Origin of the sequence: Ekhidna sp. (genome assembly GCF_965228795.1) — a bacterium.
Taxonomy (GTDB): Bacteria; Bacteroidota; Bacteroidia; order Cytophagales; family Cyclobacteriaceae; genus Ekhidna.
This window is the reverse complement of the sequence record NZ_OZ245839.1, coordinates 3,687,732-3,777,500: the sequence shown is the minus strand read 5'-3', so window position 1 is coordinate 3,777,500 and position 89,769 is coordinate 3,687,732. Positions and strand designations below refer to the sequence as shown.

The 89,769-nt window shown below is 40.3% G+C and carries 94 protein-coding genes and 2 rRNA genes (2 of these 96 running past the window's edge); 51 read left to right on the top strand and 45 right to left on the bottom strand.

The features are described from left to right. The 9 genes from ACQK2H_RS17020 to ACQK2H_RS16980 form a co-directional block, all read left to right on the top strand. Positions 1-2,509 (top strand): 23S ribosomal RNA (locus tag ACQK2H_RS17020); it begins 360 nt to the left of the window's first position. A gap of 89 nt (positions 2,510-2,598) precedes the next feature. Next, positions 2,599-2,710, top strand: a 5S ribosomal RNA gene (gene rrf, locus ACQK2H_RS17015). Positions 2,711-2,796: 86 nt separating this feature from the next. Beyond that, positions 2,797-4,662: a BatA domain-containing protein gene (locus ACQK2H_RS17010; RefSeq protein ID WP_425392581.1), complete on the top strand. Its 1,866-nt coding sequence runs from the start codon at positions 2,797-2,799 to the stop codon at positions 4,660-4,662. After that, on the top strand, positions 4,659-5,912 hold the full coding sequence (locus tag ACQK2H_RS17005; RefSeq protein ID WP_425392580.1) for a dihydroorotase: 1,254 nt from the start codon (positions 4,659-4,661) through the stop codon (positions 5,910-5,912). The genes ACQK2H_RS17010 and ACQK2H_RS17005 overlap by 4 nt, the downstream gene beginning before the upstream one ends. After that, positions 5,909-6,418 (top strand): DUF4199 domain-containing protein, encoded by a 510-nt coding sequence (locus tag ACQK2H_RS17000; RefSeq protein WP_425392579.1) that lies wholly within the window; start codon positions 5,909-5,911, stop codon positions 6,416-6,418. Before ACQK2H_RS17005 ends, ACQK2H_RS17000 begins: the two co-directional genes overlap by 4 nt. Positions 6,419-6,421: 3 nt before the next feature. Continuing rightward, complete coding sequence (locus ACQK2H_RS16995) at positions 6,422-6,949, top strand: DUF4199 domain-containing protein (RefSeq protein ID WP_425392578.1); 528 nt, start codon at positions 6,422-6,424, stop codon at positions 6,947-6,949. Continuing rightward, complete coding sequence (locus ACQK2H_RS16990) at positions 6,939-7,901, top strand: glycosyltransferase family 2 protein (RefSeq protein WP_425392577.1); 963 nt, start codon at positions 6,939-6,941, stop codon at positions 7,899-7,901. The genes ACQK2H_RS16995 and ACQK2H_RS16990 overlap by 11 nt, the downstream gene beginning before the upstream one ends. Before the next feature lie 5 nt (positions 7,902-7,906). Continuing rightward, positions 7,907-8,872, top strand: a complete 966-nt coding sequence (locus tag ACQK2H_RS16985; RefSeq protein ID WP_425392576.1) for a glycosyltransferase — start codon at positions 7,907-7,909, stop codon at positions 8,870-8,872. Positions 8,873-8,895: 23 nt separating this feature from the next. Continuing rightward, positions 8,896-9,303: a DUF2721 domain-containing protein gene (locus tag ACQK2H_RS16980; RefSeq protein WP_425392575.1), complete on the top strand. Its 408-nt coding sequence runs from the start codon at positions 8,896-8,898 to the stop codon at positions 9,301-9,303. An 88-nt stretch (positions 9,304-9,391) separates the two neighbouring features. On the opposite strand, the gene ACQK2H_RS16975 is transcribed toward ACQK2H_RS16980, so the two are convergent. The 4 genes from ACQK2H_RS16975 to ACQK2H_RS16960 form a co-directional block, all read right to left on the bottom strand. Then, on the bottom strand, positions 9,392-10,657 hold the full coding sequence (locus tag ACQK2H_RS16975) for a cation:proton antiporter (protein WP_425392574.1): 1,266 nt from the start codon (positions 10,655-10,657) through the stop codon (positions 9,392-9,394). Between the two features lie 120 nt (positions 10,658-10,777). After that, positions 10,778-11,407 carry a response regulator gene (locus tag ACQK2H_RS16970; RefSeq protein ID WP_425392573.1) on the bottom strand — a complete coding sequence of 210 codons (630 nt, stop codon included), beginning with the start codon at positions 11,405-11,407 and terminating at the stop codon, positions 10,778-10,780. Then, complete coding sequence (locus ACQK2H_RS16965; protein WP_425392572.1) at positions 11,404-13,104, bottom strand: ATP-binding protein; 1,701 nt, start codon at positions 13,102-13,104, stop codon at positions 11,404-11,406. The genes ACQK2H_RS16970 and ACQK2H_RS16965 overlap by 4 nt, the downstream gene beginning before the upstream one ends. Before the next feature lie 65 nt (positions 13,105-13,169). Beyond that, entirely contained in the window at positions 13,170-13,505 is a 336-nt protein-coding gene (locus tag ACQK2H_RS16960) for a MotA/TolQ/ExbB proton channel family protein (protein ID WP_425392571.1), read from the bottom strand. A 136-nt stretch (positions 13,506-13,641) separates the two neighbouring features. Between ACQK2H_RS16960 and ACQK2H_RS16955 the strand changes: the two genes are divergently transcribed. Then, positions 13,642-14,403, top strand: a complete 762-nt coding sequence (locus tag ACQK2H_RS16955) for a LytR/AlgR family response regulator transcription factor (RefSeq protein WP_425392570.1) — start codon at positions 13,642-13,644, stop codon at positions 14,401-14,403. Here the strand turns inward: ACQK2H_RS16955 and ACQK2H_RS16950 are convergent. Together ACQK2H_RS16950 and ACQK2H_RS16945 are read right to left on the bottom strand one after the other, a co-directional pair. Continuing rightward, entirely contained in the window at positions 14,393-15,262 is an 870-nt protein-coding gene (locus ACQK2H_RS16950) for a hypothetical protein (protein ID WP_425392569.1), read from the bottom strand. The two genes, ACQK2H_RS16955 and ACQK2H_RS16950, sit on opposite strands and share 11 nt — an antisense overlap. Further along, on the bottom strand, positions 15,259-16,200 hold the full coding sequence (locus ACQK2H_RS16945) for a carbon-nitrogen hydrolase family protein (RefSeq protein WP_425392568.1): 942 nt from the start codon (positions 16,198-16,200) through the stop codon (positions 15,259-15,261). The genes ACQK2H_RS16950 and ACQK2H_RS16945 overlap by 4 nt, the downstream gene beginning before the upstream one ends. Before the next feature lie 70 nt (positions 16,201-16,270). Here ACQK2H_RS16945 and ACQK2H_RS16940 point away from each other — a divergent pair, with 70 nt between their 5' ends. Genes ACQK2H_RS16940 through ACQK2H_RS16930 form a run of 3 tightly spaced genes read left to right on the top strand, consistent with a single transcriptional unit; the run spans position 16,271 to position 18,259 of the window. Beyond that, a complete protein-coding gene (locus tag ACQK2H_RS16940; RefSeq protein WP_425392567.1) occupies positions 16,271-17,296 on the top strand; it encodes a sensor histidine kinase in 1,026 nt (341 codons plus the stop codon). After that, positions 17,293-17,646: a response regulator gene (locus tag ACQK2H_RS16935; RefSeq protein WP_425392566.1), complete on the top strand. Its 354-nt coding sequence runs from the start codon at positions 17,293-17,295 to the stop codon at positions 17,644-17,646. The genes ACQK2H_RS16940 and ACQK2H_RS16935 overlap by 4 nt, the downstream gene beginning before the upstream one ends. Positions 17,647-17,656: 10 nt before the next feature. Next, positions 17,657-18,259, top strand: a complete 603-nt coding sequence (locus ACQK2H_RS16930; RefSeq protein ID WP_425392565.1) for a hypothetical protein — start codon at positions 17,657-17,659, stop codon at positions 18,257-18,259. Here the strand turns inward: ACQK2H_RS16930 and ACQK2H_RS16925 are convergent. The 5 genes from ACQK2H_RS16925 to trhA all read right to left on the bottom strand — a co-directional run bounded on the left by ACQK2H_RS16925 (position 18,256) and on the right by trhA (position 23,857). Then, positions 18,256-18,660 carry an OsmC family protein gene (locus tag ACQK2H_RS16925; RefSeq protein WP_425392564.1) on the bottom strand — a complete coding sequence of 135 codons (405 nt, stop codon included), beginning with the start codon at positions 18,658-18,660 and terminating at the stop codon, positions 18,256-18,258. The two genes, ACQK2H_RS16930 and ACQK2H_RS16925, sit on opposite strands and share 4 nt — an antisense overlap. A 49-nt stretch (positions 18,661-18,709) precedes the next feature. After that, entirely contained in the window at positions 18,710-19,429 is a 720-nt protein-coding gene (locus tag ACQK2H_RS16920) for a hypothetical protein (RefSeq protein ID WP_425392563.1), read from the bottom strand. Between the two features lie 19 nt (positions 19,430-19,448). Beyond that, complete coding sequence (locus ACQK2H_RS16915; protein WP_425392562.1) at positions 19,449-19,967, bottom strand: YdeI/OmpD-associated family protein; 519 nt, start codon at positions 19,965-19,967, stop codon at positions 19,449-19,451. Positions 19,968-19,972: 5 nt separating this feature from the next. Further along, positions 19,973-23,080, bottom strand: a complete 3,108-nt coding sequence (locus ACQK2H_RS16910; protein ID WP_425392561.1) for a two-component regulator propeller domain-containing protein — start codon at positions 23,078-23,080, stop codon at positions 19,973-19,975. Positions 23,081-23,230: 150 nt separating this feature from the next. Further along, the gene (gene trhA / locus ACQK2H_RS16905) at positions 23,231-23,857 is read right to left on the bottom strand and encodes a PAQR family membrane homeostasis protein TrhA (protein ID WP_425392560.1); all 627 of its coding nucleotides are present in this window, start codon (positions 23,855-23,857) and stop codon (positions 23,231-23,233) included. Positions 23,858-24,006: 149 nt separating this feature from the next. On the opposite strand from trhA, the gene ACQK2H_RS16900 reads away from it, so the two are divergent. Together ACQK2H_RS16900 and ACQK2H_RS16895 are read left to right on the top strand one after the other, a co-directional pair. Further along, complete coding sequence (locus ACQK2H_RS16900; RefSeq protein ID WP_425392559.1) at positions 24,007-24,570, top strand: type 1 glutamine amidotransferase domain-containing protein; 564 nt, start codon at positions 24,007-24,009, stop codon at positions 24,568-24,570. A 93-nt stretch (positions 24,571-24,663) separates the two neighbouring features. Further along, complete coding sequence (locus ACQK2H_RS16895) at positions 24,664-25,470, top strand: M23 family metallopeptidase (protein WP_425392558.1); 807 nt, start codon at positions 24,664-24,666, stop codon at positions 25,468-25,470. Positions 25,471-25,521: 51 nt separating this feature from the next. Here the strand turns inward: ACQK2H_RS16895 and ACQK2H_RS16890 are convergent, their stop codons facing one another. After that, positions 25,522-26,163, bottom strand: a complete 642-nt coding sequence (locus ACQK2H_RS16890; protein WP_425392557.1) for an SDR family oxidoreductase — start codon at positions 26,161-26,163, stop codon at positions 25,522-25,524. Between the two features lie 482 nt (positions 26,164-26,645). Between ACQK2H_RS16890 and ACQK2H_RS16885 the strand changes: the two genes are divergently transcribed. After that, entirely contained in the window at positions 26,646-27,092 is a 447-nt protein-coding gene (locus ACQK2H_RS16885; protein WP_425392556.1) for a DoxX family protein, read from the top strand. On the opposite strand, the gene ACQK2H_RS16880 is transcribed toward ACQK2H_RS16885, so the two are convergent. Beyond that, positions 27,081-28,241, bottom strand: a complete 1,161-nt coding sequence (locus ACQK2H_RS16880; protein ID WP_425392555.1) for an S-adenosylmethionine:tRNA ribosyltransferase-isomerase — start codon at positions 28,239-28,241, stop codon at positions 27,081-27,083. The genes ACQK2H_RS16885 and ACQK2H_RS16880 overlap by 12 nt on opposite strands. A gap of 1 nt (position 28,242) precedes the next feature. Between ACQK2H_RS16880 and menC the strand changes: the two genes are divergently transcribed. Beyond that, positions 28,243-29,298 carry an o-succinylbenzoate synthase gene (gene menC / locus ACQK2H_RS16875; RefSeq protein WP_425392554.1) on the top strand — a complete coding sequence of 352 codons (1,056 nt, stop codon included), beginning with the start codon at positions 28,243-28,245 and terminating at the stop codon, positions 29,296-29,298. A 24-nt stretch (positions 29,299-29,322) separates the two neighbouring features. On the opposite strand, the gene ACQK2H_RS16870 is transcribed toward menC, so the two are convergent. Further along, positions 29,323-29,622, bottom strand: coding sequence for a hypothetical protein (locus tag ACQK2H_RS16870; protein ID WP_425392553.1), 300 nt, complete (start codon positions 29,620-29,622; stop codon positions 29,323-29,325). 136 nt (positions 29,623-29,758) lie between these two features. Between ACQK2H_RS16870 and ACQK2H_RS16865 the strand changes: the two genes are divergently transcribed. Continuing rightward, positions 29,759-31,147 (top strand): ATP-binding protein, encoded by a 1,389-nt coding sequence (locus tag ACQK2H_RS16865; protein WP_425392552.1) that lies wholly within the window; start codon positions 29,759-29,761, stop codon positions 31,145-31,147. Here the strand turns inward: ACQK2H_RS16865 and ACQK2H_RS16860 are convergent, their stop codons facing one another. After that, entirely contained in the window at positions 31,148-31,738 is a 591-nt protein-coding gene (locus ACQK2H_RS16860) for an intradiol ring-cleavage dioxygenase (RefSeq protein WP_425392551.1), read from the bottom strand. A 179-nt stretch (positions 31,739-31,917) separates the two neighbouring features. Between ACQK2H_RS16860 and ACQK2H_RS16855 the strand changes: the two genes are divergently transcribed. After that, positions 31,918-32,391: a response regulator gene (locus ACQK2H_RS16855; RefSeq protein WP_425392550.1), complete on the top strand. Its 474-nt coding sequence runs from the start codon at positions 31,918-31,920 to the stop codon at positions 32,389-32,391. Here ACQK2H_RS16855 and ACQK2H_RS16850 read toward each other — a convergent pair. Continuing rightward, the gene (locus tag ACQK2H_RS16850) at positions 32,388-33,551 is read right to left on the bottom strand and encodes a sensor histidine kinase (protein WP_425392549.1); all 1,164 of its coding nucleotides are present in this window, start codon (positions 33,549-33,551) and stop codon (positions 32,388-32,390) included. The two genes, ACQK2H_RS16855 and ACQK2H_RS16850, sit on opposite strands and share 4 nt — an antisense overlap. After that, positions 33,548-34,714, bottom strand: coding sequence for a histidine kinase dimerization/phosphoacceptor domain -containing protein (locus tag ACQK2H_RS16845; RefSeq protein WP_425392548.1), 1,167 nt, complete (start codon positions 34,712-34,714; stop codon positions 33,548-33,550). Before ACQK2H_RS16845 ends, ACQK2H_RS16850 begins: the two co-directional genes overlap by 4 nt. Positions 34,715-34,862: 148 nt before the next feature. Between ACQK2H_RS16845 and ACQK2H_RS16840 the strand changes: the two genes are divergently transcribed. The 4 genes from ACQK2H_RS16840 to ACQK2H_RS16825 all read left to right on the top strand — a co-directional run bounded on the left by ACQK2H_RS16840 (position 34,863) and on the right by ACQK2H_RS16825 (position 39,783). Further along, positions 34,863-37,313, top strand: a complete 2,451-nt coding sequence (locus tag ACQK2H_RS16840; protein ID WP_425392547.1) for a PIG-L family deacetylase — start codon at positions 34,863-34,865, stop codon at positions 37,311-37,313. Positions 37,314-37,447: 134 nt separating this feature from the next. Continuing rightward, entirely contained in the window at positions 37,448-39,157 is a 1,710-nt protein-coding gene (locus tag ACQK2H_RS16835) for a sodium:solute symporter (RefSeq protein ID WP_425392546.1), read from the top strand. A 40-nt stretch (positions 39,158-39,197) separates the two neighbouring features. Further along, positions 39,198-39,455: a hypothetical protein gene (locus tag ACQK2H_RS16830; protein ID WP_425392545.1), complete on the top strand. Its 258-nt coding sequence runs from the start codon at positions 39,198-39,200 to the stop codon at positions 39,453-39,455. After that, positions 39,445-39,783 (top strand): type II toxin-antitoxin system PemK/MazF family toxin, encoded by a 339-nt coding sequence (locus ACQK2H_RS16825; RefSeq protein ID WP_425392544.1) that lies wholly within the window; start codon positions 39,445-39,447, stop codon positions 39,781-39,783. Before ACQK2H_RS16830 ends, ACQK2H_RS16825 begins: the two co-directional genes overlap by 11 nt. A gap of 195 nt (positions 39,784-39,978) precedes the next feature. On the opposite strand, the gene ACQK2H_RS16820 is transcribed toward ACQK2H_RS16825, so the two are convergent. Then, positions 39,979-40,842, bottom strand: a complete 864-nt coding sequence (locus tag ACQK2H_RS16820) for a DUF2911 domain-containing protein (RefSeq protein ID WP_425392543.1) — start codon at positions 40,840-40,842, stop codon at positions 39,979-39,981. Between the two features lie 17 nt (positions 40,843-40,859). On the opposite strand from ACQK2H_RS16820, the gene ACQK2H_RS16815 reads away from it, so the two are divergent. Further along, positions 40,860-41,510 (top strand): DNA-3-methyladenine glycosylase, encoded by a 651-nt coding sequence (locus ACQK2H_RS16815; protein ID WP_425392542.1) that lies wholly within the window; start codon positions 40,860-40,862, stop codon positions 41,508-41,510. A 117-nt stretch (positions 41,511-41,627) separates the two neighbouring features. Next, positions 41,628-43,109 carry an OmpA family protein gene (locus ACQK2H_RS16810; RefSeq protein WP_425392541.1) on the top strand — a complete coding sequence of 494 codons (1,482 nt, stop codon included), beginning with the start codon at positions 41,628-41,630 and terminating at the stop codon, positions 43,107-43,109. Here ACQK2H_RS16810 and ACQK2H_RS16805 read toward each other — a convergent pair. The 3 genes from ACQK2H_RS16805 to ACQK2H_RS16795 are packed head-to-tail and all read right to left on the bottom strand — an operon-like array spanning position 43,106 to position 45,130. After that, on the bottom strand, positions 43,106-43,555 hold the full coding sequence (locus tag ACQK2H_RS16805) for a GNAT family N-acetyltransferase (protein ID WP_425392540.1): 450 nt from the start codon (positions 43,553-43,555) through the stop codon (positions 43,106-43,108). The genes ACQK2H_RS16810 and ACQK2H_RS16805 overlap by 4 nt on opposite strands. Continuing rightward, positions 43,552-44,481, bottom strand: a complete 930-nt coding sequence (locus ACQK2H_RS16800; protein ID WP_425392539.1) for a succinylglutamate desuccinylase/aspartoacylase family protein — start codon at positions 44,479-44,481, stop codon at positions 43,552-43,554. Before ACQK2H_RS16800 ends, ACQK2H_RS16805 begins: the two co-directional genes overlap by 4 nt. Further along, complete coding sequence (locus tag ACQK2H_RS16795) at positions 44,471-45,130, bottom strand: DUF6090 family protein (RefSeq protein ID WP_425392538.1); 660 nt, start codon at positions 45,128-45,130, stop codon at positions 44,471-44,473. Before ACQK2H_RS16795 ends, ACQK2H_RS16800 begins: the two co-directional genes overlap by 11 nt. 54 nt (positions 45,131-45,184) lie before the next feature. On the opposite strand from ACQK2H_RS16795, the gene ACQK2H_RS16790 reads away from it, so the two are divergent. From ACQK2H_RS16790 to ACQK2H_RS16765, 6 genes are all read left to right on the top strand, one after another. Further along, the gene (locus ACQK2H_RS16790; protein WP_425392537.1) at positions 45,185-46,480 is read left to right on the top strand and encodes an MFS transporter; all 1,296 of its coding nucleotides are present in this window, start codon (positions 45,185-45,187) and stop codon (positions 46,478-46,480) included. Then, positions 46,458-46,886, top strand: coding sequence for a type I restriction enzyme HsdR N-terminal domain-containing protein (locus ACQK2H_RS16785; RefSeq protein ID WP_425392536.1), 429 nt, complete (start codon positions 46,458-46,460; stop codon positions 46,884-46,886). Before ACQK2H_RS16790 ends, ACQK2H_RS16785 begins: the two co-directional genes overlap by 23 nt. 20 nt (positions 46,887-46,906) lie before the next feature. Beyond that, complete coding sequence (locus ACQK2H_RS16780) at positions 46,907-47,137, top strand: hypothetical protein (RefSeq protein ID WP_425392535.1); 231 nt, start codon at positions 46,907-46,909, stop codon at positions 47,135-47,137. 475 nt (positions 47,138-47,612) lie between these two features. Further along, positions 47,613-47,915, top strand: a complete 303-nt coding sequence (locus ACQK2H_RS16775) for an FtsB family cell division protein (RefSeq protein ID WP_425392534.1) — start codon at positions 47,613-47,615, stop codon at positions 47,913-47,915. Then, positions 47,915-48,442 carry a hypothetical protein gene (locus tag ACQK2H_RS16770; protein WP_425392533.1) on the top strand — a complete coding sequence of 176 codons (528 nt, stop codon included), beginning with the start codon at positions 47,915-47,917 and terminating at the stop codon, positions 48,440-48,442. The genes ACQK2H_RS16775 and ACQK2H_RS16770 overlap by 1 nt, the downstream gene beginning before the upstream one ends. 18 nt (positions 48,443-48,460) lie before the next feature. After that, positions 48,461-48,592: a hypothetical protein gene (locus tag ACQK2H_RS16765; protein WP_425392532.1), complete on the top strand. Its 132-nt coding sequence runs from the start codon at positions 48,461-48,463 to the stop codon at positions 48,590-48,592. On the opposite strand, the gene ACQK2H_RS16760 is transcribed toward ACQK2H_RS16765, so the two are convergent. The 6 genes from ACQK2H_RS16760 to ACQK2H_RS16735 form a co-directional block, all read right to left on the bottom strand. Continuing rightward, positions 48,593-48,955: a SiaC family regulatory phosphoprotein gene (locus ACQK2H_RS16760; protein ID WP_425392531.1), complete on the bottom strand. Its 363-nt coding sequence runs from the start codon at positions 48,953-48,955 to the stop codon at positions 48,593-48,595. A gap of 116 nt (positions 48,956-49,071) precedes the next feature. After that, on the bottom strand, positions 49,072-49,563 hold the full coding sequence (locus ACQK2H_RS16755) for a hypothetical protein (protein ID WP_425392530.1): 492 nt from the start codon (positions 49,561-49,563) through the stop codon (positions 49,072-49,074). Further along, positions 49,547-49,972: a DUF1801 domain-containing protein gene (locus ACQK2H_RS16750; RefSeq protein WP_425392529.1), complete on the bottom strand. Its 426-nt coding sequence runs from the start codon at positions 49,970-49,972 to the stop codon at positions 49,547-49,549. Before ACQK2H_RS16750 ends, ACQK2H_RS16755 begins: the two co-directional genes overlap by 17 nt. A 6-nt stretch (positions 49,973-49,978) precedes the next feature. Next, positions 49,979-50,443: a hypothetical protein gene (locus tag ACQK2H_RS16745; protein WP_425392528.1), complete on the bottom strand. Its 465-nt coding sequence runs from the start codon at positions 50,441-50,443 to the stop codon at positions 49,979-49,981. Between the two features lie 164 nt (positions 50,444-50,607). Continuing rightward, on the bottom strand, positions 50,608-51,687 hold the full coding sequence (locus tag ACQK2H_RS16740; RefSeq protein WP_425392527.1) for an Ldh family oxidoreductase: 1,080 nt from the start codon (positions 51,685-51,687) through the stop codon (positions 50,608-50,610). 23 nt (positions 51,688-51,710) lie between these two features. Next, the gene (locus ACQK2H_RS16735; protein WP_425392526.1) at positions 51,711-52,655 is read right to left on the bottom strand and encodes an exopolyphosphatase; all 945 of its coding nucleotides are present in this window, start codon (positions 52,653-52,655) and stop codon (positions 51,711-51,713) included. Between the two features lie 116 nt (positions 52,656-52,771). Between ACQK2H_RS16735 and ACQK2H_RS16730 the strand changes: the two genes are divergently transcribed. The 6 genes from ACQK2H_RS16730 (at position 52,772) to aat (ACQK2H_RS16705) (ending at position 58,215) form a co-directional block, all read left to right on the top strand. Further along, positions 52,772-54,355 (top strand): acyl-CoA carboxylase subunit beta, encoded by a 1,584-nt coding sequence (locus tag ACQK2H_RS16730; RefSeq protein ID WP_425392525.1) that lies wholly within the window; start codon positions 52,772-52,774, stop codon positions 54,353-54,355. A 61-nt stretch (positions 54,356-54,416) separates the two neighbouring features. Continuing rightward, positions 54,417-55,106 carry an SDR family oxidoreductase gene (locus ACQK2H_RS16725; RefSeq protein ID WP_425392524.1) on the top strand — a complete coding sequence of 230 codons (690 nt, stop codon included), beginning with the start codon at positions 54,417-54,419 and terminating at the stop codon, positions 55,104-55,106. Positions 55,107-55,298: 192 nt separating this feature from the next. Then, positions 55,299-56,366, top strand: a complete 1,068-nt coding sequence (locus ACQK2H_RS16720) for a M42 family metallopeptidase (protein ID WP_425392523.1) — start codon at positions 55,299-55,301, stop codon at positions 56,364-56,366. After that, entirely contained in the window at positions 56,366-56,818 is a 453-nt protein-coding gene (locus ACQK2H_RS16715; protein WP_425392522.1) for a hypothetical protein, read from the top strand. Before ACQK2H_RS16720 ends, ACQK2H_RS16715 begins: the two co-directional genes overlap by 1 nt. 3 nt (positions 56,819-56,821) lie before the next feature. Then, on the top strand, positions 56,822-57,571 hold the full coding sequence (locus ACQK2H_RS16710; RefSeq protein WP_425392521.1) for a helical backbone metal receptor: 750 nt from the start codon (positions 56,822-56,824) through the stop codon (positions 57,569-57,571). 2 nt (positions 57,572-57,573) lie between these two features. Beyond that, positions 57,574-58,215, top strand: a complete 642-nt coding sequence (gene aat, locus ACQK2H_RS16705) for a leucyl/phenylalanyl-tRNA--protein transferase (protein ID WP_425392520.1) — start codon at positions 57,574-57,576, stop codon at positions 58,213-58,215. Here aat (ACQK2H_RS16705) and ACQK2H_RS16700 read toward each other — a convergent pair. The 3 genes from ACQK2H_RS16700 to ACQK2H_RS16690 form a co-directional block, all read right to left on the bottom strand. Continuing rightward, entirely contained in the window at positions 58,212-58,838 is a 627-nt protein-coding gene (locus ACQK2H_RS16700; RefSeq protein ID WP_425392519.1) for a DUF2914 domain-containing protein, read from the bottom strand. The two genes, aat (ACQK2H_RS16705) and ACQK2H_RS16700, sit on opposite strands and share 4 nt — an antisense overlap. 76 nt (positions 58,839-58,914) lie before the next feature. Continuing rightward, positions 58,915-59,328, bottom strand: coding sequence for a hypothetical protein (locus ACQK2H_RS16695; RefSeq protein ID WP_425392518.1), 414 nt, complete (start codon positions 59,326-59,328; stop codon positions 58,915-58,917). Positions 59,329-59,467: 139 nt separating this feature from the next. Next, positions 59,468-59,833, bottom strand: coding sequence for a glyoxalase/bleomycin resistance/extradiol dioxygenase family protein (locus ACQK2H_RS16690; RefSeq protein ID WP_425392517.1), 366 nt, complete (start codon positions 59,831-59,833; stop codon positions 59,468-59,470). Between the two features lie 99 nt (positions 59,834-59,932). Here ACQK2H_RS16690 and aat (ACQK2H_RS16685) point away from each other — a divergent pair, with 99 nt between their 5' ends. Genes aat (ACQK2H_RS16685) through ACQK2H_RS16670 form a run of 4 tightly spaced genes read left to right on the top strand, consistent with a single transcriptional unit; the run spans position 59,933 to position 65,777 of the window. After that, a complete protein-coding gene (aat, locus tag ACQK2H_RS16685; protein ID WP_425392516.1) occupies positions 59,933-60,580 on the top strand; it encodes a leucyl/phenylalanyl-tRNA--protein transferase in 648 nt (215 codons plus the stop codon). A 58-nt stretch (positions 60,581-60,638) separates the two neighbouring features. Next, positions 60,639-63,524: a GH92 family glycosyl hydrolase gene (locus ACQK2H_RS16680; RefSeq protein ID WP_425392515.1), complete on the top strand. Its 2,886-nt coding sequence runs from the start codon at positions 60,639-60,641 to the stop codon at positions 63,522-63,524. A gap of 32 nt (positions 63,525-63,556) precedes the next feature. Continuing rightward, positions 63,557-64,516, top strand: coding sequence for an isoaspartyl peptidase/L-asparaginase family protein (locus tag ACQK2H_RS16675; RefSeq protein ID WP_425392514.1), 960 nt, complete (start codon positions 63,557-63,559; stop codon positions 64,514-64,516). Then, positions 64,509-65,777: a sugar MFS transporter gene (locus ACQK2H_RS16670; RefSeq protein ID WP_425392513.1), complete on the top strand. Its 1,269-nt coding sequence runs from the start codon at positions 64,509-64,511 to the stop codon at positions 65,775-65,777. The genes ACQK2H_RS16675 and ACQK2H_RS16670 overlap by 8 nt, the downstream gene beginning before the upstream one ends. On the opposite strand, the gene ggt is transcribed toward ACQK2H_RS16670, so the two are convergent. Together ggt and ACQK2H_RS16660 are read right to left on the bottom strand one after the other, a co-directional pair. Then, positions 65,759-67,456: a gamma-glutamyltransferase gene (gene ggt, locus ACQK2H_RS16665; protein WP_425392512.1), complete on the bottom strand. Its 1,698-nt coding sequence runs from the start codon at positions 67,454-67,456 to the stop codon at positions 65,759-65,761. The two genes, ACQK2H_RS16670 and ggt, sit on opposite strands and share 19 nt — an antisense overlap. 3 nt (positions 67,457-67,459) lie before the next feature. After that, positions 67,460-67,636 carry a hypothetical protein gene (locus tag ACQK2H_RS16660; RefSeq protein WP_425392511.1) on the bottom strand — a complete coding sequence of 59 codons (177 nt, stop codon included), beginning with the start codon at positions 67,634-67,636 and terminating at the stop codon, positions 67,460-67,462. Between the two features lie 232 nt (positions 67,637-67,868). Here ACQK2H_RS16660 and ACQK2H_RS16655 point away from each other — a divergent pair, with 232 nt between their 5' ends. From ACQK2H_RS16655 to ACQK2H_RS16645, 3 genes are read left to right on the top strand one after another with little or no spacing between them, the layout of a single operon-like run. Further along, positions 67,869-68,669, top strand: coding sequence for a hypothetical protein (locus ACQK2H_RS16655; RefSeq protein ID WP_425392510.1), 801 nt, complete (start codon positions 67,869-67,871; stop codon positions 68,667-68,669). A 47-nt stretch (positions 68,670-68,716) separates the two neighbouring features. After that, on the top strand, positions 68,717-69,877 hold the full coding sequence (locus ACQK2H_RS16650) for a tetratricopeptide repeat protein (RefSeq protein WP_425392509.1): 1,161 nt from the start codon (positions 68,717-68,719) through the stop codon (positions 69,875-69,877). A 25-nt stretch (positions 69,878-69,902) separates the two neighbouring features. Next, on the top strand, positions 69,903-70,961 hold the full coding sequence (locus ACQK2H_RS16645; RefSeq protein WP_425392508.1) for an amidohydrolase family protein: 1,059 nt from the start codon (positions 69,903-69,905) through the stop codon (positions 70,959-70,961). A 20-nt stretch (positions 70,962-70,981) separates the two neighbouring features. Here the strand turns inward: ACQK2H_RS16645 and ACQK2H_RS16640 are convergent, their stop codons facing one another. Both ACQK2H_RS16640 and ACQK2H_RS16635 read right to left on the bottom strand, forming a co-directional pair. Further along, the gene (locus tag ACQK2H_RS16640) at positions 70,982-71,446 is read right to left on the bottom strand and encodes a nuclear transport factor 2 family protein (protein ID WP_425392507.1); all 465 of its coding nucleotides are present in this window, start codon (positions 71,444-71,446) and stop codon (positions 70,982-70,984) included. After that, the gene (locus tag ACQK2H_RS16635; protein ID WP_425392506.1) at positions 71,443-72,147 is read right to left on the bottom strand and encodes an SIR2 family NAD-dependent protein deacylase; all 705 of its coding nucleotides are present in this window, start codon (positions 72,145-72,147) and stop codon (positions 71,443-71,445) included. Before ACQK2H_RS16635 ends, ACQK2H_RS16640 begins: the two co-directional genes overlap by 4 nt. A 72-nt stretch (positions 72,148-72,219) precedes the next feature. Here ACQK2H_RS16635 and ACQK2H_RS16630 point away from each other — a divergent pair, with 72 nt between their 5' ends. The 3 genes from ACQK2H_RS16630 (at position 72,220) to ACQK2H_RS16620 (ending at position 74,108) form a co-directional block, all read left to right on the top strand. Then, on the top strand, positions 72,220-72,726 hold the full coding sequence (locus ACQK2H_RS16630; RefSeq protein ID WP_425392505.1) for an outer membrane beta-barrel protein: 507 nt from the start codon (positions 72,220-72,222) through the stop codon (positions 72,724-72,726). Between the two features lie 149 nt (positions 72,727-72,875). Continuing rightward, a complete protein-coding gene (locus ACQK2H_RS16625) occupies positions 72,876-73,400 on the top strand; it encodes an outer membrane beta-barrel protein (RefSeq protein WP_425392504.1) in 525 nt (174 codons plus the stop codon). Between the two features lie 189 nt (positions 73,401-73,589). Further along, positions 73,590-74,108 carry an outer membrane beta-barrel protein gene (locus ACQK2H_RS16620; protein WP_425392503.1) on the top strand — a complete coding sequence of 173 codons (519 nt, stop codon included), beginning with the start codon at positions 73,590-73,592 and terminating at the stop codon, positions 74,106-74,108. Positions 74,109-74,151: 43 nt separating this feature from the next. Here ACQK2H_RS16620 and ACQK2H_RS16615 read toward each other — a convergent pair whose 3' ends face one another. Next, a complete protein-coding gene (locus ACQK2H_RS16615) occupies positions 74,152-74,976 on the bottom strand; it encodes a peptidylprolyl isomerase (RefSeq protein ID WP_425392502.1) in 825 nt (274 codons plus the stop codon). 189 nt (positions 74,977-75,165) lie between these two features. Between ACQK2H_RS16615 and ACQK2H_RS16610 the strand changes: the two genes are divergently transcribed. Beyond that, entirely contained in the window at positions 75,166-75,738 is a 573-nt protein-coding gene (locus ACQK2H_RS16610) for a hypothetical protein (RefSeq protein ID WP_425392501.1), read from the top strand. 170 nt (positions 75,739-75,908) lie between these two features. On the opposite strand, the gene ACQK2H_RS16605 is transcribed toward ACQK2H_RS16610, so the two are convergent. Further along, positions 75,909-76,310, bottom strand: a complete 402-nt coding sequence (locus ACQK2H_RS16605) for a DUF6326 family protein (RefSeq protein ID WP_425392500.1) — start codon at positions 76,308-76,310, stop codon at positions 75,909-75,911. A gap of 127 nt (positions 76,311-76,437) precedes the next feature. Between ACQK2H_RS16605 and ACQK2H_RS16600 the strand changes: the two genes are divergently transcribed. Then, entirely contained in the window at positions 76,438-76,812 is a 375-nt protein-coding gene (locus ACQK2H_RS16600) for a DUF2784 domain-containing protein (protein WP_425392499.1), read from the top strand. A gap of 84 nt (positions 76,813-76,896) precedes the next feature. On the opposite strand, the gene ACQK2H_RS16595 is transcribed toward ACQK2H_RS16600, so the two are convergent. From ACQK2H_RS16595 to ACQK2H_RS16575, 5 genes are all read right to left on the bottom strand, one after another. Beyond that, positions 76,897-77,331 carry a DUF6326 family protein gene (locus ACQK2H_RS16595; protein WP_425392498.1) on the bottom strand — a complete coding sequence of 145 codons (435 nt, stop codon included), beginning with the start codon at positions 77,329-77,331 and terminating at the stop codon, positions 76,897-76,899. Positions 77,332-77,570: 239 nt separating this feature from the next. After that, positions 77,571-78,116 carry an REP-associated tyrosine transposase gene (locus ACQK2H_RS16590; protein WP_425392497.1) on the bottom strand — a complete coding sequence of 182 codons (546 nt, stop codon included), beginning with the start codon at positions 78,114-78,116 and terminating at the stop codon, positions 77,571-77,573. Between the two features lie 305 nt (positions 78,117-78,421). Continuing rightward, positions 78,422-78,994, bottom strand: coding sequence for a hypothetical protein (locus tag ACQK2H_RS16585; RefSeq protein WP_425392496.1), 573 nt, complete (start codon positions 78,992-78,994; stop codon positions 78,422-78,424). Between the two features lie 175 nt (positions 78,995-79,169). Then, a complete protein-coding gene (locus tag ACQK2H_RS16580) occupies positions 79,170-80,609 on the bottom strand; it encodes a pyridoxal phosphate-dependent decarboxylase family protein (protein ID WP_425392495.1) in 1,440 nt (479 codons plus the stop codon). Continuing rightward, positions 80,602-81,087: a MarR family winged helix-turn-helix transcriptional regulator gene (locus tag ACQK2H_RS16575; RefSeq protein ID WP_425392494.1), complete on the bottom strand. Its 486-nt coding sequence runs from the start codon at positions 81,085-81,087 to the stop codon at positions 80,602-80,604. The genes ACQK2H_RS16580 and ACQK2H_RS16575 overlap by 8 nt, the downstream gene beginning before the upstream one ends. A 91-nt stretch (positions 81,088-81,178) precedes the next feature. Here ACQK2H_RS16575 and ACQK2H_RS16570 point away from each other — a divergent pair, with 91 nt between their 5' ends. Continuing rightward, a complete protein-coding gene (locus ACQK2H_RS16570) occupies positions 81,179-84,622 on the top strand; it encodes a pyruvate carboxylase (protein WP_425392493.1) in 3,444 nt (1,147 codons plus the stop codon). A 72-nt stretch (positions 84,623-84,694) separates the two neighbouring features. On the opposite strand, the gene ACQK2H_RS16565 is transcribed toward ACQK2H_RS16570, so the two are convergent. From ACQK2H_RS16565 to ACQK2H_RS16550, 4 genes are all read right to left on the bottom strand, one after another. Further along, positions 84,695-85,390 (bottom strand): CPBP family intramembrane glutamic endopeptidase, encoded by a 696-nt coding sequence (locus tag ACQK2H_RS16565; RefSeq protein WP_425392492.1) that lies wholly within the window; start codon positions 85,388-85,390, stop codon positions 84,695-84,697. 23 nt (positions 85,391-85,413) lie between these two features. After that, a complete protein-coding gene (locus tag ACQK2H_RS16560) occupies positions 85,414-85,620 on the bottom strand; it encodes a helix-turn-helix domain-containing protein (protein ID WP_425392491.1) in 207 nt (68 codons plus the stop codon). A gap of 2 nt (positions 85,621-85,622) precedes the next feature. Next, complete coding sequence (locus ACQK2H_RS16555) at positions 85,623-86,141, bottom strand: hypothetical protein (RefSeq protein WP_425392490.1); 519 nt, start codon at positions 86,139-86,141, stop codon at positions 85,623-85,625. A gap of 101 nt (positions 86,142-86,242) precedes the next feature. Next, on the bottom strand, positions 86,243-89,512 hold the full coding sequence (locus ACQK2H_RS16550) for a S41 family peptidase (protein ID WP_425392489.1): 3,270 nt from the start codon (positions 89,510-89,512) through the stop codon (positions 86,243-86,245). 126 nt (positions 89,513-89,638) lie between these two features. On the opposite strand from ACQK2H_RS16550, the gene ACQK2H_RS16545 reads away from it, so the two are divergent. Beyond that, positions 89,639-89,769, top strand: the 5' end (the start) of a protein-coding gene (locus ACQK2H_RS16545; RefSeq protein ID WP_425392488.1) for an MFS transporter. It continues 1,147 nt past the right edge of the window; the window shows 131 of its 1,278 coding nt (coding positions 1-131); it begins with the start codon at positions 89,639-89,641; its stop codon lies beyond the right edge, outside the window.

Below are 89,769 nucleotides of genomic sequence, written 5' to 3'. Positions count from 1 at the left end.
TATAAGTAAAGTTGTATTACCTAGCAGTATCCTGAGTAAGGCGGGACCGGAGAAATCCCGTTTGAATCCACCGGCACCATCCGGTAAGGCTAAATACTCCTGAGAGACCGATAGTGAACTAGTACCGTGAGGGAAAGGTGAAAAGTACCCTGAATAAGGGGGTGAAATAGTACCTGAAACCATACGCTTACAAGCGGTCGGAGCTCCTTTGTGGAGTAACGGCGTGCCTTTTGCATAATGAGCCTACGAGTTAGTGTTGTTGGCAAGGTTAATACCTTAAGGGTTGAAGCCGAAGCGAAAGCGAGTCTTAACAGGGCGATCAGTCAGCAGTACTAGACGCGAAACTTTGTGATCTACCCATGACCAGGGTGAAGTGTAGGTAACACTACATGGAGGCCCGAACCAGTTGACGTTGAAAAGTCTTTGGATGAGTTGTGGGTAGGGGTGAAAGGCCAATCAAACTGAGAGATAGCTCGTACTCCCCGAAATGCTTTTAGGAGCAGCGTGGTGTTTAGTTTATCAGAGGTAGAGCTACCGATTGGACTAGGGGGAGTCAAATCCTACCAAATCCAGACGAACTCCGAATGCTGATAAATATACATCGCAGTGAGGGCTTGGGTGCTAAGGTCCGAGTCCGAGAGGGAAAGAACCCAGACCTACAGCTAAGGTCCCTAAATTTGTACTAAGTTGAACTAAGGAGGTTCAGCTGCTTAGACAGCCAGGATGTTGGCTTGGAAGCAGCCATTCATTTAAAGAGTGCGTAACAGCTCACTGGTCGAGCGGCAGAGCATCGATAATAATCGGGCATCAAGTACAATACCGAAGCTTAGGATCATTTATGATGGTAGGGGAGCATTCTCTAAACGATGAAGGTGTGACGTGAGTCATGCTGGAGACTAGAGAAGAGCAAATGTAGGCATAAGTAACGATAAGGCAGGCGAGAAACCTGCCCACCGATAGACTAAGGTTTCCCCGGCAATGCTAATCAGCCGGGGGTTAGTCGGGACCTAAGGCGAACCCGAAAGGGGTAGTCGATGGACAATCAGTTAATATTCTGATACCACCTTTATTTTCGATGGGGTGACGGAGTAGTGAAAGTACCGCGTACTGACGGAATAGTACGTTGAAAGGTGTAGGTATAGGCGATGTAGGTAAATCCGCATTGCTTGCTGAACCCGATAGTACCACAAATCTTCGGATGCGTGGATAGTGTACCTAATCAGACTTCCAAGAAAAACCTCTAAGGTTAGGATAAAGGTGCCCGTACCGTAAACCGACACAGGTAGTCAAGGAGAGAATCCTGAGGTGCTCGAGTGATTCATGGTTAAGGAACTAGGCAAAATAGCCCTGTAACTTCGGGAGAAGGGGCGCCCCCAGCAATGGGGGCCGCAGTGAAAAGACCCAGGCGACTGTTTATCAAAAACACATGGCTTTGCGAACTTGAAAGAGGATGTATAAGGCCTGACACCTGCCCGGTGCTGGAAGGTTAAGGGGGGGAGTTATCTTCGGAGAAGCTCTGAACTGAAGCCCCAGTAAACGGCGGCCGTAACTATAACGGTCCTAAGGTAGCGAAATTCCTTGTCGGGTAAGTTCCGACCTGCACGAATGGTGCAACGATCTGGGTACTGTCTCAACCATGAGCTCGGTGAAATTGTAGTTCCGGTGAAGATGCCGGATACCCGCAACGGGACGGAAAGACCCCGTGAACCTTTACTATAGCTTCACATTGGTATTGGGTAAATGATGTGTAGGATAGCTGGGAGACTCTGAAGCTGTGTCGTCAGGCATGGTGGAGTCATTGGTGAAATACCAGCCTTTATTTATCTGATGCCTAACCCCGAAAGGGAGACAGTGTGTGGTGGGTAGTTTGACTGGGGTGGTCGCCTCCAAAAGAGTAACGGAGGCTTTCAAAGGTACCCTCAGCACGCTTGGTAACCGTGCGCAGAGTGCAATAGCATAAGGGTGCTTGACTGTGAGGCCTACAAGCCGAGCAGGTAGGAAACTAGGATATAGTGATCCGGCGGTTCTGTATGGAAGGGCCGTCGCTCAAAGGATAAAAGGTACTCCGGGGATAACAGGCTGATCTCCCCCAAGAGCTCATATCGACGGGGAGGTTTGGCACCTCGATGTCGGCTCGTCACATCCTGGGGCTGGAGAAGGTCCCAAGGGTTGGGCTGTTCGCCCATTAAAGTGGCACGCGAGCTGGGTTCAGAACGTCGTGAGACAGTTCGGTCCCTATCTGTTGTGGGCGTAAGAAATTTGAGTAGATCTGACTTTAGTACGAGAGGACCGAGTTGGACAAACCGCTGGTGTACCAGTTGTTCCGCCAGGAGCACTGCTGGGTAGCTACGTTTGGAAGGGATAAGCACTGAAAGCATCTAAGTGCGAAACCCACTACAAGATGAGATTTCTTTTAAGGGATGTTCTAGATTAGGACGTAGATAGGCTGCAGGTGTAAAGGCAGTAATGTCAAAGCTGAGCAGTACTAATTACCCGTAAACTTTCTGAAGCGTTTCGATAAACTCGCGTTTTTCATGTGAATCTTTCATTTTTAATGTCAAGACATTAAGTCCTATCCTAATGGATATAGGCAAATTTTATGGTGATTATAGCGACGGGGTCCACCTCTTCCCATTCCGAACAGAGAAGTTAAGCCCGTCAGCGCTGATGGTACTGCCGTAACAGGTGGGAGAGTAAGTCGTTGCCAGTTTATTAACAAAGCCCTCTTTTTGAGGGCTTTTTTTTTGCATAACTTCGAATGAGATTAAACGTTAATGGACTAAAAAAACTGACCGAGTGAATTTTTGGTGGATATTTTTTCTATTTCTTACTGTACCCATTCTTGTTCACTTATTCAGTTTTAGAAGAGTTAGGAAAATATATTTTTCCTCCATTAAGTACATATCTAACTCAACCGCTAAATCCAAGTCAAAATCCAGGGTTAAGCACTTAGCTATTCTTTCTAATAGAATTTTACTCTTTGGCTCACTAGTCTTTTTAATCTACTTACTGCTCAATCAAAGACCCAGTCTCAATGATGAATCTTATGCTGTTTATTTTGATAATTCTTTAAGCAGTCAGGTAATAGATGGGCAGGAAATTGCAAAGCGTTTAGTTTCAGATTTGATAGATAAGAAATCTAATTCTGGTATTTACATTGACAATAATCAAAAAACCATTATTAATGAATCCTTCAATGTTGAATTTATTCCATCTAAATTCTCTAATTCTTCATTAAATCAATTTTTGATAAGTGATAGATTGAGTAATTCATTAGCAGATAACTATTACATCTTATCAGATTACCAGTTGTATGATTTAAATGCAATTAATAGACTTGTCTCGGATACAACTATACAATATCACTTATTGTATTCTAAGGAGTTAAATAGTATTAAGAATGTTGCGTTTGATACTTTATATATTCAACCTAACCCGAATGACTTGTCTAAGCTTGCGCTTGTTGTAGAGTTTAGTGTTTTCAATATGACCAGTGGTAATCTTGTAATTAAACTACTGCAAGATAACAGTCAAATTAGCTCGATTGTAAAGGATATTAGTGAATTAGATCGTGTTGAGTTCACAATTCCAATAGAGAAACATGGTTCTTATCAATTGAAAATAGATGGAGATGATGTTTCATTTGATAATAATTTTCACTTTGTGATCAGTGAAAGAACTAAACCTAGGGTGGTAATATTTGATAATGATAAAAATGGATTTGTAAATACTGTGTTTCTAAATAAAAACCTTTTTGAACTGTTTGATTTATCGATTAATAACATTGATTACGAGATTCTAAAGGATGCAGATCTTGTAGTATTCAACAAGCAAAAAGAGATTCCAACTTCTCTAATTGGTCAATTTAAAGACTTGGATTACATTATTTTTCCATCATCCGATATCAAGATTGAAAATTATGAGGATTTTTTAAAGTTAAGTTTTACGGAAACCAATGGTGAGCTAAATGAACTTTCACTTGAGCAAAATCATCCTATAATTAAAGGAGTATTTGATGGGAATTTAGATGAGGGAGTTTTACCATCTACACCAAAAGCATATAATATAGCAGGAGATTACGAAGAAGTAATTCGCTATAGGGGAGGTAATGTGTTTTTATTAAAGTCAAACAATTCTTACTTCTTTAATACTGTGTTGGGAGGTGAAAACGGATTTCAATCCAAGGCCTTATTTCTCCCGATACTTTATCAGATTGCTTTTAGAGCAGCTGATAGGATAGATATGCCCTATTATTATCCCGGGAGTAAGTTGGCTGTTAGTGGGGATGTGTCTGATGATCCAATAAGAATGGTTAATTCTGATTTGGAATTGATTCCATCTTTTAATTCAAATGGAAATGAAATCATAATTGAAATTCCTGGCGATATTTCTGCAGGCTATTACCACTTGATTCACAAAGGGGATACTATCCGTCAGGTGGCTATTAATATACCAAAAGAGGAGTCAGTTATGCAGTCGCTTAGTATAAATGAAATTGAAGATTATTTTAAGGATAGCCCAAATGTTAATGTTTCTAAGATTGATGCTTCCAACAATATATTATTAGCCTCCAATTCGGATATCAGCTTTTGGAAATATGCATTAATTTTGACTTTACTATTAGTAATGTCAGAGACGATGTTACATAGATTCCTCAGATGAGCATATTGTTAAAGAATGTACGTGTCCTTGATGTAAATTCCCCCGCTCACAACAAGCAAGTAAATATTCTTATTGAAAATGGTGTTATTATCTCGCTTTCAGGAAGGACGGCAGATAGAGAATATGATCTTAAGGATAAGCTAGTTTCTCCATCATTTTTTGATTTAAGTGCCCACTTTAGCGATCCGGGAAATGAATACCGTGAAGATTTATTATCTGGATCTGAGGCAGCATTATCAGGAGGCTTTGCAGATGTATGTCTGATTCCAGATACTAACCCACCAATAGAATCAAAAAGCGATGTTAAATACCTGATTGAAAGGTGCAAAGAGGTTGTTGACGTACATCCAATCGGAGCTTGTAGTGAGGCTTTAAAAGGTGAAAACCTTACGGAAATGCTGGATTTACATGATGCAGGAGTAGTGGCATTTAGCGATGGTGATGAGCCAATTTGGAATACTGAGCTACTTCTTAAAGCATTGCAGTATACTACGGAAATCAATGTTCCAATTATACAAAATGCAAGAGATATTAATATTTCATCTAATGCTCAAATGCATGAAGGTAAGTACAGTACACACCTTGGTCTTAGAGGGGAGCCTTCGCTCTCAGAAGAGTTAATCATTCAAAGGGATATTGAAGTACTTAAGTATAGTGGGGGTAGCTTGCATTTTGCTAAAGTTTCTTCTGCCAGGGGATTGGATCTCATTAAGAAGGCTAAAAAAGAAAAGCTTTCAATAACATGCGATGTGAGTATTCATCATTTGTTATTTACTGATGAATCAGTGGGAGACTTTGATACTAACTATAAAAACCTGCCGCCATTTAGAACTGAAAAAGATCGGAAGGCTTTGGTAAAAGGTGTGAAAGATGGCACTATAGATGCAATTTGCTCCAATCATAGGCCATTTGATCAGGAGAGTAAGCAACTAGAATTTGACCTGGCTGATCCAGGAAGTATTTCGCTTCAAACTTTTTTCCCTTCCTTAGTCAAACTATCAACCGAAGTTCCTCTGGAAATATTAATTGAAAGAGTAGTAAATGGTCCTAGAGCTGTATTGAAAAAAGAGCCAATCAAAATCGATAAAGGTGAGGTAGCAAAGCTGACAATTTTCGATTTAGATGCGAAATGGACCTTAAATGGTAAAAGCAATAAGTCTAAATCCAAAAACAGTCCGTTTTGGAATACTGAATTAGTAGGGCAGGTTGCAGCAGTTATCAATCGAAATCATAGTACACTAGCGAAGTGATAAAACCCAGCATAAAATACGCGATTCTATGTGGCCTATTTCTCATTGGCTTTTTTTTTATATCCATCAATTTTGGAAGCAACCCGCTGCTTGATAGTAGGCATTTCTGGTTTGATCTGGGTGTTTATTTTCTGTTTATATTTTTTGCAGGAAAGGAGTATAAGGACTTCAGGAACAATGGTTATCTCCATTTTTGGCAAGGAATAAGTATTGGATTTATTGTTTTTATTCCTGCAATTTTAATTTTTGAAGCTGCACTATTCGCTTCATTTCAATTAAATGCTGACTTGTTGCAGGCTTATAAAGACGGAGCAACCGCTTTATTGGAGAGTAATGAAGCTTTTTATGCTGAGGAGCTAGGGCAAGAGGCTTTGGATAATCGATATGAAGAAATAGCTTCAATAACCCCCGTTCAGCTCATTCAATTGACCTTTCGGAATAAACTCTTCTCTGCTTTTTTGATTACGCCTGTTGTTGCGATAATTTTAAGAAAAAAACCTAAATAGCTTATGAACAATCACGCAATCAAATCTGGGGTAATGCTAGGCGTTATCGGCATAGTTCTTACTCTTTTGTTTTATATCGTTGATCCGACCCTTTTGGCTCAATGGTGGGTGGGAATTTTGATTTTACTTCTTTCTCTGGCTCTTGTAGCATATTTTGGTATACAACACAGGAAGGAGATTGGAGGATACATGGCCTTTGGTAAGGCATGGGTATATTCGATGCAATTATTTGTTGTTGCAGGATTACTAGGAACCATCTTTAATATTCTGCTCTATAATGTGATTGATCCGGAACTTCCGGCTATTGTAGCTGAGCAGGCAGTAGAGAATGCTGAGTCAATGATGAGGAATTTTGGCATGCCTGAAGATCAAATGGATGAGGCTTTGGAAAAAGCACGAACTGATACATTGGATAGATTTTCAGTACAAGGTTCTCTCATTGGATTTTTGTGGGGACTGATAATTTATGCAATATTGTCTCTGATTACCGGTGCAATCATCAAAAAGAAAGAACCTGAACTTGAAGGATAAAGATTTATCTATAGTAATACCTATTTATAACGAGGAAGAATCCATTCCAGAGCTTTTGGAATGGATTTTTCGCGTTGTAGACGAATCTAAGATTAATACAGAGGTTCTTTTGATAGATGATGGGAGTACCGATCGTTCCTGGTCTATCATTCAAGAATATTCAGAAAAAGAAAATCGAGTAACCGGATTTAGGTTTAATAGAAACTATGGTAAATCTGCTGCTTTGCAAACCGGATTTGATCAATCGAATGGCAAGGTAGTTGTCACTATGGATGCTGATTTGCAGGATAGTCCGGACGAAATTCCTGACTTGGTATCCATGATCAATGATCTTAAACTTCATATAGTCTCCGGATGGAAGAAGAAACGGCACGATCCGATAAGTAAGACCATCCCCTCCAAACTATTTAATTGGGTAACACGAAAAGTATCCGGAATCAAATTGCATGACTTTAATTGTGGATTAAAAGCATATTCCAGAGATGTAGTGAAGAATATCCATGTTTATGGAGAGATGCACCGATACATCCCACTTATTGCCAAGTGGAATGGGTTTAATAAGATTGGCGAAAAGGTGGTTGCGCACAGAGCCCGTAAGTATGGTACCACTAAATATGGAATGAAACGATTTGTAACAGGGTTTTTGGATCTTTTGTCTGTCACTTTTGTTTCACGATTCAAGAAAAATCCAATGCACTTTTTTGGTGTATTCGGAAGCCTTTCATTCATAGGTGGTTTTTTTATTACGATTTGGGTGATTGGTGAAAAGCTTTATCGTCAATATCACCATATGGCACGGCGAGATGTGGTCGATCAGCCGCTATTCTTTTTGGCATTAGTGGCGTTAATTGTTGGTATGCAACTATTCCTGGCTGGCTTTATTGCCGAAATGATGATACAGGTAAATGAACGAAAAGGAGACTACCTGATTTCTGAGACTACTAAGAAGTAGCTATCATGCCAAGTTTTTCGATAGTTGTTCCTGTTTACAATCGTCCTGAAGAAATAGACGAGCTATTAGAAAGCCTAACCCATCAATCCTTCAAGGATTTTGAAGTAATAATTATTGAAGATGGCTCTGAGAGTTCCAGTGAGGATAGTGTTAAAAAATATCAATCAAGTTTAAATGTTAACTATTTCTACAAAGAGAATACCGGACAGGGGTTTAGTAGAAATTTTGGTGCTGATCAAGTGAAAAGCGATTGGATCATATTTTATGATTCGGATTGTGTGATTCCACCTAACTATCTAAGTAATCTTGATGATTTAATTCGTAATCATCCCGAAATTGATGCTTACTGCGGGCCTGATGCCGCTTCATCAGACTTTTCTGCACTTCAAAAAGCTATCTCATACTCCATGACTTCATTTCTAACTACTGGTGGGATAAGGGGCAAGAAGATCAAAGTGGATAAAGAGACACATTTGAGGAGTTACAATCTCGTAATGAAACGTTCCGTATTTAGGCTATTAGGAGGCTTTGCCAAGACTAATATGGGTGAAGACATGGAGCTAAGTAGGAGGCTCCACAAATCAGGCCATAAGGCTTTGATTTCGGACAAATTAAAGGTTTATCATAAAAGAAGAAATTCATTTGGCTCGTTTTATAAACAGGTGTTTTCATTTGGAAGAACCCGTATTCAGCTAAAAAGACATTATGGTATTCCAATCAAAATTTCACACTTATTTCCGTCGGTATTTTTCATAGGTCTTATATTATGTCTAATATTTTCCGCATTTAATTTCTACATTGGAAAAATCATCCTCTCGATCTATTTGATCTACTTTAGTTGTGTTTTGATTCACTCGAGTTATTCAGAGAAGAGTTTGAAAGTTGGTGTACTGGCAACCATTGCTGCTCTTTATCAGCATTTGGCTTATGGATCAGGATTTTTGAGAGAGTTATTGGTCGGTAGTAAATAAACTTCCATTGCTACCTTTGGAACATGCAAATCACACTGACCACACCAGCATTACTATTTCCAGCAATTTCTTTGCTTTTATTGGCCTATACGAATCGTTTTCTTGCCATCGCTACATTGATCAGGCAGCTTCATAAAAGTTATATGAATGATCCGAAAAGTGTTTTGGAAGGGCAACTCAAAAATTTAAGAAAGCGACTTTTCTTGATAAGAGCGATGCAACTCTTTGGAGTGCTTAGTTTGTTACTTTGTGTTCTGGCCATGTTTTTCATCTACCTGAAGGTAGGAGAATGGGGTAGCGGTACTTTTGGTGTTTCCCTTGTCCTACTTCTTCTTTCACTTTTCATCTCTTTACGAGAGATTCAGCTTTCTACTAAAGCATTGGATATAGAGCTGAGTGACATGGAGCTGGGGAGTAAACTTAAGTTTTAAGCAATGCAAAAGCACTCCTACTGATGTAGGAGGCTTCTGCAATTGTCCACCAAAAAAGACTTGCCTAATTAACCACTTATGAAAAATCTTAATCCAACCATTTCATGGGATGGTTTTCATTATACACTCGCATCACTTTTGTAAGTGTGAGCCCTTGATATAGTACTGAGCATACTACAACCACATATGTCATAGTCACGATAATTTCCTGACCTGGGAAATTGGTTAGCGATAGAGAAACGGCTACAGGTAACCCACCTCTAAGTGCTCCCCATGACAGCACCGGAATGGTGCCATCATCAAAGGAGCGACTCATCGACATTAGCCTAATGGGAATGAAGACACTTAACCACCTAGCAAAAAGTGCAATATTGACAGCAAAGAAACCTAACGCGAAATAGTCTAGTCGAAGAGGGATGACTAGCATTTCAAAACCAATAAGTACGAAGAGCATTGCTGCTAATGTTTCTTCAAGTAACTGCCAAAATCTGTATACGTAACTTCCAACAGCATTTTCACCATCTTTACTTCTTCCAAAGTTGCCCAAAACAAGTCCGGTCATAACGGCAACAAGCATGGATGAAACAGATAGCAGATCTGCTATATATGACCCACTCATCACTAAAGCTAATGTGACAAGTACTTCTACTTCTACCGCATCGTTATCGATGTATTTCAATACGGAATAACCTAACCAACCAAAGAAAAGGCCGGCGATAAGTCCACCCCCCAGGTCTCTAACGAAAACCCAAGCTGCGCCTGTAAAATTTAGCGAACCTACAGCGGCCTCTTCTTTGTAAATATTTACTAATACCAAAGCTAGAACTATGGCTATACCTCCATTCAACAGTGCTTCTCCGGAAATCTTTGTTTCCAGTTCGTTTGACATCTTAAATCTTTGAATGGTTTTTGTAATTGCTACCGGATCTGTAGATGAAATCAATGCGCCGAAAACCATGGACGCAATGAAGCTTAGGCCTATTCCCATTGCTCCTGCTGTGAAATAGATGAGCGTTGCAATTACAAAGGTGGAGATTAGTACTCCTAAGAATGAAAGTACCAATACGGGGACCAATTGGTCTCCTAATTTTTTGAAATCAACATTGAGAGCCCCTGCAAATAGCATAACACTTAGTACAAAACGATAGAGTACCTCAGCGAAATCATATTTTTTCACATGTTCTGCAAGATGGAATTCCGGGAAAAATGCCCCGAAAATCAATACCAAGAATGATAGGATTACTGCAAGCAACGTTAATCCTATAGATGATGGAAGCTTTAAATAGAAGGTGTTTATAAAAATAAAAACCCCTGAAAAAAATATTAGTACAGCTATAATGTCGAATATGCTCATGACAGGCTCCTTTTATTATAATTCAAATTTAGGTGCCTGGGTAGCTTGTTGCTCTCTGGATAATATTGTAAAATCTATTCCGAAGTAATTACAGTGGCGGTATCCGTATAAATACTGATGTTAGATCATTTTAAGGTGCGCTGCTTTTTTGATGAGTTCGGCAGTGTTTTGAACTTTTAACTTTCGCATCATATTTACCCGATGTGTTTCTACGGTTCGAGCGCTTACAAACAGCTTTTCTGCAATCTCTTTTGTTGTGCGGCCTTCAGAAACCAATGTGAGGACTTCCAACTCTCTTTCAGAAAGCTTTTTGTGGGACTCCCCTTCGATTGCCATGTTTCCAATCATTAATTGGGAAATCTCACTATTGAAGTGCTTTTTCCCATTAGCTACATTCTTGATTGCATCGATGAGTTCAATCTCATCTGCATTTTTAATTAGATAGCCGAAAGCACCATTTCTCACAGCTTTTACTACGTATTGTCCCTCAGCGTGCATGGTTAGGACAATGAATTTAACTTCAGGGTGATTTGCTCTTGCTTTTTCTATTGCTTCAAGACCGTTCATCCCCGGCATGGTAATGTCGATTAATACAATATGTGGAGAAGTTTGATCCAATAGTGTGAAGAGTTCTTCTGATGATGCTGCTTCACCTACTATCTCAAGGTCTTCATTTTTTGATAGAAGTGATATCATTCCTTCGCGAAAAAGTTGATGATCATCTACCACTATGATTCTAATCTTACTCATTGTAATGGAATTTCTACCTCGATAATTGTTCCTTTATTTCCAGTTCTTATATCTATTGTCCCATTTGCCAATTTAACGCGCTCTTTCATGTTTCGGATTCCATTTCCCTCGAATGACTTTTCAGGATCGAAACCAATACCATTATCAGCGATAAAGAAGCCCACATGATCTTCAAACTCGCTCATTGAGGCCTTTAGTTCTGTGGCTTTTGCATGTTTGATGGCATTGTTAATTGATTCCTGTGCTATTCTATACAGGGTAATGTGAATGTTGTCGTCAATTTCAGACTCAGCAGGCATATCATTTTTATACCTTACTTCTATTGGGAAGTTCTCTTCAATTTGCTTTAATAAGTTACCAATGGCTTCACCCGCACCAAAATCCACAAGGACATTTGGCATTAAATTATTACTCATTCTTCTTACTTCACCAATCGTCTCGTCTATTCTATGCAGCAGTCCTTTTTTGGTACTTTCATTTAATTCGGCAGCCTGAAGTTTCATTCTGAGGGTAGTTAGAATGGGACCCAAACCATCATGCAGTTCTTTTGAAAGCCTGGAGCGCTCTTTCTCTTCTCCATTTAAAATGGATCTTTGATTTTCTTTTAGCAGGCGTTCCTCATTTTCCTTAAACGCTCTCAATTTTTCTTTCATTTGAATGAGCGCTGTTCCCATCTTATCTTCTTCACTCAATGGTTTGTAATCAGCTTTGAAATTCCCAGATCCGATTTTGTCTGCAAATACGACTGTTTCCTTCAAGGCCCTGACTAGTTTTTGTAATGCAATAAACATCCTGCCGATTTCATCTTGCCTTTTTTCATCTACCGGGACTTCATTCAAAATACCCTTTGACATGTCTTTTAGACTTTTTTCCATTGTGACAATCGGTCGCACAATCATTCTGGAAAGGAAGTAGGATACTAATAAGACGAAAATTAGAATGAAGATGAAAATGTAAAGCAGGTTGTTTTTTAGTTTTTTGAGGGGGAATAGCGCCTCTTGTCGATCGATTTCAGTAAGGATGACCCATCGAAGGCCATTGATAAAAATCTCTTCGTAGGAACTGAAAACTTCAACCCCCCTATAATCCAAAGATGTGTCTTCACCTGCTTGTCCGCTAAGCGCTCGCGTAACTCCGGGTGTTCTTACTTCAATTTCTTCGGGATCATTGACTTTAAATCTCGACTGTGATCGTAAACGGTAATCACTTCCGACAATGTAAGATTCGCCTGTTTGACCAAGACCGGTTCGTTCTAATAGTATTTCCTGAATTTCCGGAACGTGAGCAATTGCTATCAGGTACTCAGACTCTTTTTTACCTATGAATCCGAGGGTAATTTCGTTTGTTGGTTCTTCGGTTGTGAGGTCAGTAAGGGTTACATCCATCACCGCCATATCCAAGTAAACTCCAAACGCGGAATCTATTTCTAATGGAAGGGTTCTTACTGATGTGAAGTAGTCACTTTCTATATCTTCTTCGTTCATTAGTTTTTTGAACGCTGCTATCCGGTCGTTTATCTCGGTTTTGATCTTTACGATCTTGAGCTGCTTCACTGAAGAAAGCTGCAGAAGGACACGCTCCTTAAGTGCCGTGTCAAATTGGGTATAAAACAAAGAGCTAAGCAAGGCTATTAGAAACAGGGAGAGCCCTACTAATAGCAATGCTAGCTTATTTCCGATGTTTACCCTTCTTAACATTTTGTAAAAATATTGGGATAATTGATTATCCGAATCAGGAAAAATACGGATGAAGTTATTACTCTTTACTTGTTCATTGACTTGATAATAAGGCTGAGTATAATGGAAATCAAATAAATGATAATACCATACATGGTCGTAATCATTGACACCTTCAGGCCTCCAGCTAGCATAGCAGGTGAAACAGATCCCATTTGCTGGATTGCTTCAAAAGCAGAAAAGAGCCCTATAAGTTGACCAAGGATTCCTGTAACTGCAGCGAGAAGTCCTGCGCTTTTGATTTTACTTGTTGAGTTTTCCTTTTTCAAAAAGCATTTAGATGCAAAGTATAAGACTAATGCTAATTCTACAGTGAGGATGCTCATGAATAGCATTCCACCCATTTGAAATAATTCAATCATGATTTTAATTTTTAGTTAAACATGTCAGCAAAGCAAGTCTGATGGGTGTTTTAACAAAAGGTAGTATCCATGCCGAACCCCGTCGTTTGTCGATTTTTCCTTCAAAGAATAGTCTATTTGTTGCATCTTCGATCCAATGTTAGATAAAAAGCAATTGATATTTTGGCTTGTAGTTTGGTTATTTCTGACTTTACTGCTGAATACTTCGCTTGAGAGTATTGTGACATCATTTTATTTCGTAACGATGCTAATGCCTGTGGTAGTGGCTACTTCAATTTTCTTTAATAGGTATCTGGTTCCTAATTATTTACTAAGAAATCGCAAATGGAAGTTCGGCCTTTATCTTCTATACATGCTGATCGTGTCGATATATCTTGAGCTACTAGTCATGGTTTTAGCTTTTGTGATTTTGGCAGATTATGAGGTTGCAAACCTTGGTACGATTGCCAGCGATGTTTATATGCTGACATTGGTTCTTTATCTTATTGTATTTGCTGAAGGTATGGTGCTTGCTATTCAAAAACTAAGAGAAAAAACACATCGGCTAGCTGAAATTGAGAAGCAATTAGAAGTTGAAAAGCAGGAGGAGATTACGATTCGATCAAATAGGCAGCATGTGCTTATTAAGTTGAAGGATATTCAATATGTAGAGAGTTTAGGGGATTATGTAAGGGTGAACACCGAAGAAAAATCATTTACAACAAAAGAAAAGATAAGCAGTTTTGAGGAACGATTGCCTGATGCTTTTGTACGTATTCACCGTTCGTTTCTAATAAATAAAAATCATGTTGCTTCCTTCACGAAGGAACAAGTAGTGGTTGGGGCAAAAGAGCTGTCTATTGGTAGGAAATATAAAAAGTCAACCGAGGAGGCACTTCATGCAAATGCTATTGTCTAAAAAACATTCTGTTTAAGAATTTAAATGCATTTTGATTCGTGATTTCAAAAACTACAGAATTATCCTCACCAGATAAAATTAATAATGGACCATTTTCAAGGGTGAAATGCTGTTCAACTACTCCCTGGGCTGTTATGGTTATTAGGTAAAATCTGTGATCATTGTTGTCATAGCCGAAGTATTCAATATCTCCATTGCCTCTATCTAGTTTTAAAACATGTGGTCTTACCAGGTCTGCATTCCAGATTGCACCTTCCTCTGTTTGAAAACTTCCGGTTAAAACGGTGATGATTCGATCAATATCATGCTCATAATCTGTTGGATAAATTTGGGTGCTTGCCCATATCGCTTCTTCGAATTTGGTCTTTACGATTTCAGCGTAGTTCGCGATACTGTCTGTGATATCTTCGGGAAAAGAAAGAAATAGAAATGAAGTACTGCTGGCTTTTCGATTATTGATCGTTTTATGAATCAAATCCTGAAAACTATAGGTACGTAATTCCAACATTTCACCTTCAACAATTCTACCTCTCGATTTTTTGATATCGGTTATCTTGAGACTATTTGGGTTTATATCTTGTAGGTTAAATGTGCGGATGGTATAGGTTTTGTCTTCAATGTGAGCAGTATTAGGCTTATCTGATGAAATGTGTTTGATTGTAATCTGTTTATTCTCATTGGCATAAAATGTATTTTTCCACCACTTCTGTCCTTTCGAATCAAAATAGACATAGTTTAGTTTTCCATCGAGCCAATCTATGGCAGATTGGTATCTGACTTCATCGTCTTGGGAGGTCTGTCCGAATCCTAAATTTGAACTAAAGGCAGAGATCAAAAGGATGATCAATATTTTTCTCATTTCAGAATTGATTGACGGTCTCTATTAATATTAAGGCTTAAAACGTCCGGTCTTGAATAATGACCAGAAGGGTCAAAGTTTTGTCTTTCTTCTCGAACCCTGGTGTGATCAAGTTCAGCTATAATAAGCTCTTCAGTATTGGTGATCGGTTCAACTAACCATGACCCGTCTGGCGAGGCAATGCACGAACCTCCATTTGCCAGCGTTTCAGTGGTTGCCTTTCGCATTTCATCAGCGTATGGAAAGTCATCAGGAATATCCGCTTTTCTGAATAGCCCCGACACTCCAACCACAAAGGATCTTGATTCCATAGCGATGACGGGAAGTAGCTTTTCAGTGTTTCGTTTATTACCTGGCCAGATAGAGATATGTAAGTCTTCTCCTTGAGCATACATCGCAGCACGGGCCAGAGGCATCCAATTCTCCCAACAATTAAGACCACCGACAGTGAAAGGGGATATTTTATGAGTTACTAATCCATGTCCATCACCCGGGCTCCATGAGAGTCTCTCTTCATACGTAGGCATCAATTTCCTGTGGACGGATCCAATGGATCCATCTTTGTCAATAAATACCATAGAGCAGTACAAACTATGCCCGCCGCGATCGTCTGGTCTTTCGATCGTTCCGATATAAATCGAAATTTTCTTCTCCTGGGCTACTTTACATAATGGTTTTAAATCACCAGCTTCGATATCAATTGCTTGTTGCATATAAAGCGCATGAATTTCTTTTTGAGATTTTGAATTGAACTCAGCTCCGTTTAGCCTATCCAACCAAAAGGGGTATCCTGGCAGTAAAGCTTCACCAAACACCACTAATTCGGCTCCTTTATCGGAAGCTTCAGACGTATATGATATTACCTTATCTAAAGTTTTTTGCTTGTTTAGCCAGATCGGAGAAATCTGTGCCAATGCTATTTTCAGCGTGTTGTTCATTGGTGTATCTGGTCTCAATATGTATCACTAAAATAAATCGAATTATCTTGCATAGGTAACCGTCAGCCCAATGACTGAATTAAATGAGGAAGATCTTCGCCTAAGACTCAATCTCTATGGGTCTACTTTGCCTTCCGCTCTAGTCCGCTGGAATAACTTTGATTCCATTCAAGTGAGCGAATGCTATGGCGATAGCGTGCTTTCTGAGGGTGCACATGAGGTTGAAACATTGGTGGAATCCAGACAGCTTGAGAAGCTTAAGAACTACTGGGAAGAAATCGGGAAGGAACCAAAAGAAATTCAATTTATGCTGTGTGTTGAGGGGGATAAGATGGATGCTTATTGTTCATCAATCCGTAGAAAGGACGAAATCATTAGCTTGTGGATGTTTGTTCCTGAAAAAGACCGATCCATTTTTTATCTACAAAATGCTGCTCATGACTTCAGATCACCGTTGGGGTCGATCATTGGAGTAGTGAATTTGCTTCAGCATTCATTAAAATCAGATGATGAGTTTGATAAGGAGGAGATGGTGACACTCTTGGATATGATCAAGGTTAATTCTGACAAGGGGTTAAGGCTGGCTGACGAGATCATGGAACTTGCGGAGATAGAATCGGATGGCTACACCTTGAAAAAAGAAACGGTTGTTCTCCATGATTTTGTGAAAAACTACCTAGAGACTCACCGGTTGTTAACCCTTCGAAAGCGGATAAAAGTAAATTTTGATAGTGAAAGCGAAGCTGTTGCATTGATAAATGAATCCAAGATGACCAGGGCTTTGGATAATATCTTAAGTAATGCGGTGAAGTTCAGTAAGCCCGGCTCTACAGTTACGTTTAAGATAACAGAAGATAATAATCAGCTTCGATTGGATATTAAGGATCAGGGGATCGGTATGAGTCCTGAAATTATGAAAAATGTATTTGTCAGATTTGGCAATGCCAAACGAAACGGACTGGATGGAGAACCAAGTCATGGTTTGGGTATGTCAATCGTACGTCAAATCATGAAGCTACATGGAGGAGGTGTACAAATAACCAGCAAGGAAAATATGGGTACTCAGGTAAGTTTGATATTAAATAAGGCTGTATGAAAAAGATAATTATAGCAGATGATTCATTTTTTCAAAGAAAAACGTTGCAGGATATCCTGAAAGATCTTGAATATGAATCGGATGCTGTTCCTTCCGGTGAGGAGCTCTTGGATAAATTAAACGATTCTTACGATTGTATTTTTCTGGATCTACTAATGGGAGGGATGTCCGGGATCGATGTATTGAAAGAACTTCAATCACGAGGTAATAAGATTCCGGTTGTAGTAATAACAGCGGATATTCAGAAAGCACGGAAAGAAGAGGTTATGAGTCTGGGTGCAACTGCATTTATGAACAAGGTGGTTTCCAAAGACGAATTGGTTTCAATTTTAAACGATATTTTCAACTAGCCATACCAATATGCTGAATTCAAAACAAATAGATACGATCACAGAGATCATCAACATTGGAGTTGGGAAGGGGTCTGCATCGCTTAGTCAAATGATTGATGGGGAAATACTACTCAATGTCCCATATGTTAATGTAATCACTTTTGATGATGTCCTGTCGGAAATCAAAAAACTTGGAGGAGGAAATGAGGTGCATTCTGTAGAGATGAGGTTCTCCGGTGAGTACGAAGGCAGTGCTAATGTGATTTTGCCCGGAGATAGTGCTAGTCAGCTGGCTTCATTGTTAATCCATGAAGACCCTGATTCTGCCACTATTGCAGAGATGAAAGACGGATTGATGATCGAGGTTGGAAATATCATCTTAAACGCCATCATGGGCTCGTTTGGTAATATCCTGGACGCGCCACTAGATTATCATATGCCTAGAAGCTATCAGGGAGATGTGGAGGGTATCTATGGAAAACTGGACAAAAAACGATACAACCAGGTTCTTGTTTGTCATACCAATTTCTCAATAAGAGGCAAGAATATAAGTGGCGATATACTGATAATGTATGAAATGGGATCCTTTGACAAGTTATCAGATATGCTCAATAAAATGATAGAGAGTTAATCTCTGACTATCTCAAACGAATGAGTTTGCTCGGCACTCAATGATCCTGCAACTGAACAGTATTTGGTTGTGGCCAGGTCAACGATTCTTTCTGCCTCTTCCTCTGTAAGATCAGGAGAGTAGATAAAGTACTTTAAGTGGATTTTTGTGAATCCCCGTGGGTGTTCATCTCTTCGTTCGCCACTGATTTCAGCCTTTAGATCTACGAAAGTTTTTCTACGCTTTTTGACCATTGAGACAATTTCCACAGCCGCACACGCACCGACCGCTGAAAGAAGTAATTCTGTTGGGGATTGATGTTGTTTTTGATCGGCAGATCGCATATCGATCTCTGCGATATTACCATTTTCATTCTTGGACTTAAATTCCTCGTCAGCTTTATAATTGAGATTAATTTTCATAGCATCAATAATATCAAAATTGTGTAATAGAAATTGTTACTAAGACATATTAGTTCACCTTCCATGCAAGCGTGTCGTGATGTTCACCAATAAGTGACCTTAAGTAACTACCAATGTAATTCACACCTTCAAAACCTGCTTCCTTTGCCGCCTGATCTTCTTTCTCGAATGGAACATCAGGACCAGCAAAATCGTGTAGGTCTTCATAAAATCCAATGGTGAAGTTATCCCAACTAGGGCCAAAAACGCGAGTGAAAATAAAGTTGGGCCGATGCTCTATGCCGGCGTAAAATTGATTTTCCGAAAGCCGTTGTTCCAACAGTTCGTTTTGCTTGCCCGCAAGAGCTGTAAAAATTTCAATGTGAAAAAGATTATACTTTTTGAAAGCATCAATGAATACATTAACCGATGGTCCTTTGACGATCGCCTCCTCCTGAAAGGAGACCAAATCATAAAATGTATCGCCATAGGGTTTTTCTATTGAGTTGGATTTATTTCTTAACTCAATTTGAGCATCTGAAAAATAAGTTTCAAGTTCATCTATGGGATAGATTACCATCAGGTCCCAGTGATCACCCTGGCTGTGACGAAGCATATATGGTTTGTGCTCGAGGTAATTTTCGTAGTTTGAAAAATCTTCATTGATGATCTCAATGAGCTTTAGTAATTCTCCTGGCTTTGCTCTTAATAAGGATACCTTATATAGTTGATCCTGAGCAACAAGACTTGAAGCAGTGAATAGAAGGATAGCGTAGATTAGGTGTTTCATTCCACCAAGCTACAAATTTTCATTTTCGATTGTTATACTCTTTAATCAAAACATTCAATCTTTTGAAATCCAATTCACCATTCGCTTCTTTTAGGTGGTGCATAATTGCAAGCCCTTTGGCTAGTTGACTTTCTACATTTTTAACTTTACCAACCAGGTGAATGAGTGTGCGCTGCTTGCCTTTAGTAAGCGAGTGAAATAGGTTGTTGCCTTCTTGGTCTTGATCAAGTAAGACTTGAAACGATTCCGGAATTGGCTTACCATATTCTGAAGTGTCTTTTTCTAATTGAACTGTTACTTCATCACCTTCAGCAATGCCGTATTTTTTCATGAAATCCTTTTTTACATACACACTGTAGATTTCACCTTTAGGCATCAGAGCACTGTGAATAGGGGTTGAGTTATTGATGGTGCATACTATCCTTCTGTCTTTTCCATCAATGAATTGATCGCCAATTTTTTTAGGAATCGCGACATAGTAGCTCCATGCATCGGATTCAAATTTGAGAATAGGAGCTTTGATAGTTTGTGATTTCAAGCTGTTTAACCTTTCATTAATGGAAGCCTGACAGTTGCTGTGGTTCCTTTCCCCCATTCTGAGGAGTACCTAAGTGTTCCGCCATGTTCATTGATAATGGCATAGGTGATGGAGAGGCCAAGACCTGTTCCTTTGCCGGGATCTTTTGTGCTAAAGAAGGGTTCGGTTATCTTTTTAAGATGCTCAGGCTTGATTCCATGACCTGTATCCTTGAAGTTGATTTCAATTTGATTTTTATCAATATTGGTCTCGATGGTAATGGCACCTTTTTTCTCAATAGCCTGAATGGAATTGGTAATAATATTTAGAAAAGCCTGGTGCAACTTTCCATTATTGCCATGAACGATTGCTTTGCCTCGTGTAAATTCTTTGTTGAGTTCAATGCCGTTTTTTAAGCGATACCTAATCATGGTCAAGCAATTATCAATGAGGTGATAGATGTCACAAGGTTCAAGTTTCTTTTCGGATGAATGACTGAATTCATTCAAACTGGAAACAATCGTGGAGGCCCTGGAAATACCTTCTTTGATAGCTCTTATTAATTCAGAGTACTCGTCTTTTTTAATTTTTTTGCTCCGTTTCAGCATAGCCTCCAGGCCTTCAACACCTCCATGGATGAAGTTTAGCGGATTGTTAATTTCATGCGCGACTCCAGCTGCTAAAATTCCTAAAGAAGCCATTTTATCAGATTGAATCATTTGCTCTTGCGCACTTTTAAGTTGATTTAAAGCGTTTTTCAATTCACGCTTTTGCATCTCAAGTTCTTTGGTTCGATCTGAGACGATTGATTCAAGTCTGACATTGTTCAGCTTTAGCCTCCTTAACCTTAACCAATAAATTAACAGAGCAAGGCATGCAATTAATAGCGCAAAGCCAATTCTGGCAACTGTCGTTTGCCACCATGCTGCATCTATTTTTATTTTTTGTGTGGTAATAGGAGTTGAAAAATTACCATCTAGTCCTGTCTGCAATTGAAACGTGTACTCACCAGGTGAAAGGTTGGTATAAAGTCCGTTTCTATCGCTGGAGGCTATTACCCACTCAGAGTCAAATGGAACCAGCCGATACCTGAATTCAAGTAGGTCTGTATGCGCATAGCTTATTCCCGTGAAATCAATTGAGAGCCGATTGGTACTTGCCGGTATGCTTGCTACTTCGTTAATGGGAATTAATTCATTATCTGCATAAATATTTTCAATAATTGTTTTCGGTTGAAAGTTGGGAACTTCCACCTCATCCGGATCAAGACAAACCACCCCGCCGAGTGTGGGAATCCAAAATTGACCCATTGAATCTTCGAATGATAGAACGGCACCCAGGCAATGGCTTGATTTCATGCCATAGCTTCTATCAAATTGCCTGACATTTAGCTGTTTTTTGGGATCCTTGACAGCATTTTCTAATTCATTTTTCTTGATGCATAGGATAGCATTTTCAGAAGGCATCCAAAAGTTTCCATTCTCATCCTCGAGGATGTCGTAAATGATATTTGAAGGCAATCCATTTTCTGTATTGAAATTGATAACATGTTCATCGCTATATCCAGTTAAACCATCATTTGAGGCAATCCAGGTATACTTGCCGGAAGTGTGTGTTGCGAATATGAAGTTACTTGGAAGCCCATCTTCAACGGTAACTGATTTTATCACCTTTCCATTTTCAAGGATGTTGAGTCCATTGATCGTTCCCACGATAATTCTTCCTTGCTCGTCTTGCTCTATAGAAAGGACATAATTTGAGCTAAGTCCATCATCCATGGTTACTCTTTTCCATTGATTCACGGAATTGAATATGATAAGTCCGGCATTTTTAGTTCCAACCCAAACATCGCCTGTGTTATCTTGAAAAGCTACTCTCACGAAATTGTCAGGAAATCCATTGTTGACTGTATAGTGCTTGCTGTTTGCCCCATCGAGTATGACCAACCCACCGTAAGTGCTTACCCATACCCTTCCTTCATTATCAGTAAATAGATTTTTGAGTCGTTCTGTGGGAATAGGTATATCTGGTTGATACCTGGTGATCTCTCCATCTTTTAATTGATTTAGGGTTCCATTTTCATTTCCAAGAAGGAGTGTTTTAGGTCCGATTTGGGTAACACTGGTTATAATATTGGTTTCCAGGCCGTCATTTTTCGCATAGCTTGTGATCGATCCATCTGTTAGAAAAAAAATGCCACTTCTATAGGTCCCGACCCAGAGATTGCCCGACTGGTCAAAGATCAGATCTCTAACAATATTGTTGGGCATACCACTTTCTTCTGTTAAAGAGTCTAATCGCTGGTTTTCATTGTTATATCTAAATAAGCCTCTAAGAGTGCCCAACCATAACGTGTTTTTTTGATCGACAATTACGGAACTAATTGATGTTGATTTTAATATTTTTCTTTTTTTCAGCGTAGCACCGTCATAAGTATAAAGCCCTCTTCCCGTCCCCAGATAGATTAAATCATTATTGTTGTAGAGTGTGTTAATACCATTTATTTCTTGACCTAGATGTAACCGCTGTATAGCTCTTGATTTAGAGTATGACACCAGCCAGGAGTTGTCTGTGCCAAAATATACTGTTTCATTACTATCCTGAGTGATGCTCAATACCGTGCCTTCATCAAGGCCTAGCGTTGATGTTAAATCTTCAAGTTTGCCGTCCTCATAGCAATAAACTTTATTCGACTTGGTGCTGAACCAAACTTTGCCATTTTTAGCAATAAGCATTTCTTCAATGCTCATGTTTCTGGTTTGTTCTAAGCCTGGTGGAGTAACGAACTCTCCGGATTTAAAGATGACAATTCCATGAAGGGTCCCTAGCCAGATTTCTCCATTCATTCCATTCTTCACTCGTAATACGTTGGGTGAAGGAAGGTCACTATTTTGACTGGTAAAAACGGTGAAATTTTTGCCATCAAATCGGTGTAAGCCTGTATATGTTCCAATCCAAATATAGCCGTCATCAGATTGAATCATTTCGTTGGTCGATTCTGAAGTGAGTCCATCTTCCGTATTCCAGCCTCTTAGAATATACTGGCTGAGTCGCTTTTCTTCATCTAGGTTACTTTGAGAAAAAGCAGAAAGTGAATTAAATACAATAAATAATACAAGTGGTAATTTCTGCATGAAGCAGCTAGAAGAATGTGTTTTTTTATGCAGTAAAATGGAAGCGAACATCATGCTGGTAATCTTGCATCAATTTATTAAATACATTTCTGTTTTTATGGTCTTCAAATCCCATTTTTAAATGGATTCGTCTAAAATGTATTGGCTGATCTACATTACGTGATGGTAAATCATCACAAAGTGACAAAAACTACCACCCAGTACACAAATGTGAAATACTGCATGATTCATTGGTATGGAGCGGATGCTGTAAAGGACTGCTCCGAGTGTGTAAAAGATACCTCCGGCAAGTAACCAAAGAAGACCCTCGGTATTCATCGTCTCCAATAAGGGTTTGATTGCGAAAATGGCAATCCAGCCCATTGCTATGTAAAGTATCGTGGAAAGTTTATCAAAACGGCCGGTAAAAAATAGCTTCAGCACAATTCCACAAATAGCAACACTCCAAATGACATAAAGGAGAGTGGTGCCAATGCTCAAGCTCAGAGTGATCAGGCAAATGGGTGTATATGTGCCGGCAATCAAAATGTAAATAGCTGCATGATCAAAAATTCGAAGTTTTCCTCTGGTTTTTTGATTTTTTGAAGCGTGATATAATGTAGAAGCAGTATACAGCACAATCAGACTTGTCCCAAAAACGACTGAAGAGAGGACTTCTACGAAGTTGGAAGCTTTAAATAGAAGTGCCAAAAGGCCTACAATGCCAAGAAAAACGCCTATTGCATGCGTAATGACATTAAGTCGTTCTTCGGATGCTGTATAGTGTACTTCTGACATTTTATTATATCAATAATTGAGTAATAATATTTTATAAATCTTCTAATACTAAGAATAATGTTGGCATTTGTGATTAATTCAAACGAATGCGCAAAACGATTGTAGTAATAGTGTAAGTCGTTCAATAAAAACTAAAAACAAAATTAGATATGAAACCACTTGAAAATATAAATGTTGCAATTTTATCAGAAGACGGATTTGAAGAAGTTGAATTGACTTCTCCAAAGGAAATGCTAGAGTCTAATGGTGCTAATGTAACCATTGTTTCTCCAAGAAAAGATAAGATCAGAAGTTGGAAAAACGACAACTGGAATATAGAAATAGATGTGGACATGCAGGTGCAGCAAGTAAAGCCTGATGACTTTGATGCACTATTAATTCCTGGGGGAGTTGCTAATCCGGATTTATTAAGAAGAAATGAAGCGACAATTGATTTTGTGAGCTCATTCTTTGAAGCTGGAAAACCAATAGCGGCTATTTGCCATGCTCCACAAGTTCTCATTGAGACTGGAGCTCTAAATGGACGAATGCTCACGTCATTTCCAAGTATAAAAACCGACTTAAAAAATGCCGGAGCGCAGTGGATAGATAAAAGTGTAGTAGTAGATGCCGGATTGGTAACCAGTAGATCTCCGGAAGATTTAGATGACTTCAATGCCAAAATGATTGAAGAATTTGCAGAAGGTATCCACGAAAATCAAAAAACGATATAAGTCAGAAAGTTTCTAAAGCTGGGCCTCACACACCTTATGGTGAGTGGGGTCTTTTTTTATGCAACCTGGCGCAAAAATTACTCTCTTTATGTAATGAGAGTTTTTGTTTTATTACACTTTATTCTTTCGTTTCACTCACTAAATGCTTTTCAAAATAAAGCAGGGATAGCCGATCTCTCATTGGATGTTATTACTCAAGATGGGATTTGGAAATTAAAAGTGGTCAATCATAGTTTGGCCCCTATGGACTTATATCTTCAAGATTCAAAAACAAAAACAGAGGTAAAGTCATATGTAATCCCACCGAAGGATACTTTGATTTCTTTTGAGTTAGGTGAGGGAGATAAGCAGCAGGTAATTGATGTGTTTAATGAAAATTATGATTTAGGGTATTACCTGGGAGATCCCAATGCTATTCATGATAGTACTTACTTGTATGGATTACCATTTAAAAAAGGTAAGAAGTACTCAGTAAGCCAAGGATTTAATGGGAGGTTCTCACACAATAAATCTACCTCAAGGTATGCCATTGATTTTCAGTTGGAGATCGGTGAACCAGTGCATGCAGCACGTGAAGGATTAGTAATAAAAGTAGAGGAACAGTTCAATGAGCATGGAGGGGAGGAATATAGAAATAAAGCAAATAGAATAATTATCCTTCATTCTGATGGTACTACTGCCTCCTATGTACATTTAGATTTCGAAGGTGCCGCTGTGGAGGAAGGCGAATATGTTCAAAAAGGTCAACATATTGGAAATTCAGGTTTTACTGGATTTACTCGAGGGCCCCATCTTCATTTTGTTGTGAGAAAAGGAAAAGATGTTGCTGTTCCCATCTATTTTGAAGGGTATGAGGGAGTATCCCTAAAGAAGCGTAAGCGATATAAAAGAACAAAGTAATGCAATACTAAAGTGCTGGAGAAGAAGCATTTCTCCCACTCCAGCTCAAAGTTATAGTCGCGACACTGCTTCATCTATAGGTGTGTCACCGCTAAGTAACTCTAAATTTTTACCGATCGAATTGTCATTGTCCAGTACTTTTTGAATCACGGTTGCTACATCTATCCTTGAAATTGACCCACTTCTTTGACTGATTTTATCACCTAATTCAATATTATTAGTGCCATTTTCATCCGTTAGTTTACCAGGCATCAAAATGGTATAGTCTAATCCACTTTGCATTAAGTGTTTGTCTGCATCTGCTTTAGCTTCATAATAGTGAGCCATAGATTCCGGCCATTTGTCAGGGTTGGCATCAGCTCCAAAAGCGCTTATCATGATAAATCGATCCACTTTGTGCTTTACTGCCAGGTCGATTGCTTTTTTAGCTCCTACTCTGTCCACTAAGTGAGTTTTATCTTTTCCTGTGTGAGCCCCACTGCCCGCAGTGAATACAACAGCATTCACTCCCTCGAAGGCATGATCAAAATCTTTTTCCAAATCAGCAAGAACTGCACCAACCCCTTTTTCTTCAAAAGACTTTTGTTGTTCCTCTTTGCGAACCATTGCGATAGGTTGATGAGGCGTCCCTTTCAATTTGTTAGATAAAATGGTACCTATTTTTCCGTTTGCTCCTATGATTAATACATTCATTGTTTTCTATTCTTTTATATAATTAATCCATCTAAGTACAAATCGTTCAGGAAAATCTGAAATAAAAATTCATGATCTAAGAACACCAACATGAAAGCCGTCCTGCCACTTTAGTGGAACAACTAGACTTTTATAAAAAAAGGCGCCCCAAAGGGCGCCTTCAAATGTTTAACGGTAAAATGGTGTGCGGTGTACAGAGCGATCTAACCGATCATCAACGCTAGTATCAAAACAAGTAGCAGCGCTTTGCCGGCTAGCTCGATATGAATTCGTTGGATCGAAAGACTTTTTATTAATTGACTCATAGCATTCGTTGAATAGTTGGTAATACAAATCAAGGGGCTTTTAGCTTGGTTATCAATACCCAGTTTAGGGTATTTTGTGCCTCTTTCGATGAACCACCTAAATCCATCTGCCAGTCCTTTGAAATTGTATTTAAGTCTTATTTTCAGTAACTTATATTCTATAAAACTTCAAGAATTATGGGTATCATTCAAAAAATCGAATCGATTAATCCACCCATTCTTGTAGATTTTCTTCGTATTGCACTGGGTGGGTTCATCACTTACAAGGGAATTGTTTTCGCGAGCAATTTTGACAGTTTTACAGCAAATATTCAATCTGTAGGTTGGGTTTTCGTAGCAGCGCATTTGGCACATGCTATCATTTTTATTCACATGGCAGGAGGAATTATTTTAATGTGTGGCGCCCTTACAAGGTGGATGTGCTTGTTAAACATCCCGATTTTAGCCGGTGCAGTCATATTTAATTATATGAAAATGCTGACAGCTGATAATTATATGGAGCTGCCAATGGCAGCAGTTACGTTGGGGCTTTTAATTGTAGTTGCTATTGCCGGCAGTGGTAAATTTTCACTTGACTATATCAGAGATCAGCGTTTGAAAATGAACTCAAGCTTATCTAAGTAATAAGCTACTGTCACCATAGCTAAGAAATCGATAATCATTTGCGAGTGCAGATTGGTATACTTTTTTCCAATCTTCACCAATAAATGATGCTACCAGTAAAATGAGGGTAGACCCGGGTAGGTGATAGTTTGTGACCAGGCCGTCGCATACTTTGAATGTATACCCGGGATAGAGAAAAATCTCTGTTTGCCCTCCAATTTTCTCTATTCTTTCCTTTTTCATGTGATCTAGAATAGCCTCAAGTGCATTTTTAAGGGGTGCTGGTTCAAGTTCATACGGATCGTCTTTTCTTATGAAGAATGCTTGTTCACCGTTCAAAACCTTCACGCCGTACCAGTAAAGACTCTCGAGTGTTCTCATGGAAGTGGTGCCTACTGCCACTATTTTATTCGCGGCGAGGAGGTTTTCAATGTTTGATCGACTAATCCATACCTGTTCATTATGCATGGGGTGATCGCTAATTTTTTCACTTTTAATAGGCTGGAAGGTTCCGGCTGAAACATGCAGTGTTAAAAAGTCCGTTTTAATCTCTTTAGCAGGCAATGAATCAATAATTTCTTTAGTAAAATGCAAGCCGGCGGTGGGAGCGGCCACAGCACCTTTCATTTTAGAATACACTGTCTGATACCTGTCCTCATCTAGTGTATTTACCTCCCTGTCAATGTATGGAGGTAATGGAATTTTCCCTATTTCGGTAAGCAGATCTGAAAAAGTAAGATCACTTTCCCATGAAAAAGTCACCGTATCTGCTCCGGATCGACGGGCGGTTAATGATAACGAAGGTATTCGCAGCTCACTTTTATTTTTCCATTTCTTTGCGTTACCAATCATGCATTTCCATGTACATGAGCCTGCTGTATTCATCACTTCTTCATGCACATTTGATGGCTTTAGTGGTTCCAGTAGAAATATCTCTATGCGCGCACCACTTTCTTTGTGCATGATTATTCGGGCGGGGATTACTTTGGTATCATTAAAAACAAGTAAAGAATCCTTGGGTAGTAGGCTTTGAATGTTTTTAAATTCGTGATGAGAAATCTTACCCTTATCATAGAAGAGTAGTTTTGATCCTGCTCTTTCTTTTGGAGGATGCTTTGCAATTCTATCTTCCGGGAGTTCGTATAAAAAATCTTCTAATTTTAGATCCATTATGAGGCTCGAAGTTAAACCCTATGTGCTTGATTTTAAATTTTCTGCTCGTACGAGTAGAGGCGAAATTAAGAAGCGTGAAGTTTGGTTTCTCAAGCTGACAGATGAACATGAAAATATTGGTATTGGTGAAGTAGCTCCCATTCAGTCTTTAAGTCCGGAAGTCATTGAGGAAATTCCCCAATTTTTAAGTCAATTAAGTGAGCCAATAAAAAAACTATTCAAACCGGAGAATAAAGAGCAGGTTTTTGAAACGGTTGCCGAACTTGTTCCTGCTACCATGCCAAGTATTCGATTTGGAATGGAAATGGCACTGCTGGATTTACTCAATGGTGGTGAAAAACTCATATTCACTAAGAATCTGGGGGATATCCGTATTCCTATTAATGGGCTTGTGTGGATGGGCGATGAAAGATTCATGAGAGACCAAATTGAGCAAAAGCTAAGTGATGGTTTTCGGTGCATAAAATTAAAAGTAGGAGCGCTTGATTTTGATACTGAAATAGCAATCATCAAGTCACTAAGGAATATTTCAGATGACCTAATCATTCGTTTGGACGCGAATGGTTCCTTTCAAACAAATGATGTATTGCATAAGCTTAAAACTCTGAGCAAATACAACATTCATTCAATAGAGCAGCCGATTATGCCGATGCAGCCTGAGGCGATGGAATTGATCTGTAACAGAAGTGAAATTCCAATAGCGCTGGATGAGGAACTTATTGGTATAACCGGATCAAGAGACCGTGTTGATCTTTTGCAAGACCTTAAACCCCAATATTTAGTTCTAAAACCAACATTGCATGGAGGCTTTAATTCTGTGAAAGAGTGGATAGATCTGGCAGAGATTCATGGGATTCAGTGGTGGGTTACCTCATACCTTGAATCCAATTTAGGTTTAAACGCAATCGCACAGTTTACAAGCCAATTTTTGGAGAATAAAGAATTTCATGGTCTTGGAACCGGGGGGCTTTATCACAACAATATCACATCACCTATTGTAGTTGATAATGGGTATTTTTCTTATGCCCAATCGAAGGTATGGGGAGATGTTTAGGAACAGAAATCTGAATTGCATATCCTATTGCAGGAGGTCAAACTCACCCAGCTGAGTTTCCTCATCGTACAAGTCTTTCATTTTTTCATTGAGGCTGTCATATTCTGCTTTATTATCATCTATAAAATCCTGATAATCCGCTTTAGACATCCATTTATCCACAATGATGAAAACACTGCCATCTGCACTTTTCATAACATCATGTCCCAGGTAATCTTCACATGCCTCAAAAAATTTGAACCAGCTTCCATTGCGGCCATATTCTTCTTCAAACTTGGCTTGATTAGACACTTTGTATTTCCATACGAGGCAGTACATAGACATAATATTCTGAAGTTAGAGGTTAGCTAAAGATATAGAAATATGTAGATATCTTTTAGAATCGTCGAAAAATTACCATGTGTCCTTGACTATTACAAGTCAGATACTTTAATTACTCATGTCTCTAGCCTAAAAACAAATGCACCAGCCAATTGAAATGATGGAAATCGGAGGGATAGCAATTTTTGCTGCCTATAATCTGGTGCTTTACTTCCAGGTAGGAAGAAAACATTACCTCTATTTGGCATTGCTCTGTTTGATGATATTCATTAGAGCCACTCTGGTAGATGATGGCTCCATGGTCTTTTATAGCTTTTTTCCAAACGTTCCTCTGACCATTGGACGAAAAATTGAATTCATCTGCAGCTATGCAGGTGTACCCCTTACTCTCTTGTTTATTTACCGGTTATATACATTTCCCGTTTACAAGAAATGGGTAAATATTTTTATCGCTATATCTATAGCTTTTCTGCTTTTTGTACTACTTACGCCTTACCGGATTTTTTATCACACGCTTGATATTTACAACCTATTCATATTGACTTCTTACATCCTCACTTTTACGATGCTTTGGCGGGCAGTTCAGAAGGATATGACCGGATCAATGTTTGTATTTTCTGGTACTGCTTTATGTTTTTTGTTTGTTCTAGCAGAGTTGTTAAAAACATCAGGAATATTATTTATTGATGCAGGACCGAACCTAGTAAATACCGGATTCATCATTTTTCTGTTTTTTCAATCCATTGCTTTGTCTGAAATTTTCGCAAAGTCATTTAAAGAAAACCAAGAGCTAAACAAAGATCTGGAGCAGCGAGTGCAAGAAAAAACCGTTGAGCTTAGGCGTGCTAGTATGCTCAGAGATACACTCATTCGAATTGTTAGTCATGACATACGGGGACCTCTGAGTAATCTCAAAAGTGTCATCACACTAACAAACGATGGGGAGGTAAGTATTGAACAGGCGAGGGAATTTCTCAAGACCATTGACAAAGGAGTAGATCACACCATACAAATGCTGGATGAATTGATGGAATGGGGACATGCTGCCTCAGACCAAAAACGTGTAGATCAGGAGCAAATTCCGGTAAAGGAAACATTAGAGGCTGTAGCTAGTCAAGCTAAGCCATTTATTGATAAGAAAAATATTACGTTTACCATTTCAGGAGACCTAGAGGCGAGTTGTTTATTCGATAAAAATGCACTGAAGGTCGTGTTGAGAAACTTGTTATCCAATTCTATCAAGTTTACAGAACAAGGAGGGCAAATCACTGTGATAATTCAATCCAATAATGAATTCATATTGATTCAATTTTATGACACAGGCATTGGAATTCCCGACAACATGAAGGAGAGTCTTTTTGAGATGAAAAAGGATAATAAACGTCCGGGAACGGCGAATGAAAAGAGCTCAGGAGTAGGATTGTTTATCTGCAAAGATTTGATCACTCAAAATGGAGGAACGATCGAGGTTCTGGATAACCCGGAAGGAAAAGGAACCCTTTTCAATTTTCAATTAAAAGCAGGTTAATTACTTCCTTAGTTGGATATCTCGTTTGCCATAAAGTATTCCGTTTTCAGTGGTTAACTCCAGGACGTGATTGAATCTATCATCAGTATAGTTGTTTTTCAAGTCTTCAGCTTTGAGTAACTCATCACCCGCGAATAGAAAGCTCTTCAGCCAATATTCTTCTTTATTCGGCTCTTTAATTGTGAGGTGAATGTGAGCCGGTTCTGTTCTTCCGGGGTATGCTGCTGGTTTAATGGTTTCAAAAGCATACTCACCATTTTGGTTTGTCTTGATCCAGCCTCTCAAATAGCCATGTCTACGTCCATTCCCTTTTTCATTTCCTTTTTTAGGATAGATGCCTTCTGCATTGGTGTGATAGAGGTATAGGATTACTCCGGTTGCCGGATCTCCCTCTGCAGTTAAAACAGTACCACTTACATGCAACCGTTCTCCTCTTTCCTCGGGAGAGGCTATGGTGGTTTTCCATGTGGCGTCTTTAGGAGCTTCATTAGCCCCACACCATTCACAGTTATTTTGATTGATAGAGTCGCTTTCGGTAGTCGATGTGCAATAGGAAGAAATAAATAAAAATGGCAGTAAAAGAAATTTCATGTATCTATATACGAATAGTATAAGCTCCAGTTTTTATTAGACCTCCATTATCATTTATTTATTAAATAATCAGCAGTCGATTATTTGAACTTCATTGTGTTAATAAGTATTTTGCTTATCTAAATTTAGATATCTATTCCTCAACATTTCGTGTATTTTTGTGAAAGAAGATAGTGCCAATGGAAACACTCACAGCAGAAGAAAGAGCAGAAAGACGAGCAGCAAGAAGGGCTGCCAGGAAGGCTGCAAGAACTGAAAAAGAGTATACCATCTTATACGTTGATGATGAAATGCCTAACCTGCGTGGTTTCAAATCAACCTTTAGGCGACTTTACAATGTGCATACAGCTTTGGGTCCCCATGAAGCTTTGGAGGTTATCAAGAAAGAAAAAATAGATCTTATTGTTACAGATCACCGAATGCCGCACATGTCCGGGGTAGAGCTTTTGAAGGATGTATTTGCATTTAAGCCTGAAATAAAAAGAATGATCCTCAGTGGATTTATTAAAAGGGCAGATCTTTATGAAACAATTGGAGATTTCGGTATACATGATTTCGTGACTAAACCATGGGATTTTGAAGACCTCAACAATATTTTTCAGCGGATTCTTACAACGGACGCTGACGTGAAAGACTTTAGCAAGCTGGGTTAATCAGTTTTTTCGGCTAAGAATACCAGGGATATTTTTCTTCCCGATAAATCAATCTTCCCATTCAATTCGTTGGTCAATTTTTCAATGAGTGTTAGTCCGCTTTGAGAAAGTTCACTATCCTCAGTAAAGGATACTTCAAGTGTCATTTTATCTGAGTTTGAATCATAGTTGTTGGAAATTCGCTCCAAAGAAGAGGGTTCCGCTTCACTTAGTATTTTTTGAAGAATTATTCCCAATAGCAAGGCTTTTTCATGGAATACTAAAATATCTTCAAGCTCAACATGCATGTTGCTTATGCCTGAAGATTGGACAAAAGTGGCTATGAGTTTTTCCAGATACGGCTTAATGGCCACTTGTTTATAATCCTCTGTATGATAAAGTGGGTCGTGTGCCCTTGCAATGGTGTGTATGCTACTCGTGATTTCGGACAAACCTTCTTTAATATCAGGCTTTCCATGCGTTTCTAACTCTATTAAGCTATTGATTAGTAGTAAGTTGTTTTTAACCCTGTGATGTACAAGTCTCAACAGTTCCGTTTTTTCTTTCAGATTTTCAGCCTTTTCTGATTTGTAAACTTCTTGATTTTTCAACTCTACCTTAACACGCTTGAGGTTTTTCTTGGTAATGCTGGAAAAGGTATACGTTACAAAGATGTGAATGATAGTTATGGTCTGAACGACAACTAAATCAACCCAGCGCACTGCAGGAACATGTCTTGAGGGGTAGAGACCGAATTTCTCGGCGAATACGATGTATGCAAGGCAGATAATAACTGTAACAGTGGTGATGATAACTCCTCTTACGTTCATTACAAGACTTGAGAACAAAACGATTACAGGTAACACCATGATCCCCGTTTCGTGAACGCCGTTTCCAAGTGTGCAACTCAATGTAGTTGAGGCAATTAATATGGAAATCAAAATGATCATAGAGAGGTTGATCATTCCCTTGTTTAGAGCCCAGAAAGAGAACAGGCAAAAAATGGGTACGGTAAGTATTGTAAGAGCGATTTGAGCAAGCCCCAGCGAAAAATTGACAGCTGCCAGTATCACAGATACTAAAGGGATAATTAACAGAAATGTCTTTAAAAGATTAGTTACCTCTTTTTTGGAGTAGCTATCTAGCGTATTGTCATATGGAAGCCAATCAGATCGGTTCATACGATACCGGTAGATTTAAATGTGAGCTTCATTTCATTTGGCAGCTTTTCCAGCTTCCCTTTTAGTTGCTGCGGTAATAGATCCATTATCAATCCACTTTTTTCATACGTAGCATTCTCAAATCCACTTACAATTAATGTGATTAGGGAATCGGAATGGGCTAATCCCACCTTGAGTAGTGTGGGGCTGTGTTTATCAGCTTCAAGCATGAGCTCCAGCACACAGATACCATAGTATATCGCCTGATCCAGGCTGACGATACAGGCTGATTGTTCAGCATTAATGTGTAAAACAGGTGCATTTAAATCCTTTTCAAACTTTGGAACAAGTGTACGTGTAAAATCACCCAATTCTAATTGAATAGGTTCCTGTTCTTTCAAAAGTGTTTCATGTGCAGCCTCAATGACCAGTATTTTTCGTTCAAGGCTTCTAAATACACTTTTTAGTGTTTCAGTTTGCTTATCATCAATTCGGTTATCAATTAGATGTCTGATATGATTTAGGCTATTAATCACTGCTCGGTGAATTTCTTCAATGATTTCTTCTTTTTCGTCTATTTCCTTTATCAACTTATTTGCCTCTCTTTTGCTCACCTCTACTTCATGATTTGCATGTTTCAATGAATCTTTCATGTTATTTGTGAGGCTGAAAGCCACGAAACCACCCATAATTATTAAAAGGCTTGCTATGATGAAGTCTCCGGTGTTACCAGTAGGGACCGGGATGGGTTCGAAGAAATTGAATTTATCTCCGAGAACTAACCAAGCCAAACCAAGAATACTGAGTGAAGAGCTCGCAATCAACTGTCTCTGTTTAAGAACGATGCTGGAAAAGCCTATAAGTATTGGAAAACCTATTAAACCTATATCGTGAATTCCATTGCCAAAAGAACATACTACTGTAAGTAGAATGGTAAAAAACACAGCAATCATCATGACTGCTCTTCGCAGATGCCCTTTAAGAAATAAGTAGCGTGTGATGAATGAGAAGACAATGCCAGTGCCAATTACAATCGTCATGTCATAGTCACTTTGCAATAGCTGACGTATAAACACAACCAGTAGAAGTAGGGGCAATAAGATAAAACCAATATTAAGCACACTTGCTATACTGGCATGTTCACTGTTTTTATATTGCTTAGGCGTGTAATCGAAAACTCTCACTTCAGGCGTTTGGTAAATAAAACTACGATAAATAATCGATGTTGGGGTTTTCTATTATTATAGACCACTCATACAATTCCCATAACTTTCCGCTCTTTATCTCGTAACAAACCCGAACGAAAACCGATCTATGAAAACCCATGCCTACATGAGCGCCTTTTTGGTTGTGCTCACATTATCATCTTTTGCACAAAGTTTTAAACAATTTCAGCCCGGAGAAATCCGTCAAAAGCTAGAGAAGCTTAAGGTGCTGGGGTCAGTGCTTTATGTTGCCGCACACCCGGACGATGAAAACACACGGCTGATTGCATACTATGCTAACGAAGAGCTTATGCGAACGGCTTACCTTTCTGCAACGCGTGGCGATGGAGGTCAAAATCTAGTTGGGCCGGAAATTCGAGAAGAATTAGGGTTGATCCGAACGCAAGAGCTGCTTGCAGCTCGTTCAATTGATGGTGGACAACAATATTTCTCTCGAGCCAATGATTTTGGGTATTCAAAAAATCCGGATGAAACATTTACGATTTGGGACAGGGAGAAAGTATTAGCTGATTTTGTCTGGACGTTTAGGAAATTCAGACCTGATATTATCATTACACGTTTTGATTCCGATGGTAGATCACATGGTCACCATACTGCCAGTGCTATTCTAGCCAGAGAGGCTTTTAAGCTAAGCGGAGATGAAAATGCATTTCCGGAGCAATTATCTTATGTAGACCCCTGGCAGCCAAAAAAGATATTTTGGAATACCGGTTGGTGGTGGTTCAGAGATGGAGAAATGGATACCACACAGCTAAAAAAACTCAATGTGGGGCAATACAATCCGCTACTTGGAGAATCTTATTCTGAAATCGCAGCACGAAGCAGGAGCATGCACAAAAGCCAGGGCTTTGGGTCTTCCGGAAGCCGAGGTGATCAAACAGAATATTTATTTCAATGGGGAGGAGAAGAAACCGATAATCCTTTTGGGAATATTAATACCTCCTGGGGAAGAGTAAAAGGTTCAAAAGAGGTGGCTTTTTATATCGATAAAGCTATTTCGCTTTATGACGAAAAAAATCCTGAGGCAATTGTAGCTCCGCTTATGGGAGCACGTCAGGCACTAGATGAGGTTGATGATACCTTTTGGAGGGAGATTAAACAGAAAGAAATAGATGAGCTAATTGTAGCGGCTACAGGTCTTTATGTATCATTAAGAGCTAATGAGACCAGCTTTTCTGTCGGTGATTCCATAACCATTTCAGTGGAGGCAGTGAATCGTAGCAATGTAAAAATGACGTTGCAGGATATTGAATTTTCATCCTGGCCAAATCCCATTCAATTATCAGCTCCATTACCGAATAACAAACCGTTCTTCTCTGAAATGAATTTTACGATACCTTCAGGGATGAAATATAGTCACCCATATTGGTTAAGAGAAGATGGGGAGTTGGGCATGTATCAGGTGAATGATCAGGAAATGATCGGGAAGCCAGAAAATGATCCAGCTATTGAAGGAAAAGTGTCAATTAAGATAAATGAGGAAGAGCTAGCGTTGACAGTTCCAGTTGTATTTAAGCGAACTGATCCTGTAGAGGGAGAAGTAACAGAGCCTCTTTCTATAGGGCCTCCAGTGATGGTGAATATTTCTTCGGGTGTATTGGTTTTTGGAGATGGTCAATCCAAGTCAGTGAGTGTTCGTGTAATTGCAGGGAAAAGAGATTGTAAAGGGATCGTATCGTTGACTACTCCAAACGGATGGAATGTGTCACCTTCTGAATATCCATTCGCTTTAGATCAAAAAGGCCAGGAACAAGTCTTCACATTCACAATTACACCACCTCAGGAAGCTTCCGAGGGCTTTGTTGTAGCAAATGCTACTGTTGGTGGAAAAACTTACCAAAAGGGTCTTTCGGTTATTGATTATGATCATATTCCTAAACAGACACTTTACCCGGATGCTGAGGTGAAAGTGGTCAAGCTTGACTTGAAAAAGAAAGGAAACCTGATTGGATATATTGAGGGTGCCGGAGATGCTATTCCTGAGAACTTAGCCCAGATTGGTTATCAGGTGGAGTCGCTGGAAAAAGATGATCTGGAAGTATCAAAATTGAAAAAGTATGACGCTATTATACTGGGTGTCAGGGCTTTCAATACAGTAGATTGGCTGTCTTACAAAAACAAAGATCTTTTTGAGTATGTGAAGCAGGGGGGTAATCTGATTATTCAATATAATACCAGCCACCGATTGGTGACACAAGAAATAGCACCCTTTATGCTTAAGCTTTCCAGAGATCGTGTAGCTGTGGAGGCGGCCCCTGTAGAAATTGTAGCATTTGATCATCCGGTTATGAATTCACCGAATAGAATTACTGAAAAAGATTTCGAAAACTGGGTGCAGGAACGTGGACTCTATTTCCCAAATGAATGGTCTGAGGAGTTCACACCAATCTTAAAGAGTAATGATCCGGGAGAAAGTCCAAAAACCGGGGGCTTACTCGTCGCAAAGTATGGAGAGGGATACTATGTGTACTCCGGGTACAGCTGGTTTAGAGAATTACCAGCCGGAGTGCCCGGTGCTTACAGAATTTTTGTAAACTTGATATCCTTAGGTAAATGACAGAATTGATCTCTGAAAAGAACATAGACAAACCGCCTTTATTCAAAAAATGGCGCTTCCTCTACCTATTCGTAGCAGGATGGTTGGCTGTACTCATTATTTTGTTTCATCTATTTAGCTCTTCCTATTAGCATATGAACACCCTCGACTTGATTGTGCTGTTTGGCACACTAATTTTTATTGTGTCCTACGGCGTTTATAAAACGAGAGGTCAAAAAGATATTGAAGGGTATTTGCTGGGTGGCAATACCATGAAATGGGGCACCATCGGCCTTTCTGTAATGGCTACTCAGGCCAGTGCCATTACATTCATATCTACTCCCGGACAGGCGTATGAAAGCGGAATGGGATTTGTTCAGAACTATTTCGGTTTACCCATTGCGCTCATTGTTGTTTCGGCTGTTTTTATCCCGATATTCTATCGACTGAAAGTTTATACAGCTTATGAGTTTTTGGAAAAGCGATTTGATCTAAAGACCCGCTATTTAGGGGCCTCTCTTTTTCTGATACAAAGAGGACTGGCGGCCGGAATTACAATTTATGCTCCTGCTATTATTATATCTTCCATTTTACATTGGGACTTAACTACCACCATCCTTGGTACCGGAATATTGGTGATTATTTATACCGTATCAGGAGGAACAAAGGCTGTTTCCATCACACAGAAGCAGCAAATGTTTGTCATTATGGCGGGGATGTTTGCCGCCTTTTTTATGATAATCAATTACATCAATGATTTTACAAGCTTTGGTGGTGCATTGGAAATCGCAGGAAACCTTGGCAAGTTGGAGGCTGTGAACTTTAGTACAGATGCCGGTGAGCGATATACCATCTGGTCAGGGCTGACCGGCGGATTTTTTCTGGCCCTTTCTTATTTCGGCACGGATCAGTCGCAGGTACAAAGATATTTGGGTGGATCCAGTGCTGCGGAGAGTCGGATGGGGTTGATGTTCAATGCCATCTTGAAAATTCCAATGCAGTTCTTTATTCTGTTTGTCGGTGTGATGGTATATGTGTTTTTCATTTTCTACACACCTCCAATCCACTTTAAGGAAGCGTCAGTTGAAATCGTTCAAAACTCAGAATATGCTGAAGATTTTAATCGCCTAAATACTCAATATGGAGAAGTGCTGAAGGAGCGTCGAATTGCGGCGGAGGGCTTAGCTCAAGCTTCAATTTCTGATGATGAAAGAGAGCAGCTATCTAATGCATTACTTGATGCGGACACCAAATCGGTCAAGCTTAGAGAACAAGCAAAAGAGGTAATCTTAAAAGCAGACGAAACACTTGAAACAAAGGACTCTGATTATGTATTTCTCACCTTTATTATAACCTACCTTCCACATGGTTTAATTGGATTGTTGATTGCAGTGATTTTCTCTGCGGCAATGTCTTCAACTTCTTCTGAGCTTAATGCACTGGCCTCTACCACTCAAGTAGATTTTTATAAGCGAGCAATTAAGAAAGATGCTTCACCACATCATTACCTCAATACATCCAAGCTAATGACCTTTGGCTGGGGAGTGCTTGCGATTTTGTTTGCTATTTTGGCCAAGAACTCTGAGAACCTGATTGAAGCTGTAAATATTATAGGCTCAATTTTTTACGGCACTGTGCTCGGGATTTTTCTGGTAGCATTCTTCTTTAAAAAGGTAATGGGGAATGCCGTATTCATAGCGGCCATCATTGCTCAGACGGGCGTAATTGTTATTCACTTCATGACGGAGGCCGGAATCTTCTCATTGAGCTATCTGTGGTACAACGTGATCGGATGTGGAGGTACAATTGTATTAAGTTTGATTTTGCAGATAGCGCTACCTGCAAAACAAAGGTCTATTCACTGATGTTTAATTCATTTATTTAACATCTGATCTTTATATTCGTATGAAACCCTACAATCCTACATGTATGGCTGTAATGAGTATAAGAGTGGATGAAAAAAAGCGTAAAGCGCTTAAAATTTTAGCATCTACACAAGGCAAAACAATGAGTAGCATTTTATCAGAACTCATTGATAAATATATTGATCAGCATAAGTCATTGATTACTGCTGAACCAGAATCGGAATATATCTTAAGATTATCGAAAGCATCATTTGATGAGTGGGATAATGAGGAAGACGAAATCTACAATGAGTTATAATCAATGGGATATCCTTCTTGTACCTTTTCCATTTACGGACTTATCCAGTCAAAAGAAAAGGCCAGCCTTAGTTGTTTCACACGATAAGTATAATGCCGAGGGAGATGTCATCATCGGATTTATCACAAGTCAACTTTCCGGTAATCCGAAAATTGGGGACTACTTAATTGAAGAATGGGAAGAGGCTGGATTACCAAAACCATCCAAAATAAGAATGAAGTTGGCTACACTAAGTGATGAAATAGTTATTAAGAAAATCGGAAAAATGACTCCCAAAGATGTTACTTATTTTCATGAGGTATTAAAAGATTTTTTTATTTCAGGATAGCTTTATTAGTGTTCGTCTGGCTAAGCAAATCCATGTAGTGGTGTTACTGAATTTTTAAAACTAAACATTCATGATCCAAGAACACCAACAGCCATGAAAGTCGTCCTGACACTATTAGTGGTGAGACTACAAGAATTTCTGAAAACAAAAAAGCGTGAGCTGAGCCCACGCTTTTCGATCTTACTCGGTTTATAATTACTTCAGAGAAGCAATTAAGTCTTCATTTCTTTTTATATAACCAAAGTCACCATTCGGAAAGTTCTTCGCTTTTTCCATAGAATCTTTTGCCGTGGCGATTGCTTCTTTCTTCATGCCAAGCTTAGCCTGAATCTGAGCCTTGGTATGTACATGCCAGAATTGCCCTGAATTTTCACCCATAGAAAGGTACTTATTCATCCACTCTAGTGCCTGCTCCAGGTTTTCACCAGAAGCAAGGTAATAGTTGGCAGCAGCTACATAGTTTTGAGGGTTTACCTGCGTTTTAGCAGCTATATCCTTCATTACAGTTTCATGAAAGTCTACTGTGAAAGGCAACTTCCAGGAAGTGTTTGCCCATGCAAAATGAATGTTAGCTGATGTGTTGTCAGCACTAATGTCTGAAACTTGGAAAGTCATTCTCTCAACTGAATTAGCAGTTTTCGAAGACTTTACCTTTGTTTTTACTACAGCTAAACTATCATGATATGCAGCTTCATTTCCACCAATAGGGCTTGAAAGCAACATTACGTCCCACTCGTCTTTACCCGGGATTGAGGCAATTTGATATGTTCCAGCCTTCACATCTGTTCCAGCAACTTTTACATCTGTACTAAATGTGACCATCGAGCCCGCATTTGCTCCGGTTCTCCAGACTTCACCATACTGCTCTAAGAAAGCATCTCCGGTTCCAAAAATCTGTCTTCCCTTTACACCAGGTCTAAAATATTCGATCTTAACATCTGTTAACCCTACAGTGGAGCTAACAGATCCTGCCGGACTTGGTTGAGGTGTATTGATTTGTGCTGTAGCACCAAACGCGACTAGCACGCATAGTGAGATTAGATTTGTGATTCGTTTCATTTGTTAAAAGGTTTTTTATGGTTTTCGAAATTAATACATCCATTTACGAAAAACTCCCAAGATCGTTTTACTTAAGGGAGGATGTCGTGCAAATAGCAAAGGATCTTTTAGGTAAGGTACTTATAACTAACATGGATGGGGTAATTACCGCGGGAAAAATTGTAGAAACAGAAGCTTATTGTGGAAGAGGGGATAAAGCTTGTCATGCCAATGGGAAACGGACACCACGAACAGAAGTGATGTATGGCGAAGGAGGTCATGCCTACGTTTACTTATGCTATGGTATTCATCACTTGGCCAATGTGGTTACCAACCATGAAGGGCAGGCAGATGCTGTGCTGATACGTGCTTTAGAGCCTATGGAGGGAATTGATACCATGGAAGAACGAAGAAAATACACCAAAGCAAAGCTGGCTTCAGGTCCGGGCACCTTATCAGAAGCGATGGGCATCCATGTTCGGATGACCGGGACTGATCTGCTTTCGGATCAGCTATGGATTGGGAGAAGCGAAACTGAAGAAAAATTTGAAATTTTATCTGACACACGCATTGGAGTAGAATACGCCGAAGAAGATGCATTAAAGCCGTGGCGCTTTATCATTGCGGGAAATAAGTTTGTGAGTAAAGGCATAAAAAAAAGTCCGGCTAACCACACCGGACTCAAATAATTCACTAGCTGTTTAGCTTTGTCACCAACTAACCAATAGAGAAACTTTACAAGTACAATAATATATATGAATATTTATATATTCAAATGTTTATCACAAAAAAATTAAATTAATTAGTTGAAAAGTTCAATAAACATATTTTTACTCTGCTCAAGTCTCATTACCAGCGCGCAAATAGCTTTTGAAGACTCAGGAAAAGCTGTCGATTCATTAAACACACACTACGGACAAAATTACCTGGTGCTTGACCCTTTGTCAGAAAGAATGGCATTTACTCAGGATCGAAGTGGCTTATCAGATTCTTTCATTGAAAAGCAAAGCATAAACGGTAAGGAAATCATACTTTTTACTGATTGGTTGGATAAGCCGGGCATGGTGAGTCCATTAGGATTCCACGAAGGTTGGATTTATTTCAATAAGGTTATACGTGAGTTAGGTATTTACAAGGGGGGTGTTTTTCGCACCCAATCCGTCAATATGAAGCCAGAGCGTGTTGAGATTCCTTTTTTTAAGAATAAGGCTCCTGTTCAAAGCGGTTGTATTTCAAAAGATGGGAAGTACATGATCTTAAGTATGGAAGCCAATCACACCTATGGAGTTGAGGATTTATATGTAGTTGAGCGTAACTATGATGGAAGTTGGAGTAGGGCGAAAAACCTGGGGGCACAATTGAATACTGCTTACCAGGAAGTGACTCCTTTTCTAGCAGAGGATAACAAGACCTTATTCTTCGCAACAAATGGTCGTGGTGGTGCAGGGAGTTTTGATCTCTTTTACACGGTAAGGTTGGATAATTCCTGGAGAAACTGGAGTGAGCCTATTAATCTGGGGCCACAGATCAATACCTCTGGTGCAGAGACATCTTTTGCTTACAGGGATGGTGAGAAGCGGGCATTTTATGTAAGTTCACAAGACAGTGATGCTTATGGTGACATAATGCAAATTAGGTTTAAGGAGGATATTGAAGAGGATACAACAACATTAGCTAAACCAGATCCTGTTGCCAAGAGGCAACCTGAAGTAGATAATCGTTTAATCCTTAAAGTTGTGGATGCACAAACAGAGGAGGTTATTCCTGCAGAGCTTATTGCTGCAGATGAGCGAAAAATAAGTGCCAATGGGACTTTTGAAATTGACTCGTTAACGGGTGAAGAAGTAGAGATCAAATCTGCAGGATATTTACCTAAGATGCTTATGCTCGACGATCAATTATCTGTAGGTGAAAATGTGATCCGTTTATCCTCCGTTGCGAAGGGAAGTGTGATCACACTGGATCATGTCTTGTTTCAGCGCGGCACAGCGACCATGGTAGAGGGGTCTGAAAAAGAATTGAACCTGGTGGTAGAGGTGATGAATGACAATCCTGATATCAAAATTTTGCTTAAAGGTCACACTGATAATACCGGGGATCCTGTAAAGAATGTACAGTTATCAGAAGCTCGGGTAAAAGCGGTAAAAGCGTATATCCTTTCTCAAGGTATAAGTCCGTATCGAGTAAGTGGAAAGGGGTACGGAGGCAACCAGCCGCTTTATAGTAATGAAACAGAGGAAACGAGGAAGTTGAACCGAAGGGTAGAGTTTGAGGTAATTGAGGATTAGATTCTTTTCATAGCCACCTTTTCAATACCTACCTCAGTCATCCATTTTCGAACGATTTGAAAATGAAAGCGTTTGTATAATGCAATTGCAGGATCATTGGCAGCTCCTGTCTCAACCGTGAAAACGGGTGCGTCGAATTGGTCAATAACATATTGTAATAACTGACTGCCAATGCCTCTTCTGAAAAACCGAGGGCTAACAACAAGGCTTTGGATATGCGTCGAATCGTCTTCTGAGGTGATCTCAATTACTCCGGCAAGGCTTTCATTTTCAAAGTGTCCATGAAATGCTGTACGAGCTTCAATGTAACCTGATAGTGGTCTTTTAAGTGGAGGAAAGTTATTTTCTGCATTTAGCAGCTTCGCTTCTACTGCGTAAGATTCCTGGAAAATCTCCCTAATCTTAGATGCTTCCTTAGGATTTTTATGATCTAGCTTTCTAATCATTGTTCAGTCACTCCCGTATGAAACAACGCATCTCCCCGGTTTACGACCGGATTGTTGTTGATGCTCAAGATATAGCAATCGTGTGTGGCTTTTACCTTTTTTTCATATTCGCCATATGGGTCAGAGATTACACCCATCACTTCACCTTTTTTCACAAAGGAGCCATTTCTGGCTTGTGCATAGTGCAATCCGGCTCTACTTGCCCTTGTCCATGAGGATTTAACGATTATGGTAGATGGTTTTGTCGCTTGAGGAGCATCTGTGATCATTCCCAGGTGTTTCATTACACGTTTCATTCCGGAAAGTCCTTCATCAATGGCAGGTTTTCTTAGTTTCAATGATTCACCTGCCTCATAAACAAGTACGCTTTTTTCTTTTTTACCAGCTTCTTTTCGAAGCGACTTGTCTCTAAAAGGTGAGTTGATGATAAATGGAGATGCAAACGCATTGGCCAATGCTTGATTTTTAGGGTCGTCCAGCATTGCCCGTACCTGTGGGTAGTTATTGATTTGTTTACCTCCTGTATGAAAATCAATGCCATAATCTATATATGGGAGTACTTCATCAGTCATGAAATATGCAAACTGACTCGCCAAAGAGCCGTTTTTATTTCCGGGAAAAGAACGATTTACATCTTTGCCGTCAGGAACTTCTCTACTAAAATTTATGAATCCAAATACATTAAAAACCGGTATTAGAATCACCCTTCCGGATGCTACCATATAAAGCTTTTGGGTAATGATCCGACGCATGATTTCCACTCCATTAATCTCATCACCATGCATGCCTGCCATCAATAGTAAGGTTGGACCTTCTTGTTTTGCCTCGTAAGAGAAAATAGGTATCTCGATGACCGTTCCGGAAGGAAGACGGGCAGTAGGGATATTTTGACGGTGAAGCTTCTCTGTTTTTAAATCAAAATTCATTTTGGATCTCTTTATCTATGCTGGCAATGAGTCGGTTTACATTTTGGATGCATGCTTCGTATATCGAGCTCACAAAATTTCTTTCAAATTGGACAAGTTCTAGTCTCATTTGTACATCTGTGGAAGTAATCCAGTCTGTTTCACCCTGCTCTAATTGGTCGAAGTAAGTCAGTACAATGTGTTGATAGTGGTGGGTGAATTGACTCGGCTGATAATGTTCTTCAATTTTTTCGATAACCACATAATCGAAATCATATAACCTGAGAATTTGAATGCGCAGACTATCATTTGAAATGAGATCCACACCTCGTGCTTTTAGTGTTTCAAATGCACTGGTTTGTGGACTGAAAATAAAATCCCTTAATGCGGAACCAAAAGCATTACCGATATTACCGGGATAATTAGGCGGACCAGCCTGCAAGTTTCTAATATGCTCCAAGGCACCTTTATGTCCGTTGAAATTGTCTTGAAGATCAATGAGATCAAGTTCTAAATTCGATTTGATCTCTTTCAGCATTTTTTCTTCCAGATTTTTAGTGGCACGAGCCTCTTTCCAGTTGTTTAGCGAAAATGCAATTAGTATTCCTACGGTAACAACAGCTACTTCAATCAGTATTTGGCTGAGTTTAATATTTACCTTCTTTGCCATGCACTAAAAATAGTCAAAGAAGCATTCATTATATTGCCGATCAATTAAATCGCTATGCTGAACGATAAGAAAACCATCAACGCCTGGTGCCTTTATGACTGGGCCAACTCGGTCTATTCGCTTACCATTACATCTGCTATTTTTCCAATCTACTACCAGAATGTAGCGGTTAATGCCAGCGGTGGTGATCGCATTGATTTCTTCGGAGTGGAGATCGTAAACTCAGTGCTTTATTCTTATGCACTTTCAGCTAGCTTTTTGATGGTGGCTATTGTTTTACCCATACTTTCAGGGATTGCGGATTACGCCGGGAAAAAGAAGTTCTTTTTAAAAATTTTCATGTTTATAGGCTCTTTCTCATGTATTGGGCTCTTCTTTTTCACTGGTGAAAATGTAGAGTGGGGGATTTTATGTTCGGTGATGGCCAGTGTAGGTTACTCCGGGAGTCTGGTGTTTTACGACGCATTTTTGAATGAAATCGTAACCGAGGACAAACGGGATATTGTCAGTGCGCGTGGATATTCGTATGGATATGTTGGAGGAGTTATTCTGTTGGTCATCAATTTGGCCACCATTCAAATGCCTGAAACGTTTGGCCTTGCTGATGCAGGCATTGCATCACGTGTAGCATTTTTAACCGTGGGTGTGTGGTGGATTGGCTTTTCACTTTATGCCATTTCCAAACTTCCCGAAAATCCACATGGTAGAAAGCCTGAAGGGCACTACCTGACGAACGGATATCGTGAATTAAGAAAAGTATGGAGGCAGCTAAAAGAGATGGATGGTATGCGTAAGTTTCTTTTGGCATTCTTTTTTTACAATATGGGCGTACAAACAGTCATGTATTTAGCAGCAACCTTCGGTTCTAAAGAATTAAAAATGGAAGCGAGTAAGCTGATTATGACGGTACTTTTGATACAGTTTGTAGCGATTGCCGGAGCATACCTTTTCGCTTACATTTCAAAGAAGCAGGGAAACATTCGATCGCTGGCCATTCAGATTGTGATTTGGATTGGATGTTGCCTTGGAGCATATTTCGTAAATGCAGAACCACAGTTCTTTGCTTTAGCCGCAGTTGTTGGGTTGGTCATGGGGGGTATTCAGTCACTTTCCAGAGCAACTTATTCTAAGATTATGCCGAAAGAAACAGTAGATACTGCTTCCTTTTTTAGTTTTTATGATGTGACGTACAATGTTTCTATTGTGATAGGAACATTTGTTTATGGCTACATCGAGCAGGTAACGGGAAGCATGCGAAACAGCACCTTGGCACTCGCATCTTTTTTTATTATCGGAATGATTTTCCTCTCACAAGTGAAGTTGAAAAATGCAGCGACTCAAGCTTCCTGAGTTTGATTATCAAGTTGAGGGTAGCCGCATCTTCTGCTTAATCAGGAAAAAGTGGATCGTTTTAACGCCTGAAGAGTGGGTAAGGCAGCATTTCATCAACCTGTTAGTTTCGCATCTGGGATATCCAAAAGGTCTATTTAAGCTAGAGCAAATCATGTCCTACTTTAAAAATCAAAAGCGATCAGACATTGTAGTTCTTGATCGGGAAGGGCATGTGTTTTTGTTAGTAGAGTGCAAGGCTCCATCAGTAAAGTTGGATCAGAAGGTGCTTGGACAGGTATCTGCTTATAACAAAGTATTAGATGCCAGATTTTTAGCTATAACTAACGGCATGAAGCATTTCATATGGAAGAAAGAAGAGGCAGGATTTCAACAGATAAAGGATTTTCCTTTTTATGAATTGTGACAGGTACCTATATTAGCATTGTGAAAATCTCTAAAAAAGAATATCATGACAAACAAAACCAGGCTACAGGTGCTTTGATAATGTCAATTCTCGCACTAGTCATGATTGTGTTTCACGCGTATCGTGTTTTGGTTAATGGTGAGCCTTTTGAATGGGAAAGGTGGATAGGTTGGGTAATCATGTTTCCCGGAATGTTCCTTGGTTGGAGATATAGAGAGCGAATATTGAAAAAATATAGTGAAAGTGAATAGATCAAGAGGTCAGCTATTTCTAATCATTGCATTATCGCTTTATGTTGTATCTAAGGCAGTAAATATATTTTACTTTGATAAAGAGCCAAATACTCTTGATTATTGGGTAATCGCTGTTTGGACCCTGCTGATTTTGCCGGGATTTATTATTAGGTTCATTAGGACTAGAAAATCAGGTAATGCCAATAAGTGATAAAAAACGCAGATGGTGGCAATTAGTTGGAGCGATTCTGATGTTCTTGGGTGTTATTTTTAATTTGTACAGATACTTCTTTACTCAGGATTCGGATTGGCTACAAATAGCTATTGCACTGTGCTGGTTGCCTCTGGGAGTGCTGTTTTACCTGCAATCGAGAGATATTATAAAAACGGCCAGAAAGAAGTAAGGCATCAAAAACTGAAAGATTCTCGTTACATTTGTCACACAGTCTGCTGAAGCTTTGAAATACAAACCACCCACTAAAATTCAAAGCAGATGAAGAGTTTATTAGATCGTATTCCTCCATTTTTCAAGAATTTTTATTTCTTGTCCACGTTTTTCTTCGTGGTTTGGCTTGCCTTTATAGATAGCAATGATTTGTTTTTACAGGCTCAGCTTTCCGGTAAAAAAGCAGAGCTAGAAGAAGCACGCGAGTTCTATCATGAAAAGATATTGCAAGTGAAGAATGACCAGGCGGCTCTGAATAACAATCCCGATCTGTTAGAAAAAATGGCTCGTGAGAAATACCTCATGAAAAAACCGAACGAAGACTTATTCATTGTCGTAAGAGAAGACTAATGAAATCGCTAATAACAATTTTCTTCCTTCTATTTACATGTGGGCTGTATGCCCAAAACCAGCTCTCAGACAAAATCTACTTTGGAGGGGGAGGTGGTTTTAGTACAAGTTCCAATCAAACGAATATAAGCGTCTTCCCTCAGGTTGGTTACAAGATCACTGAGAGGTACTCAGCAGGTGTGGGTGTTACGTATCAGTATGTGAAAATAAAACGACCCATTGATGCATCGCTTTCAAATTTTGGTTGGAGTATCTTTAATCGATTTAACATTACCAGGCAGTTTTTTGCATACGGTGAATTTGAGCGATTAAGATTTGAATATTTTACATCTTTCTCTCCGGAGCAAACAGCTAAATCTTCTTTTAACAGCCTCTTACTAGGAGCTGGCTATTCTGAGCAACTTGCCGGACGAGCGTCCTTCAATATTATGGCGCTTTATAATATCCTTTATGACGAGTCAGACACAATCAGGCCATACAACAGTCCTTGGGTGATACGAGCAGGAGTTGGTATTGGGATTTTCTAAACTAGTATTTAACTAAATATGAAACGACAAGTAAGCAAAAAGGTGGTCAATATCATTTTGTTTTTGATCGTAATCATCTTTCTATTAAGTCTTGGCCTTAATTGGGGTGAGTTTATGAGCGGCTTTAATGATGGCTATAATAGCAACTGATTAATTATCAGATATGTCGAATTCCAGCTCCAATAGCTCACTGTAATCATTTGCCATCTCTTTCATTTCCAAATCATCTTTTTCATAATACCAGTGTATCGTGGTGTGATTATGGCCTAATCCTGCTTTAATTGATTTTAACAGGTCCAGGAGAGATTTGGCAGCTCTTACATTAAAAACTTTTAGCTTGATGTTTAGGTCAATAAACGGAAAGGATTCCAACTTACTTTTCATGTCTGTAATGACCTGCGAATAAGCCGTCAGATCTGAGCAAGTGCATACACCGGAAATCAGTGCTGATCTGGTCTTTGCATCCATCATTACCGCAGGCGAGGTTTGGGTGGCTTTCTTAAAATAATCCATTCAAAAGAGTGTTAGGGTGTAGTGATTAAACTCTAACCCTTAAGGCTGGTTCATATCATTAGTCAAGCCTCATGTATACGTCGGTGAACGCTCAACATTTTTCGGTGAGATGATATTTAGTTCTGGGTGATTCTTAAAGATTTAATCACTCGTTTAAAGATCACTTCATATTTCTTTTTTTCGCTTTCAGGTGCGGATGTGATTATTTCCCATCTTTGGTTGTAATTATTGAATAAATAACGCTGCTGATGGTACGACTCCTGATGGATAATGGCCCTTGTAGTGCCCGTTTGGAGTTCATACTTTCCGACTTCAACAACATTCGGTGTTGGCAACTCAGTTACTGTGTAATCCTCTGGTTGCATGATTTCAGGAGCTTTGCTAACACCTAAAGGCGAAGCATCTTCAAAGTAGGTAATCGTAAAATAGGTATTGCTGGTGTCATGAACGGATGGACTCAGTTTAACAACATAACCATTGTCAAATACTTCCCAATTTTTAGGCTTTTTAAAACTAAATGTTAAGTCAGGGTCATCATAGGAAACTCTTTGACCCACTGCGAAAAAATGAAAAACAAAAAGCAGGAGCAGGCTAATTATAGTCCGCATATCTCTTATTAACTGTTTCAATTGATCGTAAGATCATTTTTTCTAAAATATCAAGGTCGATATCATCAAGCTTTTTGAAATACAGGCAGCCAACACTTTTCTTATACTTTCCCAATTTTTCAAGTAAGTCCTCCTGATTCTCAAAGCCTCCCATGATATAAACGCTCATGTTTTGTTTCCTTGGCGAAAATCCTGCCAAAAACCAATCACCTTCTCTTCCACTCTTATATTTATAGTGATACTTACCAAACCCAATTAGAGAATTTCCCCACATGACAGGCTCCATTTCAGTGATGCGCTTCATTAAGCGTAGCAACTCTCGAGCATCGTTACGTTTCCATTCAGGTTCTACAGAATCAATGAATGCTTCTACGCTTTGATTGCTGGGTTGGGTTTTGAGTTCAGACATGATTTGTCAATGATGACTATTTGTATAGCTAGCGGATCTCAGCAAAAAGAGGGTAACCAGCATGAGAAAAATCACTCCTATCCAGAGATATGCTGTTGCTAACACGGGAAGAGCTATTAGCAAAATGCCAATTCCAAATCCAATAAATGTGAACATACGGAAACGAGAAATGGAGTTGATCTTTAATGGGTTTTTAGCAATCAATAATCTCATATTAGCACCAAAAACAGCAATGGAAATAAGTGAAGCGAGCAGGGTAGCCAGAAAGTAAAGTAAAAACTCGGCTGTTTTTAAATCAAAGGAATAGCTAAGACCCATAAATAATGCTAATGTTGAAGTAAGTAAAGCTCCAATTGATGCAGATTGTACAATCGGGTTTTTTCTGAATCGAAGTAATAAGCCTGCACAAAAAGATATTAAGAATAACCCAATAAAAAATGAGTTTAATGCATCGGGGTTTCCCGGATACATTACAGATCGAGTATGTAAGAATTCTGAGATTATTAATATCGTTATAGTGCCAGATAGGAGAACTAAAAGAGATTTATTCAGCAAGCTTGACTTCATGGGTGTCTTAGATGTTTGAAATCAATTTACTTGACAAAAAGTTTATTTACAAAATTTGGAATGTTCGGCTACTTAAGAGGTAGAGAAACTCCCAATTTTTCTCCCAATTCATTTAGATCCTCAACCACGGGATCAAGTAAATCAATCCCATTCTTCAACCGATCTGCAGTCATCTCTCTTTCCGGATCTCCGGGGATGAGTACTTTTTCTTCCGGATTTACCGTTTCTGAAGCTCTGAATCGTTCGATCCAGTTGTCCATGTGAGACTTAAACTCCTCTCCATCACGGAATGCATCTATACGCATTGCACCAAAGAAATGACCAAGTCCTTCGCCCACAGGATTAGGAGCAGGATCAATAAATGCAACAAATGGTGGCACCCACGGGCCATAGTTGGCTCCTGACAGGACTGCAGAAAGAATATCTACAACAGCACCTAGCGCATATCCTTTATGAGAACCATGTTCACGATCTCCTCCGAGTGGACGCATAGAGCCTCCTTTCATCAGCCCTTTGGCATCAGTAGTAATGTGTCCTTCTTTGTCTTGCAACCATCCCTCAGGCGCATCTTGTCCCTTTCTCTGCAAGACTTCCAACTTACCGTTTGCAGCTGTAGTGGTAGCCATGTCCAGTACGAATGGAGGCTGGTTTTTAGTGGGGATCGCGATAGAAATGGGATTGGTTCCTAATAATCGCTCTTTCGAGAAGGTAGGTGAGACTAAAGGGCTGGCATTCGTCAAGGAGATACCAATACAATCCGCTTCAAGCGCCATCATGGCGTGATATCCTGCTATCCCATAGTGATTTGAGTTTTTCACGGATACCCATCCTGACCCAACATTCTTAGCCTTTTCAATGGCTATTTTCATGGCATGAGGCCCAACAACCAACCCAAGCCCCAGATCTCCATCTACTACAGCAGTGGATGGAGTTTCATGCACAATCTTGATGTCGGGCGTTGAATTAAGCCTTTCTTTTTCATGCAGGCGGATATAGCCTGAGAGACGCGCAACTCCGTGTGAATCCACACCTCTGAGATCAGCACTTACCAGAACATCCGCAGCTTGCTTTGCTTCATCTTCCGGACATCCAATTTTAATGAAAATGTTTTTGGCGAATTGCCTAAGTTCTTCCGCAGAAAAAATCATGCGGCGAAATTACGCATTTAGAGTTATTCTGATTCTATTGATTGCTGAAGTTGATCTAGTACATTATAAAGTATCCCTTCTTTAAGCGCGTAAGCTGAAATGCGAATGTTAGTCAGACTAAGCTTTTCAACAATGTAGTCGATCAGCACACAAGCAACTACAATCATATCTACTCGCATTTCAATCATTCCAGGAATCTTCAGGCGTTCTTCACGACTTTTGCTGATCAGATCTTCGTAGATACTGTTAAAGACATTTTTACCAAAGAGATATTCCGTGGCTTTCGGATCCCTTTCAATGCCTTTTTCCTCGCAATAGATATCACTCAGTGTGTCAAAGGTTCCTGAACATCCAATAAGCGTAGAAGGTTGGTGTTCCTTGCATGCCTCTACAAGTGGTTGTAATTCTGCATCAAAAAAAGCATGCAAATCGGCTATTTCATTTGAAGTAATCGGGTCAGCACGATGAAATTTTTCAACGAGTCGTTGGCCTCCCACTTCGAAGCTTCTTAACCAGTACGTTTTCCGAGAGTCAGCAATGATGAATTCGATACTACCACCACCAATATCCATAATGAGGTTTTTCTCAGCTCCAAGATCAAGTGCTTTGCTAGCACCCAGATGAATCAATTCTGCTTCTCTGGTCCCTGAAATCACCTCTATTTCAATTCCGGTCTGACTTTTTATTTCCTCAACCAGAGCGGCACCATTGCTTGCATTTCGTATAGCACTAGTAGCTGTTGCGAAAATTTTCTCGATTTGATGGTCTTCAATCGTTTTTTTAAACTCCTTTAAAGCAGCTACTGCACGATCCCAGGCAGATTCAGTGATTTCACCTTTATTGATTCCTTTCTCACCAATTTTCACCGCTTTTCGCTCACGATGAAGTATCTCATGCGCGTTTTTATCCACTTGAGCGATCATCAAGTGAAAGGTATTAGTGCCTAAATCAATAACTGCAATCCTCATAAACAGGCCGCAATATAGCAAATTGAGATTGAGAGTTTGGGGATTTGGAGGATAGATAATGTCTGATTCTAGATTGTCCATTGCTCACCTTATCTTTGGCGTTTTGCAATCGAATTATGAGCACAGAAAAACCAAAAACCGCAACTAACATACAATCCATTGAAGAGAAGATCGAGCGATTGGATTCCATGAATGAAGAAGCCCTGAAAGGCGGAGGGGAAGATCGTATAGCTAAACAGCATGAAAAAGGGAAGCTCACAGCCCGTGAGCGGATTGACTTGCTATTGGATGAAGGATCATTTCAGGAAATTGGGAAGTTTGTCACTCACCGAGCGACCGATTTCGGTATGGATAAGCAGAAGATTCTTGGTGATGGAGTGGTAACCGGATACGGAACCATTGATGGACGCCTTACCTATGTTTTCAGTCAGGATTTCACCGTTTTTGGCGGATCTCTTTCTGAGACATTTGCTGAGAAGATTGTCAAGATCATGGACATGGCTATGAAAAATGGTGCACCTGTGATCGGATTGAATGATTCCGGAGGAGCACGTATTCAGGAAGGAGTGGTATCTCTCGGAGGCTATGCGGATATCTTCTACAGAAACACACTAGCTTCTGGGGTAGTGCCTCAAATTTCTGCAATTCTGGGTCCATGTGCTGGCGGGGCGGTTTATTCACCGGCAATCACCGACTTCATCTTCATGGTGGAGCAAAGCAGCTACATGTTTGTAACCGGACCTAATGTGGTAAAAACCGTAACTCAAGAAGATGTAACGAGCGAAGAATTGGGAGGTGCCCAGGCACATGCATCAAAAAGTGGGGTGACCCATTTTGCTTGTGCTAACGAAGCAGAGTGTATTCGGCAGATCAAGCAATTGATGAGCTACATTCCTTCTAATTGTGAGGAAGAGCCTCCGATGCTGGATTACGAAGTTGGAGATGAAACAAGAAATGAGCTGGATGAGATTTTGCCTGACAATCCGAACCAACCATATGACATGCACGATGTGATCAATGGCATCATTGATAAAGACTCGTTTTTAGAAGTACATAAAGATTTTGCAGAGAATATCATCTGTGGTTTTGGAAGGCTTGCTGGAAGAAGTGTCGGAATTGTAGCCAATCAACCGATGAGTATGGCTGGTGTATTAGACATTCATTCCAGTACCAAAGGAGGACGTTTTGTTCGATTCTGCGATAGCTTCAATGTGCCATTGTTAGTATTGGTGGATGTGCCCGGATTCCTGCCTGGTACCGATCAGGAGTGGAATGGAATTATCACCAATGGAGCAAAGTTACTATATGCCTTCAGTGAAGCTACCGTTCCAAGGATTTCAGTAATTACAAGAAAAGCGTATGGTGGAGCCTATGATGTCATGAACTCCAAACATATCGGTGCGGACATGAACTACGCATGGCCGACAGCTGAGATTGCGGTAATGGGAGCTCAGGGTGCTTCTGAGATTATTTTCAGAAAAGAAATCAAGAAGGCAGACGATCCAAATGCTAAGCTTCAGGAAAAAATCAACGAATACACTGAGAAGTTTGCCAATCCATACATTGCAGCAGCGCGTGGCTTTGTGGACGAGGTGATCATGCCTCATAATACGCGAACGAAATTGATTCATGCATTTAAAATGCTGGAAAATAAAGTAGATAAGCTTCCAAGAAAGAAGCATGGAAATATTCCTTTGTAAGTTTTAAAAAAAATCCCCCTTTGGAGCGGTTCGACGTTTCGAGGGTAGGGGGAGGTTATAAATGAAAACTGCAATCATAACAGCAGCATCCAAAGGCATGGGACTCGCCTGTGCGGATAAATTAGCAGAGGAAGGCTATCAGATGGCTATCCTTTCCAGATCCTCTGAGATTCATGATCTGGCAGATAAGTTTGGTGGTATTGCTGTGCAAGGGTCAACAGACAATGAGGAAGATTTAAGAAGACTCGTAGACGCAACCATGGAAACCTATGGACAGATTGATGTAGTGGTGAATAATACCGGCCATCCGCCGAAAGGAGAGCTTCTTGAGTTGACCGACGATCAATGGAAAGAAGGGTTTGACCTGGCATTCATGAATGTCATTCGCATGTCTCGGCTGGTTGTTTCTTATATGAATGGAGGTGGTTCGATTGTCAATATTTCAACATTTGGTGCGAAAGAACCTTCACTGAGTTTTCCGATTTCATCGGTAGCAAGAACCGCTTTGAGTAGCTTCACCAAACTATTTGCAACAAAATACGGTGCTTCAAATATTCGAATGAATAATGTGCTGCCGGGTTTCATTGATAGCTATAAAGCAGATCAGGAAACAATCAATCAAATTCCGATGTTGCGACAAGGAACGCCCGGAGAGGTTGCTGACTTAGTGGCCTTTTTAGCGAGCGATAAATCAGAATATATCACAGGACAAGACTTCCTCATAGACGGAGGATTAGTAAAATCAATATAGATGATGCATAACTTATGAGAATAGTAGATTAATTCACATCTAGGAGGGAAGGGTTAGAAAGTTTGGCGGGCCAGCGTTGGCTCGTGTGTTGATAGCTTTCAAACTTTCTTGATTTTTTTGTTACTTTTTTCATCAAGGAAAAAAGTAAGGCATAGAAAAATATTTTGAAACAATCAGAAATACAGATATTCAATGGATACTAAAAGCAAAGACTTTCTCTATAAATACCTAAACAACGCTGCTCCAACAGGATTTGAGCAGGAAGGACAAAAAATATGGTTGGATTACATTAAGCCTTACGTTGATGACTATGAAGTTGACACCTACGGAAGTGTTTATGGAGTAGTAAACCCTGAGGCCAAGTATAAAGTGGTGATTGAAGCGCACGCGGATGAGATCAGCTGGTTTGTGAACTATATCACCGACAAAGGTTACATCTATGTTGTTAGAAATGGTGGATCTGATCATCAGATTGCTCCATCTATGCGAGTGAATCTGCATACGAAAGATGGTGTGGTCAAAGGAGTTTTCGGATGGCCGGCCATTCATGTGAGAAAAGACAAAGAGGATAACCCAACCTTGAAAAATATTTGCATCGATGTAGGAGCCGAAAGTAAGGAGGAAGTTGAGAAAATGGGTATCCATGTGGGAACTGTGGCAACCTTCCAGGATGAGCTTTTCGAAATGAATAAGAAGTATTTGGTTGGAAGAGCGCTGGACAATCGAATGGGCGGTTTCATGATTGCCGAAGTGGTTCGAAGACTTTCAGAAAAGAAAGTAAAACTACCATTTGGACTGTATGTGGTAAACTCTGTTCAGGAAGAGATTGGCCTGAGGGGTGCAGAAATGATCTCCAGGAGGATCAAACCGAATTTGGCAATCGTAACAGATGTGACCCATGACACACAATCTCCAATGTATGATAAGATCACGAGTGGAGACATGACGGCAGGAAAAGGTCCAGCGGTGACCTACGGCCCGGCAGTTCAGAATAATCTGCGTGACATGATCCTGGAAGTAGCTGAGAAAAACAAGATTCCATATCAGCGCATGGCAGCTTCCAGAACAACAGGAACGGATACCGACGCATTTGCATATTCTGATATTGGAGTGGCTTCTGCATTGATCTCACTTCCATTGAAGTACATGCATACGACTGTCGAAACGGTGCATAAGGATGACGTGGAAAATGTGATTCGATTGATATATGAAACAGTGGCTCAGATCAAAGACGGGCAGGATTTTACCTATTTTAAGTAATGAAAAAGATTCTCTTTTTAGGCTTGATTTTAATTTTTGCTGGTTGTGTAAGCAAGGACGGCACTTCTCTAAAAGGGAAGTGGTATGCGTATGCCGAGAGTGGAGACTACATGGAATTATGGTTAGGTGAAGATAAAGCCATGAGTTACCTGAGTGGTATCGATCAGTTCCTGCTTTATGATTTAAAGAGAGATGGTAAAACGCTTGATTTCTCGTTGATTGAAAGTAGAATCGTTGATGAGCATCATTTTCAGTTGGTAGTAAATAAATCAAGCGAGGAGCTTTTCCAAGCCGCATTCATTGGAGATAATAAGGTGGATTCATTGAAAACCTATTTCCTGTTAGATGCAAGTATTCCAGACATTAAAGGAAGCCTGAACGAAAATCAGGACTTAATGAATGAAATGTTCGAACGACTAGAGAGTGGATCACATGCAGGGCATGGTCATTAATCAATGATTTCTAAAACATATACCGATCAGATGGGGAGAGAGGTGACAATAGCCTCTCCACCTCGTCGGATTGTGTCATTAGTTCCCTCTCAGACAGAATTTTTGATTGATATTGGTGCCCTTGTAGTGGGACGGACTAAATTTTGCGTTCACCCAACTGATCAAGTCAAAGACCTTCCTGTAATTGGAGGTACGAAAAATTTTCATATCGATAAAATCAGGCAGCTTAAGCCGGATCTCATTATAGGGAATAAGGAAGAGAATTATCGTGAGGGTATCGAAGAACTTGAAAAGGAATTCCCTGTTTGGATGAGCGATATCTACACTCTGAAAGATTCCTTTGAAATGATGTCATCAATTGGTCAGCTTTGTGATTTGGAAGCTCCAGCTAAGGCAATTATTGGAGATTGTAAGAAGGCAACTGAAAATGTAAAAAGGACCAAATCAGGAAAGGTGATTTATCTGATCTGGAAAGACCCCTGGATGGCAGCCGGTAAAAACACTTTCATCGATCATTTGCTGAACCATCTAGGTTATGAAAATTTGATTACTGGGGATCGATACCCTGAACTAACCACCGAGCAAATTACCGATCTAAATCCTGAGAAAATTCTATTCAGTTCGGAACCCTTTCCATTCAAAGAAAAGCACCTGGAAAAAGCCAGAGGCCAATGGCCAAAAGCTGATTGCCAACTAGTAGACGGAGAGTTGTATAGCTGGTATGGGAGTCGTTTGAGGTTTTGGAGTAAGTAATCATGCCCATCTATCAACTTACTGATGACATCATATTTCCGCCGGTTGAGGGCGCTGAAGATGGGATCGTTGCGGTAGGTGGTGATTTGCTACCTGAAAGACTCATATTGGCGTACCAATCCGGTATTTTCCCATGGTATAGTAAAGGTGAGCCAATTATCTGGTGGAGTCCCGATCCACGATTTATCCTTTTTCCTGAGAAGCTTCATATATCCAGATCAATGAAGCGGGTGTTGAAGAAAGAAGACTTCAAAGTCACCTTTAATCAAGCATTTGAAAAAGTCATCAACGAGTGCAAACGAATGCCAAGACCCGGTCAGAAAGGCACCTGGATTACCGATGAAATGGAGTTGGCTTATATCCGATTACATGATATGGGTATTGCTGAATCTGTTGAAGTTTGGAAAGGGGATGATTTGGTAGGAGGGATGTATGGCGTTCGAACAGGAAAAGTATTTAGCGGTGAATCCATGTTTTCTAAAGTAAGTAATGCCTCAAAAGTGGCATTGATTCACTTCATTAAAAGGTTTAAGTCAGATGGTGGTAAATTATTTGATTGCCAGGTACATTCAGATCATATGGTACGTATTGGAGCAGAAAATATCAGCCGTGAAGCGTACCTTAAGTTTTTAATTGAAGATTAAAACTTGCGATTTACAAGCCTGTTAGGTTCTTGACCGGTATGTTTTTGAATTTCGAATTCAATCACACCTAAAACCAGCTCTTCCTCTGTCAGCACCTCGACTTTCCATTCACCTTCTTTTACATGATTCTTATAAGTGTAGCCTCTGTAGCCTCCGTCTCTTCCACCTAAGATTTCATATTTGATATCCTCAATGAATTCCCACTCTTCTTTTAAAGCATTGTACCAACTCCAGCGGTGGAATATGGTTTTCTTCAAGTCAGTAGGGGCGAATATGGATGAGAAGACATAAACTCGCTCATCCAGATTCCAAATGAATTCTTTTTTATGCTTTCTCCAGAATACATACCACTCATCTTTCTCAAAGGAGACGATGTATTTACCATTCTCGCGTTTTATATCATGTGCCACAATCCCTGCATTTAAGGCTAAGGGTACAGGAGGGATAAGTTTGAAATAGTAACAGACGTTAATGCCAAAATAGATGGTGAAAACAATGGTCAAAAGCTTACCCAAATGCACTTCTGATTTCGTACTGGGACTCACACGATAAACCAGAGCGATTAAAGTCAGCGTACATATTAAGCTGATAGCACCAGATAGGATAAATACACTCTGATTCATAGATTTAATGAATACAGGAATGATGAACGTAAAAAAGGTAAAGCTCAGAAAGAAGTAAATGCTAAACTGTAAATACTTATTTGAAATACGTTTTTTTTAGAAACTCATTAGCAAAAAGCAGCAAAACCAATATCCCGAAAAAGTAAGCCGTCTTTGTAAGGGAGACACTTCTTGAAAAGTAGACCACATATGCGCTGGAAAGTGCACCAAAGAAAAACTGAACTGCTAAAGGAAGGTACTCTTCGTATCGTTCAATAAGTGTGTTTTTCCATCTACCGTCAGGGACACGGTTGTAAATATAAAGTGTGCAAGAGAGCAGCGTCATATGCGAGCACAACACTGTGAGGTCATAGAGCCTGTCGATCCTGCCAAGGGTCAGAGAATCAAAGATAAAGCCACCAATAAAAAAGAAGATTGGTGCATATTTTTCATTCCGTCGAAGGAATTTTCTAAAGGCACTGTCCCGATACTTTGCAAGTATTCTGATCATGATTCAATTTGAAAAATCAAATTAAGATCGATTTGTATTCACATCCTATGCGATGATGATTAAAACCCCAATTATGCATTAGAGCATTAAATCAAATATTCTATTGCATAGTCCGGGTAAAAGTTCAAATAATTTGAGATCACGCATCTTGTACAATGAAGATGGCGTTGTTATTTAAATCATAGAAGCCAAACTCATGTGTTCCCCATGGGGTGTTCTTTCGAAGCTTGTCTTTTTTAATAGTACCCCGCCCTACAAATTCATCAAAATAAGGCTGGATGTCTTTTACAAAGATTTTCATCACTGAGGGGTGCACAGGATCCTCTTCGTTATTGTGGTGCCATTGCAGGTGGAATTCAAGATTGTCCCTTTGCAGTCCTGCATAGACTTTGTCTCCAAAATAGAAGGTAAAGCCTGTATATTGTTCATACCATTTTAGGTCACGATCGATATCGGATGAAGATAAAACGGGGATGATGTAAAGAGTAGATGAGGGTGTGTTCATAAGGTTTTTCTAACGTGGACTGTTGCTTTGCGTTACATCGTAATTCGGATTACTGGTTTTAGCATAACTTGACAATGAAATGTCTAACAATAAACACAAATGAGCTATCAACTCAATAAAGAACTTTATTTCCCACCGGTATCTGAAGCTGAAGATGATGGCCTGGTGGCAATAGGTGGGGACCTTAGTCCTGAGCGACTGATGCTGGCTTATCATTCAGGTATTTTTCCCTGGTACAGCGATGATGAACCTATCATGTGGTACAGTCCCAATCCACGCTTCGTTTTGCTCCCCGACAAACTGTATGTTTCAAGATCCATGCGAAGTGTATTGAAAAAAGAAGAATTTACAGTAACCTATAATCAGGACTTTGAAGGTGTCATCAATAGTTGCAAGGAAATGCAGCGAGAGGGTCAGGATGGCACCTGGATCACTGAAGACATGGTAGCCGCTTACATCAAACTCTATGAATTAGGACATGCACAATCAGTAGAGGTGTGGAAAGACAATGAGTTGGTAGGTGGCATGTATGGTATTCACCTAGGCTCGGTTTATTGTGGAGAATCCATGTTTTCTAAGGTGAGCAATGCATCCAAAACAGGCTTGATCATGTTCATGCGAAAGTTTCAGGAAGAAGGAGGTCAGCTGTATGACTGTCAGGCTTATACAGATCACATGGCAAGCATGGGAGCCGAACTCATTCCAAGAGAAGATTTTCTCAAATATTTAGATGACATCAAGAAGTAATGTCGAGTGTTTTAATTGATAATTGGTTTACTTCCATTTTTGTTAATTTCCGATCCCTATGAAGAAATCCCAATTCATACGGCTTGTAGGCTTATCCTTCTTTCTTGCGCTTTATTCGTGTAATCAAAGAGATGAATCCCCACTAGACTATGTCAACCCTTTCATCGGAACAGGTGGACATGGACACACGTTTCCGGGTGCTACCCGACCTTTTGGGATGGTACAATTAAGTCCGGATACGCGACTCACCGGTTGGGATGGATGTTCAGGATATCACTATTCGGATTCTATCGTGTATGGGTTTAGTCATACCCATTTAAGTGGAACCGGAGTATCAGACTATGGGGATGTATTGCTGATGCCTTTCTCGGGTGAGGTCTATTTTAATAATGGAGTAGACGGTGAGCCAGGCTACCGCTCACTGTTCTCTAAGGAGTCAGAAGTGGCAGAACCCGGCTATTATTTTATGGAATTGCTGGATGACCAAATCTCTGTTGAGTTGACAGCTTCTGAACGAGTGGGTTTTCATAGGTATACGTTTAGTAATAAAGAGGATCGAAAGGTAATGATCGATTTATCTCACCGTGATGAAGTGCTTGATTCAAAACTGGAGCAGGTAGATGAATTCACTTTGACCGGCTACCGACACAGCAAAGCCTGGGCGGAAAAGCAGTTCATCTTTTTTCGAATCGTTTTCGATCAGCCAATTGCTGATATGGTGTATGATGATTCAAGGCAAAAAGCGGCATTGGCTTTTGAGCCCGGAAGTCAATTAAAGGTAAAGGTTGCCATCTCAGCTGTAGATGAAGAAGGCGCAAAAAAGAACTTAGAAGCCGAGATTCAACACTGGGATTTTGAAAAAACTCGTAAAGAAGCAGGAGTGGCCTGGCAAGACCAACTCAATAAGATTAAAGTAGCAGGAGGGACTGAAAAGCAAAAGACTGTTTTCTATACGGCGCTTTACCACACCATGATTGCCCCAAACCTGTATCATGACGTTGATGGTCGTTTTCGAGGGACAGATTTGCAGATTCACCAGGATACCAGCTATACGAACTATACAGTATTCTCTTTGTGGGACACTTACCGATCGACTCATCCACTTTACACGATCATAGAACGGAAACGTACTGCAGACTTTATAAAAACATTTTTAAATCATTATTCATACGGAGGAAGATTACCCATGTGGGAGCTGGCTGCTAATTATACCGGATGTATGATCGGATATCACGCAGTACCGGTGATTGCTGATGCTTACGTGAAGGGAATCACCAATTTTGACACGGAGTTGGCCTTTGAAGCAATGATTCATAGTTCCATGCAGGATCGATTAGGAATTGATGACTTCAGGTCAAAAGGATATATTCCTTCAGATGTAGAGGCAGAGAGTGTATCCAAGACACTGGAATACGCCTATGATGATTGGACCATCGCGGAGATGGCAAACAGAATGGGGAAAACAGACCTTGCATCTGTTTATTATCAGCGGGCGCAGAACTATAAAAATGTATTTGATCCAGCAACAGGATTTATGCGTGCACGAAATAATAATCGGTGGTTCTACCCTTTTGAGCCTGCAGAGGTTAATTTCAATTATACGGAAGCCAATTCATGGCAATACAGCTACTATGTTCCTCAGGATGTTGAAACCTGGATTGATATGCTGGGTGGCGATCAGGCGGCAGAACAAAAGCTGGATGCCATTTTCACAGCAGACTCTGAAACTTCAGGCCGGGATCAAGCAGACATCACCGGGTTAATTGGTCAATATGCACACGGAAATGAGCCTAGCCATCACATTCCTTATCTCTACAATTTTATAGGTCGTCCGGATAAAACACAGGAGTATGTACGTCAAATCATGGATGAACTTTATGACGATCAACCAGACGGACTTTCAGGGAATGAAGATTGCGGTCAGATGTCATCCTGGTTGGTAATGAGTGCACTGGGGTTTTACCCGGTGACTCCCGGAAGTGAAGATTACATCATTGGTAGTCCATGGTTTAAGGAAGCTACAATTACATTAGAAAATGGCAAGGTTTTCAGTATAGTGGCTTCTGAAAACTCACCAAAGAACAAGTATGTTCATAGGCTTGAGTTAAATGGTGAAGATTATAAAAATAGCTTCATTAAACACAATGATATTTTAAATGGTGGAGTCTTGACTTTTCATATGGCGGATCATCCATCAACAACCTTCGGTGTGGATCCAGCTAACCGACCAACATCAAAAATTGAAATGAATGCTTTAGCAATTCCTGCAATTGAAACGGGGGATAAGGCATTTGTTGGGTCTACAAAAATTACGCTCTCTTCGGTTTCAGAAGATGCGGACATGCGCTATGCTTTTTCCCCAAGTGATCAAGAAGGCACTGTTTACACCGAACCCTTTGAAATAGCTGAGTCTACCGATTTATACGTCTGGTCTCAAAAAGGCGATCAAAAAAGTCTGGTTGCAAAAAGTCAATTTTTCAAGATTCCAAAGAACAGAAACATTGAGCTTGAAACGGATTATGCAAATCACTATTCGGGTGGAGGTGATAATGCGCTTATCAACTTCGTAAGAGGGAAGGCTGACTTCAGAACAGGTGACTGGCAAGGATATGAAGGTGTAGATTTAGTAGCGACAGTTGATTTAGGAAGCATACAGTCTGTCAATGACGTCAAAATCGGATTTCTACAAGATGAAAACTCATGGATTTTCATGCCGTTGGAGGTTTCCTTTCATGTTTCAGAAGATGGGAAAAATTTCAAGGCAGCAGGTAAGGTGACAAATATGATTTCCTACAAAGAGAAGGGAGTCATATTGAAAGACTTTGGTGTCAGTGTTGATCAAGAAACCAGATATATTAAAGTAGTGGCCAAGAATCGTGGAGTATGTCCCACTGATCATAAAGGGGCGGGAGGAAAGTCATGGATTTTGCCGATGAAATTGTAATCAATTAACCGATGAGTACCCGAAGAAAATTTTTGAAAAACTCACTAGCTGCAACAGCTGGAGTAGGACTGTTGAATACAGCCTGTGCTAATCAGGGGTCAAAGGAGATGATCCGATCCATCAAGCCCAAAGTAGTCAGCACATGGAGACATGGCCTGCAAGCCAATGAAGCTGCAAATGAGATTCTTAAAGCCGGAGGATCGGCGTTAGATGCTGCTGAAAAAGGGGTTATGGTCATCGAGGCAGATCCGGAAAATACATCTGTTGGGATAGGTGGAGCTCCGGATCGCGATGGGAATGTGACACTTGATGCATGTATTATGGATCACAAGGGGAATGCCGGATCTGTGTCATTTCTTCAGCACATCAAACATCCGGTTGCTGTTGCGAGAAAGGTCATGGAAGAAACTCCTCATGTGATGCTGGCAGGAGAGGGAGCGCTTCGTTTTGCCATCGATCAGGGATTTGAAAAAGAGAATTTGCTTACAGAAAAGAGTAAAGCGGAATGGGAGAAATGGCGAAAAACATCGGATTACAAGCCGGTCATCAATGTGGAAAATCACGATACGATTGGGATGATTTGTCAGGATGCCAATGGTAATCTATCCGGGTCATGTACCACCAGCGGTTTAGCATATAAAATGCATGGACGAGTGGGGGATTCCCCGGTGATTGGAGCCGGATTGTATGTCGATAATGATTATGGCGCTGCAGTGGCTACAGGAATGGGAGAACTGATGCTTAAAACATTGGGGGCATTTTTGGTGGTGGAACTGATCAGGCAAGGTATGTCTGCACAAGAAGCCTGCGAGCAAGCCATCCAGCGAATAGTTGATAAAATGCCGGATTACAAGGATTTTCAGGTGGGCTATCTGGCAATGGATAAAGCAGGGAATACCGGAGCATTTGCCATTCACAAGTGGTTCAATTATGCTGAGATGGCGGATGGAAAAAATGAATTGATTGATTCAAAAGCATACCTGAATGACTAAGCAACATTATAAAACCTCCATGTTTTACATGTTGGTGCTTTTCTTTACCTGGGGCTTTTTGACTGAGCTGGATGGCGCACTGATTCCATATCTCAAAGGATTGTTTTCGTTAAATAATTTTCAGGCAGCTCTTGTTCAGTTTGCTTTTTTTATTGCTTTTTTCTGCGTCAGCTTACCGTCATCCTGGCTTTTAAATAAAATTGGTTATCACAGAGGAATTGTGGTTGGGTTACTCGTGATGGCTGCTGGTAGCTGGCTTTTTTATCCCGCTTCTGCGCTTATCTCTTATCCGTTTTTCCTTGGAGCTATCTTCGTGCTGGCATCTGGGGTTACGCTGCTACAAGTGGCTGCCAATCCCTATGTTGCCAGGCTGGGAGCACCAGAAAAAGCATCCAACCGACTAAATCTTGCTCAGGGATTTAATAGTGTAGCAAAGGTGATTGCGCCACTAGCAGGTAGTTATTTTATCCTCCGAGGACTAGCTGGACTATCACCGGATCAACAGGCTGAAGCAGTTCAGATTCCATATATTTTACTTGGTACATTACTCCTGACACTCGCCATTATTTTTTCATTCCTGAAGTTGCCCGAAGTAGTAGAAGTTCCGGATAGTGATCATGCGGATACTGAAAGTATTTGGAAGCAACCGCATTTAGTCAAAGGAGCAGTTGCTATTTTTCTTTATGTAGGAGCAGAGGTGACTATTGCATCTTTTTTGGTGATTTACCTCAGTGAAAACATCTTTCCTAATCTTGCCGAGTATCAAAGCTACATCACCGGTATAGCAGCAAAAGATGATCAGATAGCAGTGTTCCGTGAAATTGGCGCCAGGTATTTACCTTTTTATTGGGGAGGTCTAATGGTAGGCAGGTTGTTTGGATCATACATCCTGAAATTCATTTCAAGTCAACGACTATTACTGATTTCAGCAGTGACATGTATCATCTTAATGTTAATCTTTAATGTTTCAGATGGCTACCTGGCCATGTGGCTACTGATTACCACAGGCCTTTTCCTATCGATCATGTGGAGTAACATTTTTACATTGGCAATTGCAGATCTTGGACCGATGACAAGTAAAGGATCGGGAATACTGGTTGCAGCCATTGTAGGTGGAGCGCTTATCCCTCCTTTGCAAGGCTTGATTGCTGATAGCTACTTTGGGCTACATAATTCGTTTCTAATTACGATTGGATGCTTCGCATACATTGCATGGTATGGATGGAAGGGATATAGACCAAATCAAAACCCTTCTGCATAATTATCCCCCCTGGTATAATCAGCACCACCTTCCAGTTTGTCGTCTGCTCTTACAAGGATGCAATCCATTCTACCCATAGCCTCTCTTCGTTCGATTGAGTGTCCCATATCCTCAAGCTCATCAATGACATCCGGTTCAATAGGTCTTCTTTCAATTAAGATTCTATCAGGCAACCACTGACTGTGCGTTCGGGTAGCATTCACAGCATCCTGCATGCTCATTCCATGGTCAATCACGTTCATGATACACTGGAATACAGAGGTGATGATGGTGGAACCTCCGGGAGTACCAACGACCATTTTTAGATTGCCATCTTTTTCGACAATCGTTGGTGTCATGCTGCTTAGCATTCTCTTTTCTGGTTGGATCGAGTTTGCTTCCCCACCTACTAAACCAAACTGATTTGGAACTCCCGGCTTTGAACTAAAGTCGTCCATTTCATTATTTAGAAAAAAGCCGGCACCTCGAACATATACTTTGCATCCAAAAAATGCATTCAGTGTGGTAGTTAATGAAACTGCATTACCCTCAGGATCAACGATAGAAAAATGAGTGGTTTCAACGCTTTCAATGACTTCTACTTCTCCTTCTTTCACCTCCTGGGAGTCTGTTTTCTCATCAAGAGAAATAGTTGAGAAACGCTCCTTATTATATTCAGGATCGAGGAGCATTTTCACAGGCACATCGTAATGATCCGGATCTCCAAGGTGTGTCGCCCGGTCGGCGTATACCCTTCGTTCCAATTCGGTCATTAAATGTATCGTCTCAGGAGTGTTGTGACCCATAGCTCCTATATCATATTGTTCAGCACCTTGCAGTAATTGAATAACCGCCACCCCACCACTTGACGGAGGAGGCATGGAAATAATCCTATGTCCACGATAAGAACCTGTCAGTGGTTCTCGCCATTGAGCATTGTAGTTTTTTAAATCCTCTTCAGTTATTAATCCACCACCTCGCTGCATTTCTTTCACGATCTGGTCCGCCACAATTCCACCGTAGAACCCTTCTCTGCCACGGTCACGAATCTGCGTTAGCGTACCCGCCAGCTCTTTAAATTTTAAAGTATCTCCGGCTTTCCAGGGTTGGTCTTTCACCAAAAAGAAATCCGAACCATTCACTTGTGTAAAAGCTTCACTTTTTTCATTCAATTCTTCTGCCTGATTTTCAGTAATTGTAAATCCGTAGAAAGCAAGATTGATGGCTGGTTGAATTAGTTCACTCAATGCTTTGGATCCAAACTTTTCATGCAGTTTAAGAATACCATCAACAGAGCCGGGCACTCCTGCGGCTTTATGCCCCAGCGTACTCATATCATCTATCACATTACCATCCTCATCAAGATACATATCGCGATGCGCCTGCATGGGTGCTTTCTCTCTGAAATCAATCGAGCCGATGCTACCATCCTTCATACGGTATACTGCAAAACCACCCCCACCGATGTTGCCAGCACGAGGGAATACTACGGCTAGAGCAAACTTTACTGCAACCGCAGCATCAATGGCATTTCCGCCATTTTTAAGAACATCTAAGCCCACCTTTGTGGCAAGTGGGTGAGCGGTGGATATCATCGCTTTTTCTCCCAAAGGACCAATTTCAGGTTCCTTTTTGCTTGAAGTCTGAGGGTTTTGACACGCAATGAGCAGCGTCAGGATAATGAGTTTAAATGATTTCATAGGTTAGGATTTCATTCGTACGATTTTGGTTCGCTTTCGCTTACGATGCTTTTTTTGATCGTATGGAAACCAATGCTTTTTAGGCTTTACCACTTTAACTGTATGTGAGCTTGAACTGCACGAAGGGGTGATTAGGCCGGCAGCCAAAATGATACATGCAAAGAGTATTTTTTTAATCATAATGAAGAGGAAAACTAATCAACGATGTAACGGCAAAAAAATGATAATATATATACGTTATGAGGGATGAAAATGGGACCGATTCATAAGTTCGTAACTATCAGGGGTTAGCATTTGGTTTCGTTAAGTGATTCCTTAAAGGAAAATTTTGTTGTTACGGGTCGAATGATTATCTTCATCGACCCTAAGCGAAAAACAGCATTTAGTCAAAAGAACAGTTAACCAGCCTAACATGAAAGAGTCACCTCGTAACCCAATAGAAATCGAAATTCCAAAAGGATATAGAAGGTATAAATTGAAGGGTGTGGAAAGGGAAATTATTGCTAAGAAGGGAGGTCCTACTGCAAAACAGATTAAAACTAAAGCTTCATATAAAGAGCTTAGAAATAACCAGAAAGAATTCGGAGTGGCTTCAATGATGGCCAAGACTTTGCGCCAGTCGCTTTCAACCGGAATGTCAGAAATTTGCGAAACTTATGTTTCCGGCAAGCTTACGGCCCAGTTTCGCAATCTTGCTAAAATGGAGGAGGGGAAAACAGGAACTCGTCCATTATTCCTCAGCAAACACGGACATCTTTTAAATGGATTTGAGTTTAATTCCAAAGCACCTTATGAGAAAATTTTTGGTGCCAAATATTTTGTAAAACCAGGCTCTCAAAGAGGGCAGGTGATTCTTCACTTCCCGGCATTTATACCTGAGAAAACTTTCAAGAGTCCAAAGGGCGCCACAAACTTTAAAATTACAGCACGTCTGATTGCACTATCCGACTATCAGTTTGATCAAAAGGCCGGAGGGTACAAGCCGGTTAATAAAGATTTGCATGGCAAGTTTGGAACCTATGAAAGCTCCATGTTGCCGCTATTAAAAATTCCAACAGAACCAATGACAGGAATGATTTCCATCGATAATCGAATCATCCCTGAAGGGACGGGCTTGTTTTTAGTGATGGCTATCAGTTTTTATCGAATGGAGAATGGGAAATTTGAACATCTCTGCAAAGAGAGTAGCATGCAAATCCAACGCGTGCTATAACCAAAGATCCTCAAGGTTCGTTTTCTGTTGAGTAAACTTTCAACCTCATGCGAGCAATTGTTTCAATAGTTTTAGGTGCGGTTTTCTGTGTCCATGCTTTTTCACAGGATTACTATGATCAGGCAAGAGCCTACTTCAACGATGATCGAATTGACTCTGCCAGATACTACATTAATTTAAGCCTGGCTAAAAAACCAACTGCGGAGGATTATTTTCTTAGCGGAATGATCCATGAAGCTGAAAACAAAGACCTTAGGGCCCTGGCTGATTACGAAGCGGTTATTCAAAAAGATCCTGATAATTTGGAGGCATATTTTCAAAAAGGCTTGATTTATTATAATTCTGCGAGCACCGAACAAGCCATTCAGGATTTTACCTATGTCATAGATAATCAATCCAGCTCTGAGACCCGCGCCATCTATTATGCAAATGATCCATCGGGTGGAAAGGGTACTTTTCTTACCACGCTTCAATCAATGATGTCTCAGGTGTATCAATATCGTGGAATGGCCCATCAAAAATTAGGAGATTGGGACAAGGCACTATCGGATTTCAACAAAGCATTGGAAAATGGTCTTACGGTAGAATCTCTGATCAATCGATCTCAACTATATGCTAAAATGGGAAAAGAGCAGGAGGCCATTAAAGATTTGAAAGCAGCGATTGCATTGGACTCTTCCAGCTCTAAAGCCTGGTATAACCTGGCTGTGCTAGATGAATCCGTAAAACTCCCGGAAGGTCTTCTCAGTGATGAAGAATTCATACCGATGCTGAATTTAATGGGTGCGAATGCGTACGAAAGTGGAGATTTTACGGCGGCTGCTATGTACCATTCGAAAGCCATTGAAGCTGATCCTTCTGACGATTTGGCTTATATCAGTCGAGGCAAGGCGTTGCTGAGAACCGGTTCGTATGGCCAGGCCAGGCAAGATTTCATTAAAGCAATGCAACTGGAGCCCTCCAGAACCGAGGCATTCTATCTTATAGGCAATTCACTTTTCTACGAGAAAAAATTTCAGGATGCAGTTGGATTTTATGAGCAATACCTATCGATTGATTCCGGGTATGAAAACGTATGGTTCAATGCTGCCATGGCTTATTTGAGCCTGAAGGAAAAGGAAAAGGGATGTAGCTATTTAGAGAAAGCCAGTGCTTTAGGGATGGATCAGGCAGTAAAAGCACAAGAAGAGCATTGCGGTAGCCAATAGGTGAATTTCTTTTTACCTTTGTAATATGGCAAAGCAGACACCTCTAAAAATAGATATGCATACGCATATCCTTCCGCACACCATTCCCAATTTTGCTGAAAAATTTGGTTATGGAGACTTTATCAGCCTGTTACATCATAAGCCGGAGGCCGCCAGGATGATGAAGGGAGATAAGTTCTTTAGAGAAATCCAGTCCAACTGCTGGGACGAAAAGCTCCGAATAGAGGAGTATAAAAAGTTTGATACGCAGGTTCAGGTCGTTTGTACAATTCCTGTGATGTTTAGCTACTGGGCGGATGGTCATGATTGCTTAGATCTTTCGATGTACCTCAATGATCACATTGCACAGGTCGTAGAAGAAAATCCAAAAAATTATATAGGCCTGGGTACTGTGCCTATGCAAGATCCTGAGCTAGCAGTAAAGGAACTGGAAAGGTTGAAGAAGCTGGGAATACCCGGAGTTCAGATTGGTTCCAATATCAATAATCACAATCTCAGTAAGCCACGCTTTTTTGAGTTTTTCGAGGCGTGTGAAAGTCTCGGAATGGCCGTATTGGTCCATCCTTGGGATATGATGGGGAAAGAGTACATGGAAAAATACTGGCTTCCATGGTTAGTTGGAATGCCGGCAGAAACAGCCAGAGCTGCAGCTTCTATGATTTTTGGTGGAGTATTTGAGCGATATCCAAAATTGAGAGTGTGCTTCGCTCACGCAGGAGGTTCATTACTGGCTACTATTGGTAGACTGGAGCATGGATTTAATTGCCGACCTGACTTAGTCGCTGTGCACAACGATGTGAATCCAAGGGAATATCTGGGTAAATTCTGGGTGGATAGCATTACACATGATCCAACGTATCTAAAGTATGTCATCGATCTAATTGGTTCAGAAAAAGTGTGCCTTGGTTCAGATTATCCTTTCCCACTTGGAGATCTGGAAATCGGAAAGTTCATTACTGAGATGGATCTACCTCAAAATGACATTGATAACATCTTTTATCAATCAACGCTGGATTGGCTAGGTTTGAGTGAAAGCAAGAATAAAGATCTTCTTAAAGTATTAATGGAAGATACAACCCCCTAGCCCCCTTTGTTAAGGGGGAATTAATTCTCTTTTAAATACTTATCCAGTGACATTCGGGCCACTTTGCTTACTCTGTTTTTTAAGTAAGGTGACCAGCCCATTAATACGCCTGTAAGTCCCAACGCCATTTTAGACCATCTCCAGAAGTCAAACTCATCGGTGTGTTTGATGATTAGTCCGTCTTTAAACTCCATGGTCGTGTGGATGATATTGTGCACGGGATTGCCTGTTTTTGAAAATTCATAATCAGCTTCCCAGATGCATTGTGCCATTTCATCGTCTCCTATTACTGTATGAAAATCGATTTCTAGCTGCCCCTTTGATCGCTTAATGAGCATCTTCCACATGGCAGTTACCTCGGAGTAATCCAGGTTTTTAAACACCGGATCATTAAAAACAACATCCTTGTGGTAGCATTCAGCCATTTGGTCAGCATTGTGAGCCTGAAACGATGAATAAAACTTTTCGAGTGTGGATTTACTCATAGGTACTTTTCGATAAGGTGATCTTTAATTTTTGGGAGCCCGGTACTTGCAGGCTCTTCATAAAGGTAGAAGTTATTTCCTGAAGCAATCTCAGGAATTTTTGGATCCACCACGAATTTCGGAACTTCTGCATCGACAAAATCTAAAAGCCCGGCTGCTGGATATACCACTAATGAGGTTCCCGCAACGATGAAAATATCTGCAGTCAAAACTTGCTCTATTGCCGGCTCCATCATCGGTACAGCCTCTCCAAACCATACAATGTGTGGCCTTAGTTGAGAGCCTTTTTCACATGTATCACCTTCTTTAAGCTCCCAGCCATCCAGCTCGTAAACGAGGTTAGAGTCAATTGTACTTCTTACTTTACTTATTTCACCGTGTAAGTGAAGCACATTGGTACTTCCTGCTTTTTCGTGAAGTGCATCAATGTTTTGTGTGACAATGTAAACTTCAAAATGCTTTTCAAGTTCAGCCAATGCAAGGTGACCGGGGTTGGGCTTTACTTCCAATGCTTGTTTGCGTCGCTGATTGTAAAACTCCAATACAAGTGCCCTGTCTTTTGCCCATGCCTGGGGAGTGGCTACTTGTGTGACATCATGCCCTTCCCAAAGACCACCGGAATCCCGAAAGGTTTTCAATCCACTTTCCGCGCTGATGCCTGCTCCTGTTAGTACAACTATTTTTGAGCGCTTATTATTCATTTTTATACAACCGGTATATGATTATCCGCTCGTGTTTCTTAGATTGAAATTAAATTAAAATTTAATATAGCTATGAAAAATCTATTCAAGTTCTTTTCGATTGTTTCATTCATCACTTTTGCAAGTGCAGCAACTGCTCAGCAACCGGGACTCGGATTAAAAGGTGGACTTAACTTATCATCATTTGATGGAGGAGGAGACTCAGACACTAGAATTGGTCTAAACATTGGTGGTTATTATAACTCCGTACTGACCGGAGATTTTGCAGTACAGCCGGAAGCGGCAATCTCACTTGAAGGAGACGATAACACCAGTTTTACGAATCTGAACTTGGGTGTAATGGGTAAACTTAACTTCGAAGAGTTAATGCTGGAATTTGGTCCACAGTTGGGTCTTATTCTTGGAGACGATGATGCAAATGCCTCTGCTACAAACTTTACAGTTGGTTTTGGTGCGGGTTATTCATTTAGTTCCAATATGACTTTGGGCCTTAGGTATAATGCGGGTTTGTCAGATGTTTCAGATGGAGGAGACATCACGAATAACACGCTATCAATCAATATTTTTTATGGATTGTAGAAGATAATGTTGAGAGTGAAAATATCTTTATTTGGGTATCTCCAAGAATAAAATATCAAGGCGTAAGTCTTTACCCCAAAAGAGATATTTGTAGATGTAATCATGGTTGTTATATTGCAAATACTTAAAAACTAAATGATTAATATTCTATGAAAAAAATTACTATTCTTTCATTATTTACAGCATTTATTCTATTTGGAGTAACAGCTAATGCACAGGAACAAGGCGATATCAGAGTTGGTGCTGGCTTAGCTGTAGGAACGAAAGCAGGAGCTGAGGCAGGAACAGGAGGTGAAGTTGATTCTAAGTTAGGTCTTGGGGTTAATGTTGGTGCAGAGTATTTAATCACTGATATGATTAGTGTTGCTCCTAGCTATACTTTTTTCTTTGCCAATTCGGTTGATGGAGTAGATTATTCTTTAAGTGCATTAAATATCGATGCAAGGTATTACTTTGGGGATAGCGGCATATATGGCCTTGCTGGTTTTAGCTCAATAAATGCTAAAGCTGAAAGTGGTGGACTGTCTGTATCGGATTCCGAAGGAGGATTAAATATTGGAGCAGGTGTAATGTATCCACTAAGTGATAATCTTTTTGCTAATGGTCAAGTAAAGTATCAAAGTCCTGGAGATGGACAGTTAGTGATCAACGCAGGTGTTGCATTTGCATTCTAAGAAATCTCTCTATTGAAATTCAGTCGTCTCACCACTTCCGGTGATGTGACGACTGTGAGCTTAATTTTTAAGACATTTAATTTTTGATTTTTAACCCTTCCATTGATGGAAGGGTTTTTTGTTTGAATCTATCTTTCTTGATTAGACGTATAAAAACGTGTGTTTTTTACTAATCAAACAAAAACTAAAATGAAAAAAGTACTACTACTAGCGGTTTTTATTACAACTTTTGGAATCGCAAACGCTCAAACAGAAGAAGGAGGTTGGATTGTTGGAGCCACGTCTAACCTTGGTTTTTCATCAGCAAAATCGGACGGTGCAGAAAACCGTTCCAATCACTTCAACATCAATGCCGGAGCTGGTTATTTTCTTATTGATAATTTCGCAGCGGGCTTAAATTTAGGGTTTAATAGTTCCAAGGAAGGAGACTTTTCAAGTAATTCATTTGCTATCGGTCCATTAGTGAGATACTATGTGAGCGATGTATTCATAGGTGCGTCATTTTTAGCCATAAGTGGATCTTCAGATAATGGTTTCACCGAATCAAGCTTTAATGCTACTCAATTGGAATTAGAACTTGGTTATCCTATTTGGATTGTTGATAATGTAGCTATTGAGCCATCATTCGTTTATAGAACACAGAGTAGTGATGATTTAGGAGATTTCAATTCCTTTGGAATTAATGCCGGTTTTAGGCTGTACTTCTAGAAATTAATAGAAAAGAGCCTGATTTTCGGGCTCTTTTGTTCCTTCATTTTCCCTCTATAGTAGCATTTAAGATCATCACCTGATCAATAGGTATGCCACCATCACCAACCGGTACAGCAGCAATAGAATCAACCACATTCATCCCTGCCACTACTTCGCCAAAGACTGTATAGTTCTGATCGAGATGTGGAGTGCCACCAGTTGTGCGATAGATTTCTTTTTGATATTCAGGTATTTTGTATTGCTCAAAGTCTTCAAAGCCCTCCGCGATTTTTGCGAGCGTATCGTAGATTGAACCAAAAAGGGCATAATCTTCGGACTCCAATGCATAATTGATCGAATCCAGCCACATTTTGTTTTCGGGTGCTTGCGTTGCGTAGTGCTGTCTAAGCCAACCATTGATACGTTTTTCTCCTTTTACAATCATACTGTCTGGCTGTGGTCCTGCTTGTACAATGTAAAACTGAATACTAGAAGATGCTCTTTGTGGATTACCGTCTCTGGCAGCTCCCAAAGCGCCTCGTTTATGGAATAGTGTGGTATCAAATTCAGCCGTCACACGATAATCTAGTCCCTCAATCATTGAAGAATCCATATTAGCTAGTCGGAGGCTGTCAAACTCACCTGCCTGAACTACAAAACCCTGAAGAACCCGGTGAAATATGATGCTGTCATACATGCCATCATTCACCAGCTTGACGAAATTATCACGATGCAAAGGTGTTTTATCAGAGAGTTCAAGAACAATTGAGCCCATAGAAGTGGTGAGGGCTACCTGTATAGGTTTAGGTTCTTCTTTTGAGGAGTCTTTTGATCTCGAGCAGGAAATAATGACTGAGGATAGGATTAGGTAGCGGAGTAGTTGCATGATGTTTTTAGCTAAAGATAATGTAAAATGAAAAGGCCATTTCATTGAAGTAATCCACTTAGGTTTTTAACTTCGCCGACTCAATGTGATAGCGGGTCTGAAACCTCAATAATTCGGGATAATTTCATTCATTTATGCTCGTTACCTTTTCGAATTGTTTAAAACACTAATTAACCAGCAACTGATAAGATGAAAAATTTATCACTCACTCTTTGCTTCGTATTGCTTTTTGCAATCTCAGCATTTGCTCAGGGAACCCTCCAGCAGAAATTTGATAACATGCTGGAAAATACCGAGTCCTATGAGCGGTATAAGGTAATTCCGCGCACGGATCTAAATGCTTTTTGGTCGGAGGTGACAGACACGTTGAATCAAAAGCAACGAAAGATTCAGCAGTTACAAACTGAAACTCAGGATGCGAAGGCGTTGGCTCAGCAGGCTCGTGCACAGCTATCAGATGTGGAGGCAAAACTGGACGAAAGTCTTGAGTTGAATGATACCATTTATTTCCTGGGTATTCCTTTCTCGAAGGTGGGGTACCACATCATGGTTTGGGTGATTATCATTGCGCTAGCGGTGCTGGCAGTCATTGCCTACTTCATGTTCATACGCAGCAATAGTGTAACATCCCGTACGAAGCGCGAATTTGATTCGCTGCAGGCAGAGTTTGAGGACCACAAAACCAAAGCACGTGAAACGCAGGTAAAGCTTAAGCGTGAGCTACAAACAGCCGTTAATCAGCTAAACGAGCGTAGGAGCTAGTCTCTTTTATTCCCCCTTTGAAGGCGGTCCGACGTTTCGGAGGGGTGTGAGAGAGTATGGGGGAGGAGGGGGATGTGATACCAATCACCCAATTTTGTGTTTTCACATAGCAGTTTAGGGATTTCAGTTCCTTTGGATAAAAAAAGGGTAATTAGTAATGCACTATCAAGTCAAACCTTTGGCCACTTCCAGGACAGATATATAATATAAATGGTTATCAGACTTTCCAGAAAAGCAAGGAACACATAAAATGAATACCAGGGAGTCATCGAGTTGATTCCAATCAATAGCATCATCAGTGTAAATAGCATGCCGAAAGAGATATTGAGGATCCTGTTCAGTTTGGGATTAAGCAAAACAGATAAAGCTACCATTAATGAGGGAATAACTAAGATGACAGATGCAATAAGTAGTTTCGATGGACTGTCTAAAACGTTATCTCCTGTCAGAAGGCTTTCTACCTTACCCGGAGTGTATAACTCGAAATAGTCTCCGTACAGAAAGCAGAATACCAATGAGGCCCACAAGGCGGATAGTTTGATTTTAATATTGATTTTTGGATTGTCTAGCATTTGGGTAGGTTATTACGATTATTTTCAGGTTGATGATGATATCGGTGAAATGGTTGCTCTTTTCAATGCAATTATCTTACATTTTATGAGAAAGCATTTCTGGCACCATCTTAGTACGTAGTAAAACGTGAACGTTTTCTTAGACCATTTTTTGACGCTCTTTCATAGTGCATTTGTGCTCTTTGTTCTTATAGGATGGATGTTCAAATCTACCCGCAAAGTGCACATCATAGCGATTGGACTAATCCTAATCGCCTGGTTAGGAATAGGGTGGTATAAAGGTGTGATTGGCTACTGCCCACTCACTGATTGGCATTGGGATATTAAACGGGAGCTGGGAGCGAGAAATATTCCCAGCTCATTCATTGAATACATGTTGGAGGAAATCACCGGCATGGATCTTAACCGGAAACTTGTTGATGTTGGTACAGCTGTAGGATTGATACTTAGTGTTTTGTGTGCGGGGTATGTTAATCTTCGTTCGCGGTTTTCTAAGAATTGAATCTCCCCTTTGAAGGCGGTCCGACGTTTCGGGGATGAAGGGGGATGTGATCAGCCTTGAGGACACCAGCAGAGTCAGAATCACTCAATTTGATTTTACGACTTCAATCTGCTTTTCAGGTTGAATCCATGTCCAGGTATACCAAACAATGAAGATTGTAGTAGCTATCTCAATAGCCGCAAAAAACATGTAATGATAACTAGCTCCTCCCATAAGCAGTGTCCCAACCATTATCAGCGTTTTGATAAAACCTGCAATAATATTTGCCAGACGATTTATTTTGTATTTCAACACTCTTGAAAGCAAAACCATAGCAATTGAAATTTCCATGATTACACCAGCTGCTAATAATGTTGTTTCATTCATGTTAATGCCGGCGATTGTACCGGTTAGTAATGCACTTAACATTTCGGCTGACATCAGAGATAAAACATCACAATACAGGTAGTTTAAGGTAACGAAGATCCATAGCGTGGATAAAATGACTTTTCTATCGTTAATTACTTCTTCAGCGTTCATTTTTTTAGTTTTTTAAATGACGGTTCAAGATTGGTTTTGTTACAGTTAGTGAATGATGTCTTTACAATCCGCTATTTTTCAATCAGTTAGGATATAAACCACGGAGGGAGAATAAACTAGATGTCATTTCGAACGCACGTGAGAAATCTTTACCTCCAAAGTAAATATCTCTCCCTTTGGTCGAGATGACATTTACATTGAGCAAGCCCCAACCTGAGCGTAGGTTGTACCTACGCTTTTCATATCAATTCTATTTCTAATAGATTATTCAATCCTGCGTAGCTTCTTGCACTGCTATACAAGTAGTCCTCTGCATTTTCAACCCAAGCGGCTCTTACTGGATTTTCATGAATGTAATTCAACTTACTGTCTATCATTTCATTGCTAGTCAATTCAACAGCATGGTTTTCATGCGTCCAGAATTGCTTCTCCTTTACACGTTTATTGAATCTGGCATGATATTCAAAAACGACGTTCATCCAATCTTTTCTACTTTCTGATTGGTTAGCATCTATATTTTTAAGGATCTGATTTGAAGTGAATCGTTTGAAATCTCTAATGGTATCTGAAAGCCTTTCCGAATTCGATCGTACAATCAAATGAACGTGATTGGTCATTATTACATAGGCATATACGATCAAATCTTTTTCTACTATACAATATTTCAAACTGTCAATGATAATATCCCGATAGGCTTGTCTACTGAAAACATCTACCCAGCCGACGACTTGACAGGTTAGGAAGTAAGTGCCTCCCTGATCTTTGATTTGATAACTATCTGCCATGAAATTTGTGATTGGTTCTATGGTTGTTGCTATGAAAGCAACAAAATAAATAAGGCATAGCTACAAGCTATGCCTAGTGTTCCATTTTTTAAATAAGCTACGCTTAGTTTGGGCACTAAACTAGCGAAACTGCCCAACCCCTGCAACGGCATCTACGAAGCACTGCGTTCCTCAAGTCTAAATCCAGAAAGACGAAAAGGAGGGAGGAGAAATGAAAGTAGCAGAATGGGCGGTGAAGCGGTCAAGTTGCACTGAATCTGCCAGACAGCACACAGGCATATTCGCGCTAGTGTTAACTACTTTATTCACAATAGGCCATAGACTATGCGGTTTGCAAGTTCAATGTTCAGAGAATGAATAATACTTATTCCATCAGATTTAAAGTGTTCATCTGATGAGTTGACAGTAATGAAGTCATCAAATTTTATTTGACCAGTTTTAAGGTTTGTGAGTTTAATCTTAGCTGTTAGCGAACTGGTTTCATTTAGTTGGAAATATGATACTTGATCCAAAAGTATCTGATAATCCAGATTCTTTAATTTTTCCATCTGTTCACAGCTGATCAATTCAATGTTATATTGTTCATCATAATTACTAAGATGAAATTGAAGTTTGGCGGCAATTTCAAAGGTTAAAATGTTTGGAAATGTTAAGTGATCTAGAATTTCTGTCAAACTGTTCCCGACACGATCCACAGAATCTTTTTTACCAGTTTGTTTCGCAAGGTTGATTATTGAATCATAGTGATTAAAATACAATTCAGCTTCCTGGCTTAGCTCTTCAGATATTTCAAGTTCGCATGCTGAAATGATCTGAACATCGACAGTATCAGAGATAGTTAGTCCGTTCAGCAAGAGGAAAAAATTGATCAGGAGCATTTAATTGTAGATAACAACATTATAACATGACTATTCCTGTTATTTACCTTTCAAATATACCGTTTTGAGTTTGTTTAAGGCACCAGAATATCTTAATTCAGCAGCCAATCAATAATCATTTTCAATAATAGTCGTATTTATAAATGGATATATTCATATAAATACGGTTATAATGCTAAATCAAACTTGCACGCACTTCCCTCACCACCTTCAGCAGGTAATCAACAGTTCCCTCATGCATCCGATGATTGATCAGACAGGCACGAATCACAAATTGATTGTGCAGGGTAGTGCCTGTGATAAATACTCGTCCATCTTTTTCTAAGGCCGGGATTAGCTTTCTGTTCAGTTCGTCAATGGCTTTCTCATCCGTTAGTCCATTTGTATATCGGAAACAAGTGACTGCCAGATGAGAAGTGGTTTTTAATTCAAAGTCATCTGCTTTGTCTATCTGATCACCCAGATAATGTGCCAGATCTATATCCTTCTGAATCATTGCCTTTAGCTTTTGCATACCGTAGGTCTTTAGGCTCATCCACACCTTGATGGCTTTCGCATTTCTCGTCAACTGAAAATAATGCTCGTTGAAGTTGGTACGTCCTTGCTCTTCCAGACTTGTATCCAGGTAGCTGGCCTGTTTATGGTAGGTTCGTTGAAGTAGGCTAAAATCCTTCACCAGTAAACAACCCGCTTCAAAGGTCTGGTACATCCATTTATGAAAATCTAATGCCAGCGAGTCGGCCAGCTCAATACCTTTGTACTCATCCTGAATGGAATCCAAACAGGCCGGCAATCCTCCATAGGCTCCATCAATGTGAAACCACATGTTATGTTCTCTCGCGATGGAAGCCAAAGCAGTCAGATCATCAATTGCTCCGGTATTCACAGTTCCTGAATTGCCCACCACACAGAAAGGAGTGAAGCCTGCAGATTTATCTTTTTCTATGGCAGCTTTCAAAGCTTCCAGATTGATGGTAAAGTCATTATTGACTTCAATTTTCCGAAGTTGGTTGGTGCCAATACCCAGCTCCATAAGGCTTTTATCCACACATCCATGCACTTCCGTGGATGCATAAACCGTAAAAGGCTTCATACCGAAAAGTCCTTTTTCTCGAATATTTTCTTTTTCAAAGAAGATGTTTCTGGCAACTGTCAGTCCGGCCAGGTTTGCGGCAGAACCACCACTGACCATTACGCCCCCACAGTTTTTACCAAAAGTGGTTAATTCGCCTGCCCATTGAATCACTCGCTTTTCAATTTCGCTGGCAGCAGGCCCCAAGTGCCACTTCCCAACGTTCTGATTGATGGTAGCTGTCAGTTTCTCTGCAAGCAGTGACATCTGCGAACCACCTGCCATCACATAGGCGAACATGTACGGACCCACATTGTTGGTTGCGGTATCCATTACCAGTTCCTTGAACAGATCAACCACCTTTTCAGGGTTCATCCCTTCTTTGGGTAGGGGTTCATCAAACCAGCTCTCAACTTCTTTTTGAGGATGGTAATGGTAGGCTTTCTTACTTTCTAAATCGGAAAGCTGATGGATAACCAGATCAGAGGTTTTATTGAGGAGCTTCTGGAATTGCTCCGGTGAGAAATCGAGTGTGTTATTCATTGCCTAATTCGTTTAGGGTTCGTTCTTTAAAATCTTGTTGACTGTATTGAACCTCCAGTGCTTCCAGCAGGTCCAGGAAATTGCTATCGTGGGGAAAGAGCTTTTTCACACCTTCGGTCCCGGCTTCCCATATTTCTTCAAATCGTGGCAGGTTTTCTTCAGCTTTCGCAGATAAGAAAAAATGCTTTTTTCGGGAATCAGACTTATCAATGGTGGAATTGAGGTAGCCGGCCTTTTCCATTTTACCAACTATTGTGATGATAGAGGGATGAGAAAAGTGGAGTTTAGTTGCCATTTCAGTTACTGAAAGCTGTTCGTACTTTTTCAAAAGCTTGAAAATGAGGAACCAATTGGGTTCAATATCCAATCCCAGCTCTTTGTACATCTGCCGGCCACTATGGACCATGGCTTCACTTAATCGTTTCAACCTTACGGCAAGCCCCAGGTACCCTAATTCATTTACAAAATCGTATTTCATATTCATGTAGTCAACTACGTAAATATAAATAAATAAACGTAGTGCGCTACATAGTTTATGGAAAGTCTTTATGATTGGTTAATTTCATCGCATGGAAAATCAGAAGTTCTTCAAGAAAATAATGGTCGCCAATCGAGGCGAAATAGCCATCCGTGTACTACGTGCTATATCGGAGCTACACATACGATCAGTAGCGGTTTACACTTTTGAGGATCGCTATTCACTGCATCGCTATAAAGCAGACGAAGCATATCAGATTGGAACGGATGATGAGCCCTTGAAGCCTTATTTGGACATTGAGGAAATTATTTCTGTTGCCAAGCAAAATGAAGTGGATGCGATCCATCCGGGCTATGGATTTCTTTCGGAGAACGTAACATTCGCCACACGATGTAAGGAAGAGGGCATTACCTTCATCGGTCCTGAGCCGGCAGTGATGTCACAGTTGGGAGACAAGGTGATGGCCAAGAAAGTAGCCAGAGTTGCAAAGGTTCCTGTTATCGAAGACAATCAGAAAGTTTTAGAAAATGACGAGATAGCCAAAAGCGAAGCGAAGCGAATCGGTTATCCGGTGATTTTAAAGGCCTCAGCCGGAGGTGGGGGTAGAGGAATGCGTGTGGTCAGGGATGAGCAGACACTCATCAAATCATTCAATGAGGCGAAATCAGAAGCCGGAAAGGCATTTGGAGACGACACGATTTTCCTGGAAAAATATGTGGAGAACCCAAAGCACATCGAAGTGCAAATCCTGGCGGATGGTGCAGGCAACATTGTTCATTTGTATGAGCGTGACTGTTCTGTTCAACGAAGGTTTCAAAAGGTAGTGGAAGTAGCACCGAGTGTTGGGCTGAAAGATGAAACCCGCGAAAAGCTTTACGAATATGCCTTGCGCATTGCTAAACAAGTAAACTACAACAACGCAGGTACAGTAGAATTTCTCGTAGATCCGAATGAGAACATCTATTTCATTGAAGTGAATCCACGGGTGCAGGTAGAGCACACCATTACGGAAGAAGTCACTGGCATTGATATCGTTCGTACACAGATATTAATTGCGGCTGGATGTAAGCTTTCACATCCGCAGATTTTCATACAGTCCCAGGATGATATTCAGGTAAGGGGATACGCGGTTCAATGTCGCGTCACTACAGAAGATCCTGAAAATGGCTTCAAGCCGGATTATGGAACCATCATCGCCTACCGAAGTGCCGGTGGATTTGGTATTCGTCTGGATGCGGGCAATGTGTACAATGGCGTAAAAATTTCGCCATTCTTTGATTCACTGTTGGTGAAAGTAACGGCTAAAGGCCGAACACTCAAAGGAGCTGCACAACGACTACACAGAGCGCTCAGAGAGTTTAGGGTACGAGGCGTTAAGACCAACATCGGGTTTCTGGAGAATGTGATCTACACAGAGGATTTTTTCAATGGTAAGGCCACTGTGAATTTCATTGATAGCCACCCCGATCTGTTCAAGATCAAGAAGAGTTTCGACAGAGGCACGAAGACACTCAATTATATCGGAGAGATTTCGGTCAATGGAAGTCCTGATGTAAAGTCATTTGATCCGAATAAAACTTTCAGAACACCGAAGCTCCCTCATTATCAAAAAGATGGATCAGTCCCTGAGGGTTCAAGAGATCTGTTGAAAAAGCTAGGACGAGAGAAGTTTGTCCAGACTATCAAGGATGATCCAAAGGTACATTTCACCGACACTACCTGGCGCGATGCACATCAATCATTGCTGGCTACAAGATTCCGTACGGAAGACATGCTCAAGGTGACCCGGAGTTATGCTCAGCAAAACCCTGAAGTGTTCTCCATGGAAATGTGGGGAGGAGCCACCTTCGATGTTTCTATGCGATTCCTGAAAGAGAGTCCATGGAAACGACTGCAACTCATGCGCGAGGCAGCACCGAATATCTTATTCCAGATGCTGCTACGAGGATCCAATGGCGTAGGATACACGGCTTACCCTGATAACCTGATCGAACGGTTCATTGAACGTACGGCCGAAAATGGGATGGACATCTTTCGAATTTTCGATTCGCTCAACTGGATCGAAAATATGAAGGTGAGTATCAAGGCGGTAAGGGAACGAACAGAGTCACTTGCCGAGGCGTGCATTTGCTACACCGGAGAGTTGCAGGATGATGATCAAAAGAAATACACCCTTCAGTACTATCTAGATATGGCACGTCAGCTCGAGGATGAAGGAGCTCACATGCTTGCCATCAAAGACATGGCCGGACTATTGAAGCCATACAGTGCACAATTGCTGGTATCTGAATTGAAGAAAGCGGTGGACTTGCCGATCCACCTGCATACGCACGATACCTCATCCATGCAGGCTGCCATGTACCTGAAAGCCATAGAATCAGGGGTTGATATTGTGGATGTTTCGCTTGCTTCCATGTCAGGATTGACCTCTCAGCCCAACTTCAATTCATTGGTTGCATCAATGAAGTATCATGAGCGTGGCAGGGAAATGAATCTCAAATCATTGAATGAACATTCTACCTATTTCGAGGATGTACGTGAATTCTATTATCCATTTGAATCGGGGCTAAAAGCAGGAACAGCAGAAGTCTATGAGCATGAAATTCCTGGGGGACAGTACTCAAACCTGAGGCCTCAGGCGATTGCATTAGGTTTGGAGCATAAGTTCGAAACCATCAAAAGGAACTATGCGATTGTCAACGACCTCTTCGGAGATATTGTGAAGGTGACACCTTCTTCCAAGGTAGTAGGGGATATGGCCATGTTTATGACCGCCAATGACCTGTCTGCAGAAGATATATTTGAGAAAGGGGAGTCACTATCGTTTCCGGAATCTGTGATTGGCTTCTTCAAAGGAGACCTGGGTCAGCCACCTGGTGGATTCCCGGCTGAAATCAGCAAACTGATCCTGAAAAATCAAAAACCACTCAAAGGACGAGCGAATGACAACATGGAGCCGGTGGATTTTGATAAGGAATTTGCTGCCTTTCAGAAAGAGTTTCCATTGACGGATTTCGATGATTTCCTATCATACAAGCTGTATCCTAAAGTGTTCAAAGAGTATTACCAGCATGTTCAGGATTATGATGAGGTAACGAATCTCCCTACTCCGGTTTTCTTCTACGGAATGAAACGGGGCGAGGAGGTGATTGTGGAAATTGCCAAAGGGAAGAATATCATCATTGAGATGGGATATATCACTGAGCCGGATGAGGAGGGCATGCGTACGGTTTCCTTTAAACTGAATGGTCAAACCAGGAAAATTGATATCCGGGATAAGAATGTGGCTGTTCAGAAAGTATCGAACAGAAAAGCGGAAGCTGATAATGAAATTGGTTCACCACTTCAGGGCAAGATCGCTGAGGTGAAAGTGAAAGAAGGAGATAAGGTGAAGAAAGACGATGTGTTGTTTGTGATTGAGGCCATGAAGATGGAAACAACCGTTTCTTCATCAGTTTCCGGAACAGTTAAGAAAATACACCTTGGTGCCGGGGAGCTGGTAGAGCAGGATGATTTGGTGGTGGAGATGGGGTAGAATCTTTCATCATCAATCTACGTCTTAATCCCCTCCTGGGAGGGGTAGGGGTGGGTCACGACGAGTCCTCATTTACAGGTGATTCTGAAGCGACATACTATTCAAAATAATATGAGCAATGATGAGCGGCCATAAGTTCCTGCCGGATAAGACATATACGATCCCAAAAACCAAACCAATAAGTCCTGTGGTAATGGAGCGATCAGACAAATCATAACTGTGTCTAAACCCAAAAATGATAGCTTGGAAAAGTACAGCCAAAATCGTCGAAATGAGTTTATTTCCGAATAAGGATTCAAATCGAATAAGTGAAAAACCACGGTCCTGCAGTTCCTCCAAAAGAGATTCCAGCCAAATGAAAAATACAATAGAGATTTGATAGGGTAGACTTTTCTTAACCACTTTAGTTATTTCTTCTACTACTTCAGTCGCTTCTTCTGGGGAAGGCGAGATCATTTTATAAACGATGATACATACTATTGTTGAAATAAATGTGATTCCCGCAATACCCAACATCTTCCAGATATTGTACGGTTTAATAAGCCCTATATCTCTCCAGGATTGCTTTCTATAGTAAAGTAGTAGAGTTGCTACTCCTACGGTAGATATGGATCTTAGCAAAGCATTGCCCCAAAATCCTATTTGTTCGATATGCACTTCTCTAATGAGAAACATTGCGGCGAGGAAAATCACCAGATCGATCAATGCCTGTAAGGGTTTAATCTGGCTTGCCGGATTAGCCAGGGAGTTCTTTCTTTTTGTATTCAACTTATTATGAAAATTAGTTCTGGTTAGGATTTGGTATACTCCAAAAGATCTCCCGGTTGGCATTCAAGTGCCTCACATAGTGCTTCCAGTGTGGTAAAACGCATCGCTTTTGCTTTGCCTGTTTTCAAGATAGACAGATTAGCTTCAGTTATTCCAAGTTGGTGGGCCAGATCTTTTGATCGGATCTTCCGTTGTGCCATGACAACATCAAGGTTTACTATGATTGGCATAATTAAACAGTCAGTTCGTTTTCTTCATACAAACGATTACCCTCAGTAAATATCTCACTTAAAAGAAAGCACACCAATGCACAAATAGGGTAGAGCAATTTTGCTTCCAAATGCACCATGGTTCCTGAATTAGCCGGAAGTAATGATATGAGGTCAACAAGGAAAAGCATGATAAAAAAAGCACCCATTTTCTTGAAATGGAGGATATTTTCAGAGACAAATGCTTTCAGGTGTTTGATTGACTCGATGATTTTAATTGCTCTGGAGAGAAGCAATAGGGTGATTAAAATCTGAATGAGATTCTTGGCGAAAGAGAATGTAAGATGCAAGAAACTTTGCTCAATGCCTTCACCCTCTTTATTAAATGATAAACCACTATCGGTCCAGATATATTGGATACCTAATGGTATTCCTAAAAGGTGACTTATAAAAAAGAAGCAAAGAAGTATGGCTAATACAAAGAATATCACACGTAGCACCCGAACGGTCACTAGGGATAATTTTAAAATATTGTTATTCATAAGTAATTAATTTATGCAATTATATAAATAATTATTTAAAAACAATAATTAATAAATTATTAACAATAAAAAAAGCCTCACATGATTGTGAGGCTTAAGAGCTAGTTTTTCTTATTGTTTTTAAACGATTTGTCCGGGTATGGAGGTGGCGGAGGTACCGGACGTGGGTCTTCTTTAATCTTCTGTTTTAAGTGTTCGATCGCTTTATCCAGTTGTGCGTCCTTTCCTTTAAAAGTGGCATGAGGTAGATTGTCAATCTCAATATCCGGCTCAAATCCTCTGCCTTCAATGCGCCATTCACCATCGGCATAAACGCCAAACATGGGTGCACGTGCCAGGCCTCCATCACTCAAGCGATTGCCACTATGAAGCCATATCTCACCACCCCAGGTACGCGTGCCAATCGTAGTTCCTAAGTCTAATTCTCTAAAACCGTCGGCGAAAGCCTCACCGTCTGAATAGGTGTTTTCATTTACTAACACAGCGATGTGTCCCCTGAAAGCGTATGGCATGTTCCAGTATGGTTCTCCGGAACGTGCCTGCCAATACATCCATGCTTTTCGCAATAGCTTTTCTAATATGAAACTGTCAATATTTCCACCCCAGTTGTAGCGAACATCTACAATGAGACCCTGACGGTTAAAAACAGGGTAGAACTCTCGATAAAATTGATTGATATCTCTGCTACCCATCGCCCGCAAGTGTAAGTATCCGATGGTTTTATCCGATTGTTGATCTACATATTTACGATTGCCGTATTCCCAATCACGATACCTTAGGTTGAATGCACTTCCAATTGGTTTGACGATGATGTCCCGAACACTGGAACCACGTTTGATCGCCAATCTTACCTGCTTTCCTACCTGATCTCGAATCAGCTCGCCTATATCATTTGCTGAAAGCGCAGCTCTACCATTCACACTTGTAATGATATCACCCGCTTTCACATCAAGGTATGGATCATCCAGGGGCGATTTTTCATCGGGATAGTCCGGGTCTGCCTTGTAGATATAATCGATACGGAAACCTCCAGCTCCTTCATCTCGGGTAAAGACACCCCCAAGGTTGGCAACCGGGATGTTTTTTTCATCACTTCTGGTGTCACCACCTCTTACACTGGTATGTAAAGCAGATAATTCACCAACAAATCGACCAATCAGATCAGAAAGTTCGTTTCGAGTGGTCACCCGATCCACAAGGGGTAAGTACTTAGCATGCATTGCATCCCAATCCACACCGTGCATGTTTTTGTCATAGAAATAGTCTCTTTCCATTCGCCAGGCATCCGTAAACATTTGCTTCCATTCTTTTCGAGGATCAATAGGGAATTTCCAGCCGCTTAAATCTACTTTTCCGTCACTTAGATCACTAATTGGACCAGTTCCTGCATCTACGATGTAGAAATTTCGTTGCTTCGCGACCATGAGTTTTTTACCATCAGCAGTCATATCAAATCGATTTACATCGCTGACCATGGTTTTCACTTCAGGATCCTCATTAGTGATTTTGACGACTGCCAAATGACTTTTTGCGTCTACGCCTGTTTCTCTGGAGACTACATACAGCGCTTTATCATTCACTTCTAATCCAAAGTAATTGCCAGGTTTAACTGGAACTTCTATTAGTCTTTCCTGAATGCCATTTTGATCAATCGCAACATTTACACCCGAATCTTCTTCATCACCCTTTTTCTTTTTGTCTCCATCTTCTTTCTTCTCATCATCACCGGAATAAAGTTCATCTACTGGCCTAAATGGTGATCGATTGCCTTTTTGGAGCGGAATATGGTAGATTTTTTCACTTACATCGAAATAAGGCTCTGGTTGTCTCGTACCCCAGGGGCTGCCTACTAGAGTGGTAAAATTTCGGTCAGAGATGAAGTAAATAAACTTTCCATCCGGGCTCCATCGTGGGTTAAAGCTATTGGCTCGATCAGTCGTTAGCTCAAATTGCTGCTTGGTATTTACATTGTATACCCAAATCTGAGCCATACTGTTTTTTGCAGCCTGCACATAAGCCAACCACTGACTATCAGGGGACCATGAAAAGTCCCAGATGCCTTCCTGATTAGTAGAAATTTTTGTGCTTTCTCCGGTTGAGACATTCAACACATACATGTTACTTTCCAGGTCATCGTATGCGATCCATTTGTCGTCTGGAGATGGAATGCCTGCATATCTTAATAAGTTGCCATCATTGGTTATGGTAGTTTCTGTTCCTAATCCATCAGCAGGCATTTTCACAAATTCAAACTCTCCGGTTTCATCTGAAAGTGCAATGATTGATTTTCCATCCGATGTGAATGCTGCATCCCGATACCTGACATTGTCTTTTTCTGTAAATGAGACTGTCCTGCCAGCTTTGGTAGGAACAACAAAAACCCTACCTCTTGCAGTAATCGCAATTTTTGATCCATCATTATTAGGATTGACGGAAGTGATGTATTGTGAAGGATTGTCTTCCCATTTCTCTCTTAACTGATCCAAATCTGAAGCAAGTGTGATGGCTATTTTTTCAGAAGCATCTGTCTCAATAGAGTATTTCCATAGGTCAGCACCAACCTGATACACAATCATACCATTCGAAACATTCGCAGAGCGGACATCAAAGTTCTCATGAGTGGTATGTTGCTTTTTGTCCCCTCCATTTTCATCCATCGACCATACATTCATGATCCCATCTCTATCAGATAAGAAATATATTCTTCCATCGTGCCACATAGGGTGGTGGCTTTCGCCTTCATAATCCGTTGTAAGTTTGATGGCTTCTTCTGAACCGAAGGTAAATTTCCAGATTTGACGAGCAGTTCCTCCTTTGTAACGTTTTGTAACGTTGTTGTGATCGGCGGGTCTAACAAAGTATACCGTTTGTCCATCTTCACTAAACGAAGCTTCACTCGCCTGATCAAGGGGAATGACTGTTTTCACCTTTGTTTTCGTATCAATTGTTACCAATCGATCATCCGGCTTTTTATTGTATGCCCATGTGGCATATACAATATTCCCATCAGGCGTCCATGTGGTTGCGGTTGATGGTTCACTTTCATACGTCCATCGGGTAGTTAACCCACCATTTATCGGCATGGTATATACTTCGGTCGGACCTTCATAGCTTGCTGAATACATTATTGTTTTTCCATCCGGAGATATAGCAGGAAATCGTTCTTCTTCGGCGTGTGTAGTCAATCTTTTTGCTAAACCGCCGGTGAGGGAAACTGACCAAAGATCGCCCTCAGCACAAAATATGATGATATCATTATGGATGTCTGGATTTTGATAATAGCCCTCAAAGCCCTGACTCCTGACAGTTGTCAATGAAAGCAAAAGCACGCAAAATAGTGCTCCAAGAAAACGTAACGAATTGGGAAACATAGTTTTAGGTATTGTTGTACTAATAAATCTAATTCTCTTTTGGATTACATTTTAATTTTTAACGCTCTTTAGGAAATCACAAGTGATGAGCGGTAGTGACCTCAAAGAATTTCAATAAATTCCATCGTGCAAAAATCTAAAGCCAATTGGATCTATCTTGTGTTGCTCATCCTGTCAGGGGAAGCAATATTTGTCTTGCCATTCGTGCTACAGCGGGTATTTCGTTCAACGGTACTTGAAGTATTCGAAATAAGTAA

What these genes read in the sequence shown, in the direction of transcription:
- ACQK2H_RS16965 (WP_425392572.1), bottom strand. Translation starts at nt 13,104, where the DNA reads ATGTTAAGAAGGGTAAACATCGGAAATAAGCTAGCATTGCTATTAGTA.
- ACQK2H_RS16650 (WP_425392509.1), top strand. Translation starts at nt 68,717, where the DNA reads ATGCGAGCAATTGTTTCAATAGTTTTAGGTGCGGTTTTCTGTGTCCAT.
- trhA (WP_425392560.1), bottom strand. Translation starts at nt 23,857, where the DNA reads ATGTCAGAAGTACACTATACAGCATCCGAAGAACGACTTAATGTCATT.
- ACQK2H_RS16595 (WP_425392498.1), bottom strand. Translation starts at nt 77,331, where the DNA reads ATGAACGCTGAAGAAGTAATTAACGATAGAAAAGTCATTTTATCCACG.
- ACQK2H_RS16830 (WP_425392545.1), top strand. Translation starts at nt 39,198, where the DNA reads ATGAAACCCTACAATCCTACATGTATGGCTGTAATGAGTATAAGAGTG.
- ACQK2H_RS16860 (WP_425392551.1), bottom strand. Translation starts at nt 31,738, where the DNA reads ATGAAATTTCTTTTACTGCCATTTTTATTTATTTCTTCCTATTGCACA.
- ACQK2H_RS16900 (WP_425392559.1), top strand. Translation starts at nt 24,007, where the DNA reads ATGAAACCACTTGAAAATATAAATGTTGCAATTTTATCAGAAGACGGA.
- ACQK2H_RS16585 (WP_425392496.1), bottom strand. Translation starts at nt 78,994, where the DNA reads ATGCTCCTGATCAATTTTTTCCTCTTGCTGAACGGACTAACTATCTCT.
- ACQK2H_RS16575 (WP_425392494.1), bottom strand. Translation starts at nt 81,087, where the DNA reads ATGAAATACGATTTTGTAAATGAATTAGGGTACCTGGGGCTTGCCGTA.
- ACQK2H_RS16715 (WP_425392522.1), top strand. Translation starts at nt 56,366, where the DNA reads ATGAAAAAGATTCTCTTTTTAGGCTTGATTTTAATTTTTGCTGGTTGT.
- ACQK2H_RS16970 (WP_425392573.1), bottom strand. Translation starts at nt 11,407, where the DNA reads ATGAGTAAGATTAGAATCATAGTGGTAGATGATCATCAACTTTTTCGC.
- aat (WP_425392516.1), top strand. Translation starts at nt 59,933, where the DNA reads ATGAGCTATCAACTCAATAAAGAACTTTATTTCCCACCGGTATCTGAA.
- ACQK2H_RS16640 (WP_425392507.1), bottom strand. Translation starts at nt 71,446, where the DNA reads ATGAGTAAATCCACACTCGAAAAGTTTTATTCATCGTTTCAGGCTCAC.
- ACQK2H_RS16855 (WP_425392550.1), top strand. Translation starts at nt 31,918, where the DNA reads ATGGAAACACTCACAGCAGAAGAAAGAGCAGAAAGACGAGCAGCAAGA.
- ACQK2H_RS16940 (WP_425392567.1), top strand. Translation starts at nt 16,271, where the DNA reads ATGACTGAATTAAATGAGGAAGATCTTCGCCTAAGACTCAATCTCTAT.
- ACQK2H_RS16890 (WP_425392557.1), bottom strand. Translation starts at nt 26,163, where the DNA reads ATGAATGTATTAATCATAGGAGCAAACGGAAAAATAGGTACCATTTTA.
- aat (WP_425392520.1), top strand. Translation starts at nt 57,574, where the DNA reads ATGCCCATCTATCAACTTACTGATGACATCATATTTCCGCCGGTTGAG.
- ACQK2H_RS16865 (WP_425392552.1), top strand. Translation starts at nt 29,759, where the DNA reads ATGCACCAGCCAATTGAAATGATGGAAATCGGAGGGATAGCAATTTTT.
- ACQK2H_RS16880 (WP_425392555.1), bottom strand. Translation starts at nt 28,241, where the DNA reads ATGGATCTAAAATTAGAAGATTTTTTATACGAACTCCCGGAAGATAGA.
- ACQK2H_RS17005 (WP_425392580.1), top strand. Translation starts at nt 4,659, where the DNA reads ATGAGCATATTGTTAAAGAATGTACGTGTCCTTGATGTAAATTCCCCC.
- ACQK2H_RS16790 (WP_425392537.1), top strand. Translation starts at nt 45,185, where the DNA reads ATGCTGAACGATAAGAAAACCATCAACGCCTGGTGCCTTTATGACTGG.
- ACQK2H_RS16660 (WP_425392511.1), bottom strand. Translation starts at nt 67,636, where the DNA reads ATGATTAAAAAAATACTCTTTGCATGTATCATTTTGGCTGCCGGCCTA.
- ACQK2H_RS16695 (WP_425392518.1), bottom strand. Translation starts at nt 59,328, where the DNA reads ATGATCAGAATACTTGCAAAGTATCGGGACAGTGCCTTTAGAAAATTC.
- ACQK2H_RS16840 (WP_425392547.1), top strand. Translation starts at nt 34,863, where the DNA reads ATGAGCGCCTTTTTGGTTGTGCTCACATTATCATCTTTTGCACAAAGT.
- ACQK2H_RS16795 (WP_425392538.1), bottom strand. Translation starts at nt 45,130, where the DNA reads ATGGCAAAGAAGGTAAATATTAAACTCAGCCAAATACTGATTGAAGTA.
- ACQK2H_RS16800 (WP_425392539.1), bottom strand. Translation starts at nt 44,481, where the DNA reads ATGAATTTTGATTTAAAAACAGAGAAGCTTCACCGTCAAAATATCCCT.
- ACQK2H_RS16980 (WP_425392575.1), top strand. Translation starts at nt 8,896, where the DNA reads ATGCAAATCACACTGACCACACCAGCATTACTATTTCCAGCAATTTCT.
- ACQK2H_RS16710 (WP_425392521.1), top strand. Translation starts at nt 56,822, where the DNA reads ATGATTTCTAAAACATATACCGATCAGATGGGGAGAGAGGTGACAATA.
- ACQK2H_RS16820 (WP_425392543.1), bottom strand. Translation starts at nt 40,842, where the DNA reads ATGAAACGAATCACAAATCTAATCTCACTATGCGTGCTAGTCGCGTTT.
- ggt (WP_425392512.1), bottom strand. Translation starts at nt 67,456, where the DNA reads ATGAAATCATTTAAACTCATTATCCTGACGCTGCTCATTGCGTGTCAA.
- ACQK2H_RS16645 (WP_425392508.1), top strand. Translation starts at nt 69,903, where the DNA reads ATGGCAAAGCAGACACCTCTAAAAATAGATATGCATACGCATATCCTT.
- ACQK2H_RS16605 (WP_425392500.1), bottom strand. Translation starts at nt 76,310, where the DNA reads ATGCTAGACAATCCAAAAATCAATATTAAAATCAAACTATCCGCCTTG.
- ACQK2H_RS16870 (WP_425392553.1), bottom strand. Translation starts at nt 29,622, where the DNA reads ATGTCTATGTACTGCCTCGTATGGAAATACAAAGTGTCTAATCAAGCC.
- ACQK2H_RS16735 (WP_425392526.1), bottom strand. Translation starts at nt 52,655, where the DNA reads ATGAGGATTGCAGTTATTGATTTAGGCACTAATACCTTTCACTTGATG.
- ACQK2H_RS16700 (WP_425392519.1), bottom strand. Translation starts at nt 58,838, where the DNA reads ATGAATCAGAGTGTATTTATCCTATCTGGTGCTATCAGCTTAATATGT.
- ACQK2H_RS16690 (WP_425392517.1), bottom strand. Translation starts at nt 59,833, where the DNA reads ATGAACACACCCTCATCTACTCTTTACATCATCCCCGTTTTATCTTCA.
- ACQK2H_RS16755 (WP_425392530.1), bottom strand. Translation starts at nt 49,563, where the DNA reads ATGCGGACTATAATTAGCCTGCTCCTGCTTTTTGTTTTTCATTTTTTC.
- ACQK2H_RS16555 (WP_425392490.1), bottom strand. Translation starts at nt 86,141, where the DNA reads ATGAATAACAATATTTTAAAATTATCCCTAGTGACCGTTCGGGTGCTA.
- ACQK2H_RS16815 (WP_425392542.1), top strand. Translation starts at nt 40,860, where the DNA reads ATGGTTTTCGAAATTAATACATCCATTTACGAAAAACTCCCAAGATCG.
- ACQK2H_RS16770 (WP_425392533.1), top strand. Translation starts at nt 47,915, where the DNA reads ATGAAATCGCTAATAACAATTTTCTTCCTTCTATTTACATGTGGGCTG.
- ACQK2H_RS16895 (WP_425392558.1), top strand. Translation starts at nt 24,664, where the DNA reads ATGAGAGTTTTTGTTTTATTACACTTTATTCTTTCGTTTCACTCACTA.
- ACQK2H_RS16635 (WP_425392506.1), bottom strand. Translation starts at nt 72,147, where the DNA reads ATGAATAATAAGCGCTCAAAAATAGTTGTACTAACAGGAGCAGGCATC.
- ACQK2H_RS16960 (WP_425392571.1), bottom strand. Translation starts at nt 13,505, where the DNA reads ATGATTGAATTATTTCAAATGGGTGGAATGCTATTCATGAGCATCCTC.
- ACQK2H_RS16740 (WP_425392527.1), bottom strand. Translation starts at nt 51,687, where the DNA reads ATGATTTTTTCTGCGGAAGAACTTAGGCAATTCGCCAAAAACATTTTC.
- ACQK2H_RS16625 (WP_425392504.1), top strand. Translation starts at nt 72,876, where the DNA reads ATGAAAAAAATTACTATTCTTTCATTATTTACAGCATTTATTCTATTT.
- ACQK2H_RS16550 (WP_425392489.1), bottom strand. Translation starts at nt 89,512, where the DNA reads ATGTTTCCCAATTCGTTACGTTTTCTTGGAGCACTATTTTGCGTGCTT.
- ACQK2H_RS16560 (WP_425392491.1), bottom strand. Translation starts at nt 85,620, where the DNA reads ATGCCAATCATAGTAAACCTTGATGTTGTCATGGCACAACGGAAGATC.
- ACQK2H_RS16930 (WP_425392565.1), top strand. Translation starts at nt 17,657, where the DNA reads ATGCTGAATTCAAAACAAATAGATACGATCACAGAGATCATCAACATT.
- ACQK2H_RS16785 (WP_425392536.1), top strand. Translation starts at nt 46,458, where the DNA reads ATGCAGCGACTCAAGCTTCCTGAGTTTGATTATCAAGTTGAGGGTAGC.
- ACQK2H_RS16590 (WP_425392497.1), bottom strand. Translation starts at nt 78,116, where the DNA reads ATGGCAGATAGTTATCAAATCAAAGATCAGGGAGGCACTTACTTCCTA.
- ACQK2H_RS16950 (WP_425392569.1), bottom strand. Translation starts at nt 15,262, where the DNA reads ATGAGAAAAATATTGATCATCCTTTTGATCTCTGCCTTTAGTTCAAAT.
- ACQK2H_RS16955 (WP_425392570.1), top strand. Translation starts at nt 13,642, where the DNA reads ATGTTAGATAAAAAGCAATTGATATTTTGGCTTGTAGTTTGGTTATTT.
- menC (WP_425392554.1), top strand. Translation starts at nt 28,243, where the DNA reads ATGAGGCTCGAAGTTAAACCCTATGTGCTTGATTTTAAATTTTCTGCT.
- ACQK2H_RS16610 (WP_425392501.1), top strand. Translation starts at nt 75,166, where the DNA reads ATGAAAAATTTATCACTCACTCTTTGCTTCGTATTGCTTTTTGCAATC.
- ACQK2H_RS16745 (WP_425392528.1), bottom strand. Translation starts at nt 50,443, where the DNA reads ATGTATCCGGGAAACCCCGATGCATTAAACTCATTTTTTATTGGGTTA.
- ACQK2H_RS16805 (WP_425392540.1), bottom strand. Translation starts at nt 43,555, where the DNA reads ATGATTAGAAAGCTAGATCATAAAAATCCTAAGGAAGCATCTAAGATT.
- ACQK2H_RS16945 (WP_425392568.1), bottom strand. Translation starts at nt 16,200, where the DNA reads ATGAACAACACGCTGAAAATAGCATTGGCACAGATTTCTCCGATCTGG.
- ACQK2H_RS16570 (WP_425392493.1), top strand. Translation starts at nt 81,179, where the DNA reads ATGGAAAATCAGAAGTTCTTCAAGAAAATAATGGTCGCCAATCGAGGC.
- ACQK2H_RS16750 (WP_425392529.1), bottom strand. Translation starts at nt 49,972, where the DNA reads ATGTCTGAACTCAAAACCCAACCCAGCAATCAAAGCGTAGAAGCATTC.
- ACQK2H_RS16910 (WP_425392561.1), bottom strand. Translation starts at nt 23,080, where the DNA reads ATGCAGAAATTACCACTTGTATTATTTATTGTATTTAATTCACTTTCT.
- ACQK2H_RS16615 (WP_425392502.1), bottom strand. Translation starts at nt 74,976, where the DNA reads ATGCAACTACTCCGCTACCTAATCCTATCCTCAGTCATTATTTCCTGC.
- ACQK2H_RS16680 (WP_425392515.1), top strand. Translation starts at nt 60,639, where the DNA reads ATGAAGAAATCCCAATTCATACGGCTTGTAGGCTTATCCTTCTTTCTT.
- ACQK2H_RS16835 (WP_425392546.1), top strand. Translation starts at nt 37,448, where the DNA reads ATGAACACCCTCGACTTGATTGTGCTGTTTGGCACACTAATTTTTATT.
- ACQK2H_RS16720 (WP_425392523.1), top strand. Translation starts at nt 55,299, where the DNA reads ATGGATACTAAAAGCAAAGACTTTCTCTATAAATACCTAAACAACGCT.
- ACQK2H_RS16995 (WP_425392578.1), top strand. Translation starts at nt 6,422, where the DNA reads ATGAACAATCACGCAATCAAATCTGGGGTAATGCTAGGCGTTATCGGC.
- ACQK2H_RS16775 (WP_425392534.1), top strand. Translation starts at nt 47,613, where the DNA reads ATGAAGAGTTTATTAGATCGTATTCCTCCATTTTTCAAGAATTTTTAT.
- ACQK2H_RS16825 (WP_425392544.1), top strand. Translation starts at nt 39,445, where the DNA reads ATGAGTTATAATCAATGGGATATCCTTCTTGTACCTTTTCCATTTACG.
- ACQK2H_RS16580 (WP_425392495.1), bottom strand. Translation starts at nt 80,609, where the DNA reads ATGAATAACACACTCGATTTCTCACCGGAGCAATTCCAGAAGCTCCTC.
- ACQK2H_RS16985 (WP_425392576.1), top strand. Translation starts at nt 7,907, where the DNA reads ATGCCAAGTTTTTCGATAGTTGTTCCTGTTTACAATCGTCCTGAAGAA.
- ACQK2H_RS16655 (WP_425392510.1), top strand. Translation starts at nt 67,869, where the DNA reads ATGAAAGAGTCACCTCGTAACCCAATAGAAATCGAAATTCCAAAAGGA.
- ACQK2H_RS16975 (WP_425392574.1), bottom strand. Translation starts at nt 10,657, where the DNA reads ATGAGCATATTCGACATTATAGCTGTACTAATATTTTTTTCAGGGGTT.
- ACQK2H_RS16730 (WP_425392525.1), top strand. Translation starts at nt 52,772, where the DNA reads ATGAGCACAGAAAAACCAAAAACCGCAACTAACATACAATCCATTGAA.
- ACQK2H_RS16760 (WP_425392531.1), bottom strand. Translation starts at nt 48,955, where the DNA reads ATGGATTATTTTAAGAAAGCCACCCAAACCTCGCCTGCGGTAATGATG.
- ACQK2H_RS16620 (WP_425392503.1), top strand. Translation starts at nt 73,590, where the DNA reads ATGAAAAAAGTACTACTACTAGCGGTTTTTATTACAACTTTTGGAATC.
- ACQK2H_RS16630 (WP_425392505.1), top strand. Translation starts at nt 72,220, where the DNA reads ATGAAAAATCTATTCAAGTTCTTTTCGATTGTTTCATTCATCACTTTT.
- ACQK2H_RS16765 (WP_425392532.1), top strand. Translation starts at nt 48,461, where the DNA reads ATGAAACGACAAGTAAGCAAAAAGGTGGTCAATATCATTTTGTTTTTG.
- ACQK2H_RS16885 (WP_425392556.1), top strand. Translation starts at nt 26,646, where the DNA reads ATGGGTATCATTCAAAAAATCGAATCGATTAATCCACCCATTCTTGTA.
- ACQK2H_RS16920 (WP_425392563.1), bottom strand. Translation starts at nt 19,429, where the DNA reads ATGAAACACCTAATCTACGCTATCCTTCTATTCACTGCTTCAAGTCTT.
- ACQK2H_RS16725 (WP_425392524.1), top strand. Translation starts at nt 54,417, where the DNA reads ATGAAAACTGCAATCATAACAGCAGCATCCAAAGGCATGGGACTCGCC.
- ACQK2H_RS16670 (WP_425392513.1), top strand. Translation starts at nt 64,509, where the DNA reads ATGACTAAGCAACATTATAAAACCTCCATGTTTTACATGTTGGTGCTT.
- ACQK2H_RS16935 (WP_425392566.1), top strand. Translation starts at nt 17,293, where the DNA reads ATGAAAAAGATAATTATAGCAGATGATTCATTTTTTCAAAGAAAAACG.
- ACQK2H_RS16850 (WP_425392549.1), bottom strand. Translation starts at nt 33,551, where the DNA reads ATGAACCGATCTGATTGGCTTCCATATGACAATACGCTAGATAGCTAC.
- ACQK2H_RS16925 (WP_425392564.1), bottom strand. Translation starts at nt 18,660, where the DNA reads ATGAAAATTAATCTCAATTATAAAGCTGACGAGGAATTTAAGTCCAAG.